This window comes from Biostraticola tofi (assembly GCF_004343195.1).
GTDB classification, from domain to species: domain Bacteria; phylum Pseudomonadota; class Gammaproteobacteria; order Enterobacterales; family Enterobacteriaceae; genus Biostraticola; species Biostraticola tofi.
This window is the reverse complement of record NZ_SMCR01000005.1, coordinates 171,421-267,285: the sequence shown is the minus strand read 5'-3', so window position 1 is coordinate 267,285 and position 95,865 is coordinate 171,421. Positions and strand designations below refer to the sequence as shown.

Sequence of the window (95,865 nt, the reverse complement as noted above, 5' to 3'; positions counted from 1 at the left end):
GTGGCCAGCGTGAGAAAACTCACGTGGCGCGGGTGGCGTATATTACGTTTTCCCGCTGAAGAGTCAAGCTTTTATTTGCTTCACCGAAGCGCTTTCCCCTTCCCGACCCGGTGCGTCGAAGCGCTTATTCCCGGTCAGTGGAGGCGCATTATAGGGACTTCCTGCGGCATGACAAGCGCTAATTTACGAAAAATTACCGATCGGTTTTTTTTTCAGCAAACCGTGGGCTTTACGGTTATGCAACAGGCGTTTTGTCGAGTAATGCAGCAAAGTCATCGGCAAAATCATCAACCTGATGCCAATCGGTATATTCAATCTCTTTACTGCTGTCGGTTTCTCCCCCGGTCATCCGCATGATCAGCTGAATCATGATGCGGTCATACCAAGGATACTGCGGATAACGCAGCGCCCCGGCGAATACCGCACAACGGTCAGGACGCCAGGGGGTGGAGGCGAGAAATTTCCGGCTGTAGGCATTAGTCTCGGGCGATCGTTTCTCAGCTTTGCGAGCGGTAAGGTTCACCGAAAAAAAGGCGCTGGGTACCCGGTTAAGCCATGCCAGGTTGCGATCGATAAACGGCTTCAGCCCGGCGGCATGGTGTCCATAGCGTATCGCCGCGCCAATCAATACCCGCTGATAGTCATTCACCGGCGTTTTTCCAATATCGGCCAAGTCCACCAGATCGCAGGTGCCCCCCAGTCTGTCGGCAATATGTCCGGCGATTTTGCGCGTTTGCCCATCCCGGCTGGAATACACAATCAATGTTTTCATAACTTACCTTATGCTTTCCATCGCTGCCGGCTGACGGGATTATTCACGCCAGAACGTCGGGGTGAACAGCACCAGCAGAGTAAAAACCTCCAGTCGGCCAAACAGCATAGTCAGGATCAGTATCCATTTGGCGGCGGCGTTCATAGAGGTGAAATTATCCGCCACTACACCCAGGCCCGGCCCCAGGTTGTTAAGGGTAGCGGCTACTGCCGCAAAAGCGGAGAAATTATCGACGCCGGTAGCGATAACCGCCAGCATGCTGACGATAAACACCAGCGCATAGGCGGAGAAAAAGCCCCATACCGCTTCAAGGATGCGTTCCGGCAGGGCGCGATTGCCCAGCTTGATGGTATACACCGCATTAGGGTGGACCAGACGCTTAAGCTCACGCGAACCCTGCAGGTAAAGCAGCAATATACGAATTACCTTCAGGCCGCCGCCGGTAGAACCGGCGCAGCCGCCGATAAACGCTGAGCACAGCAGCAGGATCGGCAGGAACAATGGCCACTGCGCAATGCTGTCGGTGGTAAAGCCGGCCGTGGTCGCCATGGAAACCACCTGGAAGAAAGCCTGGTTGACGGTTTGCAGACTGGTTTCATAGACGTTGAAACGCCACAGAATGAGTGTGCAGACCAACACCAGCGTGAACTGGACCATGATAAACATGCGAAACTCGGGATCGCGCCAGTATACGCGGGGATTAAGGCCACTGAGTACGGCAAAATGCAATCCGTAGTTACAGCCGGAAATCAGCAGAAATACCGCGACGATAGTGTTAATCATCGGGCTATGGAAGTAGCCGATGCTGGCGTCATGGGTGGAAAAGCCGCCGATGGCGATGGTCGAAAAGCTGTGGCCGATGGCATCGAACACCGTCATGCCCGCCCCCCACAGCGCCAGGGCGCAGGCAATGGTCAGGCCGACATAGATGAACCACAGCGTTTTGGCCGTTTCGGCAATCCGCGGCCGCATTTTGTTGTCTTTCAGCGGGCCGGGCATCTCGGCTCGATACAGCTGCATACCGCCGACGCCGAGAATAGGCAGGATAGCAACCGCCAGCACAATGATCCCCATGCCACCGAACCATTGCAGCATCTGACGATAGAACAGGATAGCCTTCGGCAAGTTATCCAGCCCCACCAGCGCCGTGGCGCCGGTCGTGGTCAGTCCGGAGAAGGATTCAAAAAACGCATCGGTCAACGACAGGTTGGGATGTTCTGCGAACAGGAACGGCAATGCCCCGACGCTGCCGAGCACCGTCCAGAACAGCACCACGATCAGGAAACCCTCACGGGACTTGAGTTCATGCTTCTGGCGGCGGTTAGGCAACCACAGTAGCAGGCCAATCGTCAGGGCGACGAAAAAAGTCTGGGTAAACGCACTGCCGGCACCGTCCCGATAAATCAGTGCAACCAGGCCGGGAATGATCATGGTTCCTGAAAACAGGATGACCAGCAGGCCGACGATACGGGTTATAGTGCGAAAATGCATTTCAGCACGGTCCTTAATAATAAATGTAAATATTGCCGGGGATGCAATTATTGTGAATCAGCTGAAAATAGCAATGCGCCATGACTGAGATCCCGCAGCTTTTCATTCGCTTCGTCTAACCGAGCTGCCGGTAGCTCTACGCTGAGTATAATCGATTCCTGGTAATCTCCTTGCAGGATGCGTCCATCAACCTGCCTGACAACCGCTTCGACCCAGGCAACCTGGCCATAGCTGCAACTGAGGATAAACCGCGAGTAGGGTATTTTTTGCTGGCGTACCACCCGCTTGAGCGCCTGCTGGACGCCGCCGCCATAGGCTTTGACCAGGCCGCCGGTACCGAGCCTGACACCGCCATAATAACGTACCACTACCGCCGTGATTTCCCCCAGTCCGCTGCCGGCCAGTTGGGCCAGCATCGGTCGTCCGGCGGTGCCGGAGGGCTCGCCATCATCGGAAAAACCCCACTGCTGCTGGTCATCGGCAGGGCCGGCGATATAAGCCCAGCAATGGTGCGCCGCCGATGGGTGTTCCGCCCGGATGCGGGCAATGAACGCCTTGGCCGCCACGGTCCCGCAGGCAGGTTCCAGCAGCGTGATAAACCGGCTCTTTTTGATTTCAGCGCTGAGCATTATCGGTGCGGCCGGCACAGCGTACGCCTGGTTCATGCCAGCTTGAGATTACGCGTCATATTCTCGATGTGTTTATCGTTAAAGACGATATTGTCTTCGATACGGACTCCACCATAAGGCATGAAGGAGGCAATACGCTTCCAGTTGAAATGCTGGCTGAATGCACTTTCGCGCCAAGGCGCCAGCAGGGACTCGATAAAATAAAGCCCCGGCTCAATGGTCATCACCATGCGCGGCTGCATCACGCGGGTACAGCGCAGCCAGGGGTACAGCGCCGGCGGGGCAAGGTGCGTGCCCTGGTCATCCTGCATGAAGCCGCCGACGTCATGCACCTGAAGCCCCAGCGGATGACCCAGCCCATGAGGCAGGAACGGGCAGGTTATGCCTTCTTTCACCATCGCCTCTTCACTGATGCCGGTAACAATATCGTACGTCTTGAGCAGCGTAGCAATACGCCCGTTCATCTGGATGTGATAATCGATGTAATTGACACCGGTCTGGAGGGTATCGATCAGCGCCAGTTGCTGCTCATTCATCGCTTTGACCAGATCGGCGAATTCGCTGTCCTTGACCGCCGCATAGGTACGGGTTAGATCCGCCGCATAGCCATTGTATTCGGTGCCGGCGTCAATCAGAAAACTGTGCACGTCGTCAGGCAACTGCTGATCCAGTTTGGTGTAGTGCAACACCGATGCATGTTCATTCAGGGCAATGATATTACCGTAAGGCACATCAGTGTCCCGGTGGCCGGTGGCGGTGAGATAAGCCATATTGATATCAAACTCACTCATCCCGGATTGAAAAGCTTCCTGCGCCGCCCGATGGCCGGTGACCGCGGTCTTTTGCGCTTCGCGCATACAGGCCAGTTCATAATCGGTCTTGAAGGCGCGATGATAGTGCAGATAGTCCAGCACCGGTTTCGGATTCAGCCGGTCGGCTTGGATCCCCAGGCTTCGGGCGCGTTCCGGCGCGCTGCCCAGATAGGCCACCTTATCGCGTCCCGGCGGCAGCAGGCCGGCGATATCATTGGGATTACGGATCGGTATGATATCAATCCACGACGTCCAGAAGCTATCGGGAATCGGTTCGACGCTGTACCAGTAATCCACTGGGGCGTAAAACCACAGCCGGGGTTTGTTGACGCCGTCCACCCACAACCAGCAGTGAGGGACGGTGGTTACCGGCAGCCAGGCCTTGAAATGGGGGTTGGCCTTAAAGGGATAATCATGATCATCAAGGAACGCGGTAATGGGTTCACCGGAATGGATAAGCAGCGCATCCAGTTGAAGGCGTCCGAGAATGTCGCGCGCCCGTTTCGAAAGCGTCTCAAGATGATCCTGATAGAGATGAGAAAAGGATTCCATGACCTGGCCTTATGTCGATACGAAATGTGGGGCCATATTACCATAGCCGTCCTGCAGCGAAAGCGTTGGAACCATTGAGAACAGGCCTGTAATCAGGCGCGATAGAAGAACACTGGCGGGGTGGTTGTTCAAGGAGACAGCAATGTCGTTGTTGAAGGAGACAGCAATGTCGTTGTTGGAGGAGACAGCGGCGGCATTGCCGGAAAGGGGCAAGCCGCCTGTGACAAAATCAGATAAAAGCGAAGGCGTCGCCGAAAATACGGCTTTCCTGGGCACCGCGTTCGGCGCAGAAGCGCTCCCGGGCTATCTTGGCCATCTCGAAGCGACCGGCAATATAGATATCGTGCGACTCCAGCGAGCCGTAATCCTGCAGCACTGCGCTCAGCACGGTGCCGGTACGGCCCTGCCAGTTATCATCCGGCTGTTCAACCACCGGAATCACGTTGAGGCGCGGGTGCTGCAGGCATAATGCCTGCAGCTCGTCCAGGTCATACAGATGCTCCAGTTCGCGGCCCCCCCAGTAAATGGAGACTTCGCGCTCTGGCTGACGTGAAAGCACCGTCAGCAGGATAGAGCGGGTATAGGAAAAACCGGTACCGCCGGCTATCAGAACTATCGGTCGGTCAGTGTCATCACGCAGCCAGGCCTCGCCATGGGGAAGATCGACGGTAATTTCGCGATCTTTCAGAATGCGGTCCATGACCGCCATGGCGTAGAGGTTGAGCTCCGATGCGCCGATATGCAACTCGATAAAGCTGCTTTCCATCGGCGTTGATGCCAGTGAAAAAGGACGCTTATCCCGTTCATCCATCACCACCATCAGATATTGTCCGGCGTGAAAACTAAAAGGACCTTCCGGAACCAGGCGTACCCGATAAACCGTATCGGTGATGGCATCTACGGAAGAGACCTTACAGGTCAATGTTGTCATGCATTCCCTCTATCGGGTCATTTGAGCAAAACGGAATAGAGAACCGTGCCTTCACGGTTTCTTACCACTCTCTTTGAATATAGCCATATCTTCCCATATGGCATCAACGCGTGCTCGGACAGCTTGGTCCATAACAATAGGAGTGCCCCATTCACGCTGCGTTTCACCCGGCCATTTATTGGTAGCATCCATTCCCATTTTCGACCCCAATCCGGAGACCGGGGATGCGAAATCCAGATAATCTATTGCCGTATTTTCCATTAAAACCGTATCGCGCGCCGGGTCCATACGAGTAGTAATCGCCCATATCACGTCTTTCCAGTCACGTGCGTTAATATCATCATCGCATACGATGACAAATTTGGTATACATGAATTGACGAAGAAAAGACCATACTCCCATCATCACCCGCTTGGCATGTCCCGCATACTGCTTCTTGATAGTGACTACCGCCAGGCGATAAGAGCAGCCTTCAGGCGGCAGGTAAAAATCGACAATTTCAGGAAACTGTTTCTGTAATATCGGCACAAAGACTTCATTCAGCGCGACGCCCATGACCGCAGGCTCATCAGGCGGCCGACCGGTGTAGGTCGAATGATAGATGGCATCGCGCCGCTGGGTAATATGGGTGACGGTAAATACCGGGAAGTTGTCAATTTCATTGTAATAACCGGTATGATCGCCATAAGGGCCTTCCGGCGCCACTTCTCCTGGCTCCAGATAGCCCTCGAGCACGATTTCCGCGCTGGCCGGCACGTCCAGGTCGCACGACAGGCATTTGACCACTTCGGTTTTATAACCGCGCAGCAGGCCGGCAAAGGCATACTCGGAAAGAGTATCCGGCACTGGGGTAACCGCCCCGAGGATTGTGGCCGGATCGGCACCCAGCGCTACCGCTACCGGGAATCGCTTGCCGGGGTTAGCCTGGCACCATTCCTGGTAATCCAGTGCGCCGCCGCGATGAGACAGCCAACGCATGATGACTTTGTTCCTGCCCAGCACCTGCTGACGATAGATACCCAGGTTTTGCCGTTCTTTATGCGGCCCGCGGGTCACCGTCAGCCCCCAGGTGATAAGCGGGGCCGCATCGCCGGGCCAGCAATGCATGATGGGGATACGTCCCAGGTCCACGTCTGCGCCCTGCCACACCTGCTCCTGGCAGGGTGCAGTATGCAGGCGCTTGGTGGGCATGTTGAGCACTTGCTTGAACTTGGGCGCTTTATCCAACAAATCACGAAATCCCTTCGGCGGTTCCGGCTCTTTGAGAAAAGCCAGCAGCCTGCCAACATCCCTCAGCGCTGCGGTGCTCTCCTGCCCCATGCCCAAAGCAACCCGCTCAGGCGTGCCGAACAGGTTGCACAGCACCGGCATATCATAGCCTTTGGGATTTTCGAACAGCAGCGCCGGACCGCCGGCACGCAGAGTGCGATCGGCTATTTCCGTCATTTCCAGATAGGGATCAATGGGAAGGCTAATTCGTTTCAGTTCACCTCGCTTTTCAAGCAGCGAGAGGAAGTCGCGCAAGTCACGGTATTTCATAGCGTCATCAGGGGCCGGGTTATGCCTGCATTATAAAGTCTGTTTAGCAGGCTTGCTGCCCTTTTGTCAAAATTCACCGTAAAATTTAAACTATTACCAACATCAATTTTTACCTGTAAACAGCAACACTATATATAGCGGCATGGTTTTGTTATGCTAAGTTACCGGTGACACAGGTGCATTATTATGGAAGCATGGTATTTATTGTATTGTAAACGCGGTCAGCTTTTGCGCGCCAAAGAGCATTTGGAAAGGCAGTCGGTGGCCTGTCTGAGTCCGATGGTCACTCTTGAGAAGGTCGTCAGGGGTAAGCGGACCCAAATCCATGAACCGCTGTTTCCGAATTACCTGTTTATCGAATTCGATCCCGAAACCATTCATACCACCACCATCAGCGCCACGCGCGGGGTGAGTCATTTTGTCCGGTTCGGCAGTTTGCCGGTGACCATTCCGGTCGACGTCATAGATGAACTGCGCGATCACTGTTATGAAGGGGTGACAGATCCGCAAACGCCGCATGTGGGCGATATGGTGATGATAACCGAAGGGGTGTTCGAGGGATTGCAGGCCATCTATACCGAGCCGGATGGGGAAGCCCGCTCTATGCTGCTGCTCAACCTGCTCAATAAGCAAGTTTGCCAAAGCCTGGACAATCGGCACTTCCAGAAAGTGTAATGTACGACCGGGAAGCTGTGGGCCAGATAACTGGCCCCCTTCCCGGCTTAAATCACCGATTACTGCGGCGGTACCTCAGTCTCATCGCTTTCATCATCCTCCCCTTTACGCTGCCGGCCTTTACCGACATAAAAGCGTGCAAAGAACAACCCTATTTCAAACAGCAGATACATCGGAATGGCCAGCAGCGTCTGGGAAAAGACGTCAGGCGGCGTCAGCAGCATGCCGACCACAAACGCGCCAACCAGGACATAGGGCCGCTTCTGCTTCAGATCTTCCGGCGTAACCACGCCGCTCCAGCACAGCAGTACTATCGCTATCGGCACTTCGAATGACACGCCGAAGGCCATGAACAGCGCCATCACGAAGTCGAGATAGTTGTTGATGTCGGTGGCGATCAGCACCCCCTGGGGGGCGGTCTGGGCAAAAAAGCTGAACGCCAGCGGGAATACAATAAAATAAGCAAACGCCATGCCAGCATAGAACAACAGGGTACTGGACAGCAGCAAAGGCATCATCAGGCGGCGTTCGTGTTTGTAGAGCGCCGGGGCGACAAATGCCCAGACCTGATAAAGAATAAGCGGGGCAGCAGCGAACACCGAGACGATGATGGTCAGCTTCACCGGTGTAAAGAATGGCGAGGCCACGTCGGTGGCGATCATACTGGCGCCGGCCGGCAGCTGTTTGATAAGCGGAGCCGAGACCAATTGATAAATGTCATTGGAAAAATATATCAGCGCCAGGAACACCAGCAGGACGCTGATAATGCAGTTCAGTAAACGCTTACGCAGCTCAATCAAATGGCTGATAAGCGGTTGGGTATCTTCAACGGCCATGTTTTAACGCTGCTTATCCGGTTCAGGAGTGTATGAAGCGGCGTCGGGCGCCGCGGGCGCCTTTGCCTGCTCCGGTTTTGCCGCCGGCCTGGAGACCTGGGCATCCGCCTTTATGGTCGGATCTGCCTTAACCTCAGACGGGGGGTTCGCCGGCTTTTTCGCCAGCTCCACCGGCTCCGGCTTCATCGGCGGCGCTTCGGCCTGGCTAACGCCTTCTGCCGGAGTCACACCGTCATGATAAGCTTCGTCGTCAGCGGCCAGCGGATTGCCGATGGTGCGGTACTCTTCGTCATCCAGCTGTTTTTCATTATCCTGGTAGCTTTTTTTCATCGACTCAGCGGCTTCGCGCAGCTCTTCCATCGAGGCTTTCAGCTCCGGCGAAAGACTGTCCTTGCTGGCCTTCTCGACCTTTTTCAGGCTGTCCTGCAGTTCCTGCAGCTTTAGTTCCTGGGTCAGCTCATTCTGCACCGTCGAGGCCAGAGAGCGGAGCGCCCTTATCCAGCCGGAAACCGTTCTGACGGCAACCGGCAGGCGCTCAGGCCCAAGCACCACCAGGCCGATGACAAACACCAGCGCCAGTTCTCCAAATCCAATATCGAACACGGGTTATACCTGCTCTTTATCTTTGCTCTTGGTTTCTTCAGGCTTGGGTGGTTCAGGGGTCTGAGCGATGGTCTTGGCCGTAAAGTCCGCATCCTCACCCGTTTTCGGTGATGATGGCGGCGGCGTTTTATCATCGTCGCTCATGGCCTTCTTGAAGCCCTTGATAGACTCACCCAGATCAGATCCCATACCGCGAAGCTTCTTCGTGCCGAACAGCAATACCACGATGACCGCGATGATGGCTAACTGCCAAATACTGATACCACCCATAATTTTGCCTCTAATTAAAATCAATAAGCTCTGCCGACAAGGTGCGACGGCAATAAGGTTAAGCAGTCCGTTTCCAACCAACAATCCAGCTGACAATGCCGCCGGCCATCAGCCAGGCAGGGAATGAATTCATAGCATGTCCCTGTGACAATAAAAAGGTGCCACTGAGCAGTAAGGTTGCTCCGATACCAAATAAAAATCTGGCCTGTCCCTGGCGCACGCGCTGAACGCGCAGCTCGGTCGTCAATTTATCGACGCTTTTCAGCAGCAGTCGATGCTGCTTGAACCCGTCATAAATCAATTCGGGCAGTTCAGGCAGCTTTTCAGCCCAGTAAGGCGCCTTTTCTTTCAGCGCCCGGACGATAGCCGGGATGCCCACCTGATCTTTGATCCAGCTTTCCAGAAAAGGTTTGGCTGTTTTCCACAAATCCAGTTGCGGATATAACTGCCGTCCGATGCCTTCAATATACAGTAAGGTCTTTTGCAGCAACACCAGCTGAGGCTGGACTTCCATATTGAAGCGCCGCGCCGTGTTGAACAGATTCAACAGTACATGGCCAAACGATATCTCAGCCAGCGGTTTTTCAAATATCGGCTCGCAGACCGTACGGATAGCGAACTCGAAATCCTCTACATTGGTGTCCGGTGGGACCCAGCCCGAGTCTACATGCAGCTCCGCCACTTTGCGGTAGTCGCGGTTGAAAAAGGCGATAAAATTCTCGGCCAGGTAGCGCTTGTCTTCTTTGTTAAGCGAACCAACGATACCGCAATCGATGCCGATATACTGTGGATTTTCAGGGTGTTCGAAACTGACAAAGATGTTGCCCGGGTGCATGTCGCCATGGAAAAAACTATCCCGGAACACCTGGGTAAAAAACACCTGGACCCCACGCTCGGCCAGCAGTTTTAAATTGGTGCCCTGCTTTTCCAACGCCGCCATATCTGAGACCGGCACGCCATAGATGCGTTCCATGACCATCATGGTTTCACTGCAATAATCCGGATAGACTTCCGGAATATAGAGCATCTCGCTGTTTTCAAAATTGCGACGCAGCTGGATGGCGTTGGCCGCTTCACGCAGCAGGTTGAGTTCATCCAGCAGCGTTTTCTCATACTCCAGCACCACTTCCACCGGGCGCAGCCGGCGACCATCCGGCAACAAATGCGGCAGCAGGCTGGCCAAGCGGTACATCAACCTCATGTCCGCTTTGATAAGCGGCAGAATATCAGGCCTTATCACCTTGATGACCACTTCTTTGCCATTGGTCTTGAGCCGGGCGGTATGCACCTGGGCGATAGAAGCGGAGGCCAGCGCCTCGGGTTCGAAGTCATCGAACCAGGTTTCCAGGGGTTGACCCATGGCCTTCTCGATATGCTGGCGCGCCAGCATGCCGTCGAAAGGCGCTACCCGGTCCTGCAGCATCGCCAGTTGATCGGCGATGGCGGGCGGCAGCAGGTCGCGGCGGGTCGACAGCATCTGGCCGAATTTGATCCATACCGGCCCCAGTTCCTGCATGGCCAGCCGCAGGCGCTCGCCCAGTACCTTATCGCTGTGCTCGGCAGGCATCCAGAACAGCAGCCGGCGTCCGAGGCGCAGCGGCAGCGTCAGCCGCATGCGTGGAATCAGTTCATCCAGCCCGTAGCTCAGCACGACGCGGACGATGACGTAGAGGCGTCGAAATTCACCTAAAATCATCGGCTTGCCTCCAGTTTTTTCAAACGTACAGCCAGGCTGGCTTCCTTCTGACTGAGATTATCCACTTCTTCTGCGAACCAGGCCTGCTCAAGGGCCGAGGGTGCTAATCGCCACTCTTCGGTGATAGATTGGGCGAGCCAGTCCTGCTGGCCCGCCACACGGCGTTTCAGGCCGGTAAGCCGGGAACGAACCGACTGGGTCAAGCCTTCAGCCACTATATCGCCAAGGTAAGGCGCGAGCAGATCGGCGGGGTCGGCTTCCGCCATATCCAGCAAGGTCACGAACTGCTGCACTACCTGCAGGTCGCCTGATACATCCAGACTGCCATTCTTGATAAGCAACGGCAAATTCTGGCGATCACTCAGCGCAGGCAGTGCGCCAAGGTGGGTTTTCACCGTACAGTCGGCCTGGTCATCCCAGACGGTCAGCACATCAAGTTGAGCGTCGCCGAACACCAGAATAACGGGATTATCCAGCTCCGCCATTTCAATTCTCAATACTTTACCTTTCAGGCGCTGACGGGCCGGTTTCATGGCGGTATCAGGGTAAAGCAGACGGTTAAGCCCGGTTTCGAGCGCGGCAGTAATCAATGGCATGACTAACATGAGATTTCCCGATCAGAATTTATAACCGCGGTGCAGCGCAACGATACCTCCGGTCATATTGAAGTATTCGGCATTGTCGAAGCCAGCCTCAAGCATCATGCTTTTCAGCGTTTCCTGGTCCGGGTGCATACGAATCGACTCCGCCAGATAGCGGTAGCTGCCGGCATCACGCGCCACCATATCGCCGATACGCGGCAGGACATGGAAGGAATACAGGTCATAGGCTTTATTGAGCGGCTTGAACAAGGGAGTGGAAAACTCGAGGATAAGCAGGCGTCCGCCAGGCTTGAGCACGCGATACATGGACCGCAGCGCCTGTTCTTTTTCGGTCACGTTACGCAAGCCGAACGAAATGGTAATACAGTCAAAGGTATCGTCCGGGAAGGGCAGCGCTTCAGCATTGGCCTGCACATAGCTGACGTTGCCGATAATACCTTTGTTGCGCAGCTTTTCACGGCCGACCTTGAGCATTGAATCATTGATATCCGCCAGCACCACTTCACCCTGCTCACCCACCAGGCGCGAGAATTTAGCGGTCAAATCACCGGTGCCGCCGGCTAAATCGAGCACTTTCTGACCGCGTCGGACGCCGCTGCACTGAATCGCGAAACGCTTCCAGATACGATGGATGCCAAACGACATCAGGTCATTCATCAGGTCATATTTTGCCGCAACGGAATGGAATACATCCGCCACCATGACCGCCTTCTCATCCTTCGCTACGGTGCGAAAGCCGAAATGGGTCGTTTCGCGTTTGTCTTCATCAGCCATGTTTTGTCGTCCTGCTCAATCAGTTATCAGTGAAGTGTAACAGATGCGCGGATAAAGCCCCACTCCGCCCCTGCCGGGCTAGCCAAGCGGCAACTCGTCGCGCGCCGCTGCCGCAATCTGTTCAGCGTCCCGTCCGGGTGGCGCGGCCTGATCGGCCGCCTGTTCAGTCAAGGCTGGATTTATCGGGCGTTTGATTTCCACCCCCAACGTCCGGAAGCTTTCTGCCTGGCTGATGATATTACCACGGCCCTGCGTTAATTTATTCATCGCCGACCGGTAGCCGGATTGCGCTTTATCAAGACTTTGCCCTATGGCTCCCATGTCGTCGACGAACAGCCGCATCTTATCGTAGAGGCGGGCGGCCCGTTCGGCAATCAGCTGGGCGTTACGACTTTGCTGTTCATAACGCCACAGATTGCTGATGGTACGCAGCGCGACCAAAAGCGTAGTCGGGCTGACCAGCATGATATTGTGCCTCAGCGCTTCGCTGACAAGTTCCGGCTGCCGGTCGACGGCGACCATAAAGGCCGGTTCTACCGGGACAAACATCAACACATAATCCAGAGTACGTAAACCGGGTAACTGTTGATAATCTTTTCTGCCCAGCAACCGCATGTGGCTACGCAGGGAATGGACGTGTTCCTGCAGGGCCATTTCCCGCTCGCTCTCGTCCTCACTGTTGAAGTAACGCTCATAGGCCACCAGCGACATTTTGGCATCGATGACCACATCCTTGCCCTGGGGCAGGCGAACAATCACGTCGGGCTGCATCCGGCGATTGGCGTCGGTCTGGATATTGACCTGGGTCTCAAACTCATGGCCCTCGCGCAGACCGGAAGCTTCGAGAACCCGGCTGAGCACCACTTCCCCCCAGTTGCCCTGGGTTTTGTTATCCCCCTTCAGGGCACGGGTCAGGTTGACCGCTTCACGGGCCATTTGGCTATTGAGCTGCTGGAGATTACGGATTTCATGTGCCAGGGTGTGTCGCTCGCGCGATTCCTGGCCGAAGCTGTCTTGTACCTGGCGGCGAAAACCGTCCAGTTGTTCACGCAGCGGCACCAGCAGCCGGTCGAGGCTCTGCCGGTTCTGTTCATCGACTTTACGGCCGCTCTGCTCGAAAATACGGTTGGCAAGGTTTTCAAACTGCGACGAGAGTCGCTGTTCGCTGTTGATAAGCAGGCGCTGCTTCTCTTCGGCAGCAATACGGGTTTCTTCCAGCCGGATGGTCACCTCGCGCAGCTCAGCCTCCTGGGCGCTATTGACCTCCCGCTGGGCGCGCAGTTCCTGATTAAGCTGCCCACACTCGCCGCGCCAGTGGGCTAACGGCGCCAGCCGCTCTTCGGCCGCCGCCAGGCGGCCATACAGTTCGCGCATTTCTCGCTCGGTTTCGCTGCGCTGGCTCTGCTGCTGCAAAAGGCTTGCCCGCGCATTTTGCAGATCTTGATCAAGCTGTGCTGCCGATTGCTGCTGGAGGCGTAACGCCGACTGCTGCTCGGCCAGCAGCTTCTGATGCCGCAACCCGGCAATCAGCAGGCCAGACAACAGGCCGATGGCGACCCCGCCCAGTGCGTAAAACAGGCTGTAATCCATGTGGCCTCCGCCAAAAAACGATGCTGACAGCCACGTTAAGGGCGAACTGGATAGATGTCCAGTCTGTTCTCAGGCGGTCAGCAGCAGTCTGGCGGCTGCCACCACGATGTTGACCGCCTGGCTTTCGGTCTGCTTCATGGTTTCGGCGTTGGGGATTTCCTGCTGGGTGCGATTGACGATCACCCCGGCAACCATGCCGGCTCTCAGGCCTTGGGTGGCGCACATGGTCAGCAGCGTGGCGGACTCCATTTCATAGTTCATTACCCCCATGCCCTGCCACTCTTCCATGGAGCCTTTAAAGCGACTGACCACCCGGCCGGAATAGGTGTCGTAGCGCTCCTGGCCTGGATAGAAAGTATCAGAAGAGGCCGTTACGCCCAGGTGCACCTGGGCCCCGAGCTGATTAGCCGCCGACACCAGTGCGCTGGTACAGGCGAAATCCGCCACCGCCGGGAACTCCATCGGTGCAAAATGCAGGCTGGCCCCGTCAAGACGAACGGCGGCGGTGGTGACCAGTACATCCCCGACCTGGATATGGGACTGGATGGCGCCGGTGGTGCCGATGCGTAAAAAAGTGCGAATACCCAGTTGGGAAAGCTCTTCAACCGCAATCGAGGTGGAAGGCCCACCGATACCGGTAGAGCAGACAATCACCGTTTTGCCGGCAAGCTCAGCGCGCCAGGTGGTGAATTCGCGATGAGACGCCAGGAAGACCGGGTTATCCATTAACTGAGCGATCTTTTCCACCCGCTGAGGATCTCCCGGCACGATGGCCAGCGTCGCGCCTTTTAAATCATCAAAAGTCAGGCCCAAATGAAATACGTCGGATGTCGCCATAGTGAATACCTCTGACAGCTGAATGCCGTTCCGCGGAATATCGGGCCATTATAAGAAATTACCGGCCGTAAAACTGCTTTTCACCCCACGGATAGCAAAAAAAAACGCCGCTCCGGGTAAGAGCTGCGTTTTAGGGAAGCGGTAATGTCATGTCCGCAGACGCCTAAGCGGCATCCGGGACCGGGATTACAGGCTTTCAGCGCGCAGGCGTCTGGCGGCGGTCACCATATTGGCCAGCGACTCGCGCGTTTCAGGCCATGCGCGGGTTTTCAGGCCGCAGTCCGGGTTAACCCACAAGCGCTCTGCCGGAATACGCTGGGCGGCTTTACGCAGCAGCGCAACAATCCACTCCTCGCTCGGGACGTTGGGCGAGTGAATATCATATACGCCAGGTCCGATTTCGTTGGGGTAATCGAACGCTTTAAATGACTCGAGCAACTCCATATCCGAACGCGAGGTTTCGATGGTGATCACGTCCGCATCCAGCGCGGCAATCGAGTCCATGATGTCATTGAACTCGCAATAACACATGTGGGTGTGGATTTGGGTGTCATCGCGGGCCACGGCAGCGTTAAGGCGGAACGCTTCCACCGCCCAGTCCAGGTAAGCCTGCCATTCAGACTGGCGCAGCGGCAGACCTTCACGCAGTGCCGGTTCGTCTATCTGGATGATGCCGATGCCGGCCTGCTCCAGGTCAGCGACCTCATCACGCAGCGCTAGCGCTATCTGGCGGGCGATAACTTTGCGGCTGACATCTTCCCGCGGGAATGACCAGCACAGGATGGTCACCGGACCGGTAAGCATGCCTTTAACCGGTTTGTCGGTCAGCGACTGGGCATATTGAGCCCATTCGACGGTAATAGCTTCCGGGCGGCTGATATCACCGATGATGATCGGCGGCTTGACGCAGCGTGAACCGTAGCTCTGGACCCAGCCATTTTGGGTGAAAACAAACCCATCCAGATGTTCGCCGAAATACTCAACCATATCATTACGTTCGGCTTCACCATGGACCAGCACGTCCAATCCTAAGCGTTCCTGTTCGGTGATAGCCTGTTTGATATGCTCGCCGATGCCGGCGCGGTAGCGGGTATGGTCCAGGCGACCACGCTTGAAATCCAAACGCAGGCCGCGGATTTCCGTGGTTTGCGGGAATGAACCGATGGTGGTGGTAGGCCATTGAGGCAATTGGAATCGATCGCGCTGCAGTTCCGCACGCCGGGAATAGGGCTGTTTACGCTGGCTGTCGCTGGCGCTGATTTTTTCCACGCGGGCTCTGACCGCCGGATTATTTACCCGGCTGGAATGTTCGCGGTGACGGATAGGCTGGCTGTATTCAAGGAGTTGCTGCAGGCTGTCCGGACCCGGCTGATTAAGGGCGTCAGTCAGCAGACCCAGTTCAGCACATTTTTGCAGTGCGAAGGCAAACCAGCTTTTGACTTCTTCGTCCAGGCGGGTTTCGACCGACAAATCGATTGGGCTGTGCAGCAGCGAGCAGGACGATCCGACCCACAGGGCACGTTTTCCGACCAACGGCTGGATCTGCTGGGCCCGCTTGGCCACATCGGCACGCCATACATTACGGCCGTTGATAACGCCTAAGGAAAGCAGCCAGTCGGCCGGCAGTTGATGGTGTAAGTGCAGCACATCATCAGCGCCGCCGACCAGGTCAACATGCAGACCCTGAACCGGCAACGCACGAATAACGTCCAGATGATGACCGATGCTGTCAAAATAGGTGGTCAGCAGCAGTTTGACCGGTCCCTGCAACGCCTGGAATGCTTGCTGGTAGGCACTCTGCCATTCCTGAGGTAGCTCCAGCACCAGGGCCGGTTCATCAATCTGCACCCATTCAATACCGCGGCTGGCCAGTTCAGCCAGGATCTGCTGATAAACCGGTAACAGCTTGGCCAGCAGTGAGAGGCGATCAAAAGCAGTGCCCTTCACTTTGCCCAGCCACAGATAGGTGACGGGTCCTAAAAGCACCGGCTTGACGTTGTGGCCTAGCGCCAGCGCTTCATCCACCTCATCCAGTAACTGACTCCAGCCGAGACGGAATGATTGATCCTGATTGAACTCAGGCACCATGTAATGGTAGTTGGTGTTAAACCATTTAGTCATTTCAGCGGCAGCGGCGGGTTCACCGGTCGGTGCGCGGCCACGGCCGATACGAAATAAAGTATCTAAATCAGAGGGTTTGTCGCCATCACGGTGGCGAGCAGGCACGTTATCCAGCATCAGGCTGGTGGTGAGAACATGGTCATACCAGGCAAAATCACCCACCGGCAGCACATCCACCCCGGCGTCTTTTTGCTGTTGCCAGTGTCGGGCGCGCAGTTCGCGTCCTACCGCCAGCAACTCTTCCTGAGAGGATTTGCCCGCCCAGTAACTCTCTTGCGCTTTTTTCAGTTCGCGGTGCAGACCGACACGTGGAAAGCCCAGTGTGTGACTCAGAATTGCCATTACCCTCTCCCATTTAGACGTCCAGATGTTTACACATCCATAATCACCATGTACTGTGTCATTCACAAGCGCAATTTATTCACTTCCAGGTGAACGACCCTCATGATCGAACTTAAACATCTGCGAACGCTGCAGGCCCTACGCAACAGTGGCTCACTGGCTGCGGCGGCGGCCCAACTTCACCAGACGCAATCGGCTCTATCGCACCAGTTCAGCGATTTGGAGCAGCGGCTGGGGTTCCGTTTATTCGTTCGCAAAAGCCAGCCGCTGCGCTTTACGCCCCAGGGAGAGATCCTGCTTCAGCTGGCGGAACAGATACTGCCGCAGGTGCAGCAGGCGCTGCAAAATTGTCAAGAGCCCCACCAGACCACCCTTCGCCTGGCTATCGAATGCCACAGCTGTATTCAATGGCTGACGCCGGCGCTGAGTGAATTTCATCAGCAGTGCCCCCAGGTATTGATGGATTTTCGCTCAGGCGTGACCTTTGATCCGCAGCCGGCCCTGCAGCAGGGCGAGCTGGATCTGGTGCTGACATCAGATATCCTGGCGCGCAGCGGGCTGTATTATGTACCGATGTTTGATTATGAAGTCAGGCTGGTGCTGGCCCCGGACCATGATCTTGCCGGCAAAGAACGGATTGTGCCTGAGGATCTGCACGACGAGACGCTACTGATTTATCCGGTCCAGCGACAGCGGATGGATATCTGGCGCCACTTCCTGCAGCCGGCGGGAGTCAGCCCGATATTGAAAAGTGTCGATAATACCCTTTTGCTTATCCAGATGGTGTCGGCCGGCATGGGCATTGCCGCCCTGCCTCACTGGGTAGTCGAAAACTTTGAGCAGCAAGGCCTGGTGGTGACCAAGACCCTGGGAGAAGGATTGTGGAGCCGGCTATACGCCGCCGTGCGCGATGGCGAGCAGCGCCAGCCGGTCACAGAAGCGTTTATCCGATCGGCGCGTCAGCACGCTATCGCCCATCTTCCGTATGTTCGCGACGCGGGGCGACCCAGCGCCGGTGCACCCATAGCGAAGCCATGATCACCGTCCCGCCGATAATAAAGCTTGGCCAGTGGGGCTGCTCCTGCCAAATGGCGAGGTTTACCAGCAATCCGGCGGGGACATGCACATTGTTCATGATGCCGAGGGTGCCGGCGTCTACCTGGGTAGCGCCATAGTTCCACATGAAGTAGCCCAGCCCCGAGGCGACGACGCCCAGCCATACCAGGATCCCCCACTGCAGACCGGTGGTCGGCAATTGCTGTGGGTTGCCAAACAGCAGCCAGGCAATCACCGCAACGATAAAAGCCCCCAGATAGAACCAGGAAAAGGCGGTATGCTGAGGCATCGGGTGCACCTCCATGAGTCGCTTATAGCCGACCAACCCGATGGCGAAGAAAATATTGGCCCCCTGCACCAGCATCAGCCCCCACCAGAAATGCTCACTCAACTGGTCATAGCGAATGATGGCGGCGCCGGCGACCGCCAGCAGGGCGCTGAAGACATAGCCAATCCGTAGTCGCTGGCCACGCATCAGGTCGTAAATCAGGGTGATGTAGAGGGGGGTCATGACGGTAAACAGCAGGAACTCAGGCACCGTCAGATACAGATAGGCCCGATAACTGAACAGATACATGATGCCCAGCTGGCATGCTCCCATCGCCATATACCACAGCAGTTGACGGGCGGTATAGCCGCGCCAGCGCAGGAAAGGCAGGAATACCAGCGCGGCGAGGGACAGCCTCACCAGTACGGCGAACCAGCTGTCCACCTGACCGGCGAGGTACTCGCCAATCAGGCTGAATGAAAACGCCCAAAGAATAGTAGTAATGATTAGCAGCAGCACAGGTCAAGGTTCCCTCATCGGTAAAGCCGCCATTCTAGCCGAAACCCAGCGAGATATTCTGCCCAAATGGGTTTACATCTGAACGAAAATAAACCGTTTGATAGGCTGTTATGTCAATATCCGGCCGTCAAGGCATGGGTCACCCTGGGATCCGATGCGCCTGCCAGGCTGCCATCCGGCATGACGGCAATGCTTTGCAGGCTGCCCATCACTGGTTTGACCGCCACATACTGCCCCTTTTGCGCCAGCAGCTTCAGCGTGTCCGGACTGAAGCCCTGTTCAACCCGCAGTTCATCCGGCGTCCACTGCTGATGGAACCGCGGCGCTTCGGTCGCTTCGGCGACGTTCATTTTGAAATCAATCATATTGACGATCAGCTGCAGCACCGAGGTGATGATCCTGCTGCCGCCCGGGGTGCCGGTGACCAGCCAGACTTTGCCGTCCCTGACGATGATGGTCGGCGACATCGAGGATAGCGGGCGCTTGTTGGCCTGAACCGCATTGGCATCCCCGCCGGTCAGGCCAAAAATATTGGCCGCCCCGGGCTTGGCGGCAAAATCATCCATCTCATTATTCAGCAGGATGCCGGAGCTGCCGGCCATGATACCGCTGCCAAAATTAGTGTTGAGGGTATAGGTTACCGCCACTGCATTGCCCTCTTTATCGACCACCGAGAAATGGGTGGTCTCTGCGCTCTCGTACGGCTGCAGCTGTCCTGGTTTGATAGTGGCGGACGGGTTGGCCCGCTGGATGTCGATACGCTCTGCCAATGTCTTGGCGTAGGCCTTGCTGGTTAACGCAGTGCCCGGGACCTTGACGAAATCAGGATCGCCCAGATATTCGGCGCGATCGGCATAGGCAAATTTCATCGCTTCAGACATCACATGGATGGCATCGGCGCTACCGGCCCCCATGTCTGACAGCGTGAAATTTTCCAGGATATTGAGGATTTCAATAATGTGGATGCCACCGGAGGAGGGTGGCGGCATGGAAAAAATCTGGTAGCCGCGGTAGCTGCCTGAGACCGGCTGACGCAGCTTGGCGCTATAATTTTTCAGGTCATCAAGTGAAATCAGTCCGCCCTGCTTTTTCATCTCGCCGGCGATCTGCGTGGCTATCGATCCCCGGTAAAAGGCCGCAGGCCCTTGGGCGGCAATCAACTCCAGGCTCTTTGCCAGCGCGGGCTGGCGCAGGCGCTCGCCCTCAGTATAGGGCTCTCCGTCGGCTTTGAAAAAAACCGCTTTGCTGTTGGCATGATTAATCAGCGCTTCACGGCCATAGGAGGCCAGATCGCCTGCCAGCGCCTTATTGACGACGATGCCTTCTTTCGCCAGCCGGATGGCAGGCTGAATCAATTTATCCAGCGGCATTGAGCCGTAACGATCCCGAGCCAGCGACAGCCCGGCGACGGTGCCCGGCGTGCCTGAGGCCAGCGGACTTATCAGAGAACGTTTACTGTCGGCATTGCCATCGGCGCCGATGAACATGTCACGCGTGGCCCTCGCCGGCGCGGTTTCACGAAAATCAATCGCCACGGTGTCACCGCGATGGGTGCGCAGCAGCATAAACCCGCCGCCGCCCAGATTGCCGGCCTGGGGATGGGTCACCGCCAGCGCATAGCCGACGGCCACCGCCGCATCCACCGCATTGCCTCCCTGGCGTAAAATATCAAGTCCGGTTCGGGTGGCGGTTTCATCTACTGATGACACCATCCCGTGACGTGCGGTTACCGGATGATGGATATCCATATCCGCACCGTAGGTCAGGGGTGGTGCAACCGCAGCATTTGCCATCGGCGACAGGAAAATGCTACTCAGCAGCAGGAGTTGGGCCAGCAGGTGTTGTGCAGGAGAAATAACAGGCATCAATTTCCCTTAAAATTATTAGATATATTATAATTTATAAAAATTAAAGGTGGGTTGAATGACGAACACAGAAAGCGGCAGTCGGTAAATACCGCGTTTCTGGCGTTGCGGCACAAGCTGATAGCTTCATGAACCCACCACCTGCAGGAGAGATGCATGAAATCACCTACCCTACTCTGGCTCATTGCCGCGCTGGTCTCGGCACCTGCCGGCGTGATGGCCACCAACAGACCCGCGATTCCTCCTGCACAGCAGAGAGCAGCCCAGGAGCCGAATCGGGCACAGCAGCAGCTCAACAACCAGATGCAAAACCAGCAGCAGCAGCAAAAAACCAGAATGGAATCACAGCGTGCGCTGCAAAGCAGCCAGCAACGCAATCAGTTGCAATCTCGCATAGAAAAAGATCGCCAGAAAGCGCAACAAAATGCAAACCCCTCCAGTAATCAGAGGAACCCGTAATTATCTTTTAATTTAATGACTTGCTGAGATTCACCGGGACAATCTAGCACGAAAAAAGAGGGCGTCATCGGTTTTAGCAGTGAAATGTGAACTCAATTGCAGAACTAGATTCCGACCCCCATCAATGCCAGGATGACGGGGGTGGTAATGGCCGCCAGCGCCGTCGACATCACCAGGCTGGCGGCGGTGGCGTTACCCAGGGCGTTGAATTGCCTGGACATAAGATAGACATTGATACCGACCGCCATCGAACCCAGCAGCACGACGGCCCGGGTTTCCATATCCGGCAGGCCGAGCATCACCGCCAGTCCCCACACCGCCAGTGGCTGGACCAGAAGTTTCAGCACACAGATGGCCACGCTGATTTGCCAGTCTTCGCCAATATGGTATTCAGCCAGCCCCATGCCGAGCGTAATCAACGCCAGCGGCGCGGCTACATCGCCCAACATATCCAATGGCTTATCAATAAATTCCGGTAGCGGCAGGTGCAGAAAGCTGAATATCACCCCTGACAGAATGCCGATAATCAGCGGGTTTTTGACCACGCCGATGGCGGTACTGACAAACCCCTGCATCGACGGTGAGCCATTACGCGCCCACTCTACCGATACCGTCACCAGGGTCCAGAGAATAAGTCCGTTGAACATCAGCACCAGCGCAACCGCGGGTATCGATTCTTCGCCCAGCATCAGCGTCGCCAACGGCACGCCCAGCATGACATTGTTGGAAAAGATACCTGAAAGGGCAAACACCGATCCGGAGACGCCATCCAGTTTGAAGCAGTAACGGGCGATGAGTCTGCCGGCGATAAAGACCAGCAGGCAACTGCCGAAAAAGGCAATCAGCAGGCGAGTATCGACCGCCGGTCCTGAGGCAAAGCCGCTCATCAGACGGAACAGCATCGCCGGCAGCGCCAGGGAGAAAACAAAACGCGTCAGGCCATCGGTGATTGACGCAGGCCACTTGCCGATACGCACCAGGCAATAGCCGAGAATGATCAGCACAAACAGCGGCAGCGACAGCGTTATCTGGTTCCAGAGAGAAGCAGCAAAAACGGACATAGATCTCCTTATCTGAAAAAAAGCGTGCTTACCTCACATGCCGGTGTAACCGGACAACCGGGTGCGCCGGATTAATTCTCTGCGAAATCAGCACCGATCAAATCTATCCGGTCAGTACAAAGCGAGTCAACTCCCCAGCTCAGCAAGGCACGGCCTCGGTAGGGACTGTCGACCGTATAGGCCAGGATATGCAGTCCCGCGTCGATTATCTCGCCCACCCGCTGCTCGGTCAGCAGTTCATGATTGAGGTGCAAAGCCTGGCACTCAAGACGCCCGGCCAGCTCAAGCCAGTCATCGCGCCATTCATCGAGCAGCAGACCGCGCGGCAGCTCAGGCGCCGCCTGGCGCGCCGCTTCGAGCGCATCGATGGAAAAAGAGGACAGCAACGGCGCCAGGGCGCTTTCCTGCCATAGCAGGCTGGCCGCCTGAGCCACCGCCCTCCCGGTTTCGGTTTCAGTGCCGGGCGTGGGCTTGATTTCAATGTTTATCGCCAGGTTGTGGCGCGAACAGCGCGCGGCCACCTCACTGAGCAGCGGCAGGGATTCGCCGCGAAATGCCTCGTTGAACCACAGGCCGGCATCGAGCGCCGACAGCGATTCCCAGGACCATTGCCCGGCAATCCCCTGGCCGTTGCTGGTGCGTTCCAGGGTATCGTCATGTAATAGAAATATCTGCCCGTCCGCCGACAGTTTGGCATCGACTTCTATCATTTTATGTCCGTGCCTGGCGCCGGTATCGATTGCCCCCAGCGTATTTTCCGGGGCGAGAGAACCGCCGCCTCGGTGGGCGACGATGGTCGGATAAGGCCAATAGCTTGTCATAATTCCACCCTTTTTCCGCTGTGCGGATCAAAGAAATGCCATGCATCTGGCTTAATAGACAGAGCGAGCGTCGCCCCAGGCGCCGGTCGGTCATCGTGACCCAGCCTCACCACCACACGCTGGTCGCCCCAGCGGCCATGCACCAGGTTATCCGCACCCAGTTGCTCAAGGGTAAGCACCTCCAGCAGAGAGCCTGTCGTAAGGACGGACGAACAGTCAATATGCTCCGGACGAATGCCTGCGGTCAACTCTCGGCCGCGCCATTGCGCTGCAGCAGGCGGCAGAGGTATCGCCGGTCCGCCGGTCACCATGAAATGATCGCCGGCCTGACTGATGCTGCCCGACATCAGGTTCATCGCCGGCGAGCCCATGAATCCGGCCACGAACAGGGTAGCCGGTCGCCGATAGATTTCAGTCGGGGTGCCGATCTGTTCAACGTGGCCTTTATTCATCACGATAACACGTTCTGCCAGCGTCATGGCTTCCACCTGGTCATGAGTCACGTACAGGCTGGTGGTTTTAAGCCGGCGATGCAGTAATTGCAGTTCAAAACGCATCTGGGTGCGCAGTTTTGCATCCAGGTTGGAGAGCGGTTCATCAAACAGGAATACCTGCGGTTCGCGCACCAGTGCCCGCCCCATCGCCACCCGCTGGCGCTGGCCGCCGGAGAGCTCCCGGGGTTTGCGCATCAGCAGCTCATCGAGTTCAAGCATCATGGCGACATCTTCTACCCGCTGGCGGATATGAGCTTTGCTGAAACCGCGGATTTTCAGGCCATACGCCATATTGTCCCAAACGGTCATATGCGGATACAGCGCATAATTCTGGAATACCATGGCGATGCCGCGATCTTTGGGTTCACGCTGGGTCACACGCTGGCCATCGATATAGATATCGCCGCTGCTGACGTTTTCCAGGCCGGCGACCATCCGCAGCAGGGTAGATTTACCGCAGCCAGAAGGGCCAACCAGCACAATGAACTCGCCATCAGCCACTTCCAGGTTCAGTGGGGCAATAATCGTTGCTTTATCATCATAGCGTTTTACAACCGACTGCAGAGTCAGGGTAGCCATATATTATTTCTCACTGTCAACCAGGCCGCGCACAAACCAGCGCTGCATCATTAATACCACCGCTACCGGCGGCACCATTGTCACCAGCATCGCCGCCATGACATGGTGCCATTGCGTCACCCCATCGCCGCTGGCAATCATGCCCTTGATCCCGGCCACCGCGGTGCCCATCGCCGGCGCGTCAACGATAAGGATCGGCCATAGATACTGGTTCCAACCGTAGATAAAGGTGATGACAAACAGCGCCGCCAGATTGGTCTTCGACAGCGGCAGCAAAATGTCACGCAAAAAGCGTACCGGACCGGCACCGTCGATCCTTGCCGCCTCCAGTAATTCATGAGGTATGGTCATAAAGAACTGGCGGAACAGGAAGGTGGCGGTCGCTGAGGCCATCAGCGGCAGGGTCAGTCCGGTATAGCTATTGAGCAGGTCCAGACTGGCTATCACATCCACGGTCGGAAAAATTCGCACCTCAACCGGCAGCATCAGTGTCATGAAAATCAGCCAAAAGAACAGGTTTCGCAGGGGAAAGCGAAAATAGACGATGGCATAGGCGGACAACAGCGATACGCTGATTTTGCCGACAGTGATGCCCAGCGCCATGATAAAGCTATTGAGCAGCAATCTGCCAAAGGGTACCGCCTGACTGCCGACCCCCTGCCGCCAGATATAACTCAGGTTTTCCAACAGATGGCTACCGGGCACCAGGCTCAGGGGAACCTGCTGAATTTGCTGTTTATCCATCGTCGCCGCTACCAGTGAGGCGTACAACGGCAGCAAAATGACCGCCATACCGGCTATCAGCATGATATGGCAAAAAATATCCAGCCCTCTACGGTGTTCTATCACTGATACCTGACCTTACGCTCGACAAAGCGGAACTGGATAATTGTCAGGACGATCACCAACAGCATCAATACCACCGACTGAGCGGCGGAGCTGGCAAGATCGAGGCCGGTAAAACCTTCCCGATAAATTTTATAAATCAGCGTGGTAGTGGCCTGCACCGGGCCGCCGCCGGTAGTGGCATCGATAACCGGGAAAGTGTCAAAAAAGGCGTAGACCAGGTTAACCACCAGCAGGAAGAAGCTGACCGGCGATATCAACGGCAGCACCAGATTGAAAAAGCGCCGTAGCGGGCCGGCGCCGTCAATTGCTGCCGCCTCGATCAATGATCGGGGAATTGATTGCAGCGCCGCCAGGAAAAACAAGAAGTTATAGCTTACCTGTTTCCATACCGAGATAAGCACCACCAGCGTCATCGCCTGACCACTGCTGACCGCATGATTCCAGCCATAGCCGAGCTGATTAAGCCAGTAACTGACCAATCCCAGGCCCGGGCTGAACAGGAACATCCACAGCACGGCGGCCACTGCCGGCGCGACGGCGTAAGGCAGCAGCAGCATGGTTTGGTAAAACCGCCTGGCATGTATTACCCGATCGACCATCGCCGCCAGAAACAGCGATACCACCAGACCGATAACGGTCACCAGACCGCTGAATATCAGGGTGGTACTGAAGGATTCAAGATAATACTCATCCTCCAGCAGGCGACTGAAGTTTTCCAGACCGACAAAAACGCCGATACCCCCGAAGGGATCAACGCTTTGCACTGAGTACCAAAGCGCTTTTCCCGCCGGCCAGAGGAAGAATACAGCGGTAATCAGCAATTGCGGCAGCACCAGCAGGTAGGCCAGCCAGCGCTGGTTAAAACCGCGATGAACAGTAAGAGACATGGGGAAGCAGTCCGTGTAGCAGCAAAAATTCCGCCGGCGCAGCTGCGCCGGGCGGTAACAATAAGCCGGATTCAGCGAATAGATTGACTAAAACGTTCCAGCAGCAGATCGCCACGTTTGACCGCATTATCAAGCGCCTGTTGCGGCGTGGCTTTGCCGGTCCAGACACGCTCAAGCTCCTCATCCACCACCGCGCGGATTTGTTGCATATTGCCCAGTCGCATGCCTTTGGTAAACGACAATGGCGGCTTGTTGAGCATTTGCCGGGTGGCGATATCAGTGCCGGGATTCTGGCTATAGAAGCCCTGCGATTTGGTCAATTCATAGCCAGCGGTGGTGATGGGAAGATAGCCGGTTTTCTGGTGCCATTCGGCCGCGTACTCCGGTTTGGCCAGGAATTGCATAAATTCCGCCACCCCTTTATAAGTCGCATCGTCCCGGCCCTTTAAAACCCACAACGATGCGCCGCCGATGATGGCGTTTTGCGGAGCGTCTTTGACATCTCGGTCATAAGGCATCATGCCGACGCCAAAGTTGAATTTGGCATGTTGGCGGATATTAGCCAAAGAGGCGGATGAGGCAGTGATCATCCCGCATTCGCCATTATAAAATTTTTCGGTAGGCTCATCTTTTCGGCCATAATAGCTAAAATCGCCCTTTTTATTCATGTCAGCCAACAGTTGGATATGCTTGACCTGCAACGGCTTATTAAACAACAACCGCGCCTCGGTGCCGGCAAATCCATTGTCCTGGGTGGCCACCGGCAAAGCATGCCAGGCGCTGAAGTTCTCCAGTTGGATCCAGCCTTGCCAACCGCTGGAATAACCGCAGGTCATGCCGGCCGCGCGTAATTTTGCTGCCGCCTCGGCCAGTTGCTGCCAGGTTGTTGGCGCTTCGGTACTGTCCAGTCCGGCCTTTTGAAAAGCATCTTTATTGTAATAGAGTACCGGGGTGGAACTGTTGAACGGTTGGGACAGCAGATGACCGGTCTTGCTGTCGCTGTAATAACCGGCTACCGTCGGCACGAAAGCGGCTTCGTCATGTTTGATGCCGGCCTGTTCAAATACTTGATACACCGGCTTAAACGCATTGCTCGCCATCATGGTGGCGGTACCGACTTCATAAACCTGCAGGATGGCTGGGGCATTCCCAGAGCGGTAAGCGGCAATACCGGCCGCCAGGCCCTGCTCATAATTGCCCTTATAAGAGGGCACAATGCGGTATTGCTGCTGGGACTGATTGAAGCGTGTGGCAAGGGAGTTTACTTCCGTACCCAGCTCACCTTCCATGGAATGCCAGAACGCAATCTCTGTAACCGCATGGGCGCTGGTACTGATGACCATTGCCAATGAAATACCCAGATATACCTTACGAATTAACGGGTTAAACATGCCTGTCTCCTGACCCTTTATCAGATTCATCGGCCTGTAACATGACATGCGCGCATGACAGAATAATAACAGTCAAATGACACTCAGATGACCAACCGGCTACTTTCCCCGCCCTACGGATCTGGCTTTCTTAATGCCGGGTAAATAAAAATCACCTGACGTTAGACGAAATTTCACTATAAGATAGTGGGTCGTGCTAGTTTAGTGTCATCGGCCAGATGTATGTCTGCATAATCAACAATGGCGTAATATTTTGACTGCTTCAGTGCACCTGACGCGCCGCGGCCCGCATTGGACGCCAGACGTCGTCATTTAACGTCCTTAAGTGTGAAACCCCATGAATTTGACTATTGAACAGCTCTTCACCTTCACCGATCAGGACTCGCTGGATCTCGCCAAGATCTGGCCTGAGGCCGATATCCCGTCGCTGGCGCAGAAAATTTCCGGATCCCATGCGGTATTTGCCGCGCGGTTCAATGACCGCCTGTTGGGCGCGGTGCAGGTGATTATTGATAATGAGTGGGGGGAAGGCAGGCTGGTGGCGCCTTTAGTGCGTTCGGTTACTCGTCGCCGGGGGGTCGGGCTTTATCTCATCAATGAGGCCCAGCGGCTGATGCCTGAAATTAATCACTGGTGGTTGAGTAAAACCCAGCCTCTGGAGGATCCGGCAGCGATGGCGGGTTTTATGTCGGCATGCGGTTTTTCAGAGGAGCCCGACGGCTGGCACAAGCGGCGTTAAGCCGTTCATGGCGCAGGCTTAGCATAATAAGTGCGCAGCCATGGCAAAACAAGGCTGAATGGTGGTGAAAGATGACTGCGCAGGTAGGCCGGGAGATCAGTGCAGCTGAATGCGCAAATGACTGCACAGACGTACCAGAAAAGTGTGTTGCGGACGACGAAAAAGCCCTTACCGACAGCCAATATAGCCGAGCTGCCGGTAAGAGTGGTTGAAAAGGTTACGCTTCTATCGCCAGACGCATCTTTTTCATGGCATTTTTTTCCAACTGACGGACACGCTCTGCCGAGACGCCATACTGATCGGCTAATTCCTGCAGAGTGCATTTACTGTCATCGTCCAGCCAGCGGGCCCGAATGATATGCTGGCTGCGCTCATCCAGTCCTTCCAGGGCCACCGTCAGTTTGTCTGCCGCATGGCTGTCCCAGTTGTCCTCTTCAATGCCATCGGCAAAGTCGGAAGATTTATCCTGCAGATAAAGCATCGGCGCCATCGCTTGGCCGTCACGGGTTTCTTCATCCGGGGTCGGGTCGAAGGTCATGTCCTGAGCGGACATACGTGATTCCATTTCGCGAACGTCTTTGCTGGTCACACCCAGTTCACGGGCGACCATTTCCACTTCATCCTGATTAAACCACCCCAGACGCTGTTTGCTTTTACGCAGGTTAAAGAACAGCTTACGCTGAGCTTTGGTGGTGGCGACCTTGACGATACGCCAGTTACGCAGAACGTATTCATGGATTTCAGCCTTGATCCAATGCACGGCGAACGACACCAGGCGGACGCCGACTTCCGGATTGAAGCGGCGTACCGCTTTCATCAGGCCGATATTGCCTTCCTGGATCAGATCCGCCTGCGGCAGGCCATAACCCGAGTAATTACGCGCGACGTGAACAACAAAGCGCAGATGCGACAGGATCAGCTGCTTAGCTGCTTCCAGGTCGCCCTGATAATGCAGCCTTTCAGCCAGTGCCCGCTCTTCCTCCGCCGTGAGCATCGGATAGACGTTAGCTGCCCGGATATACCCTTCCAGGCTGCCTTGGGGGACCAAAGCCAAAACTTGCATATCTTTGTTCATTCAAGACCTCTCGATAAATTCACTATTGCCATCTAATCAAAAAGCCCGTCATCAGGGATGGGTCATCCAAATCAAACAGCAGATAATAAGACCGAATCAGCGAAGGTTAGTTCGATACCTACGGTCATTATATCTCTGCGAACAGTATATCAAATTTTGTGTTACTGAGGTGTAAAGCGACGTAAATGTTGTACCGTCGCCAGCCATGCCGCGATCCAACCGATCATGGCCGCTACCAGCAGCAGCAGCAGCGCTTCGTCCCAGCTGAGGCCTCTCAGGACAAATACGGTGCCGAAAACCGAGGCGACGCTGGTCACTACCGCTTCAAGCTTCCACATCAGCGCACCGGATAAACACAGCGATAATATCGCGCCGCCAAGCCCCAGCATAGCCCCGCCGTTCAGGAAAGGACGTAGAATAAATCCATCAGTGGCGCCAATCAACTTCATGACGTTGATGGTATCCCGACGGCTGAAAATACTGGAGCGGATGCTGTTGCCGATAACCAGAAACACCGCAACGATCATCAACAGGCCAATCATTGCCGAAACCTGACCGACCAGGTTGGTCAGCGCCGCCAGACGGGCAAACCAGCTGTCGTCCATCCGCACTTCATCCACACCTTTAACGGCAGCCACCCGAGCACGAAGAGTGTTCAGGGTATCCGCGCTCTGGAAGTTCATCTTCGGCGTGATGATGGCAACCGCCGGCAGCGGGTTTTCTTCCAGCATATCCAACGCGCCGCCAAAGCCTGACCAGTTGCGGAATTCACCCATCGCCTCGTCGCGGGAAAGGTAGTTGACCTTGTCGACCCCGTCTTCCTGCTTCAGCGCATCGATAACCTGCTGGGCGGCGTTATCGTCCAGCGCTTTATCGAGATACAGCGTCAGCTGAGGGGTTGGATACCACTGGTCAGCCGCCTGACTGACATTTTTCCATGCCAGATAGCATAAACTCGGCAAGGTTAATGAAATTGCAATGACCATAACAGTCAGCAAAGTGGCCAGCGGCTGACGCCACATATCCGCCAGAGCGCTTATCCAGGCGTAACGCCACTGCTCGCGCCAACCGCCGCGCAACGCTTTGGCTTTATCCATTTTCGGGGTGCCGCCGGGCCGGGCAGCCTTACCGGACCTGTTAGGTTTATTCAGTTTATTCGCCATCGACTCCCCCGGCCATCCTTCCCTGATTGAGTGTCAGAATACGATAACGCCGCCGGGCAATCAGACCGCTGTCATGGGTCGCCATCAACACCGTAACGCCAACACGGTTGAACTCTTCAAAAAGACGCAGGATACCCTCAGACAAGGCATCATCCAGGTTACCGGTCGGTTCGTCAGCCAGCAGCACCGCCGGTTTATTGACCACCGCGCGGGCAATCCCTACCCGTTGCTGCTCGCCACCGGATAGCTGTACCGGAAAATTGCGCGCTTTATCCAGCAGGCCGACTTTATCGAGCGCCGCACTGACCCTGCGACGGATGTCTTCGGGACTGGACCCGGAGATAATCAGCGGCATCGCCACGTTATCGTATACCGTGCGGTCAAGCAGCAGATGATGATCCTGGAAGATCATGCCGATCTGCCGCCGCAGGAACGGGACTTCACTGTTTTTCAGCCGACTGACGTCATGTCCGCCAAACAGAATATGGCCGGCGCTCGGGCGTTCTATACCGCATATCAGTTTCAGCAATGTACTTTTACCAGCGCCTGAATGGCCGGTCAGAAATGCCATCTCGGCCGGACGGAGATGGAAATCCACCCCCTGAAGCGCTTGTCGTCCGCCTAAATAAGCTTTACTGACTTTTTCAAAGCGAATCATCCGTATTAATCCTCTCGGGCAAAAAGTGCCTCAATAAAGTCGTCCGCTTTAAACGGCCGCAAATCTTCAATCCCTTCACCTACCCCAATATAGCGAATGGGAATAGCGAACTGATCGGCGATGGAGAAAATCACCCCGCCCTTGGCGGTACCATCGAGCTTGGTCAGGGTGATGCCGGTCAGGCCTACCGTCTCATTGAACAGCCTGGCCTGGCTGACCGCATTCTGGCCGGTGCTGGCATCCAGAGTCAACATAACCTCATGGGGAGCATCCACATCCAGTTTTTTCATTACCCGGACGATTTTCTTCAGCTCTTCCATCAGATGGCTTTTATTCTGCAGGCGACCGGCGGTATCGGCAATCAGTACGTCTGCGCCGCGCGCCTTGGCGGCCTGGATAGCGTCGAAAATCACCGAGGCGGAATCGGCACCGGTATGCTGAGCCACCACCGGAATCTGGTTACGCTGGCCCCATACCTGCAATTGCTCTACCGCTGCGGCACGGAAGGTATCCCCCGCCGCCAGCATGACCGTCTTGCCTTCAGCCTGGTACTGGCGGGCCAGTTTGCCGATGGTGGTGGTTTTACCCACGCCGTTCACACCAACCATCAGGATAACGAAAGGCTTTTTGCCGCTGACATCCAGAGGCGCATCGACTTTGGCGAGAATAGTCGCCATTTCTTCCTTCAGCTTGCCATACAGGGCATCAGCCTCTTTTAGCTGGCGTCGATCGGCATGTTCAATCAGTCCGTCGATGATCTTGCGCGTGGTTTCGACACCCACATCGGCAATCAGCAATTGTTCTTCAAGTTCCTCGAACAGATCATCGTCGATTTTCTTACCACGAAACAATCCGATAAATCCGGAACCCAGATTTTGTCTGGTCTTGATCAGGCTCCGTTTCAGCCGCGCGAAGAAACCTTCCCGCGCGGGTCGGTGCTGTTCGGTAGCCGGCATATCGGCCGGCAGCAGGCCTTCAGGGGTCAGTCCCAGCGAGAGGGTATCCTCTGCGGCGATACGCTGCCCTGATTGCGCGGGCTCATCGCTTTGAACGCCTTCTTCGGCATCATCCGGACGTACATCCTCTGCCAGCGCCAGTTGAGCCAGATCCCGTTCATCAACATCAACAACGCCGTCTGAGGCAGCGCTGACTGAAGTAAACATCTTGTCCGGCTCAGGCAGTTGGCTGGACGCTGTCGCCGCATCGTCAGCAGCCGATTCCTGACTGGCCGGGATGGTAGGCGCTTCTGGTGTCGGTTCCGGACTGGGCGGGATGGCAGGCGCTTCAGGAGCCGGTTGGCCGGTCAGTTGGGTAAAGCTCGGCGGCAGCGTGGGTTTTGTGGTGGCCTGTCCGGCGCTGGCGATGCTGTCGGCATCGCCGCCAAGACCGGTAACATCGGTAAAACTGGGTGATACCCGGCGCCTGACGGCACCCTTGGCTTCTTCGGCGTCGGGCTTGCGGGCAGCATCAGCCTGGCTGGCAGCCAGTTGCTCAGTCGTTTTGACAATATCCCCGGAGGTCAGACGAGCGGCCTCTTCAGACGAGACGGAGGAGTCCGGTTCGCTACCGGCGTCAACGCCGGGAGCGGCATCCTTGCGGCGATCCTCTGCCGGCAGTGACGCCGCATCCGGATGCGGGGCCTGTTCAGGCTGTTGCTCTCCATCCTTACGGGCTTCTTCCTCCGGCTTCTGGCCGTCTTCCTGACGGTTGAAACCCAACCAGGAAAAGAAACCGCGTTTTTTCTCTTTTGCCATTTGCGACTACACTCCTCGCCGTAAACCATGGCGGATTAATAATATGACTGATAAACCTGGTAGTTTACCACTTTAGCTGATGTGCAACACGTGCGGGATGAGGATTTCTCGCAGCGGGCAAGCTTGGCCGGCAATAAGAAACAGTTGCCGATTAACGTTTCCCCAAGCCCGCGGCCCCGGTAGAATAGCCGCCAGACCCTGAAATTCTGGTTTTTTAATGACATTGGCAAGTTAAAGACGACACTATGGCGAAAAATACTTCATCCCGCCCGGCAGGACAGATCCGCATTATCGGCGGTCAATGGCGCGGGAGGAAACTCCCGGTACCGGACAGTCCCGGCTTGCGGCCGACGACAGATCGGGTTCGCGAAACCCTGTTTAACTGGCTGGCACCGATGATTCAGGGCACCCGCTGCCTGGACTGTTTTGCCGGCAGTGGCGCATTGGGACTGGAAGCGCTTTCCCGCCATGCCGCAGAAGTGACGCTGGTTGAACGCGATCGGGCGGTTGCGGCCACCCTGTCGCGGAATCTGCAACTGCTCAATGCAGCTCAGGGCAGCGTCATCACGGCTGATACGTTGCAGTGGCTGGGCCAGCCTGGACCGGCGTATGATCTGGTGTTTATCGATCCGCCTTTTCGCCAGGGTATGACGGATGAGACCATCGCCAGGTTGGAACAGCATCATCGCCTGGCGCCGTCAGCCTGGATTTACCTTGAGACGGAAACCGAAAATGCCGCCCTGGCGATACCGCCTCACTGGCATCTGCACCGGGAAAAAACCGCCGGCCAGGTTGCCTATCGACTCTATATCCGCAGCCCCCTGCCAGAGGAGCACTATCATGGGGATTAATATTGGCCGCCTTGTCATGCTGATGGTATGGGGCTTCCTGCTGTTTAACCTTATCCACCCCTTTCCGAGCCCGCTGAAATATTTCATGAACGTGGCGATGATCTTTATGGTGATGATGCACGGCCTGCAGCTTACCCTGCTCAAGGCTACCCTGACCAAGGATGAACCGAAGCTCAGCACGGCTTTCCAGACGCGGGTATTTTTATTCGGCGTGTTTGAAATGCTGGCCTGGCAGAAGAAACAGCAGGCCCGCAAACCACCTCGGGGCAGGCAGTAGGCGGTTTCGCCAGGCTGCCGGCGGTTAGTTGGGTTTTTTACCCGCAGGATAGGGGAAGGCCGTAACATTATCACCCAACGCTGTAATCCTGGAGGTTCCCTTTTCAGTCACCACGTCAATGCGGATCACCGCCTGCAGAGGGATGTAGCTGCGGTTCACGCCGCTGAATTCGGTCTTTAGCTTTTCTTCGGTCGGATCTACCAGTAGTGTACTGTGGCTGTCGAACACGAAATCGCCGATTTCAATAAAACCGAACATGGCGCTTTGGCTCAATTCACGTACGTACAACTGATAATTTTTTCCATTATTGATAAACTGGATTCGATACAGGGGTTGTTCGCTACTCATACTCAGACATTCTCCACCTACTCACACAAGCCTTTCACAATGGCAAAAAACTGGCGCTAACATAGCACGAAGCCAGATGCGGCGCATCACCAGGCCGTTTCTTGTTGAAGAGGGCATCGAACCCTACACTTAATACCAACCAGATTTGATTTATGAAAGGATCGCCCATGCTTTGGTCATTTATCGCAGTACTGTTTTCCGGATGGCTGTTTGTCGACGCTGCTTATCGCGGCCCGGTCTGGCAACGCTGGCTTTTCAAACCGGTCACCCTACTGCTGCTGATTGGCCTGGCCTGGCAGGCGCCGGTGCTGACCCCGACCGGTTATCTTGTCGTGCTGGGTCTTCTGGCAACCCTGGCCGGCGATGCCCTGCTGCTGCTGCCTACCGCTCGGCTGATGTATGCCATCGGCGCCTTTTTCTTGTGCCATCTGCTTTATACCATCGGTTTCGCCACCCAGATGACGCTTTCGGTGTTCTGGCCGCTGCCGCTGGTGCTGCTGTTGATTGGCGCGGCGCTTATCGGCGTCCTCTGGTCGCGGCTGGAAGAACTGCGCTGGCCGGTGTGCACCTATATCGGCATGACGCTGCTGATGGTATGGATAGCCGGCGAACACTATTTCATGCGCAGCACCGACTACAGTTTTTCACTGCTGACGGGCAGCTCGCTACTGCTGCTTGCCGCCATCAGTTGGCTTATCAGCCACTATCGATATCCCTTCCACGCGTCGCGCGCTATAACCGCCGCCTGCTATTTTGCCGGGCACTTTATCATTGTGCGTTCGCTCTATCTGTGAAAGGGGGCAGACGCCGAGCTTTAGGTACCCTTACGCAGCAGGTAACGATAGGGAAGGCCATCGGTATCATGGGCCAGCAGGGTATGATCCATATAGCGGCAGAATCCGGGGATATCTCGGGTAGTCGCCGGATCATCGGCCAGAATCAACAGCGTCTGGCCATCCTGCATTGCACGGATAGTTTTACGCACCATCATCACTGGCTCCGGGCAACGCAGGCCACGGGCATCCAGCTGGTTATCCGCGCCTGTAAATACATCTGACATAACATTTCCAGTCATAGAAAACACCTGGCCAGTTTACCCGAGCGAGAGGCGAGTGCAAACCATCGCCGATTCGCGCTACACTCGACGTTGTTTGCAAATAGCGGCTAAACGCGTATGATGCGCGCCGCGGTCGAAAAAACCAGCAAAAAAATCCTGGGTTCCCTCACCCCATTCACTAAAAAGGCACATTATGTTTGATTTAACTCCCCGCCAGCGGCGATATGCGCTGCTATGGCTGGCACTGTTTCACGTCATTATCATTACCTCCAGTAACTACCTGGTGCAGCTGCCGCTACTGGTCTTCGGCCTGAAAACCACCTGGGGCGCCTTCAGCTTTCCGTTTATATTCCTGGCGACCGATCTGACAGTGCGTATTTTCGGCGCGCAACTAGCCCGACGGATTATTCTGACGGTGATGGTGCCGGCTCTGTTGGTGTCTTACATTATCTCGTCATTATTTTACCAGGGACAGTGGCAGGGGTTCGCCGCCCTCACCGTGTTCAATCTGTTCGTCGCCCGTATCGCCTGCGCCAGCTTTATGGCGTATGCCCTGGGCCAGATTCTGGACGTACACGTCTTCAACCGATTGCGCCGCGGACATCGCTGGTGGGTCGCGCCCACGGTTTCCACCCTGTTCGGCAATATCAGCGACACGCTGGCGTTCTTCTTTATCGCTTTTTACCACAGCCCGGATCCTTTTATGGCAGCCCACTGGATGGAGATAGCGCTGGTGGATTACAGCTTTAAATTGATGATAAGTCTCATTTTCTTTTTACCTCTGTACGGCATGTTGCTCAATTTCATGCTTAAGCGTATCAGCACTGGCGGCAATAGCGGATTTCTCCGGCTGAGTTAATTGGACGAATCCGCTATGCTTTACCGCAGCGACACAGGCAACGGCTTTGCGCTGTTGCCTGAACTGTTGACGGCGGCAACTTGCCTGTCCATATCACAGCCTGGAGCTAAACATACGCGACCCCGTCGGGATGGTGCTATTGTTTGAGGGAAATGGCGCACAGGAAAAACTGACGGTCCAGTGTCGGGCGGGGACGAATGCGGTGGCGTATCCTGTGTGCCCTCAGGATTTCATGACCGCAAGCCGGTTGAATATGATGGAGTAATTAAGGAAGCCTATGCGTAATGTAGCTAAGTATTTGGGTATCGGTATGCTGGTTCTCGGTCTGGCGGGTTGTGACAATAGCGACAGTAAAGGCAGCGGCAACACGTCCGGCGCGGCGCAGGCCACGCAGAATGTCACCCTGCTGGATGGCAAACTGGCTTTCTCGCTGCCTGCCGACATGGCGGATCAAAGCGGTAAAGTGGGAACGCAAGCCAATAATATGCATGTCTACGCTGATGAGTCAGGCCGCAAAGCGGTGATTGTCATTCTGGGCGACAATACGACCGAAGGACTGGACGTCCTGGCACAGCGATTGGAAGATCAGCAACGGGCCCGAGATCCTGATCTGCAGGTCATTACCAACAAAGCCATTACCGCCAATGGCCAACCTCTCCAGCAGTTGGACAGCATTATTTCCAGCGGCGGCAAGCAGGCCTATTCATCGGTGGTTATCGGCAAAGTAGCGGAGCACCTGCTGACCATGCAGATAACCCTGCCCGCGGACAATCAGCAAACCGCCCAATCAGCGGCTGAAACCATCATCAACACGGTGAACATCAAGTAAAGTTTCCCCTTCACCATGCGGCGCCGGGGTCCAGGCCTGACCCCGGCGACAGTCGTGAAACCGGGCTACAGCCCCGGCGAGAACCCGGCAATCCCGGCGGCGGTCCGGCAATCTCGGCGACAGCCCCGCAGCCCCGGCGACAGCCCGAGATCGAGATAGAGTAAGCAGCCACTCCTGCCCGGTAACATCCCTTCAACACCGCTTATTGGCTCTGGTCAGAGGCCATATTCCTTAATACCCGACGCCTGAGTCCCAGTGTCATTGCCATCGCCAGCAGCAGCAGCAGAGCGGCCGCCAGATAGATGGAAGACACGCCGGCGTAGGTCATCAATACGCCTGCCAGCGGCCCAACTACTCCCAGCGACAAGTCCATAAAGGCGGTAAACGTGGCCAGGGCGCTACCCTGATTTTGCGGCGGCACTTCTTTCATCGCCACCACCCCCAGTGCCGGGAACACCAGAGAGAAACCGGCTCCGGTCAGCATCGCTCCCAGTTCCGCCATCAACGGCAGAGCCGACTGCCACACCATCAGCAGACCGATCATTTCCACGGTAAAACACACTAGCGCCACCCGCAGTCCGCCATAGCGATTGATGCTATTGGGGAACAACAGGCGGGTACAGACAAACGCCGCACTGAACAGTGTCAGCGCAAAGGCGGCGCCACTCCAGCCTTTTTCGTTATAAAACAGGGTGATAAAAGTGGCAATCACGCCAAAACCGCCCGATGCCAAAGCCAGCACCAGTCCATAACGCCAGATTTTGCCGACCACCGCCTTGAACGACAGTTGCTTGCCGGTGGCGGTTTTGACTTTAGGCTTGATCTGCGCCGACAGCATCGCCAGAAAACAGATGGCGATGATAACCCCTGACAGCAGGCTCAATCCGCCGATCCCGCTTAGCCAAACGCCGAGCGGCGCGCCAATCGCCAGCGCCCCATAGCTGGCCACGCCATTCCAGGATATCACCCGACCGATATGCAGCGATCCCACCATGCCTACGCCCCAGAGGGTCGCACCGGTACCGACAAAGCTCTGCCCGATGCCGAGGATCACTCGCCCGGCGCACAATAGCACCAGCGTGCAGACCGGCCAGGCTTCGGTCCACACTGAAAGCAGATAAAAAATGCCGCTCAGCAGGCAGCCGATAAGGCCCAGCACCACAATCCGCTTGGGCCCGACCCGATCGGCATAACGCCCCGCCCAAGGCCGGCTGGTGAGCGTAGCCAGGTATTGCAGGCTGATGACCAGGCCGGCCCAGAATGCGCTGTAGCCCAAATGCTCATGTACATAACCGGGCAGCACCGCCAACGGCAGGCCGATGGACAGATAATTGACGAAATTGAATACCACTACCGACAGGATTTTTAACGTAAGACGCCACCCGCTGGCGGGCGGCGAAGCAGGGTTTCCGGACATGGGCGCTACACTCTTGCAATCAGGACGGCAAACATGACGAAGATGCCTGGTGAACATTAAGTTAATGAGTATAACGAAATATCACCCTTTGATCATTTATCATATGAATGCATTGGCAGTTACCGTATGCAATCGCACGGCGGCGGCCTGCCCGCAGCGTTAAAGGGCAGGCGCGGGGTTCGCCTGCCCTGGTTTATCAGAGCGTTAGCCGAACAGGAATTTTTTCAATTCAGCCGCCGCATGGCCAATGGCGCTTTGCACGCCAGGCACGTGCTGCAAAGGATTGAGCAGCCCATAGTCATGGATCAGCCCATGATAGCTGACCAGTGTTGTATCGACCCCGGCTTCATTCAGCTTGCGGGCATAGGCAATGCCTTCATCCCTCAGGACATCATATTCGGCCACTTGTACCAGCGCCGGCGGTAAGCCTGCCAGTTGTTCAGGCAACGCCTGTAACGGCGAGGCGGTGATTTCACGGCGCTGGGCCGCATCGGTGGTGTAGTTATCCCAGAACCACTCCATCATGCCTTTGGTCAGGAAGTAGCCTTCGGGATACTGCTGGTAAGACTCGGTATCAAAGTTGGCATCGGTTACCGGCCACAGTAGCAGTTGCAGCGCCAACGAGGGCGTACCCTGCTCCTTAGCCATCAGCGCGACCACGGTCGCCATATTGCCGCCGACGCTGTTGCCGGCTACCGCCAGCCTTGAACCATCGATGGCTATAGTCGCCCCATGCTCAGCGACCCAGCGGGTAGCGCCGTAAGCCTGATTGATGGCTACCGGGTATTGCGCTTCCGGCGAAGGCGTATAGTTGACGAAAATGCCGACGGCGCCGCTGGCGACCACCAGATCGCGTACCAGCCGCCGGTGAGTAAAGTAATCGCCCAACACCCAACCACCACCATGGAAAAACATGAATGCCGGCAATGGCTTGGAAGCCTGCCCTACCGGCCTGACGATATTAAGGCTAAGAGACTGGCCATCAACGGAAATGATCTGCTCCGACTCTTCCACGCCGCTCAAATCGATTTCAACCGATTTCTGGGCATTGGTCAGCACCTGGCGGGCTTGTTCCGGCGGCAGCGATTCAACCGGCGGCGCGTCAGCAGAGTTTAATTCTTTAAGGAAAGCTTCAACCTGACGATCTGTTTTGGCCTGTTCGGGCTTGATAGGGGAAAAACTCATGCGCATCTCCTTAATGAGGGATCAGAAATCAAGCATAGACGCAATAGGCTGATTTTGCCCCCTACCGGCGGTCGTTCGGCGATGATGGCCACAGGGTTACCGCAGTGCCCTGCCGTTACCGGGCCAGGCCAGGCCCGGCGCGAGTAGCATCGATGATGGGCGCAGGCGGGTAACAATCGAGGTCAATAAAAGTCCGATTACGCCCGTATTTTTATCTCTTTTCCTTCGAAAGAATGCATACAGAATACTTTCCCAAGGATGTCGATTAAAATTCAATACCTAATACCTAATACCTAATACCTAATACCTAATACCTAATACCTAATACCTAATACCTAATACCTAATACCTAATACCTAATACCTAATATCTAATATCTAATATCTAATATCTAATACTTAATACTTAATGCTTAATGCTTAATGCTTAATGCTTAATGCTTAATGCTTAATGCTTAACATCCCATGCCAAACGATGTAAATGATTCCTTATTGATGATGGTTTTGATAAATTCACCCACTAACACCTCTCATTGTAAAATATTAATGGTATTTCTGAACTGACCGCCGATGAATATGCTAGTGTTGTAATGAAAAACAGTAGCGAACTCTATTTAAAAGGAATTAACATGCATTCCAATATTTTTACCTCTTTTTTATTATTTCCGATAATTATGACCGGCTGTTCAAATGTGCCCCCTACTGGAAATAGCACAGCCTCCTATTCAGCATCAACATCAGCATCAGCATCAGCATCAGCATCAGCATCAGCATCAGCATCAGCATCAGCATCAGCATCAGCAAGCATTGTCACCCTCGATAACACTAAAAGCCTATTCCCTATCGCCCATTACCCGCAGCATGCTAATAGCTGGATTGCACCTGAATCAAAAAATTACCGCGTTCCTTTTATAACTAAAAGGCAGCAAAATAACGCTTATCATCTTCTGCTCAGCCGATATTTTGGCGATAATCCGACCGATGTCTCACCCTGGAATCGACACTATATCCAGTCTGTGTTAGGCCCCAATGGCACAGTTCAGCAGCGCCTCTCTCATTTCACAAAGAAATTTACCCAGCCCGATAAGATTTATTTTGGCGAAAATTTCCGACCTCTGTCCCCAGACTGGCAAAAGCGGATGCAGTTCCGGGCTTCAGTGCCGGTGGACGTAACCTATTCCGCCGCCTCACGGGCCATCACCCTTAGGGAAACTTTGGTCAGGTTTCTTCCGGTCGACAGCCCTGCTTTTGCTGATGCCAGGAAAGCGGGTCAAGGCTATCCTTTTGATATGCTGCAGGACTCGGCTTTGCATCCCGCTGAACCGGTGTATATTGCTGGCCGGACGAAAGACCAGTCTTGGAGCTTGGTCATTTCATCCTCGGTCATCGGCTGGGTAAAGCGTGAAGACCTTGCCAAAGCCAGTCCGGACTTCATCCGGCGATGGACCTTGGCCGCAAAAAGACAGATGGTGGGTGTGACCAACAATGAGACCGTTTTTATCGATAAAAAGGGGACCTTTATCTTTACCGCCCGCACCGGAACGCTTTTGCCGTTAACGGTGGTCAGCGGCCAAGAACGCGTCTTGCTGCCAGTCGCGGCTGCTAATGGCGATGCCGTTATCCGCCACCTGCCGTTGCCTGACAATAGCCTGCAGAGAGTTCCCGTCGCCGCGACACCGGAAAACATGTCGACCATTATGCGGCATATGCAGGGAGTCCCTTATGGCTGGGGTAATCTTTACGGTTACAACGATTGCTCGGCCGAAATAAGAAACCTCATGTTGCCTTTTGGCCTATTCCTGCCCAGAAACTCCGCTGATCAGGCGATGAGCGGCCACAGCATAGACCTGAGTCATTATTCTCTAGATGAGCGACTAAACTATTTAATGAAATTTGGCAAACCTTTTACGACGTTAATTTATATCAAAGGACATGTGATGCTATATATCGGCAACGCTGAATGGCAAGGGAAACGGGTACCGCTGACCTATCAGAACCTATGGGGGCTGAGCCCTGTCGCGGGCGATCGGCGGAGCATTATAGGGCAGGCTGTCTTTTTCCCTTTGCTGCCGGTTTATCCGGAGGATCCGCAACTGGTATCACCGGCAGGCAAGGCAGTGTTCAAGTTAATCTATCTTGATCACATTGGATAATCCCTGGCCTTAACCCGGAACAACCGGCGTGACATAATGGCCAGTCTAATTCATTTAAGGCGCGCCATGCTTAACCGTTCTGTTTACGACGCTTTCCGCTGCCTCAATTTACTGGCGGCGGAAAACCGGCCAATGGGAATACGCGAAATGGGCAGACAGCTGATGCTGGACTCCGCCAAGGTGACGCGTCTGATGCAAACGCTGCTGGCGCTTGAAATGGTGCAACGCAACGAAAAGCGTAAATACCAGTTGGGGCTGGGCATGCATCGTTTCTCGGCCCATGCGATTCATAATTCGGCTTTTTATAAAGCGGTTATCGATACGCTTGAGGAGATTGGCAACCACAGCATCTCTATTGTGATAGGCGTACTGAGCGGAAAAAATGTGGTCTACCTCATTCATACTCGCAAAGGTGAAAGCATTGCACGGGCCATCGGCAATTATGACTCAGTGCCGGTCACTGAATCCATTATCGGCATTAAGCTATTGGCAACCAAAAGTGATGAAGAAATTATCGCTCTGTTAGGTATTCACGACTGGAACTTGCTAAAGGCCGATATAGAAGCGGCCCGCCGCCATCAGGTTTTTATCAAAAGCTGGGCAGAGGGCGAATATCGCATGGCCTGCACCCTTCCGGGCATGCAGGCGGCTATGGCGCTGTCTAACTTGAGCGGGGAAGCGCTGGAGATGGAAAAACTGAAAACATTCCTGATCTCTGCGGCCAAAAAAATCGGCGGCAGCTGAATATTTTGGCCAACACTATAATATCGGCGGCAGCTGATCAATTCGACCACCGCGATAATATGAGCGGCAGCTGATCAATTCGACCACCGCGATAATATGAGCGGCAGCTGATCAAGTCGACCACCGCGATAATATGAGCGGCAGCTATGCGAATTCACTCTTCCGACCCAGTATCGCCAGCGGTAACGCGTCGGTAATGCCGCGCAATTCTCGCCGGGTCACGTCATCAAGCGTTTTGGCCGGCATTCTCACCACGGCAGTGGCAAATATCCCGGCCTGATGAAGGACCTCTTTATGAATGGCCACCCCCAGTCCCGGCTGGACGCCATAGCGTAGAAACGGTAGGTAGCGATAAAATAGCGATCTGGCTTTTTCGCTATCCTCCGGCCAGGCGCTGAGCACCGCATTAATCACATCCGGGAATTCACAGGCAGGCATGGTGCCGATGATGCCCCGAGACAACTCCTCGAACAGGAACCCGCCGTTCAGGCCGCCAAACAGGCCGATACTGTCGCCCAGCGCCTGTTTCAGCTGGGTGATTTTAAGCGTGGTGGGCGGTTGCTCAACTTTGATGTACTTGATGTTGTCAAATGCCTGGCACAGCTTGACCAGCGTTGGCACCGGCATATTGACGCCGGTCATCAGCGGCGCATCCTGAATCATGATGTCGATATCACAAGCGACGCTGATATCGTCGAAAAAGCGATAGATTTCATCTGGCCCAGGCTTGACCACCGACGGCGGATTGACCATCGCCACGTTCGCGCCCCAGGCGCTGATTTGCCGGATATCTTCAATCGCGACGCGGCTCGATGCGCCACCGGCCGCCGCCACCAGCGGCAGGCTGCCGCTTATCTCTTTCACTGCCCTGAAAATAGCGGCTTTTTCCTGGCCAGTCAGTGCATAGCCCTCAGAAGCATTGCCAAACAGCGCCAGCCCATCAATGCCCTGCTCGAGGAGAAAATGCACCAGTTTACGGATGGACTCGAGATCCACATTGCCCTGCAGGTCAAATGCGGTGGCGAGTATGGGAACATTGCCTTTTAACATCATGCATCACTCCAGATATGTTCAAGAACGCATTGTTCGTCAATTTCAATACCCAATCCGGCATTGACGGGAAGCCGGTAGCGGCCCTGTTCGCAGACTAACGGACTGCGCAGCAGGCTGTTGGCCACCTCGAAAACCGGTGGCTGAAACTCCAGCATAAAAAAATTGGGTAACGCGGCGGCGACATGAATGGACGCAGCAATACAGGGTCCCAGGCCGACACTGAGATGCGGGGCAACCTTCAGGTTCCAGGTTTCAGCCAGTGAGGCGATATGCATCAGTTCGGTGATACCGGTACGGCCAACGTCCGGCTGCAGGATATCGACCGCCTGCTGTTCGATAAACGGACGGAACTGATAGCGGGAGCGCTCGGTTTCGCCCAGCGCAATCGCCACCGCGGTCTTCTGTCGCAACACGGCATGGCCCGCCACGTCCTCAGGCAGTAATGGAGCCTCAAGAAAACGCACTTTTGCCTGTTGCAGTCCGGCCGCCAGCTCTGCCGCTTCACTCAGGCTGTAGTTCCAGTGGGCATCCAGGAAGATCTGCGCATCAGGTCCCAAAATATCGCGGATAGCGTGCACGTTTGCCAAATCTTCGCTGACGCCATAACCCAGCGCCAGCTTGACCGCATTAAAGCCCTTCCCCTGCCATTCACGGGCAAGTTCGCAGCGAGCCTCAAGGGTCGGCCTGGGCAAACCTGAAACATAACAGGGAATATCGTCGCGAAAATTGCCTCCCAGCAATTGATACACCGGCAGATCCAGTATTCGGCCTTTCAGGTCCCATAAGGCAATGTCCACCGCCGCCAGCGCATCCAGGTGATAGCCGGCAGTATGCCCCCGGTCGCGCATGGAATCGTACATGCGGGCATTCAGCACCTGGCTGTTGAAGGGGTTTTGCCCTATCAGCAAAGGCACGAAAAGATGGGTGATGATCTCTGCCACCACCTGCGGTACCACTGGCGCCAGCGCTTCTCCCCAGCCGACCTGACCATTATCACAGCTAATTTTTACCAGGCAGGTTTCCATCTTGCGAGAATAGACACAGCGGTATTCCGGCCGGTAATAATAATCATCCTGATCATCATCCGCCTGGCCGCCCAGATAAATCTCTTTCGGTTTTATCTTCAGCGGAAAACACTGCACATTGGTTATTTTCATTATCGACTCCGAGGTTAATCCAGTACTTTTCCTGCCGTTTCCTTCGCCAGCAGGACGGCAATAAACGAAATCACGGCGGTGCCCATCACATAAAAAGCCGGTGAAAGCGGGTCGCCGGTTAGTGAAATCAGACTGGCCGAGGCAAGCGGCGTCACACCGCCAAACACCGCGACCGTCATATTGTAAGAGATGGCAATGCCGCCGTAGCGAATGGCCGTAGGGAACAGTTCAACCATCGCCGCACCGCAGCCGCCGTTGAACATGGCGACAAAGACCCCGAGCATACTCATGGCGGCGATGGATGCGCCCACCGATCCCTGGGTCATCAGCATCATGGCGGGATAGGTGAGGAGGATAAAACCGCCACAGCCCATCAGCATCAACGGGCGCCGGCCCCAGCGGTCAGATAAATACCCGGTTAACGGCATACATACCGCCACGCTTAATAAACCCAGGGTAGTGATTAAATAAGAATCAGTGCGGCTGTAATGCAGATGAGTAGATAAGTAGCCTGGCATAAACGATTGCAACACCCAGCTGCTTACGGCTTTCACCACCACAAAGCCGACGCAGAACAGCAGGGCCCGACTGGACGTTTTTAACGTTTTGCGCAAAGGGGAGGCTTCAATTTTTCCGCTCTGCTGCAGTTTGTGAAATTCAGCCGAGTCTTCCATATTGCGGCGCATATAAAGCCCGCCTAACCCCAACGGGGCCGCCAGCAGAAAAGGGATGCGCCATCCCCAGTCGTTCATCGCCGGTTCACCCAGCCCATGAGTGAGCAGTAATACCAGACCGGAACCACAGACAAAGGCCATAAAGCTGAAGTTTTCACTCCAGCAAGTGAGTGTTGCCCGACGGTGTGGTTCAGCGCTTTCCGCCAGATAGGTAATCACTCCGGAGCTTTCGCCGCCGGCGGCAAATCCCTGAACCAGACGGGTTATGACCAGCAGCACCGGTGCGATGATGCCGACTTGATGATAGGTCGGCAGTATACCCATCACAAAGGTTGCGATAGAAGTGATGACGATAACCGTCACCAGCACTTTGCGCCGTCCGAGTCGGTCGCCCATCGATCCAAAAAACAGTCCGCCCAGTGGACGCATTAAAAAACCGGATCCAAATACCGCGAAGGATTTAAGCAGCGCCACTGAGGGATCGCTGCTGGCAAAGAAATTGCCCGCAATAATCACCGCCAGCGTGCCGTACAGTCCAAAATCAAACCATTCAATAAAATGGCCTATGCCTGCGGACATCATGATCTTAAAGGTACGCCGGGAAGACCGCTTGTTATCAGTGCCCTGGTATTGGCTCGCAGACTGAATACTGGAATTGTCCATGCTATCTCCTGAGCAAATCTGGGTTTGCTCTGATTAATCGTCAGGCCCGCCTGGAATAGCATGGCGAGCCGTTACGTCGTAGGTTGACAGCAAGTGTTATTGAATCAGCGAGGGCGCGCCACGCGCGTCAAAGGTTACGTGAGGAAAATCATAGAAAGCGGATCGATTTTGCTTCATATAATGAAGCAATGTCACCGGCCAGGGCAAAAAATACATCGGCACAACTGACGGTCGACGGGCGGAAGGTGTTCTCCAAGACGGTGGTGTCGCCGGGCGATAGGCCGCAGGGGCGCTACTGCACCCGGGTCACGCAGGCATAGTGTCGGCTGATGGCCTGCAGATGCGCTCTGAGCAGGTGGTGGAACTGGCGTACCATAGGGTATTCCACCCAGTTGAAACGTCAATGCGCTGGCTATTGACCCAGCAATCAGAACTTGACAGCCCTCGTAAATCGCCGGTCCAAGCCCGGTCGGTTGCCACGGTTGAGTCGCGGAGAATTACGCTCCGCCGCAGACCCTCTGCCTGCCTCACCTGCGGTTTCAGCAGGCGGTAACCGGCATGCTGAAGACCGCCACCGACGGCGGCTATGACGATGTCCGGCTGGTTACCCTGATGACACTGAGCGCACTTTACGGACCGGTGAAGCTGTTTATTTTACTTATGCAGTGACAATCCCTTTATCACTTTATCGACAATTTTCTTCGGCCCGCGGATGCCTAGCCCCACCAGATTCATATTGTCGGCCTCTTCAGCCAAAAACACTTCCCGGTTGGCTGCATCGTGACCGGTAGAAAACATGGCATGCACGTAGGGAATAAGGGTAACTTCACGCTCCAGCCCTTTGCGGTGAGCAGACTGCAGGCCGGCAAGGTCGGCTGCGAAAATCAGCATTGGCTGACCGGAGATGCTGCCGTAGCGGCGTCCCAAGGCATCGATATAAGGCTGCCCTTCTATTTCCGGTGCTGCAAAAGCAATGCCGGTTGCCAGAAATGCAACCACGTTCATTCTCTGCCAGGTCGGCAGGTCATCCCTGATGAGGAAGGCGATCTTGGTGTCAAACATCGGTAAAGCCTCGCTTATGTTCCGGTAAAGGAACATGTTCGGCGACTTTAACCCTCCGGGTCTAGAACGTTTGTGCAATGACGCTGATAGGCCGCAGGCGTAAGCCGGTATGCGCGCTGGAACCAGCGGCCCAGATGGCTTTGATCGGAAAAGCCCACCTGGGTGGCAACCAGGGCAGGTGGCATTCCCTCAGCCAGCAATATCCGCGCGGCCCGCAGGCGCAGCCTGACCAGATACGCATGGGGAGACAAGCCAAAGGCCTGTTTGAATTGTCTACTGAGTCGGAAACGATCCACTCCGCTGAAAACAGACAGTTCATCCAGCCCGAGATCCACTGACATCTGGTCATGCAGATAGTCGCGCACCCGGTTCATCTGTATCAGGGAATCATTCAGCTTTGACGCCGGCCTTACCTCGATATGGCGTGACAGCGTGGTGACCAAATGGTCAAAATTCACGTCACATGCCAGCCGGCCCTCCTGAAAGTGGAAAGCGTTGAATGCCTGGCCGATGGCGGTAATCAGTGACTTGTCATCAGTAAGCGTATGGCTAAAAGTAGCGCCAAGCGCCGAAACGTCTCCCAGCCCACGACGCTTTAGGGCTGAGGTTAGGTACTTTTGCGGCAGGTACAGCATGGCATAGGTAAAACCTTCAGGCTGGGCCGAATGACCATCATGCACCGCACCCGGCTCAATCAGAATCGCCTTGCCCGGAATGCTGGTGTGCATCACCCGGTGACAGTTAAAACGCTGGTGGCCCTGCAGCGTTATGCCAAGCAACAGCTCGTCGTGATCATGGGGATCGTAGGCATGTCCTTTAAAATGGGCCTGTACGCTTTCAATACCGGTTAAATCATCTCGCTGGAAATCGACCCAGTCCCGGTTGGCGTTACGCGGATTGTGTAGAGTCATTCGATACTCGCTGTAGTGCCCGAATTTTGTTGTATAACTCATTTAAAAAATGACAATCATGTTTTCAAAGATTTTAGAAAAACTGATACATAACGTTATGTCGTTAAATCCTGACAAAAAGCCCATCTTTCCATACGACCACATTAATGACATTCTAGCTTTTTTAACACATACATTGGCGACTCGCGACCGATCGCGGATCCCGCTAATCTAAAACCGCTTAGCTTAAACAAGGAGGTTTTATGCATACCGCAAACATCCGTGCAATGATCGGAGGGGCTCTTTTATTGATGTCAGCCTTAGTCTCGGCGTCCGCAGCACCGGCTCTTTCCATCCCTTTAGAACATCCGAAATCGCAGCGTATCTCTGTACAGACGCAAGGCTCAGGAACGGATGTCATATTGATTCCAGGGCTGGCGTCGTCTCGGGAAGTTTGGGCCGGTTTAGCATCAAATTTACGTATGAGCCACCGCGTTCATCTTGTAGAACTGGCGGGCTTTGCGAGTACACCGGCCATTCCCAACCCAGAGGGGAAAGTCATCGCTCCGGCAGTTGATGCCATCGCTGAATACATTCACACCCAGCACATCAAAGCACCGGTGATCATTGGCCATTCTCTTGGCGGGGAGATTGCATTGATGCTGGGGGCCCGTCATCCCGACCAGGTCGGTCGCTTAATGGTCGTCGATGCTTTGCCGTTCTATACGTTGATAATTGACCCCGCGGCGACCAGCGAAACTGCAGCCCCGCATGCCACTGCTATGCGGGATTGGCAACTGGCGCAGTCGCCCGAGCAAAACGTAGAGTTTCAGCAGACATCCATAGCCCGTTTGGCTAAGACCGAGGCGGTGAGGCCTGCTTTGGTGGCTGCCGGGATCAATTCTGATCGCAAAACCGTTGCGGATGCAGTGTATGAATTGATGATTACCGATTTACGTCCCGAGCTTAGCCGCATTAGAGCGCCGATTGAAATCGTCTACGCGTATGACCCCTTATTTGGCATACCTGCAGCCAGCGTGGATGCGATGTACCGTCAAGCCTATGACTCTGCGACAGATATCCATTTCACGCGGATCGATGACAGTTTTCACTTTGTCATGCTTGATCAGCCAGAGCGGTTCTCCAGCACGGTTGAGTCATTCTTAAATAAATAAAGGATGCTGAGGGCGCACAGCTCGTACTCGACCAGAATGACTTTAATCTAGTGATCTGATCCCGATGGCGGCCAAAAGTTCGATTTATTCATCAAAGCCAATTGGATTTAGCATAACAATTTGACAATTAGTACTACAACTCAATTGTCAAACTACACTCGCAGCGCCTGCGCGCAAGCCCATGCCGAACTCCATGCCCACTGGAAGTTATAGCCCCCCAGCCAGCCAATCACATCCACTACCTCGCCGATAAAATACAGTCCCGGCACCTGGCTGCTTTCCATGGTCTTGGAAGACAGATAGCGGGTATCCACACCGCCCTGGGTAACCTCAGCGGTACGGTAGCCTTCAGTGCCGTTGGGCTGCACCCGCCATTGCTGGAGCGCCAGCACCCACTCCTGCTGCTGGCGTGGCGTCAGTTGCTTAAGCGTGCATTCAGGTATGCCATGGAGCAGATGCCAGCATTCGACAAAGCGCCGGGGTAGAATCTTCGACAACGTATTTTTCAGGCTTTGATTGGGATGGGCATTAAGCTCTTCAGCCAGGAAAGCCAGCGGATCGATGTCCGGCAGCAGGTTAATCGTCAGATACTCGCCGCTGTGCCAGTAGCTGGATATCTGCAGCATCGAAGGGCCGGACATGCCACGATGGGTAAACAACAGGTTTTCGCGAAACACAGTACCGTTTTCGGCGCTGACCAGCGCCGGCACCGCCACGCCTGACAGTTGGCTTATCTGTTCCAGCAGCGGCTTGTGCAGGGTAAAAGGCACCAGCGCGGCGCGGGTGGGAACAACCGGCAGGCCGAACTGCTGGGCGACTTTGTAACCGAACGGCGTCGCGCCCAGTCCGGGCATCGAAAGCCCGCCGGAGGCGATCACCAGTTGAGCGGCGCTGATATCCCCCTGAGGGAGATTGAGCACAAAGCCCTCGTCGGCCCTGGCGATGCCGCTGACCTCGCTACGCAGTCGCAGAGTGACCTGTCCTGCACGGCACTCGTTAAGCAGCATATCGACCACCTGCTGCGCCGAGTCGTCACAGAACAGTTGTCCGAGCGTTTTTTCATGCCAGGCGATGCCGTGACGCTGCATCAAATCGATAAAATCCCACTGGGTATAACGCGCCAGGGCGGACTTGCAGAAATGGGGGTTTTGCGACAGATAAGCCGCAGGCTCAATATAGAGGTTGGTGAAATTGCAACGCCCGCCGCCTGACATCAGGATTTTACGGCCCGGCCTCTTGCCGTTATCCAGCAGCAGTACCCGCAGGCCGGACTGGCCAGCCAGCGCGGCGCAGAACATCCCTGCCGCGCCGGCGCCGATCACCACTACATCAAACTTTTCCGCCATGGATATTCTGCCTATACTTTTTTAGGGTGCCCTGAGCGCTGCTCGGGACCAAAGAGCGCGCTGATTGTAATGGCCCCGTTCGGCTAATGCCATCGTAACAAATTGACAAATTTGGTAAATGAACACTACTCATTGATCTCAATGGATTTAATCATCAAATGTAATGAGAACGTACATAAAAAATTCATCGAAACTTCATATTTTGCTTTTAACCCGGGCCCCTTGTCACTGATAATGCGCCCCGTTCATGTCCAACTAATGGCGTAACCATTATGCTACATCTCTTTGCCGGCCTGGAATTTCATACCGGTGTTATGCTGGTGCTCGCATTAATATTCGTACTGGTTTATGAAGCTATCAATGGCTTTCACGATACGGCTAATGCAGTAGCAACCGTAATTTATACCCGCGCTATGCGCTCACAACTCGCTGTTGTCATGTCGGGATTGTTCAACTTTCTCGGCGTGATACTGGGCGGTCTGAGCGTGGCTTATGCCATTGTTCACCTTCTGCCGACCGATCTGCTGCTGAATGTCAGCTCCGCCCACGGGCTGGCAATGATGTTTTCCATGCTGCTGGCAGCCATTATCTGGAACCTGGGTACCTGGTACTTCGGCTTGCCCGCGTCAAGCTCCCATACCCTGATAGGCGCTATTATCGGTATCGGCCTGACCAACGCCCTGGTAACCGAGAGTTCAGTGGTCGATGCGCTGAATATCCCGAAAATGGTGCAAATTTTCCTGTCGCTGATTATTTCGCCCCTCGCCGGTATGGCCATTGCCGGAGGCATGGTGTTTCTGCTGCGCCGTTACTGGAACAACACCAAAAAACGCCAGCGCATCCACCTGACGCCGGCGGAACGTGAAAAGAAAGACGGCAAGCGTAAGCCGCCGTTCTGGACGCGTACGGCCCTTATCCTGTCAGCGGCGGGCGTCAGCTTCTCCCATGGCGCCAATGATGGTCAGAAAGGCATCGGCCTCATTATGCTGGTGCTTATTGGTGTGGCGCCGGCCGGCTTTGTGGTCAATATGAACGCCTCAGGCTATGACATCATCCGTACCCGCGATGCGGTCAACAACCTGCAGCAATACTTCCAGCAGCACCAGGGCGCATTTACCCATGTGGCGGGTCAGGACCCGGTTCTGCCGTCACCGGCGGTCAATGTAGCGCCTGCCGCTGCGCCCCATGAGTTCCATTGTGATCCGGCCCGGGCGTTGATTGCCATCAATCGTGCCTCCGGCCTACTGGCTAATATCCAGAACTATACCGAACTCAGCCCCGACGAACGGTCACATGTGCGTCGCCTGCTGATGTGCATTGCCGATACCTCGGATAAAGTCGCCAAGTTGTCGGAAACCTCAGCCCAGGACCAGCGGTTTTTGAGTAATCTGCGTAAAGATCTGCTGGCCACCGTCGAGTACGCGCCTATCTGGATAATCATCGCCGTTGCCCTGGCCCTTTCGCTGGGCACCATGGTGGGCTGGCGTCGCGTTGCCACCACCATCGGTGAAAAGATCGGTAAAAAAGGGATGACCTATGCACAGGGGCTGTCGGCCCAGCTGACCGCCGCCCTCTCTATCGGCGCGGCGAGCTACACCGGCATGCCGGTTTCGACGACCCATGTGCTGTCGTCAGCCGTTGCCGGCACCATGCTGGTGGACGGCGGCGGCGTACAGGGTAAAACGGTCAAGAATATTCTGCTGGCCTGGGTGCTTACACTACCGGTCGCCATTGTATTGTCAGGCAGCCTGTACTGGTTGGCACTCAAGCTGATTTAACCGGCTAACGCGCACATTAAGGCGGCCTTGGAAAAGGCCGTTTTTTTGTGCTGATCAATGCCATATCGCCAGGGCAATCAGACTGACGATAATCAGTCCACACAGGGCGCTGGTCAGCATAAACTGGGTTCTTACCCGCTCACAGCGGCGAATAAACTCCGGGTCATGATGGTCCAGGTAACGCTGGGCAAAAATATAGCGCACCAGTCTCAGTTGCTTGCTGGGCTGGCCGTGGGCGGTAAAGAACCCGCCGCCGTCAACATATTGATAAAGCAATGGATCGCATCCGCGCAATACCACCAGTAAAGCTCGCAAAGATGAATAGTATCGAGCCATATTGATTGCACATACGACACATAACGCCCAGAACAGCGCAAGAGTATTGATCATAAATCCCCCCCTGGCATCGCAAGTCTGCAGATCAGCCGAATACCACGGCCGAGAGCGTTTCTTACGCCTGAAAACATCCACTGAGTCAAAATCCACTGACAGAACGCCGTGGATACACGCCGCTGGTGAATGGCGTTGCCTCACAATACTGAGTGTAGAAAAACTTTGTCAAAAGAAAGTAACCGAAGCGACAAAATTTATACATTTTAGATAAAATATATACTTAGGAAGGATGATTAATAATTATGAATTATTATCTTTGATAAAAATCTGCGCCGGGTCGCGGTTATATTGCCCTGTAACAAGGATACTTTTAAACGCTATACTGAAAATCATGCCGCCAGCGGCAGAATTGACCACCCGGCAGCCGCATCGGGTCACCATGCCATAGTTCCCGGGCTCAAGCCTCACCAGCGCCATGGAAGCGGGTGGGACAATGCCCGTCAGCCTATTGCGAATGGGTGTGATCCCTACAACACATTTTCGTCGTGAATCAGTGGTAACATCGGGCTGTCACAACAGTATGACCAGATGCGTTACCCGTATCGCGACGAGTTGATGAGTGACATTATGCAAGGAGTTTGACTATGTCTTACAAACACATCCTTATCGCCGTTGACCTCTCACCGGAAAGCAATGTTCTGGTGGAAAAAGCCGTGTCAATGGCCAGACCATACAATGCAAAGATTTCGCTTATCCATGTAGATGTCAACTATTCCGACCTTTATACCGGTTTGATTGACGTCAATCTTGGCGACATGCAGAAAAGAATTTCTGAAGAAACACAGCATGCGATGACCCAGTTATCGCAAAATGCAGGTTATCCCATCAGCGAAACGCTGAGCGGCAGTGGCGATCTTGGCCAGGTATTGGTCGACGCCATCAACAAATATGACGTTGATTTAGTGTTGTGTGGGCATCACCAGGATTTCTGGAGCAAGTTGATGTCATCGGCACGTCAGTTGATTAACACCGTCCATGTGGACATGCTGATCGTTCCGCTGAACGATGAAGAGGTGGACGAAGAATAACCGTCCTGGTTCCGCCCTGGAAATCGGGGCGGAGCCCTTGCTTTGCGACGGCTTGCTGGTCAGTCGAGTTCGGCGACGTCATCCAGATCCAACCCCTCGGCCCGTGGGCTTTCCACCCGCTGCATCATTCTTCTTTCAACCGCCCCCGGACCTATCAGCATCACCGGTATGCCTTCAGCCAGCCAGCCGTCATAATGCTGCTGCTGCGCCGCGCTAAGGTGAATATCTGACCACAGCAGAACGTGCTCGGCCTGATATCCGGACAATACCGGAAAGGGAACCGGCGAAATCAGCACCTCAAGGCGCAGGCCTTCATTGGCCAGGCGTATGGCCTCCAGCCAGACATCGGTGATATCGCTCGACTGCCAGGTGACTAGCATCACCGGTGCGCCCGGTTTCTTCCGGGTGCTGTTAAGCACGAACGTCGCGTATTCAGTGAGCGCACTATCAAGCATGCTCAGTTGCTGTACGGCAAGGGGTGATTGGGAGACCTTGAGCCACCGGCGCAGCGGCCTGATAATATCCCGGATATAACGGGCCGCCGGATATTCCCGGCCATAGCGCCATACCAATTGCCTTAAGCGGGCAGGCTGACCTTTCACCAGCAACGCATGGATGGCATCACCCTGCGGTTCCCATTCATCCATCACCGCCGACAGATTGCCATCCAGCATGGGCTTCAGCTTGTTGACCGGTATACCCTGCTCCACCCATTGCCGAATATTGTGGATAAGCATCAGGTCAGCTTCCTGATAGAGCCGATGTCCATCGGGCGTGCGTTCGGGCCGCAACAGGCCATAGCGCTGCCAGGAACGGAGGGTCGTCGTCGTGACGCCTGAAAGTTGCGCTATCAATTCAATATCGTATGCAGCCATCTGCAGCTAATCCTTTATTTGATGCTGGTCACTCAGTGCCATCATCATGCCGGGTAGGTCAGAGAATGTCGGCCAATGGGAGCCTCAGCCGGTGTATAGATATCGAAACGGTGATTCTTGGTGCTGACCTGGGCGTGTGCGACGATGCCGGCCAAAGGAGGGGCGTAGTCCGGACGCTTGACCACCACCCGCCGCACGGCAAGGGCCCGGGCCGGAACCAGCAAGGCATCGGCATCGTCATCGGCGCCCACCAGGGACTGAAAAACCCGCATTTCCTTTTTGACCAGGGCGCTTTTCTGACGGTGGGGATACATAGGATCAAGGTAAACCACATCCGGCCGCGGCTGGACATTCGCCAGCGCATCCAGGCTGGAGCAGTGTAGCAATGTCAATCTCTCACGCATCCATCCCCCCATCTCTACAGACTTATAGGCGCGATCGAGACCATCGGCTAACAGTGCCGCCACCACCGGATGCCGTTCAAACATGCGTACCCTGCAGCCCAGCGAAGCCAGCACAAAGGCATCGCGTCCCAGTCCTGCCGTGGCATCCACCACATCAGGCAAGGCTTTGCCACGCACGCCGACCGCTTTAGCCACCGCTTCGCCGCGGCCGCCGCCGAAACGGCGACGGTGATCCATGACGCCGCCGACAAAATCAACGAAGATAGCGCCAAGCTTGGGCTCATCGCGCTTGCGCAACTCCAGGCGTTCAGACGTCAGCACCAGTTCCATCGTGGCATCCTGGTCGTCCGTGAGGCCAAAACGCTGAGCCAGGGCAGTCATGCTTGCTGCCTCTACGCCCGCCGCGCGGGTCAGACAAATAGCGACCAAGGGTTTATTCCTGGATGCCGTAGTGATGCAGCATGGCATCCAGCCGCGGCTCACGGCCGCGGAAGCGGGCAAACAGAACCATTGGCTCTTCTGAGCCGCCGCGAGACAGGATATTGTCGAGAAATGACAATCCGGTTTCACGGTTGAAAATGCCTTCCTCCTCAAAGCGGGACCAGGCATCGGCCGCCAGCACGTCAGCCCATAGATAGCTGTAGTAGCCGGCGGCATAGCCGCCGGCAAAAATATGGCTGAATGCATGGGGGAAGCGACCCCATTCCACACCGGCAATCACCGCGACCTGTTTTTTCACCTCGGCGAGGGTAGCCAGGATACGGGCGCCTTTTTCCGGATCATATTCGTAATGCATGCGGAAATCGAACAGGCCGAATTCAAGCTGGCGCAGGATGAACAAGGCGGCCTGATAGTTTTTGGCCGCCAGCAATTTATCCAGCATTTCCCTGGGCAGCGGCTCGCCGGTTTCGTAATGGCCGGAAATAAACGCCAATGCCTCAGGCTGCCAGCACCAGTTTTCCATAAACTGGCTCGGTAGTTCAACCGCATCCCAGGGCACACCGCTGATGCCGGCCACTCCGGGCGTATCGATACGGGTCAGCATATGATGCAGGCCATGGCCGAATTCATGGAAAAGCGTGGTGACTTCATCATGGGTAAACAACGCCGGTTTGCCGCTGACCGGCCGATTGAAGTTGCAGGTCAGATAAGCCACCGGCTTTTGCAATTCCCCGTCGCCTTTCCGCATCATGCCGACGCAGTCATCCATCCAGGCGCCGCCACGCTTGTTTTCACGGGCATACAAGTCCAGATAAAAACTGCCGCGCAGCACATTCTGGGCATCGAACAAATCGAAAAAGCGTACCTCTGGATGCCAGGTGTCGACGCCGGTCCGCTCTTTGGCAGTGATGCCGTAAATGCGGTTAACCACCTCAAACAAGCCACTGACGACCCGGTCTTCAGGGAAGTAAGGACGTAATTGCTCATCGCTGATGGCATAAAGATGCTGCTTTTGCTTTTCTGCGTAATAACTGATGTCCCACGGCTCCAGCCTGTCGCGGCCAAACTGGCTGGCGGCAAACTCGCGCAGTCGGGCAAGCTCCTGCTCGCCCTGACCACGGGCGCGGGTAGCCAAATCATTCAGGAAGTCCAGCACATCGGCCGGGCTCTTGGCCATTTTGGTGGCCAGGGATTTATCGGCATAGCTGTTAAAACCGAGCAGCGCCGCCAGCTCATGCCGTAAAGCGAGTATCTCGCTCATTATCGGGCTGTTATCCCATTTGCCGGCATTCGGCCCTTGATCAGAGGCGCGGGTGTTGTAGGCGCGATAAAGCTCCTCGCGCAGCGAGGCATTATCACCATAGGTCATTACCGGCAGATAACTGGGGATATCCAGGGTCAGCAGCCAGCCATCCTGCTGTTTGGCCTCGGCCTGAGCACGAGCGGCCGCCAGAGCGCTATCCGGCATGCCGGACAGCTCCTCGACATCGGTCACCAACTTGCTCCAGCCCATGGTAGCGTCCAGCACATTATTGCTGTAGGCAGAGCCCAGTTCAGACAGCCGGGCAGCAATTTCGCCATAACGTTGCTGCCTGGAGGCCGTCAGGCCAATGCCGGAAAGTTCGAAATCGCGCAGGGCATTATCGACCGCTTTGGCGCGCGGCACGCTTAACGAGCTGTAATACTCGCCGTCGCGTAGGTTGCGATAGGCGTCATACAGGCCTTTGTGCTGACCCACCCAGGTGCTGTATTCAGATAGCATCGGCAGGCTTTGTTCATAGGCTTCACGCAATGCCGGACTGTTTTTGACCGCATTCAAATGGCCGATCGGCGACCAGATGCGGCTCAGGCGATCATCGGCTTCAGCCAGGGGCTGGCACAAATTATCCCAGGTAAACGGCCCCGGCTGCGCCACAACCTGCTCGACCACATTGCGGCAATCGTCCAGAGCCTGTTTGACGGCAGGCACGATATGCTCAGGCTTGATCGCGGAAAACGGCGGTAGCAGAAAGGGAGTTAACAGCGGATTCGTCATAGTGTGACCCTGATTGTTTTTAAGAAGACATATTAGCTAACATGCGGGTAAATACGGTGAAAATCAATGGTGGAAGGAGGCGAAAGCCGATGGCCAATCTGTTTTAACGCTGGATAAATCGAGAAAAACCGTCTTATCTGCCGATCGGCTACTCCCCTCGAGCGTCAGTGGAATTGATTGATCCAGCGCACAGCATCTAAATCATGTTGGGTGTTGAATAGTAAACATATAATATTATTCTTGTTTCATATCACTAACTCGCTGGAAAAATAAATGATTATTAACCTCAACCGTGCTTTTGACCATCCTGACCTGGGCAGACTGCTGCTACGTTTATCCTTCGGCGGTTTAATGCTGTTTCACGGTGTCCACAAGATGATTTCCGGTATCGACGGCATTGTCGGTATGGTGACCGCCCATGGCATGCCTTCAATAGTCGCCTATGGCGTTTTTGTTGGTGAGATTCTGGTGCCGGTGATGTTTATTCTGGGCATTCTGGTTCGTCCCGCCGCGTTGGTTTTTTGTTTTACCATGCTGTTTGCCTGGCTGATTACTGAACCCGGTATCATTTTCACCCTGACCAAGGTCGGTGCCTGGGGTCTGGAAAACATTGCCGTATTTTTCTTCGCCGGTCTGGCTATCGCCTTTCTGGGCTGCGGTCGGTATAGCGTGATGAGCAATCCTGAATGGCGTTGATGGTTTGCAACTGACATTATTTATCTTCGGCCGCACCCTCAGGGTGCGTGCCGCCAAGGACTTTAAAGATCCTTAACACCCCGCCGATAGCTAACATCACCCCTATTCAAGTGATGGCAGGACGTACCGCGGTGAATATTGAAACTCAGGCAGAACTGAAAAAAGAACTTGAGCGGGTGCTGGCAGCATATAACACTCTGGCGAAGTTCAGTTGTTGTGTCTCGCGAGGACATGATGCTGAAAATTTTTTAAATATAATCATCCGCATTCAGGAGAAAACTAAACCTACTACCTTAATGGATGCGGTAGATTAATATTTGAATAAGCAACATCACTCCCTATTAAATACAAATAAAAGCCGCAATGATAAGCCCTGTCTCAAGCATTTACCTTCACTGTTTTTTATGATTAAATCCACGAGTCATTAAACATCAGCGAAAATTAACTTTCTGGGATACTGAAATTGAACAGGCCTATGCTATGGACCATATGGTTAATATGGATGGTATGTATTGTTCTGATATACCTTGGTCTATTTGAAATTTTATTCGCTATTTTGTTCACTGTCGCGTCTGTAAGTATTTTATTGTTTTTACGGGATAAAATTATGTTCTTTTCGAAAAATAGCAAGAGTAATGATGCATCAGCTAAAGCTGAAGTAGTAAAGAACGGAAAAAATGAAAGACAAACTTCAACGACACCCCAGGTACAGCAAATGAACGATAATAATGATTTGATCAATAAACAGAAAGAGTTGACGGTGATTGAAAAGACAATTATCGCGCCGAATTCATCCATTACCGGCGATATCGAGAGCCAATGTGATATACAGATCGGCGGTAAGATTGATGGAAAAATCACATCAACGGCTAAAGTCTATATCCAAAAGACCGGCATCGTGAAGGGTGAAATCAAAGCACCCTATATACTGATTGATGGACAGGTTACTGGCACCTGCATAGGGGAATCAATTGAAATAATGGAACATGGAAAGATGGAAGGCATTGTAAAATCAGACGTCTTCTCCATCAGCAAGAAGGGTCGCTTCATCGGTTCGTCGGAAACCCTGACAGTTCCCGGTAATGAAATACCGGTGCCTTACAGCATCAAGAGCCCTCAGGTGAAACCGGATGCAAAAAAAGAAACGACTAAAGAATCAATCCAAGAATCTGTTAAACAGTCCCTTTGAGTCATCTAAAAACTAATATATTTTTGCAGCGATATATTTAGCCCATTCAGGCTTGGAGAGCAGAAAAATAAAAATAACTCGTCACAATCACAAGCCTGTGACCAGGGATGACCAATTCATTGCACAGGATGTTTTTATCTGTAAAAAGGGTTAGCCCGTGCGCCCTTTTTACAGTTTTTTTCCCGCATGACATATCCTTTCCCCCTTCTCCTCAGCTGAAATATGATTGAGTATAAACGGACTCTTTAGCTGCAGGGGTAATCAGAGTTTCATTGCATCAACCCTACGGGATCACTGGTATTAGCCTGACTTAATGAATATGTAAAACAAAGAAGTAAAAATATTCAGTTACAGAGTTTAATCAGAGTGATATATTTGCACCAATTGTTATCAAAAGATCCTTCTAATATGAGCATTTATTCATTAATTAATTCTTCATGGTTTTTTGGCGTAATATGCAGTGTATTAAGCGGCATAGTGACTATTATGCTAAGCCGCGCTATTTTATTACCTAAAGACGATAGAGAATATTCGAAAAGGGTTACCTGCGCGAATAATGAAATCGTTCATCATCTCAGGCAAGGCGTTTCGGAGAGTATAAATCCAAACATCAAGATTATTGAGATAATGATTAGCGCTACCGCGCGAAAGTACGGCCTGAATGAAAAAGATCTTTATGGTGTTAAAAAAATCACAGAAGACCTGATAAAGGAAGTCATGGGTTGTCCTTTTGTCAGTGCCTCCAATAAAAGAAATTACTGCGATAGCCTGCTCAATATCATCAATAGAGACATTGAACGGAATGCCTACAGGAAAGAATTATCTTCCGGAGCTTATGAGTATGAAGCTGCGCTGATCAAAATGATGAGGAAACAAGTTCTTACTCACAGCTGTTTCCTGTTGGGCGGCATTGTCAGCACGGCCACACTGATACTGATGTATGTGAAAGAAAGCAGGCCGATGACAGTTATCGCCAATAACCTGGTTGATGACTCGCTGATCTTTTTTATCCCACTGGTAGCCGCTTTGATGGTGCTGGTGGTGAGCTTCCTCTGTCAGTCGCTGTCGCGTAAAAAACCGCTGCTGCCAGCGTCGGCGCCGGAAAAAAAAGCCGTGGAGCAAACGGCGGAAAAAACAGAACAGAGCATGCTGTTTGACATCAAAGATCGGCATAAAAGCGATGAAGTCAGGCAGGATAAAGTGATTTAACCGCGGCAAGCGCATAACGGCACTTGGCTAAATGCGTTTAACGTTTCCTCCCTAGACAGTTTATACTGCTGGCATTGATGCGCCCTGTCGTCCTGCTGAATGCTCATCAGCCTTCAGCAGGACGACAGGGCACCAAGACCACGTACAGTTTAAATTGCAGTAATATGCTGATTTTACTGTGATTAAAAACGTCATTTAAAAGCGTATAAACCCATATGTTAAGTTATCGCCACAGCTTTCATGCCGGCAATCATGCCGATGTGCTCAAGCATACCGTCCTCAGCCTTATCCTGACGGCTATGAAAGAAAAAGAAAAACCTTTCCTCTATCTGGATACCCATGCCGGTGCCGGACGCTATCTGCTGAGCAGCGAACGGGCCGAACGTACCGGCGAGTATCTGGAAGGTATCGCTAAAATCTGGCAGCGCGATGACTGTCCGGCACAGATGGAGGCTTATCTGACGGTACTGCGCCATTACAATCGCAGCGGCCAGTTGCGCTATTACCCCGGATCGCCGCTTATCGCCCGTCAGTTACTGCGCGAAGATGACAAGCTCAACCTGACCGAACTGCATACCAGTGATTATCCTTTGCTACGCAATGAATTCCAGAAGGATCCCCGGGCCAAGGTGCAGCGCGCCGATGGTTATGGCCAGTTGAAGTCACAGTTGCCGCCGGCGTCTCGCCGTGGCGTCATTCTGATGGACCCTTCCTATGAATTAAAATCCGACTATCAGGACGTGGTGACCGGCATGGCAGAGGCCTATAAGCGTTTCTCCACTGGCGTTTACGCCATCTGGTATCCGGTAGTGCTGCGCCAGCACATCAAACGGATGCTCAAGGGGCTGGAAAGCAGCGGCATCCGCAGGATCCTGCAAATCGAACTGGCCGTGCGCCCGGACAGCGATCAGCGCGGCATGACGGCGTCCGGCATGATCGTCGTCAATCCGCCGTGGAAGCTGGAACAGCAGATGACCGATATTCTGCCCTGGCTCCATCAGGTGCTGGTGCCAAGCGGCCATGGCCATACCCTGGTCAAATGGGTGGTGCCGGAGTAATTGAATTTCCGACGCCGGTACTGCTTACCTATCGGAAGTATTGATGCAAACTTTGCGATAAATTATCCGGACGCGGTAAACTGACGCCCATATTTGCTACGTATAGGGAATGACCGGATGACCAAACATTATGATTATCTCGCTATTGGCGGCGGCAGCGGCGGCATTGCGTCGATTAATCGAGCTGCGATGTATGGCCGTAAGTGCGCGCTGGTTGAGGCCAAGGCGCTCGGCGGTACCTGCGTCAATGTCGGCTGCGTGCCGAAGAAAGTCATGTGGCATGCGGCCCAGATAGCGGAAGCAATCCATCTTTACGGACCGGACTATGGTTTCGATACCACAGTTAATCATTTTAACTGGAATATCCTGGTCAAAAGCCGCAGCGACTATATTGACCGCATCCATCAGTCCTATGATCGCGTGCTGGGCAATAATAATGTCGATGTTATCCATGGCTTTGCGCGCTTTATCGATGCCCATACCGTTGAGGTTAACGGTGAACGCATTACCGCCGACCATATCCTGATCGCCACCGGCGGTCGGCCCAGTAAAATCGAGATCCCGGGCGCGGAGTATGGTATCGATTCAGACGGCTTCTTTGATCTGCAGGCGATGCCGAAACGGGTAGCGGTAGTCGGTGCCGGCTATATCGCCGTGGAACTGGCCGGCGTGCTGAACGGCCTGGGAGCGGAGACTCACCTGTTTGTGCGCAGGCATGCCCCGCTGCGTACCTTTGATCCGCTGATCGTCGACACGCTGGTCGAGGTGATGAATGCCGAAGGCCCCAGCCTGCATACCGAGTCGCTGCCGTCTTCGGTGGTGAAAAATAGCGACGGCAGCCTGACGTTGAAGCTTGAAAACGGCGATGAGTTTACCGTGGATGCGCTGGTGTGGGCTATCGGCCGGGAGCCATCAACCGACGGCATCAATCTTGCCGCCGCTGGCGTTAAAATCGACAGCCGCGGCTATATCGCGGTGGATAAATACCAGAATACCTCGGTGCCGGGAATTTATGCGGTCGGCGATAACACCGGGGCGGTGGAACTCACTCCGGTTGCCGTCGCTGCCGGACGCCGTTTGTCTGAACGCCTGTTTAACGGCAAGCCGGAAGAGCACCTGGATTATTCGCTTATCCCGACCGTGGTATTCAGCCACCCGCCAATCGGCACCATTGGATTGACGGAGCCCGAGGCAATCGAGAAATACGGCGAGCAACAGGTCAAGGTGTATAAATCTTCCTTTACCTCGATGTATACCGCGGTAACCCAGCATCGCCAGCCCTGTCGCATGAAGTTGGTCTGCGTTGGGCCGGAAGAGAAAATCGTCGGCCTGCACGGTATCGGCTTTGGTATGGATGAAATGCTGCAGGGCTTTGCGGTCGCAGTCAAGATGGGCGCCACCAAGCACGATTTCGATAATACCGTGGCTATTCATCCAACCGCATCGGAAGAATTCGTTACCATGAGATAAGGCAGCGGGAGACATCCCCTGCCGTTTTTCTGCCGTATCCCCGACCATCAGTGGGTTAAGGTGCTGTAATCAGGTCAGGCGCTTTAGCGCACTGGCCTTTTTTGTCTGCCTGACGGCGGCACCGAGCCGGGAAGACCCGTTGACATTTTCACAGTGTAATAACAGTGTAAAAGGGGCGGCAATACATGTTGAATGAGGAAAATAAGATGACGACCCAGTCCATAGACGCTTTGCTGGCCGATATCAATGCCACCAGGCCGGTACTGGAACAGATTGCCAATAAGTGGTCGGTGCTGATATTGACGGTGGTTTGCAGCGAACCGGCGCGTTTCAATGCGATAAAGCGCCGGCTGGATCCAATCACGCACAAAGCGCTGACCGAGGCGCTGCGCCGGCTGGAAAGAAACGGACTGGTAACCCGGCGCGTTATTTCGTCTTCGCCGGTTGCGGTTGAATACGCTATTACCCCGCTCGGCCATACCCTGCGCCAACCTTTCTCGGTGCTTCTCTGCTGGGCAGAGGAACATGGCCCCTGCCTGGCGCAGGCACAATCAACCTACGATAATCGCGTTATCCCCTGTTGAGCGGCCGACGGGGGATATCGCCCTCGTCCAGCTACAGCATACAGTCAGGAAAAGCGCTGATCACCCGCCTTGATGGCCGGCGCGGGTTGCCACCGCCACAAAAATCCAGGGCATTATGTCACCATGGCGCTTAATATCGGAAACATTGCAGAACATCAGCAAGGAGCAACATGTCATTGACGCCGTTAACCCGATTAGCCGAGCTGCCCGAGGACGAATGGGATGCGCTGGTACCGGCAGCCCAGCCGTTTTTGCGCCATGCTTTCCTCACCGCCCTAGAAGACAGCGGCAGCCTGGGGCCAGATTCCGGCTGGCGACCAGAGCATCTGCTGTGGTATCAGGACGGCAGGCTGCTGGCCGCCATGCCTGGCTATCGCAAATGGCACTCCTACGGCGAATATGTGTTCGACCAGGGCTGGGCCGAGGCGTGTTTGCGGGCCGGTATCGATTATTATCCCAAATGGCTGGGGGCGGTGCCATTCAGCCCGGTCACCGGCCATCGCATCCTCGGCGGCGAGGCGGCGGCGGGACAGTTGCTGGATGAACTGCCTGCTTACCTGGTTCGACAGGGGCTTTCCGGTGCCCATGTGAACTTTACCAGCCCTGAGAGTGACCGGTTGTTTGACGGGCGCCCCCAGTGGCTGCTGCGTTCAGATTGCCAATATCACTGGCATAACCGCGGCTATCGGGATTTTCAGGACTTTCTGGACACGCTGAGCTCACGCAAGCGTAAGCAGATGCGCAATGAGCGGCAACAGGTGGCCGCTCAGGGGATAACGTTCCACTGGTTTGAAGGCGGTGAGCTCAGCGAAGCTCAATGGGATTTTGTCTATACCTGCTATGCCAATACTTATCGGGTCAGAGGCAGGGCGCCCTACCTGACCCGGTTATTTTTCAGCTTGCTGGCCGAACGCATGCCCCAGGCGATCCGCGTGGTCGTCGCCCGGCAGCAGGGTCAGGATGTGGCGATGGCCTTCAGTCTGATAAGCGGCGACCGCTTTTATGGCCGCTACTGGGGGTGCCTGGCAGAATTTGACCGGCTGCATTTTGAAACCTGCTTCTATCAGGGTATGGACTATGCCATTGCACAGGGACTAACCCATTTTGATGCCGGAGCCCAGGGCGAGCACAAACTTATTCGCGGTTTCGAACCGGTGCTGACCCATTCCTGGCATTATCTGCGCCACCCCGGCCTGCAGGCGGCGGTGGACGATTTCCTGCGCCAGGAACGCGTGGCCGTAGCCGCTTGGGCCGAACAGGCCCGTCAGTCTCTGCCCTACCGCCGGAACTGATGCCGTCTCCGGCTCCCGAACGCCGCCGATGAAAGGACGCCCGCCCGCTGAGGGGGTTAATCAGCGCCGACAAATCCGCCGGTCTGGTGCTGCCAGAGGCGGGCATACAGTCCCTTACGCGCCAGCAACTGCTGATGGGTGCCGGTCTCGACGATATTGCCCTTATCCAGCACCACCAGCCGATCCATTTTGACAATAGTCGACAACCGGTGGGCGATGGCGATGACCGTTTTGCCTTCCATCAGCGATCCCAGGCTTTCCTGGATGGCCGACTCCACTTCCGAGTCGAGCGCCGATGTCGCTTCATCCATAATCAGCACCGGCGCATCTTTGAGCAGTACGCGGGCGATAGCAATGCGCTGGCGCTGGCCGCCGGATAGCTTGACGCCACGCTCGCCCACATGGGCATCCAGGCCGGTTCGGCCGTTGGGATCGGACAGCAGGGGAATAAACTCATCGGCCCGGGCGCGACGAATCGCGTCCCACAATTGCTCATCGCTGGCATCCGGACGACCATACAGCAGATTGTCTCGAATTGATCGATGCAGCAGCGAGGTATCCTGGGTGATCATACCGATCTGCGCCCTCAGGCTCTCCTGGCTGATGTCGGCAATATTCTGCTCATCGATCAGAATGCGTCCGCCATCTAGATCGTAAAGGCGCAGCAGCAGATTGACCAGGGTCGATTTCCCGGCGCCCGATGGGCCGATAAGGCCGATTTTTTCGCCGGGCTTTATCGATAGCTGCAACCCGCTGATGACCGGGCGATCGCCGCCGTAATTGAAATTGACGTTATCAAAGTGAATCGCGCCATGCCGCACCTGCAGATCCTTTGCCGCCGGCCGGTCAGTTACGCTGACCGGCTGGGCAATGGTGTTCAGCCCGTCCTGCACCATGCCGATATTTTCAAATATGCCGTTGACTACCCACATGATCCAGCCGGACATATTGACGATACGAATCACCAGGCCGGTCGCCAGCGCAATGGCACCGACGCTGATAAGCGAATGGGTCCATAGCCACAGGGCCAGGCCGGTGGTGCTGACAATCAGTACGCCATTAAGACTGGTGATTGCCACATCCATACTGGTGACCACCCTCCCCGCCAGCTGGGTTTTGACCGTTTGATCGGTTATCGCATCGCGGGCGTATTGCTGTTCAAGTTCGGTATGGGCGAACAGCTTAAGCGTGGTGATATTGGTATAACCATCGACGATACAGCCCATCAGCCGCGAACGTGCCTCGGAGGACTCCACCGATCGGGCTTTGACCCGGGGAACAAAGTAGAACAGGCAGGCAACATAGCAAAAAATCCAGGCCACCAGCGGAATCATTAGCCGCCAGTCCGCCTCAGCGAACAGCACCAGGGCGCTTACCGCATAGATAATGACGTGCCACAGGGCATCGACCGCCTGCACGGCCGAATCGCGCAGGGAGTTGCCGGTCTGCATGATGCGCTGGGCAATTCGTCCGGCGAAGTCGTTCTGAAAGAAATTCAGGCTTTGGCGCAGCACGTAATTGTGATTCTGCCAGCGAATAAGACTGGTCATGCCCGGGCTGATGGTCTGGTGGACCAGCAAATCATGCAGGCCGAAAAACACCGGCCGCATCACCAGCGCCACGAATGCCATCCACATCAGTTCCGCGCCGTGGGCGCTAAAGAAACCGGTGGCCGGAGAGGTGTTGGTCAGGTCGATAATGCGGCTCAAATAGCTGAACAGCGACACTTCAATCAGCGATGCAACCAGGCCAACCAGCAACAGGGCGGCAAAACTCGGCCACACCTGCCGCAGATAGAATAGATAAAAAGGCCATACCCGGTTCGGCGGTGCTTTACCCGGATCGGATTGAAATATATCAATTATTCTCTCAAAACGGTGAAACAGCATATCCAACCTCTGTTAATTTTACAGCCTAGGCGCCCCTGCCTGATATTTCAATTTACCCTCGCCGACACTGTCGCTCCCGGCCATCGCCACCTTACGCGATATCTTCGTCTATAATCAATCAGATGCCATGCAATAACGCAGCCAAGAGAGGGATTATGGCCGAAAAATCAACGACAAGCCGCACCGGCCGTAAACCGGAAATCACTAATCCGCTGAGCGACTTTCACAGCGGAAATAAAACCGTTGATAATGCCGCTGTGCGTTCAGGCCGTTTGATAGAGAGAGTAAGCGCTTACCCGATTATTGCGCATTTTATTCGCGCCATGACGCGGTTTAATGATCGGATGGGTAGCCAGTTCGGCGCGGCCATTACTTACTTTTCGTTCCTGTCGCTGATTCCGATTTTGATGGTGTCTTTTGCCAGCGTCGGTTTCTTCCTGGCGTCAAATCCTGACATCCTGACCGATTTGATCAATAAGATTGCTGACAGTCTTAACGACCCTACCACGGCTCAGACGCTGAAAAATACCGTACGCACCGCCATCGATCAGCGTACCACCGTTGGCATCACCGGCCTGCTGATTGCGCTGTATTCCGGGCTGAACTGGATAGGCAATCTACGCGAGGCGATTCGCGCCCAATTACGGGATGAATGGGAACGTAACCCTCAGGACAAAGAAAAATTCTATATCAAATATTTGCGCGATTTGTTGTCGCTGATTGGCCTGATCATTGCCCTTATCATCACCCTTTCTCTGACCTCGATTGCCGGCGCCGCCCAGGCCAGCATCGTCACCGCTCTCGGGCTGGATGGTGTTGAATGGCTGCGCCCGGTATTGACCATTATCGCTATGTGCGTGTCGATACTGGCGAACTTCCTGCTGTTTGTCTGGATTTTCTGGGTTATTCCGCGCTATAAGCCGCATCATAAGGCGGTTTTTCGCGGTGCGCTACTGGCAGCGGCCGGCTTCGAAGTGATCAAAATTATCATGACCATGACCCTGCCCAAGCTGGCCTCCTCGCCGTCAGGCGCCGCCTTCGGATCGGTCATCGGCCTGATGGCCTTTTTCTACTTCTTCGCCCGGCTGACGCTGTTCTGCGCCGCCTGGATTGCCACCACCGAATACAGGGATCCGAAGCAGGCAGACAGCGGCGCCGGCCTTGAACCGCCGGAGCAGGCCGGCGGCGACCTGCGTTAAATATCGGCCTCATTGATATAGGTGGTTAATTATTCTTATTAACCGCCTATAAAGCAGTTTGATACACCATATTTAACACCAATATAACCATATACCAGCATTTTGGACTACCCCCACGCTTTTCTTTGCCCTGCCTATAGCGATAAAAACTGCAGATTCCAGTTTGCAGGATGTTATTCGCTGTCAATTAACAGTCAAAGAAGATATTCACCTATAGGCCGCAAAAATCGGCCATTTGGTCAAAATTTGTCCATTGAAAAGGGTTGTTTCTCTGTCTAAGATGCTGTTCTTTTATGTAGTCGATCAATAAGAAATAATTATGCCAGCCTCCGCCGCACCAGCCATCGATACAGACGCCCAATCCATTCCAGTCAACTCCCGTGGAAAGGTGATTGTGGCCTCGCTTATCGGTACCGCCATCGAATTTTTTGATTTCTATATTTATGCCACAGCGGCCGTTATCGTCTTTCCGCATATTTTCTTTCCGCAGGGTGATCCGACCGCCGCTACGCTGCAATCGCTGGCGACCTTTGCCATCGCCTTTGTGGCCCGCCCCATAGGGTCGGCGCTGTTCGGTCACTTTGGCGACCGTGTCGGCCGCAAGGTGACGCTGGTGGCTTCGCTGCTGACCATGGGCATCTCCACTGTGCTGATTGGCCTGTTGCCGAGTTATGAGACCATCGGCATCCTGGCGCCGATACTGCTGGCGCTGGCGCGTTTTGGTCAAGGTCTGGGACTCGGTGGAGAATGGGGAGGCGCTGCCTTGCTGGCTACCGAAAATGCCCCGGCCAATAAACGTGCGCTTTACGGTTCATTTCCGCAGTTAGGTGCGCCAATCGGCTTTTTCTTCGCTAACGGCATGTTTCTACTGCTTTCCTGGCTACTGACTGATGAACAGTTCATGACCTGGGGCTGGCGGGTGCCGTTTATTCTGTCGGCCGCGCTGGTGCTGGTTGGGTTGTATGTCCGTGTTTCCCTGCACGAAACGCCGGTGTTCGCCAAGATCGCCAAGGCTAAAGCCCAGGTGCGGATGCCGATCGGCACCTTGTTCAGCAAGCATTTGCGCGTGACGGTCATCGGCACTTTTATCATGGTGGCGACCTATACCCTGTTCTATATCATGACGGTTTATTCGTTGACCTACGGCACAACGGCCAAGCCAGTTGGCCTGGGTTTCTCTCGTAATGATTTCCTGCTGATGCTGATGGTGGGTGTAGTGGGTTTTGGTTTGCTGGTACCGGTCGCCGGACAACTCGCTGATGCATTTGGCCGTCGCCGGACGATGATATGGATTACTCTGCTGATCATCGTTTTCGCCCTGGTGTTCCCTTCGATGCTGGGCTCAGGCAATACCTGGCTGGTGATGGCGTTCCTGCTGTGCGGTTTCACCGTAATGGGGCTGACTTTCGGCCCTATGGGCGCACTGCTGCCGGAACTGTTCCCGACGGAAGTCCGCTATACCGGCGCCTCGTTTTCCTATAATGTGGCGTCAATCATCGGCGCATCGGTGGCGCCCTATATCGCCACCTGGCTGACCGCCAACTATGGTTTGTTTTATGTCGGCATCTATCTGGCGGCCATGGCGACCGTCACACTGCTGGCGCTGTTGGCAAGCCATGAAACCAGGTACCAGGCGCTGTAGTAATGCATAAGCGGCTCGCAGCCAGTGCGGGCGCTCCACACAATGGACGGGTCAGTACCTGCAGGGATACGGCCCTTTTTTTTGCAAGCATCAGGGATGGATGTTACATATGGACAGGCGACGCAATCGGTATCTCTGGTTGACGGTTTTGTTAATCATCATTGCCGGCGGGGTGTATTGCGCCCAAAGGCTCATCGGCAATTCAGAAGCATTGTGGCGCAATGTCAGTCTGGAATGCGTACCGCACCAGCGGCAGCAGGGGCAACCGGCTCCCTGTAGTGAAGTCAATATTGATTCGGATTATGTCATCTACAAAGATCTTAAGGGGGGGCTGCAGTTTCTGCTGATGCCGATAGCAAAGATATCCGGTATCGAGAGTCCGGTCCTGCTTGCCGAGCAGACGCCAAACTATTTCTATCAGTCATGGCAGGCCAGGCATTATCTGGCGGATAAACGCGGGGCCGCGATAGCGGATCGCAGCTTGTCATTGACGGTCAATTCCGAATTGGGCCGGACGCAGAACCATCTGCATGTGCATATTTCCTGCCTACGTCCTGACGTTAGGCAGCAAATCGATAATGATACCACCAGGCTGGGCAATGGCTGGCAGCCGCTGCCGACCCCGCTGCGGGGCCACCCTTACCTGGCCAGACGGGTTACCGCCCAAGCACTGGCAGCGAAAAGTCCATTCAGAATGCTGGCCGAAGAGGTGCCAGACGCCGGCAGCCAGATGGGCCATTACGGCCTGGCCCTAGTCCCGGCGTCCGACGGCAGCTTTATCCTGCTGGCCTTAAGGCGAAACTTAATGCGCTTTAACCTCGCCTCAACGGAGGAAATCCAGGATCACAGCTGTGCCATCCTGGATACGGCCGTTAATCGCCTTTGACCGGGCTTATTTGGCCTTCATTTGCTGCAAGATCGGCCCGCACTGATTGCCGCCGCCATCGCTGGGGGAAATAAGGGCCAGCAAGGCGGCCGCCGGGGTCAATACCGCACCCAAGGCTACTGCCGCCGCACCGCGCGCGATAAGCGGCCCGGCTTTTACGCCTGCCGACGGGTTCTTGTAGGTGCCGCGAACATACAGCGGTGAACGCAGGGTGACGATACGTAAGCCCTTACTGTCGGGATTGATCGACAGATCGAGGCGTTCGGTAGCAAAATTGGTGTTGCCGTTGATATTAATAACGGCATTCTCCGTATCGAAGACAATCAGCCTCGAGGTAGCCAGTCCGCTCTGGACGCCTACATCAGCCGCCGCGCAGTTGATTTTCACCTGGTCATCGCCAAACAGTTTACCCACCACATAGTTACCCACATTCAGGCCGGCTATCTCCATCAGATTGCGGCTGATAACGCCATCGTTCATCAGGATACGCAGGCTGCCATTGCTGCTGCCCAGCAATTCGGCTACCGAGTTGCCGGTACCGGTCAGTTGGGCATCGCCATTAAGCTGTCCCATGCTGCTGCGCATGGCTTCAACCGTTGGGAACAGGGCTTTCAACTGCAGTTTGCGGGCATGAATATCCGCTCGACCGCGCATCGGTTTGCGATCCCCCTCCAGCCGTATGGTGGAATTCAGGCTGCCGCGAGCCAGGCCGAAACGCAGCGGATCCAGCAACAGTTCACCCTTTTTCAGCGTCAGATGGGTATAGAGATCGCTTATCGGCAGGGTATTCCCGTGCTCGATACGCTTGCCGGTAAATTTAATGTCGGCGTCCATGGTTGACCAAGCGGCAGTCTCGAATTTGTCGTAGGGCAAGACCTTATCGGCAGGCTGCACAGATTTGGTCTTGGCTTTTTCTTTACCGGCTGCAGTACCAGAGTCAGCGCCGATAAGCGGCCCCAAATCAGCCAGTCTGAGTTGTTCGGAGACGATTTCTCCGCTGAGAGACGGACGCGGTTTGCCCTGACGGAACACCAGCGTACCGTGAATATCGCTCTGCCCTATTTTGCCGTTGAATTTTTCATAGCGGTAAAGCCCAGCGTCTTTGCCTTTGAAGTGGGCTATCAGATGACCGTCGGTCGAATACGGTGGCGAGTCAGGCAAAACAATCCCGGTAATGCCCTGCAAATCCCCCAGATTGTCGCCGGAAAGCTTCAGACGTAAATCCAGTCCGCCGAAATTGAGCGGATCTTCAAGGGTACCGGCCAGTCCTACCCGCGTGTTGCCTGAACGCACATCCGCCTGCAGCGGGAACGGTCTGCCGCTGTCTCTCAAAGCCAGCATTCCGCCGATTTTACCCTCACCCGACAGGCGTTCTTTGTTATAGGTGCCGCTGATTTTCCAGCCAAAAACGAAATCATTGGTACTGCTGCGCGAAGCCTGACCGGCGCTGGCAACCTGTGTATCCTTAGAAGCGTTAGAATCCTTCGAGTCCTGGGCATCCTTGGAATCCTTGGCATCTTTGGAATCCTTGGCATCCTTGGAATCCTTGGCATCTTTGGAATCCTTGGCATCTTTGGAATCCTTGGCATCTTTGGAATCCTTGGCATCTTTGGAATCCTTGGTATCCTTGGTGTCCTTGGTGTCCTTGGTGTCCTTGGTGTCCTTGGTGTCCTTGGTGTCCTTGGTGGCTTTAGTCTCTTTCGGCTTTTCGCTGCCGGCAAGCTCAGCGAACGGAACCGGTTTGCCTAGCGGATTAACTTCAAGATGGATATCGGCCTTGGTTATCGGATCCAGGTAATCAATCTTGCCCCGATCGAAAGCAATATCATCGACTTTGAATGACCACGGCGAAACAGGCTTGTCAGGATCCTGGGGCTTATCTTCATTGGCCAGATTAAAGGTCCAGTTGTTTTTGCCGTTAGCCAATCGTTTCAAGGAAGCATCGGGACTGACCAGGGTAATACGCGGCAGGTAAAGCTCGCGGTGCAGCAGCGACAATGGGGCAATACTGGCCTCTACGCGTTTGAGTCGGGCAGTATAATCGCCGGGGACATCTTCGGGATTGCCCAGCACGATGTCATCGGCATGGATATGCGGCCAAGGCACCCAGGCGCGCCAACCGCCCTCATCCCGCTGGCGCGACCACTGTACGCCGAGATCGCCATTAATGGCAAAGGGGCGCTGCAGTTCGGCAGACACCTTTTCATTGATGGTCGGTTTCAAGCGGTTCCAGTCAAAGGTCGCCACAAAAATAATGGCAGCAGCCACTATCAGCAGCAAAACCAGGAAAACACCTCCGACAATTTTTTTTGTGCGCGTCATGGTCGCTCAGATCCTTAATTTCAATTCTGTCCGGTTTAATAATAGATGAGGATCGCGCATCTGGCAGCGACGGACGTTAAGGAGAGCTAAATGTCGGTGGTCGGACGATCCAGGTCATGATTAACTAAAACATCGTTTCAATAGGTATTGACTGGCACTACCGATACGTTGAGACTATTGATAAGTACTGTCTTCCCCTTTTATTTCTTATTACAGGCCCGTTATTCATGACTACCCATAATATTGCCGTTATCGGCGAATGCATGATTGAACTGTCTCAAAAAGGCACGGATGTTAAGCGCGGTTTCGGTGGCGACACCCTTAATACCTCAGTGTATATTTCCCGTCTGGTGGAGGCCAAAGCGCTTAACGTTCATTACGTGACAGCCCTTGGCACCGACAGCTTCAGTAATGACATGATAGCGGCCTGGCAGCAGGAAGGGGTCGACACCTCCCTGATACAGCGCATGGATAACCGTCTGCCCGGCCTTTACTATATCGAAACCGATGACAGCGGCGAGCGGACCTTTTTCTACTGGCGCAATGAGGCCGCAGCACGTTTCTGGCTGGAAAGCGATCAGGCCGAGGGCATCTGCCGTCAATTGGCCCAGTTCGACTACCTTTATCTCAGCGGCATCAGCGTGGCAATCCTCAGCCCCGAAAGCCGCAGTCGTTTGGTCGGGCTGCTGAAAGCCTGCCGGGCCAATGGCGGTAAAGTGATTTTTGACAATAATTATCGCCCCCGCCTGTGGGACAGCGTTGAAACGACCCGTGACGCCTACCGCCAGATCCTTTCCTGCACCGACATTGCCTTTCTGACGCTTGATGATGAAGATATGCTGTGGGGCAAACTGCCGGTTGAAGAGGTCATCAACCGCACCCGCGAGTGGGGCGTGCAGGAAATCGTGATTAAGCGTGGCGCCGAGTCCTGCCTGGTCTCGACCGAACAGGGCGATCTGCTGGAAATACCGGCAGTGAAGCTGCCGAAAGAAAAAGTCGTGGATACTACCGCTGCGGGTGATTCATTCAGTGCCGGTTATCTGGCGGTTCGCCTGACCGGCGGTGATGCCGAGGCGGCTGCCAGCAGCGGTCACCTGACCGCCAGCACAGTTATTCAATACCGTGGCGCTATTATCCCCAGGGACGCCATGCCTGGCTGAATATGCATCAGGCTTTCATCAACGGCACTGTGCATTGCGCAGTGCCGCCGGCAGCTCCCTATCAGGCTGCTCTGTCAGGACGCGGGAGGAATATCGCTAACCTCAGGCTTGGTTTCATCGACCGTTGCCGGTAATGGACCCGGATCCAGGATATGCTGGAAGTTTTCCTGCAGCGTCTTCATGTTCACTTCCGGCTCGCCTGACGGCTGCAGCAGCACCAGGGTAGCATTTTGCGACAGTTGACTGCGCAGCGCCTGATTCATCATCTGCAATGAAAGCCCGTTAAGGAATTCATTACGCAGTTTCTGATATTGCTCTGGCGAAATATCCACTACGTCATTCTGCTGGGAGCGCAAGCGCTGGCTCATCAGAATATCGGTATCGGTGCGGGCATAAGTGGCAAACAGCGTACTCAGCTCGCTGGATTTACGCGCCATCAGCGCATTGAACTCCGCTTGGGTCAAGCCGTTATCGCGAATGTTTGCCAGCTCGCGCGCCACGAAGGTCATTGACGGCATCAGGTTTTCGTTGGGGCTATCGATATGTATCGCACACTGCGAACGCAGGTAATGGACATTGCAGTCAAAGCGGATATTGGTGTCAGGCAGTTTACTGTCGGTGAGGGCCTGCTGGATACGCATGAACATCGCTTCGCGGGCTACGTCGCCGCGCCAGTAACGTTCAAGGGCGCGCGAGTCGCGGATCGGCAGCCAGGTATCGTCCCAGACAATTTTCAATGTATCGGTTTTGCTGGTTTCACTGATAAGGCTAACCGGTGCAGGCAGCAGCGGAGCCAGGGTCGGCAGGGTGGCCGGCGTTTCCCGTTTGCCTTTCAGGCCGGAAAAGGTTTTGACGATCTGCTCGTTCAGGCTGCGGCTGTCGACATTGCCTACCACATACAGCGTCATGGCGTCCGGGGTATACCAGCGCTGATAAAATTGCGAGAGCTGCGTGGCGTTGACCGGCTGCTGTACGGTTTTTTCCGGCGGGTGCGCCAGCAGAGGCGAGCCTTTCAGACGGTAATGCCACCATGGGCTATCGCTGTCGGCAGGGGCGATGGCCACCGGATCTTCGCCGGCGAGGGCGGCACGCAGCGTTGGTGGATTGATTGCCAGATGGCCACCGGTGTTCATCATCCATTTCAGCGATTCTTTTATCAGATCAGGCCGCCCATTGGGCAGGCTGAGGCTGTAGAGCGTGTAGTCATAGGAAACCACGGCCGGCGGCCGGGGGCGGGCCGTGTCCGCGCTCTGCTGCCATAAAGAGTGTAACTGTGCGCTGGTAAAGCTTTCACTGTGCGTCAATGCCAGCCGGGGCAGCAATCGTGCAAAGCCGGTCTGCTGGGCATTTTCAACCAATGATCCAGTATTCACCATCAGGCGCAATTCGATACGGTCGTTTGGTCGTTGCGGTGTGGTCAGAACTTGCCAGGAGAAGCCGTTAGAAAGTTTGCCTTGCTGCCAGGCGGGATCAGGCTGTAATGCCTCGGCCTGAACATTGCCCCCTGCCGCCGCCATCAACACAGCGCTCATCAAGAAACGAATTCCGGTGCCCTGCATGTGAACCCCTACTCAATCACTGTCCATTAAAATTTATGAATTTCACTCAGAAGGTTTACTGTGCGTTCCATCGTATGCTACTGATTCCGCCATAAAAACTGCGTGGTGCAAAGTGTACCATGTTGTTAGACAGCAGACCTTTACGGATATTCCCATACAGCAGAAAATATTAACCCGCGGCAGGGTGACAGGGCGATAATTGACCAAACGGCTGTTTCGCCGGGCAAGCAGGGCGCGCAAGCCGGCGAAACAGGAAAAAATACCGGGTCAGCTGGTTTTTACACTGGCGGCTTTGCGGCGGTGAAGTACCTGCTGCAGTTGCTGTTCATCCAGCTGACCGCACCATTTGGCGACGACAATGGTCGCCACACCATTGCCGACCAGGTTGGTCAGCGCTCGGGCTTCGGACATAAAGCGGTCGATACCGAGTATCAGCGCCAGTCCCGCCACCGGCAGATGACCGACGGCAGACAGCGTTGCTGCCAGGACGATAAAACCGCTGCCGGTAACCCCCGCCGCCCCCTTGGAAGACAGCAACAGCACCACCAGCAGTGTTATCTGATGGATGATATCCAGATGACTGTTGGTCGCCTGGGCAATGAATACCGCCGCCATGGTGAGGTAAATAGAGGTGCCGTCGAGGTTGAATGAATAGCCGGTAGGGATAACCAGCCCCACCACCGATTTCTCACAGCCAACCCGTTCCATTTTATCCAGCATGCGCGGCAGGGCGGACTCGGAGGAGGAGGTTCCCAGCACAATCAGCAGCTCTTCCTTGATGTAGCTGATGAACCTGAAGATATTGAAACCCGCCGCCCGGGCAATGGAACCCAGTACCACCACCACAAACAGCGCACAGGTCAGATAGAAGCAGGCGATAAGCTGCCCAAGCTGCACCAGCGAACCCAGCCCATATTTGCCGATAGTAAAGGCCATTGCGCCAAACGCGCCGATGGGCGCCAGGCGCATGATCATATTGATGATGCCGAAGATAACCTTGGCAAAGCTGTCTATCACGTTAAAGATAATCTGGCCTTTTTCGCCCAGACGGTGCAGGGCAAAACCGAACAGTACCGCAAACAGCAATACCTGAAGGATATTACCGCTGGCAAATGCCCCGATCACGCTGGACGGTATGACATCCATCAGGAAGGCGACCAGTCCCTGCTGTTCCGCCTGCTTGGCATATATCGCCACCGCCGAAGCATCCAGCGATGCCGGGTCTACATTCATACCGGCGCCCGGCTTGACCACGTTGACGATAATAAGGCCGATAATCAATGCCAGGGTACTGACCACTTCGAAATAGATGAGTGCCACCGCACCGGTGCGGCCCACTTCCTTCATGCTTTCCATGCCCGCAATACCGGTCACCACGGTACAGAAGATAACTGGCGCGATAATCATTTTAATTAATTTGACGAACCCGTCTCCCAGCGGCTTCATTTGTTCCCCCATCTCCGGGTAGAAGTGGCCCAGCAGCACACCGACCACAATGGCGAAAAGAACCTGCAGGTACAGGCTTTTAAATGGGTTGAATCTCATATAGATAACCTTATGGTAAGAGGAAAGTATTCCCGTGATAGGATCATTTAATGAGTTATTTTCTGAATTTCATTCCACTGATCTTAGCCAAAGGAATACACTACCCAACCCGGTTTGTCGGCAGAGAGACCATGGAAATAAGAAATGAAGCGATTCAGCGAAGGATCATCAGCCAGCAGGCGCGCGACCCGCTATAAGGTTGGCGGGACTCAATGGCGATTTTTGGATTCGGCAGCGTTTACCGGCAAGTTGCTCAGGAACCGCTGCTCGAACTCTGTCTGGGGGAGCGGCTCGGCAAACAGATAACCTTGGCCCCAGCATATGTCCTGACTGAGCAGGAAATCCAGTTGGGCCTGATTTTCAATGCCTTCGGCGATCACCGGCAGTTCCAGTACCCGAGCAATAGCGCTGACGATACGCAGCATGACCGGATCCTCAGGAAGACTTTCAATAAAGCTGCGGTCGATTTTCAGCAAATCGACCGGCAGGGTGCGCAGCCGATTGAGGAAAGACAGGCTGGCATAGCCCATACCAAAGTCATCAAGCGCCACCAGGACGCCCAGTTCACGTAACTGACGCAGCAGGCTGAGTGACTTATCGAGCTCATCTATCCGGGCGGTCTCGGTAATTTCAAGCATCAATTGGGAGGGGCGAACCTGATAACGCTCCATCAGCAGTTTCAAGTGCGGCAGCAGATTGGTTTCCTGCAATTGCTTGGCGGAGATATTTACCGCCAGCGGTAGCGTGATGCCGCGCTGACGCCAGGATGCCAGCACCTTGCATGAGGCCTCCAGAACCCAGTTACCCAACGGCACCATAACGCCATTCTGTTCGGCATCAGTAATAAAATCAGCCGGCAACGAATAGCTGCCGTCCTCATGCCGCCATCTCAGCAGCCCCTCGGCGCCTATCAGCCGCTTATCACGGATATCCAATTGAGGCTGGAAAAACAGCGCACAACGCCCCTGTGCTATACCCGTCAGAACAGTGTTTTCCAGACTCTGGCGCCGCCTAGCCTGTTCGGTTGGTTGCGGCTGATGCAACCGAGCCTGGCTGGACAGTTGGCTCAGATGCTGATGCGTGCCGGCCATCACCTGTTGATTGCGGTTATAGCTGCGCACCATCACGCCCAGCTCATCATCCCGGTGAATATTCGGTAGACTTAACTGATGGCCAATCACCTCATCGGCCGTCAGGGTTTCCAGTTCTCGGGCAATAGCGCGCAGAGGATGGACCATCAGCCGATTAATGCACCAGGTTATCGCCACCGTCATAATCAGGGCCAGCAGTAAATAGGTGGAAACCATGGTAGAGATCAGGCTGATGATAAACTGAAACATCCGGTAAGAATCAACCTGGAGCACCAGATAGGCCAAAGCCTGGGAATTTGACGGGCGCGGCAGGGAATACAGCGGAACGGTAACCTCAATGGGCAAGCCGAAGGTGCGTTGGATAAAGGACGGTACCGGCCTTTCGGGGGGGAAATCAGTGTGCAGTACCTGAAAATTATTCGGCAGCACCACCTGGGCCCGGGACAGGATGCCGACAGGTTTGAGCGTCAGCAGGATCCGCTCGGCTTCAGGGATATCCGCTTTAAGCACGGCATTGGAGAGCGGCAGCCGCACTGACTGAGCCACGTTCTGCAGTTGTTGCGCATAATCATCACGGCGTTGCTGAACAAAATGAAACAGCTGAATGACGATAAAAATGCAAATAGTGACCAGCGCTACGCCTGACACGATTGTCATTTGCTTTATGGTCAATGAACGCCTGATCCGCAAACTGTTCTCCAATAATAGGTCACTGCATTCCCACGTGCTGGCCATCAGGTTCGACACCACCCCACTGCCCTATGACGCGAGAAGGCCAGATTAATGGCGCTGCCGGGGCCGGCCGAGCCGTGCTGCGCCGAATTCAGCACCTTTCCGTTTACTAATATATACTATCTACCGAATCATTTTATTCTTTAAAACAAGCGTTTCGCTCAAATGCTGCGCATTGCGCTCATCCGGCGGCGCAAGCCGTCATTATGCATAAGATTATTTTAACGGGAAACGGTCGCTTTTCCGATATTTGACCCGTTTTAGCAAGAAGAGCATCCCTGCCTGTCGCTGGCGCCTCTTTCTGTATGAAATATGGGCATTTGAGAAAATGAAGTTCTTACCATTATTTAACCAATGGTTAATAAAAGTTTGCCTTTCAAACTTTTTATTTAGCCACGGAACTTGTATCTGCGGTTCCATTAAGCAAAGGCCCTATCTATGGCTATTCTATTTTGTCAGTTGATGGCGTGCGCCATATACCCCGGCACACTGCAACGCTGCCAGCGGTACCGGTCTCAGCCGGGTCTGGCGACCTGTCGAATATTCATAAGCAGCGCTGGCGTTTCCAACAATTTTACTTTGTAAAATAATGAAAACTAGATTAGCCTGCTATTAAGACAATCTGTTTTATAAATGGCCATTTTTCCCTAAGGTGGGGATGTTATGCCTGTGGTTTTTTTTCCTGATTACGCATAAGTCCCGCACGATTAAACCACATCCCCAGAAAACCTTGAGGCTGGAATGAATAACTACGATGATATAAAACGGTTTAAAGAAAAATTGCTTATCGAAGATATTGATTATAAAGAGATATCACAAAGCAATCCGCATGTAACTTCGCACAATTGGGCCATCATCAAGCAGGTTGCCAGTGGCGATGAACCTTTTCATCCCCTGGAACAGGGTCAATCGACGCAACCCACGCCTGCGCCGATACGCCAGAATGAATTTGACCCGGCCGCCGCTACCGCTAATCAAACCGCCAGTCCGGCCTCAGCCTCTGCGGTGCATGCCAGCCAGAGTATATTGAACCAGCCGCCTCCCCCAGCGCAGTTCGCCGGCCGGCCAGCGCAGTCACTCAGGCCCCCAGGCGCCGCGGCAACCGCACAGCCGAGCCGCGGCCCAAGCTTGTTTGAATCGGTAAGCAACGCCCTGCCGCCGGTGTCTGCCCCGGCGCAGCAGCAGCAGGGTCCATCGGCTGCGACGCCGTCCGCCGTGGTTAATACCCCGGTGCCGAAAGACGGCAGGCAGCACTTCTTCGAGTCAATGGACCGAGAAATCGCGGCCCAAAGTGCGGGTTCAACGCCACCAGTTGAACCGGCCCGGCCGTTGCAGGCGGGATCCCTTGGTCCGTTACAGAGTGAGCCCGCCCGCCCGTTAACCTCCCCGGCTGCCGCGTCGTGGCCTCCCGATCGCCGATCTGCCGCCTCCAGCAGCCCGGCGGAGGAAAAAATGAGATTCAAGTCGCTATTTAGCCAAGCATCTAAGGATGCATCTGCTATCGCCGGCCGGGATACCCCACTGTCTGTTCTTTTAGAGAAAATCGCTTTATGCCGTTAGTCTGTGTCTGTTCACCAAAAGGTGGCGTAGGCAAAACCACCATTAGCGCCAATCTGGCTTATGCACTGGCTCGCAGTGGCAGCAAAGTGCTGGTCATCGATTTTGATGTACAGAATGCATTACGGCTGCATTTCGGCGTACCGATTTCAGATACCCGCGGTTTCGTCGCCCAGGCAACCGAGTCTCTTGATTGGAGTCAGTTCATTCTTAAGGCGGATGCCAATCTGTTCGTGCTTCCCTACGGAGATGTCGATGAAAGACAGCGCCTTGATTTTGAGAACGCCTTACTGACGGATCCGCATTTGATCATGCGCGGCCTGAGCAGCGTGTTGAACTATCCCGGCTTAGTGGTGATTGCCGACTTTCCACCGGGTCCGGTGCCGGCGCTTAAAGCGGTACAGGCCATGGCGGATATGCATATCATCGTCATGCTGGCCGATACGGCGTCGCTGTCATTGTTACCCCAGATGGAAAGCCATAAATTTCTCGGCGCGCCGCTGAATGATAAACTTGGCGAATATTACATTGTAAATCAAAGCGATATGCGCAGGAATCTCAGCAGGGACGTTTCACAATTTTTTGAACAGCGCCTGGGCGATCGTTTGCTGGGGACGATTCATCGGGACGAATGCGTACCGGAAGCCAATGCATCCCAGCGCTCAATCATGGAGTTCAGTCCGGTATCAGCGGCGGCATTTGATATCGAGCTTATCAGTAAAAAGGTGGCTGCTATTGTTGGCGTAAGAGTAGGAGACGGTGAGTTTTACACTCCGCCTGATCAGGGCATCAAATAATGACCGCGGGCCATAACCATGAATAAATATATATTTTCACTACTATTATTGCTTTTGCTTCCGGTAGCGGTAGTGGTGGTTATCACGCCGATGGACAGCGAAAAACAATATATTTTTGGTCTGTTAAGCATTGGCCTGGCTCTGATGCTGGGACTGAGTAAAAGCCATTTCGTCAATGTGATAATGGTGGTGCTCTCATTCCTGATGTCTACTCGATATATCTATTGGCGCGCCACTGAAACCCTGCACTTTAATTCACTGATTGAAGCTTTTCTTGGCATCGGCCTGTTTATGGCTGAGCTTTATGCCTGGCTGATACTGGTATTTGGCTATCTGCAGACCACCTGGCCGCTGGAGAGAAAAATCGAGCCCATGCCGGAGGATACCTCGCTATGGCCGTCGGTAGACGTTTATATCCCAACCTATAATGAAAGCCTGGACGTGGTGCGCGATACCGTGCTGGCGGCACAATGCATCGATTATCCCCAGGATAAACTGAAAGTTTATATCCTGGATGACGGCAAGCGTGATGAATTTGCCTCCTTTGCCACGGGAGCCGGTGTCGGTTACATCACCCGCAGCGATAACAAACACGCCAAGGCCGGCAACCTTAATCATGCGATGACCCTGACCAAAGGCGAATACATCTGTGTTTTCGACTGTGACCATGTGGCCACTCGGGCGTTTTTACAAGCGACCGTCGGCAGTTTTCTTATCGATGACCGCCTGGCGCTGATTCAAACTCCCCACTACTTTTATTCCCGCGATCCCTTTGAACGTAACCTGTCCGCAGCCCGCCATATTCCTAATGAAGGGGCGCTGTTCTACGGCCCGGTACAAAAGGGCAATGATAACTGGAATGCGACCTTTTTCTGCGGTTCCTGCGCGGTAATCCGCCGCAGTGCGCTGGACGAGATCAATGGATTTGCGGTGGAAACCGTGACCGAGGATGCTCATACCGCGCTTAAACTGCAGCGCCTTGGCTGGAACTCGGCTTTCCTTTCTATTCCGCTGGCCGCTGGCTTGGCGACCGAGCGTCTCGGCCTGCATGTCATTCAGCGTATCCGCTGGGCAAGGGGCATGACGCAGATATTCCGTATGGATAATCCGCTGTTTGGCCGCGGACTGACCTGGCAGCAGCGGCTTTGCTATCTGAATGCAATGCTGCATTTTCAGTTCGGCCTACCGAGGGTGGTGTTCCTGACCGCACCGCTGGCTTATCTGCTGTTCAACCAGAATATTATCGCCTCCTCAGCCAGTACTATCTTCGCCTTTGTACTGCCGCATTTGTTTCTGGCCATTTATAACAACTCCCGCATGAACGGTCGTTATCGCTATACCTTCTGGGGCGAAATATATGAAACGGTCATGGCCTTTCATCTGGTGATACCGACGCTTATCACCCTTATTTCCCCTAAGCACGGCAAGTTCAATGTGACCGATAAAGGCGGCCTGCTGGATATGGGCTTCTTCGATTTTCACATTGTCAAACCACACCTGATCGTTGCCGTGCTGTTGGTCGCCGGGGTGATATCCGGCGCGGTGCGGATCTATTTGCATGATTATTACAATGTGGACATCAATGTTGTTCTGCTGAACGTCGCCTGGGCTTCATTGAGTTTTATTATCCTGCTGGCGGCGATTGCGGTTGCCAAGGAGACTCGCCAGGTCCGGAAAACCATTCGGGTAGACGTTAAAATTCCGGCAATTATCCATTACGCCAGCGGTATGTCTATTCGTACCGAAAGCCTGGATCTGTCGATGGGCGGGGTAAAACTGGTTACGCCGGACGACCGCTATAGCTATGATCAAATAGAAGAAGTCGAACTGCGCCTGCAGTCTGGCGGTGTGTGCATCCCGGTGAGCCTTATCGATGCCGGACCCGACGTGATTCGCTTGATGTTCGAGGAGATGCCGCTGGAAAAGCGCCGGGAGCTGGTAAGAGTCGTGCTGGCACGGGCCGATGCCTGGCTAGCGCCGCCTTATCCCAAGGACCGCCCGTTCCATTCTTTCGCCAGTATCGTCAGATGCGTATTTGAACTTTTTTACAATACCTGGAAAGAGCGGGGCCAAAGAAGAAAAAACGCCAAAGCCCGCAAAGCGGCTGAGACCACCCAAGGCTAACGGGAAATAATCAACATGCCATTGCATATCAGGAAGATTGTCGGCTTTTGCGGATTTATTGCGCTCTTGGGTGGTCTTTGCGGCCCGGCACAGTCACAGCCCGCCCCAGGCCGGGAGACTCCATCAAACGCAGCGCCGACCTACCGGTTACCGCCATTGCCTTCATCCATTGGCGAGGGTAACGCTGCGGCGGGTACGGCGCCGGCCCGGGGAGACCCGGCCCAGCAGATGTCTGCGGCTCAGACCGCGGCCCCATCCCCTGGCAATGCGCCCTTTGCCGCTACGCCTGCCGGCCAGCTACCCATGAATTATCCCTCGAATCAGAACCCTGCACCCGACCTGAACGTTGCACCCAACGGGACATCTGCGGCACCCGCCCAGAGTATCGCCCCCAACGGGACGTCTGCGGCACCCGCCCAGAATATCGCCCCCAACGGGCTGCCGTTTGACTTTCCCCCGCCGGTCATTCCAGTGGCCACGCCTGCCGCTGAGTCAGCTGCAGACAGCAGCCAACTGATGCTCAGCCCGGTGGTCGATGAAAATATTACCCTGTCGAACATGGGCCAGCCCAAGGGGCTGACCCTGAGCGGCGGCCAGCTTCAGTCGGGGATCACCTTTACCCTGCCCCGTGACCAGGTGGTGACGGCGGCGCGGCTTAACTTGCAACTGGAAGTATCGCCTGAACTGGCGGCCAGAGATACCAGCCTGCGCCTGATACTCAACGGCCAGGACCTGGGAACGGTGGCGCTGAATCAGGGTGCCGGCGCCGAAAACAGCTATGAGCTGGAGGTGCCGGCCGCCATGGTGGTCAGTAACAACAACCTCAGCTTCAGCGTCATTGATGAAAACGCCCTGCAGTGCGAACGGGACGCGTCAAACAAATACTGGGTCAATATAAACCCGGCAAGCCATATGCAGGTGACCAGCCAACTGCTGGATATCGGCCAGGATCTGGCGGCGTTTCCGCGACCGTTCTTCGACAAATTAAATATGAAGGATGCTTCGGTCGCTTTTGTTTTCAGCCAGGCGGTCAAGCCTGAAGCCGTGGAAGCGGCAAGCCTGGTGGCCTCGCACTTCGGCAAACTCGCCAGCTATCGCAGCATTGATTTTCCGGTTTTTATCGATGAGTTGCCATTGCAAAACGGCATTATTTTCGGCTTGCCGGGAGAACAGTTGGGCGGAATAACCCTTCCCCAGGTCGAGGGCCCGGCCCTGCAGATGATGGTAAATCCACAGAACCCAGTGTATAAGCTGCTGTTGGTTGTTGGCCGTAACGAAGCCGAACTGCGGCAGGCGGCTTATCGACTGGTGTCCTCGCCACTGCCGGCCAGGCAATCCTCGCTGCAGGTGCCTAAGCAGGATATCGGCCTGCGGCAGCCTTACGATGCGCCCAACTGGATTGACACCACCAAGCCTGTCACCTTGAAACAGCTGGCGGATGATATGGATAGCTTGATTTCAAACGGTATTTACCATGACGGCATCCGCGTTGGATTTCGTGCCGCGCCCGATTTATTTATGTGGGATGGCGATCATATTCCGGTCCATATCGAATACCGTTTCCCGACCGAAACCTGGATTGACGAAGATAATTCACAGCTGAATATTGCCCTTAACGGTACCTTCCTGCAGAACATGCCGGTTAACAAGCATGGGCTACTGGAAACCGTATGGCGTCAATTGGGAGGTGATACGCGCCAGGAGTCCTACACGCTGCAGTTGCAGCCCTACCTGATTTATGGCGACAATCAGATGGAGTTCTATTTCTCGCTCAAAGCCAAGCCGGATGCGCCCTGTAATCTGCTGATCAGCAATAATATCAAGAGCAGGATAGACCCAGACTCCTATATTGACCTTAGCGGCACTCATCACTTCTCGTTATTGCCAAATCTTTCCTATTATGTGGGGGCCTCTTTCCCGTTCAGCAGAATGGCTGATTTCTCACAGACCGTCATGGTGTTGCCGCCAAAGCCGGACGCCGCTGAAATCAGCACCCTGCTGTCGATGGCGGCCCGAGCCGGTAGCGCGACCGGCGTGACGCTGAATCATGTCCGGGTGCTGTTTGGTCTCCCGGGTACGCAGTCTGCCAGGCCCGCATTGGCGGAAAAAGACCTTCTGGTGGTTTCTTCCCTTAAGAACAGCCAATTTGTGCAGGACCTACTGGCGGATTCGCCCTATGAAATCCGTAATAATTTGCTGACGATAAAACCGGAAAAACTGCGGGACAAACTCAAAGGTTACCTTTTGGGCCGGTTTTTCCGCCAGGGCGTCGAGGCTGATCGCTACCTGGCATCAACCAGTGTCTGGCGGGGCTTCCTGAGCTATCAATCGCCCTGGGCCAGTAAACGAGTGGTGGTGCTGGCAACCGCCACCGAAAGCAATGAACTGGCGAAGCTGAACGTCGATTTGCGCACGTCCGCCATCAATGCCGGCATTCGCGGCGATATTGCGGTGATCAATAGCGAAAACGGCGTACGCAGCTTTACCGTCGGCAGCCAGTTCCCGAGCGGTGAAATGCCCTGGTATATGATGATTATCTGGTATGCCAACCAGCATATTATTGTGTTATCGATAACCGGCCTGTTTTTTGCGGTGATCATTGGCAGCTGTGTGTATGTATTGCTGGCGCGACATGCCGCCGGTCGTCTGGCAAATAGCGCCAACAAGTAACGATTTTCCGGTGATGAATTGCATGAATCGGCCACATGGGTAACACATTATGAAACGGGTTATAAAAAAAGACGTTAAAACGTTTTGCGCCGCGAGCCTGGCAGGACTTACGCTTATCTCAGGACTGGCTCAGGCTGCGGATAACAGCCCGGCGATAAATGCCCTGCTGACGCAGGCCACCTATTGGCATGAACGATCCCATGATGAACTGGCTCAGGAATCGCTGCAGAAAATACTGGCGGTAGACGAAAACAATGCCGATGCGCTCTACCTGCTGTCGCTTTATGCCCTACGCTCCGGCAAGCAGGCCGATGCGCTCAAATGGCGTCAGCGCTTTAGCGACGTGTCCCCCAATGACTCTCGACTGCAATCCCTGGAAAGCGCCAGCACCCTGCAGACCATTTCGCCGGCGCTGCTGGCCAATGTCCGCCAGTTATCAGCCCAGGGCAATACCGCCCGCGCCATTGAAGGCTATCGGGCGCTGTTTCAGGGCAAGCCGCCGATTGACAGTCTGGCGGTGGAATATTATGAAACCCTGGCCGGCATCCCGGCATCCCGCCCCCAGGCCATCGCCGGCTTAAGGGATCGCATCGCTCAACAGCCGCGGGATATCAGCGCTAAATTGGCGCTGGGCCGTATACTTAGCTATGAAGACAGCAGCCGTCGTGAAGGCATCACCCTGCTCACGTCGCTGGCCGCCAGCCATAAAGAAGCCGACAGTGCACTGCGACAGGCACTGCTGTGGATGTCTCCCCAGCCGGGCGATAAGGCGCTTTACGACAGCTTTATCCAGCGCCATCCTACCGATAGCGGCGTAATGCAGCATTTTCAGCAAAGTGTCGGCGGCGCTGAAAAAGGGGAAGGCTATACCGCGCTTAACAGTGGCGACACCGCCACGGCGCGCACCCGTTTCGAAAACGTGCTGACAGTCAATCCCAATGACGGCGATGCCCTGGCCGGCCTGGGCTACATTGCCATGCGCTCCGGCGATTTCACTACCGCCGAGAATTACCTGAACCAGGCGGTCAAACAGGGCGGTCCCAATAGCAGCCAATGGGCTGCGCTTGCCAAAGACGCTAAATTTTATGGCGACCTGGACAAAGCCAAAACCGCGGTTTCATCGGGTAATATTGATTCGGCCCTGGAGCTCAGCGCCCCCTTGGTTCAGGCCGACGGAGACAAAGGCGCGGCGGCATCGCTGTTCCGGGCCGATGTGCTGCGCCGCCGCGGCGATTTAAGCGGCGCTGAACAAACCTACCGCGGCGTGCTGGGCCGTGAAGCCGATAACGTGGATGCCAAACTTGGCCTCTATTACACCCTTCGCCAGGCCAACAAGAGCACCGAAGCCCAGCAACTGCTGCAGACGATCCCTCGGGACAAACGCCCGCCGTTGTCTGCGGGTGGGGTAAATGTAGATCCCTTGCGCCGGCAGGCAGGCCAGGCACTGCAGGCTAATGATCCGCTGCGGGCAATGAACCTTTTGCAACAGGCCCTGGAAAAACAGCCCAGCAATATCTGGGTCAAGCTGGACATGGCACGCCTCCTGCAAAAGCAGGGAGACAGTGCCCAGGCGCAGTCCCTGATGGCCTCGATATCACCCCGTGGCGCGCCGGCGGATAACCTGTACGCGGCGGCGTTGTTTGCCAGTGAAACCAACCGCTGGGCATCGGCATCCCAGTTATTATCCTCTATTCCTGAAAGCCGGCGTAATCGGGCTATGCGCTCGCTGGCGGCCAGGGTCAGGTTTAATGAGCAGATGACCAGCGCAGAGCAATATATCCGCCAGGGTAACCGCAATGCAGCGCTCAATACGCTGCGAGCCTTGGCTCAAACGCCGCCATCGGCGCCCTCCGACATCGGCAACCTGGCGCATAATCTGCAGCAGTTGGGCGATGAAACCACCGCCCTGGAGCTGATACGGAATAATCTGCGCTCAGGCATCAAAGGCACCGCCAATGAGTATGCCGCTCAGGTCGGCGTGCTTACCCAGGCTGGGCTTACCGCTGAGGCCGAAGCCATTTTGAACAATCCCTCGATTGCGGCAACGACTACCCCGGCGGAGCTGAGCCGCTTGCGCCAGGGTGCGGTCATCAATCAGGCGGATGAATTGCGCGAGCGCGGCCAGTTTGCCGCCGCCTACGATAAACTGATCGTCGCTCTGCAAAACGATCCACAGAATGCCGATTTGATGCTGGCGATGGCCAGGCTTTATCAGTCGGGCAAAATGGACGATCAGGCAGCCAAAGTCTATGACTATGTGATGGTGCGCGATCCGAACAACCAGGATGCCCGTGCCGGCGCGATCAATGCCGCGCTGGCGCAGGGTGATGTCAGCCGGGCGCGTCAGCTCACGGCGGGCCTCAGCGGACCGCGTTCGGTGGACCGGATGATCCTGGAAGCCCGCGTTGCCGAAGCCGAAGGCGATCACAGCCAGGCGCTGGCCTTGTTACGCTCAGCCAAAGGCCGGGTGATTGGCATGAACGCCGGCGGCGGCGGTAATGGCGCGCCGGTGGTGGGCGGACTTGAGAGCGCCGATAACCCGTTTATCAATAAATCGACGCCGGCACAAACCGCGCGTACTGCCTCGACTTACGGTACTGTCCTGCCATGGCAACGCACCGACCGACCGACCGCCCTGCCGTTGACCGGGATGTCGCTGGCCGCGGTAGAAACCCCGGAAAGCCGTACTCTGAAACAAATCAATGATCTGCTGGATCAGGTTCAGGAACGCACCGCCACCTGGACCCAAGGGGCCGTTGCCATCCGCAGCCGCGATGGTGAAAGCGGGCTGAGCAATCTGACCGAAATCAAAGCGCCGCTGGAGCTGTCGGGGGTGCCGTTTGACAGCGCACGTCTCAAACTGTCGGTGACGCCGGTATCGCTGGACTCAGGCTCGTTCAGCGGCACCTCCAGCAATCGTTTTGGCAGCGGAGCGCTGCAGCAGGCCAGGATGGTAGAGTCCGCCACCGCTGCGGCCGAGGCAACGGCGGGCGCCACCACCTCTACCACCACCACCTCTACCACCGTAAATGCCGACGGCACCACCAGCACCACCACGACGACCACCTCCAGCACCACCACCGATGTGGCGGCCATCAATCCGTCTGATTACGTGGCCGATGCTTCCGGCGCACAGAAGGCCTCCGGCGCTGAGGTCAATCTTTCCCTCAGCGGCGACAGCTATAAAGGCGATATCGGCACCACCCCGTTGGGTGAGGATCTGACCTCGCTGGTCGGCGGCCTGCAGTGGTCGCCTTCCCTGTCCAACTTCAGCAAACTCATTTTTACCGCCGAGCGGCGGGCAGTGACCGACAGCCTGCTGTCGTATGTTGGCACCCTGGACCGATTAAGCGGCAAACGCTGGGGCCAGGTGACCAAAAACGGCGGCAGTATCCAGTACGCCTATGATGACGGCGATGCCGGTCTTTACGCCGGCATCGGCGGCTATAGCTATCTGGGCGAAAATGTTCCCGGCAATACCGGCATCACTTCGTCGGCGGGTTTCTACGTGCGTCCCTATCGTGATACCAACAGTGAAGTCAAAACCGGTATCAACGTGACTTTTATGGACTACAGTAAAAACCTGAGCTACTACAGCCTCGGTCAGGGCGGGTATTTCAGCCCGCAGAACTACATCAGCGTGTCATTACCACTGGATTACACACAAAAATATGATGACTGGAATCTGACCGTTGGCGGTTCAGTCGGCTATCAGTCCTACTCTCAGGACAAGAGCGCCTTCTTCCCCAACAATCCGGATTTGCAGGCGGATATGGAGCGGATGGTCGCCAGGGGTTATGCCGAATCAGCCTACTATGACGCCAGCAGCCAAAATGGCGTCAGCTACAATGTTCATGCCAACGGCAGCTACCAGATTAATCCCAGGATGAGCATCGGCGGCCAGGTAGGCTATGACACCTTCGGCGATTATTCGGAAAGCACCGCACAGGTTTTCTTTAAATATCTATTGGGTGGTAAATAAAATGGATGATACTCACCAGCTTGACTACTATCGGCGGCGGCAGTATGTGCCGGGATGGCATGATGTGGTCGAGATCATGATTGCCGGCATCGCTGAAAATGCCGGCGATGAAGACCGCCGACAGTTCCTGAATATGGTCGGTAGCCGCTTGGCTGAACGCTTTACGCTGCAGGCTGCCGATACCGTCGGCACCCTGGAAGACGCGATCAATCGGCTGTGGGCGGATTTTCACTGGGGCTATGTCCGCCTGCAGCCGGCAAGCCATGCCCTGGCTTTTCAGCATTACGCTTTCCCCAACGCGCCAGAAGGCGCTGATATATCCCAATGGATTGCAGGGCTGGCGGCTATACTGGAAGGAGCATATGCTCAATGGCTGCTGGCACAGGGGGGCCAACAGCATGTTGTGTTGCGTTGGCAGCAGGATAGCGCCGAGGGAGTGATGACATTCACTTATCAAAATAACCCCTGAGGACTTACCTATCATGGTTTCCGCCCACAGATTAGCGATATGTTTTGCATTAGCTTTGGCGCTGCTTACCGGTGCCGTACAGGCGGAAAGTGCCGGCTGGCAACAATACAAAAGCCGTTTCATGATGCCTGAGGGCCGTATCATTGATACCGGCAATCACAATGTCAGCCATACTGAAGGCCAGGGATTCGCCCTGCTGCTGGCCGTGTATAACGACGATCGCGCCGCCTTCGACAGCCTGCTCAACTGGACCAATAAAACGCTTTATCGCAAGGATGTCGGGCTCTATGCCTGGCGTTATGACCCTACCGGCAAGCCGCCGGTGACCGATAAGAATAACGCGTCCGATGGCGATACGCTGATTGCCTGGGCGCTGCTGTTGGCCGGTGACAAATGGCAGCAGCCGAGTTATACCAAAGCATCCGAAAAGCTCCAGACCGCCATCGCCAAGCATAATGTGTTCAGCTTTGCCGGCTACACCATCATGCTGCCGGGCATGTACGGCTTTAATCGTAACAGCTACCTGACGCTGAATCCCTCCTACTTCATGTTTCCGGCCTGGCAAGCGTTTTATCAGCACAGCCACCTCAAGGTCTGGAAAGACCTGGATACCGATGGCCGCAAGCTGTTGTCCCAGATGCGCTTTGGCGCGCCCAAGCTGCCGACCGACTGGGTGAGGCTGCTCGCCGACGGCACGCTTTCACCCTCCGATGGCTGGCCGTCACGTTTCAGTTTCGATGCGGTGCGTATCCCGCTGTACCTTAACTGGGGCAACAGCAACCCGCCTGAGCTGGGCCCCTATGTCGCCTACTGGCGGCAATACGACCGGCTGAGTACGCCGGCATGGGTGGATGTACTGACCGGCGCCAAGCCGGACTACACGCTGCCGCCAGGCCTGCTGGCCATCAGGGACGCTACGTTGTCAGACAAAGCGCAGATAACCGATACCCTGGCGCCCAATGAAGATTATTATTCCTCCAGCCTCCACCTGCTGGCCTACTGGTCGATTCGCTGAACCGCAGACAAAAAAAGCCGGAGTGGCCGCCAGGCAAAAAAAAGCCGGAGTGGCCGCCAGGCAATGAGCTTGCGTCAACAAGGGCTTCATCTCCTGACCGTCTCCGGCTTGATGGCTGTGGTGGCGTGGCTTATCCTTGCTGCTGTTTTTCATCCTGATCAACGGCAAAACAGGCCACCAGCTGGTCGCCATAACGCTTAAGCTGAGGCTGCAGTTCGGTACAGCTGCCGAAGCGCCGGCGGCAACGGGCATTAAAAGCGCATCCCGGCGGCGGGTTCATCGGGCTGGGCAGCTCGCCGGTCAGCTTGATCCGCTCGCGCCGCAAATCCGGGTTCAGGCGCGGTGTGGCTGATAGCAGAGCCTGAGTATAGGGGTGGCGTGGGTTATTGAAAATAGCTTCCTTGCTGCCTTTCTCAACGCAGCGCCCCAGGTACATCACCATCACTTCATCGGCAATGTGTTCAACCACGGACAAATCGTGGGAAATAAACACATACGACAGCCCCAATTCTTCTTGCAGGTCCATCATCAGGTTCAGCACCTGGGCCCGGACCGAGACATCCAGCGCAGACACCGGTTCGTCGGCGATAACCACATCCGGGTTGAGCATCAGCCCGCGGGCGATGGCGATACGCTGGCGCTGGCCACCGGAAAACATATGCGGGTAGCGGTCGTAATGCTCGGTCTTGAGGCCCACTTTGGCCATCATGGCCAGCGCTTTCTCGCGGCGTTCGGCTCGGCTAAGCTGGGTATTGATCTGCAGCGGCTCTTCCAGGATCTGACCCACTTTTTTACGCGGGTTAAGCGATCCGTAAGGATTCTGGAACACAATCTGGATCTTCTGCCGACGCAGGTGCTCAGCGGTCTGATCCGGCTTTAACAAATCCTGCCCCAGATAATACAGTTCACCGCCGGTGGGCGCTTCAATCATGGTCAGCAGCCGGCCAAGAGTCGACTTGCCGCAGCCGGACTCGCCGACCACCGCCAGGGTTTTACCGCGTTCAAGGGTAAAGGATACGCCATCCAGCGCTTTGACCAGCTGTTCAGGCTTGAACAGGCCCTTCTTGACCGGATAGTGTTTTTTCAGATCTACCGCATGCAGCAAGGCGGTGGATTTGGGATCGCTCATTACGTGACTCATCGGGTCGGTCTCCCGGCATCATCCAGTGGGTAGTGGCATTTTGACTGACGGTCGGGGATCTGCCGCAGTTCGGGCTCAACCTGACGGCAGGTATCGGTCGCATAGGGGCAGCGCGGATTGAGCAGGCAGCCGTTCGGGCGGTCGTATTTTCCCGGCACCGTGCCGGGCAGCGACGCCAGGCGCGACTTATCGGTCGCGAACTCCGGCAGGGCGCGCAGCAGCGCCTGGGTATAAGGATGGCGCGGCGCACGGAAAATTTCGGTCGCTTTGCCCGCTTCCACGACCTGGCCGGCATACATCACAATGATGTGGTGGGCCGCTTCGGCGACCAACGCCAGATCATGGGTAATCAGCACCAGCGCCATATTTTCGCGCTGCTGCAGCTCAAGCAGCAGCTCGATTATCTGCGCCTGGATAGTCACATCCAGCGCGGTGGTCGGCTCATCGGCAATCAGCAGTTTCGGACGGCAGGCGATGGCCATGGCGATCATTACCCGCTGGCTCATACCGCCGGACAGCTGGTGGGGATAGACATCCAGCCTGGAGGCCGGATCGGGAATACCGACCAGCGTCAGCAAATCAATCGCCCGCTGGCGCCGGGTGCGGCGATTACCGCCCTGATGCACTTTGATGGCTTCCATTATCTGATAGCCCACGGTGTAACAGGGGTTCAGGCTGGTCATCGGATCCTGGAAAATCATCGCAATGTCGGCGCCGATCAGCTGGCGACGTTCCTGGGACGATATTTTCTGTAAATCACGTCCATTGAACACCAGATTATCGGCCATCACTTTGCCGGGATAATCAATCAATCCCATGATGGCCAACGAACTGACCGATTTACCGGAGCCGGATTCACCCACGATCCCCAGTACCTGGCCTTGCTCGACCGAATAGCTGATGCGGTCCACTGCGCGGAAGGGGGTGCCTTCATCGCCAAAATGGACCGAAAGTTTATCTATGGTTAATAACGCCATTGCTTCCTCGTTACTGCTTGAGTTTGGGGTCGAGGGCGTCACGCAGGCCGTCCCCCATCAAATTAAAGGCTAAAACGGTGAGCAGGATAATGACGCCGGGGAAGGTCACTACCCACCAGGCGCTTTGCGCAAACTGCAGCACATCGGCGAGCATCGTGCCCCACTCCGGTGTCGGCGGTTGCGCGCCCATGCCCAGGAAGCCCAGCGCGGCCATATCAAGAATAGCGTTGGAGAAGCCCAGCGAGGCCTGCACGATAAGCGGTGCCAGGCAATTAGGCAGAATATTGATAAACATCTGCCGCAGCGGGCCTGCGCCGGCCACGCCTGAGGCGGTGACATAGTCGCGGTTGACCTCGCCCAGCACCGCAGCACGGGTCAGACGGACATAGTGCGGCAAGGCGACGAAAGTCAGCGCCAGCGAGGCGTTGATAATCGAGGGGCCGAAGATGGCCACCAGCACCAGCGCCAGCAGCAGGCTGGGCAGCGCCAGCATGATATCGACGATACGCATGATGATGATATCGACCATGCCGCCGAGGTAACCGGCAATCAGGCCGAAAATAACGCCGAATACCAGCGACAGCGCGACCACCAGACAGCCGACCAGCAAGGACAGCCGGGCGCCGTACATCAATCGGGTCATGATATCGCGGCCGACATCGTCGGTGCCGAGCACAAACTGCCAACTGCCGCCGTCCATCCATACCGGTGGACGCAGCAATGCTTCGCGGAACTGTTCTGCCGGGCCGTGAGGAGCCAACACGCCCGCGCCGATGGCAATCACGAACATCAGGACAATGTAAACCAGGCCGACAACCGCGCCTTTATTACGTTTAAAATAGTGCCAGAACTCCTGCAGCGGGGTCATGGGCTTGGGTGCGCCGGTCACGGCCGGCTCGGTAACGTGAGTCATGTTCCGTTCCCTATTTCTTATGGCGAATGCGCGGGTTTACCACGCCGTAGAGCACGTCAACCAGCAGGTTGACCACGATAATCATCGTGGCGACCAGCAGCACGCCTCCCTGCACCACCGGATAGTCACGGCGCTGCAGGGCCTCAATCAGCCAGCGGCCCAAGCCAGGCCAGGAGAAAATGGTTTCCGTCAGGATAGCGCCGGCCAGCAAAGTGCCGACCTGCAGCCCGATAACCGTCACCACCGGCAGCAAGGCATTGCGCAGGGCGTGGACGATTATCACCCGCATCCGGCTCAGCCCTTTGGCGCGCGCAGTGCGGATATAATCTTCGCTCAGCACCTCCAGCATCGCCGAACGGGTCATACGTACGATAACCGCCAGCGGGATAGTGCCCAGCACCACTGCCGGTAATATCATGTGCATGACCGCATCGAGGAAATCACCGGATTCTCCCCAGAACAGGGTATCAATCAGCATAAAGCCGGTCAGTGGCAGAGTGTCGTCCAGAAACACCGTATCGCCGACCCGGCCGGACACCGGCGTCAGGTTAAGATGCACCGACACCAGCATAATCAGCATCATCCCCCACCAGAAAATCGGCATCGAATAGCCGGTCAGCGAAATACCGACCGCCGTATGGTCAAATATTGACCCGCGCTTGACCGCCGCCAGTACCCCCACCGGGATCCCCAGCAGGACGGCGAAGATCATCGCACAGATGCCGAGTTCAAGCGTTGCCTGGAAGCGGGGAACGAACTCCTGCCATACCGGAATACGGCTCTTGAGCGAAATGCCCAGGTCACCCTGCAGCACGCCGACCAGATAATTGAAGTATTGCTGATAGAGCGGTTTATCCAGCCCCATCTGCGCCATGATTTCAGCATGGCGCTCGGGAGAAATGCCCCGTTCGCCAGCCATGATAAGTACCGGGTCGCCCGGGATCATGTGGACGAAAGCGAACGTCAGCAAGGTAATGCCAATAAACGTCGGGATAACCAATCCCAGACGTCGGAGTATGAACTGCAACATATTCCGAACTCTCTGTTTCTGTATATAATTTTCCCAAACGCCACCGGCGTTCGGGATCTTTTTACGCTCACATCTTCTGGATGGTCCCCCCGGTCATCGCTGGCGCGATGCCTCGCCGGTGCGGCACCGGCGATACTCCCGCCCCCGCTGGTGGTCAGAGGGAGCTCCCTGAAGGGAAAATGGGGGGAAAAACGTATCTTTAGTCTATAGATACATTTTCGAAATGATGTTTACCGAGTGGATCAACCACATAACCCTTCACTT

The 95,865-nt window shown here is 55.1% G+C and carries 84 protein-coding genes (1 of these 84 only partly in view); 33 read left to right on the top strand and 51 right to left on the bottom strand.

What is annotated here, in order from left to right; genetic code table 11:
- Nucleotides 1–235: 235 nt before the first annotated feature.
- The 6 genes from hemG to ubiD all read right to left on the bottom strand — a co-directional run bounded on the left by hemG (nt 236) and on the right by ubiD (nt 6,726).
- A complete protein-coding gene (hemG, locus tag EDC52_RS12955; RefSeq protein ID WP_131865753.1) occupies nt 236–772 on the bottom strand; it encodes a menaquinone-dependent protoporphyrinogen IX dehydrogenase in 537 nt (178 codons plus the stop codon).
- A gap of 39 nt (nt 773–811) precedes the next feature.
- Nucleotides 812–2,263, bottom strand: a complete 1,452-nt coding sequence (gene trkH / locus EDC52_RS12950) for a Trk system potassium transporter TrkH (protein ID WP_131865752.1) — start codon at nt 2,261–2,263, stop codon at nt 812–814.
- A 47-nt stretch (nt 2,264–2,310) separates the two neighbouring features.
- Nucleotides 2,311–2,928, bottom strand: a complete 618-nt coding sequence (locus tag EDC52_RS12945) for an IMPACT family protein (RefSeq protein ID WP_131865751.1) — start codon at nt 2,926–2,928, stop codon at nt 2,311–2,313.
- Nucleotides 2,925–4,256, bottom strand: a complete 1,332-nt coding sequence (gene pepQ / locus EDC52_RS12940; protein ID WP_131865750.1) for a Xaa-Pro dipeptidase — start codon at nt 4,254–4,256, stop codon at nt 2,925–2,927. Before pepQ ends, EDC52_RS12945 begins: the two co-directional genes overlap by 4 nt.
- A gap of 229 nt (nt 4,257–4,485) precedes the next feature.
- The gene (gene fre, locus EDC52_RS12935; protein WP_131865749.1) at nt 4,486–5,187 is read right to left on the bottom strand and encodes an NAD(P)H-flavin reductase; all 702 of its coding nucleotides are present in this window, start codon (nt 5,185–5,187) and stop codon (nt 4,486–4,488) included.
- Between the two features lie 51 nt (nt 5,188–5,238).
- Complete coding sequence (ubiD, locus tag EDC52_RS12930; RefSeq protein WP_131865748.1) at nt 5,239–6,726, bottom strand: 4-hydroxy-3-polyprenylbenzoate decarboxylase; 1,488 nt, start codon at nt 6,724–6,726, stop codon at nt 5,239–5,241.
- A gap of 186 nt (nt 6,727–6,912) precedes the next feature.
- Here ubiD and rfaH point away from each other — a divergent pair, with 186 nt between their 5' ends.
- Nucleotides 6,913–7,401 carry a transcription/translation regulatory transformer protein RfaH gene (gene rfaH, locus EDC52_RS12925; protein WP_131865747.1) on the top strand — a complete coding sequence of 163 codons (489 nt, stop codon included), beginning with the start codon at nt 6,913–6,915 and terminating at the stop codon, nt 7,399–7,401.
- A gap of 59 nt (nt 7,402–7,460) precedes the next feature.
- Here rfaH and tatC read toward each other — a convergent pair whose 3' ends face one another.
- From tatC to metE, 9 genes are all read right to left on the bottom strand, one after another.
- Nucleotides 7,461–8,237, bottom strand: a complete 777-nt coding sequence (tatC, locus tag EDC52_RS12920) for a Sec-independent protein translocase subunit TatC (RefSeq protein ID WP_131865746.1) — start codon at nt 8,235–8,237, stop codon at nt 7,461–7,463.
- A 3-nt stretch (nt 8,238–8,240) separates the two neighbouring features.
- Nucleotides 8,241–8,840: a Sec-independent protein translocase protein TatB gene (gene tatB, locus EDC52_RS12915; protein ID WP_131865745.1), complete on the bottom strand. Its 600-nt coding sequence runs from the start codon at nt 8,838–8,840 to the stop codon at nt 8,241–8,243.
- Nucleotides 8,841–8,843: 3 nt separating this feature from the next.
- On the bottom strand, nt 8,844–9,110 hold the full coding sequence (gene tatA, locus EDC52_RS12910) for a twin-arginine translocase TatA/TatE family subunit (RefSeq protein ID WP_131865744.1): 267 nt from the start codon (nt 9,108–9,110) through the stop codon (nt 8,844–8,846).
- A gap of 58 nt (nt 9,111–9,168) precedes the next feature.
- Nucleotides 9,169–10,806 carry a ubiquinone biosynthesis regulatory protein kinase UbiB gene (ubiB, locus tag EDC52_RS12905; protein ID WP_131865743.1) on the bottom strand — a complete coding sequence of 546 codons (1,638 nt, stop codon included), beginning with the start codon at nt 10,804–10,806 and terminating at the stop codon, nt 9,169–9,171.
- On the bottom strand, nt 10,803–11,411 hold the full coding sequence (gene ubiJ / locus EDC52_RS12900) for a ubiquinone biosynthesis protein UbiJ (protein WP_131865742.1): 609 nt from the start codon (nt 11,409–11,411) through the stop codon (nt 10,803–10,805). Before ubiJ ends, ubiB begins: the two co-directional genes overlap by 4 nt.
- Nucleotides 11,412–11,423: 12 nt before the next feature.
- Entirely contained in the window at nt 11,424–12,182 is a 759-nt protein-coding gene (ubiE, locus tag EDC52_RS12895) for a bifunctional demethylmenaquinone methyltransferase/2-methoxy-6-polyprenyl-1,4-benzoquinol methylase UbiE (RefSeq protein ID WP_131865741.1), read from the bottom strand.
- Nucleotides 12,183–12,260: 78 nt separating this feature from the next.
- Nucleotides 12,261–13,772 (bottom strand): DNA recombination protein RmuC, encoded by a 1,512-nt coding sequence (gene rmuC / locus EDC52_RS12890; RefSeq protein WP_131865740.1) that lies wholly within the window; start codon nt 13,770–13,772, stop codon nt 12,261–12,263.
- A gap of 69 nt (nt 13,773–13,841) precedes the next feature.
- Nucleotides 13,842–14,609, bottom strand: coding sequence for a uridine phosphorylase (gene udp / locus EDC52_RS12885; RefSeq protein WP_131865739.1), 768 nt, complete (start codon nt 14,607–14,609; stop codon nt 13,842–13,844).
- 186 nt (nt 14,610–14,795) lie between these two features.
- Nucleotides 14,796–17,072, bottom strand: coding sequence for a 5-methyltetrahydropteroyltriglutamate--homocysteine S-methyltransferase (gene metE, locus EDC52_RS12880; protein ID WP_131865738.1), 2,277 nt, complete (start codon nt 17,070–17,072; stop codon nt 14,796–14,798).
- 102 nt (nt 17,073–17,174) lie between these two features.
- Here metE and metR point away from each other — a divergent pair, with 102 nt between their 5' ends.
- A complete protein-coding gene (gene metR / locus EDC52_RS12875) occupies nt 17,175–18,110 on the top strand; it encodes an HTH-type transcriptional regulator MetR (protein ID WP_131865737.1) in 936 nt (311 codons plus the stop codon).
- On the opposite strand, the gene EDC52_RS12870 is transcribed toward metR, so the two are convergent.
- Nucleotides 18,040–18,915 (bottom strand): carboxylate/amino acid/amine transporter, encoded by an 876-nt coding sequence (locus EDC52_RS12870; protein WP_131865736.1) that lies wholly within the window; start codon nt 18,913–18,915, stop codon nt 18,040–18,042. The genes metR and EDC52_RS12870 overlap by 71 nt on opposite strands.
- 113 nt (nt 18,916–19,028) lie before the next feature.
- Nucleotides 19,029–20,780 carry a gamma-glutamyltransferase gene (gene ggt, locus EDC52_RS12865; protein WP_131865735.1) on the bottom strand — a complete coding sequence of 584 codons (1,752 nt, stop codon included), beginning with the start codon at nt 20,778–20,780 and terminating at the stop codon, nt 19,029–19,031.
- A 156-nt stretch (nt 20,781–20,936) separates the two neighbouring features.
- Between ggt and EDC52_RS12860 the strand changes: the two genes are divergently transcribed.
- Nucleotides 20,937–21,239 (top strand): DUF2756 domain-containing protein, encoded by a 303-nt coding sequence (locus tag EDC52_RS12860; RefSeq protein ID WP_131865734.1) that lies wholly within the window; start codon nt 20,937–20,939, stop codon nt 21,237–21,239.
- Between the two features lie 104 nt (nt 21,240–21,343).
- On the opposite strand, the gene EDC52_RS12855 is transcribed toward EDC52_RS12860, so the two are convergent.
- The 6 genes from EDC52_RS12855 to ugpB form a co-directional block, all read right to left on the bottom strand.
- On the bottom strand, nt 21,344–22,300 hold the full coding sequence (locus EDC52_RS12855; protein ID WP_131865733.1) for an AEC family transporter: 957 nt from the start codon (nt 22,298–22,300) through the stop codon (nt 21,344–21,346).
- 71 nt (nt 22,301–22,371) lie between these two features.
- Nucleotides 22,372–23,121 (bottom strand): glycerophosphodiester phosphodiesterase, encoded by a 750-nt coding sequence (ugpQ, locus tag EDC52_RS12850; RefSeq protein WP_131865732.1) that lies wholly within the window; start codon nt 23,119–23,121, stop codon nt 22,372–22,374.
- Nucleotides 23,118–24,194: a sn-glycerol-3-phosphate import ATP-binding protein UgpC gene (locus tag EDC52_RS12845; protein WP_131865731.1), complete on the bottom strand. Its 1,077-nt coding sequence runs from the start codon at nt 24,192–24,194 to the stop codon at nt 23,118–23,120. The genes ugpQ and EDC52_RS12845 overlap by 4 nt, the downstream gene beginning before the upstream one ends.
- Nucleotides 24,195–24,197: 3 nt before the next feature.
- On the bottom strand, nt 24,198–25,043 hold the full coding sequence (ugpE, locus tag EDC52_RS12840; protein WP_131865730.1) for a sn-glycerol-3-phosphate ABC transporter permease UgpE: 846 nt from the start codon (nt 25,041–25,043) through the stop codon (nt 24,198–24,200).
- Nucleotides 25,040–25,930 carry a sn-glycerol-3-phosphate ABC transporter permease UgpA gene (gene ugpA, locus EDC52_RS12835; RefSeq protein WP_131865729.1) on the bottom strand — a complete coding sequence of 297 codons (891 nt, stop codon included), beginning with the start codon at nt 25,928–25,930 and terminating at the stop codon, nt 25,040–25,042. Before ugpA ends, ugpE begins: the two co-directional genes overlap by 4 nt.
- A 71-nt stretch (nt 25,931–26,001) precedes the next feature.
- Nucleotides 26,002–27,321 (bottom strand): sn-glycerol-3-phosphate ABC transporter substrate-binding protein UgpB, encoded by a 1,320-nt coding sequence (gene ugpB / locus EDC52_RS12830; RefSeq protein ID WP_131865728.1) that lies wholly within the window; start codon nt 27,319–27,321, stop codon nt 26,002–26,004.
- Between the two features lie 337 nt (nt 27,322–27,658).
- Here ugpB and panM point away from each other — a divergent pair, with 337 nt between their 5' ends.
- Entirely contained in the window at nt 27,659–28,060 is a 402-nt protein-coding gene (gene panM, locus EDC52_RS12825) for an aspartate 1-decarboxylase autocleavage activator PanM (protein WP_131865727.1), read from the top strand.
- A 217-nt stretch (nt 28,061–28,277) separates the two neighbouring features.
- On the opposite strand, the gene rpoH is transcribed toward panM, so the two are convergent.
- From rpoH to ftsY, 4 genes are all read right to left on the bottom strand, one after another.
- Nucleotides 28,278–29,135 carry an RNA polymerase sigma factor RpoH gene (rpoH, locus tag EDC52_RS12820; RefSeq protein WP_131865726.1) on the bottom strand — a complete coding sequence of 286 codons (858 nt, stop codon included), beginning with the start codon at nt 29,133–29,135 and terminating at the stop codon, nt 28,278–28,280.
- A gap of 161 nt (nt 29,136–29,296) precedes the next feature.
- Nucleotides 29,297–30,232, bottom strand: coding sequence for a permease-like cell division protein FtsX (gene ftsX, locus EDC52_RS12815; RefSeq protein WP_230468039.1), 936 nt, complete (start codon nt 30,230–30,232; stop codon nt 29,297–29,299).
- 55 nt (nt 30,233–30,287) lie between these two features.
- On the bottom strand, nt 30,288–30,956 hold the full coding sequence (gene ftsE, locus EDC52_RS12810; RefSeq protein WP_131865724.1) for a cell division ATP-binding protein FtsE: 669 nt from the start codon (nt 30,954–30,956) through the stop codon (nt 30,288–30,290).
- Nucleotides 30,957–30,961: 5 nt separating this feature from the next.
- Entirely contained in the window at nt 30,962–32,710 is a 1,749-nt protein-coding gene (ftsY, locus tag EDC52_RS12805; protein ID WP_131865723.1) for a signal recognition particle-docking protein FtsY, read from the bottom strand.
- A gap of 245 nt (nt 32,711–32,955) precedes the next feature.
- On the opposite strand from ftsY, the gene rsmD reads away from it, so the two are divergent.
- Together rsmD and EDC52_RS12795 are read left to right on the top strand one after the other, a co-directional pair.
- Entirely contained in the window at nt 32,956–33,561 is a 606-nt protein-coding gene (gene rsmD, locus EDC52_RS12800) for a 16S rRNA (guanine(966)-N(2))-methyltransferase (RefSeq protein WP_131865722.1), read from the top strand.
- Entirely contained in the window at nt 33,551–33,838 is a 288-nt protein-coding gene (locus tag EDC52_RS12795) for a DUF1145 family protein (RefSeq protein ID WP_131865721.1), read from the top strand. Before rsmD ends, EDC52_RS12795 begins: the two co-directional genes overlap by 11 nt.
- Before the next feature lie 24 nt (nt 33,839–33,862).
- Here the strand turns inward: EDC52_RS12795 and EDC52_RS12790 are convergent, their stop codons facing one another.
- Nucleotides 33,863–34,186, bottom strand: coding sequence for a DUF1820 family protein (locus EDC52_RS12790; RefSeq protein ID WP_131865720.1), 324 nt, complete (start codon nt 34,184–34,186; stop codon nt 33,863–33,865).
- Nucleotides 34,187–34,353: 167 nt separating this feature from the next.
- On the opposite strand from EDC52_RS12790, the gene EDC52_RS12785 reads away from it, so the two are divergent.
- Nucleotides 34,354–34,980: a lysoplasmalogenase gene (locus tag EDC52_RS12785; RefSeq protein ID WP_131865719.1), complete on the top strand. Its 627-nt coding sequence runs from the start codon at nt 34,354–34,356 to the stop codon at nt 34,978–34,980.
- Between the two features lie 20 nt (nt 34,981–35,000).
- Here the strand turns inward: EDC52_RS12785 and tusA are convergent, their stop codons facing one another.
- A complete protein-coding gene (gene tusA, locus EDC52_RS12780; protein ID WP_131865718.1) occupies nt 35,001–35,246 on the bottom strand; it encodes a sulfurtransferase TusA in 246 nt (81 codons plus the stop codon).
- A 190-nt stretch (nt 35,247–35,436) separates the two neighbouring features.
- On the opposite strand from tusA, the gene EDC52_RS12775 reads away from it, so the two are divergent.
- On the top strand, nt 35,437–36,102 hold the full coding sequence (locus tag EDC52_RS12775; protein WP_131865717.1) for a 7-cyano-7-deazaguanine/7-aminomethyl-7-deazaguanine transporter: 666 nt from the start codon (nt 35,437–35,439) through the stop codon (nt 36,100–36,102).
- 277 nt (nt 36,103–36,379) lie between these two features.
- The gene (locus EDC52_RS12770) at nt 36,380–36,931 is read left to right on the top strand and encodes a DcrB family lipoprotein (protein ID WP_131865716.1); all 552 of its coding nucleotides are present in this window, start codon (nt 36,380–36,382) and stop codon (nt 36,929–36,931) included.
- A gap of 202 nt (nt 36,932–37,133) precedes the next feature.
- On the opposite strand, the gene EDC52_RS12765 is transcribed toward EDC52_RS12770, so the two are convergent.
- The gene (locus tag EDC52_RS12765) at nt 37,134–38,348 is read right to left on the bottom strand and encodes an MFS transporter (protein ID WP_131865715.1); all 1,215 of its coding nucleotides are present in this window, start codon (nt 38,346–38,348) and stop codon (nt 37,134–37,136) included.
- A gap of 204 nt (nt 38,349–38,552) precedes the next feature.
- Nucleotides 38,553–39,533: an alpha/beta hydrolase gene (locus EDC52_RS12760; protein ID WP_131865714.1), complete on the bottom strand. Its 981-nt coding sequence runs from the start codon at nt 39,531–39,533 to the stop codon at nt 38,553–38,555.
- A gap of 589 nt (nt 39,534–40,122) precedes the next feature.
- Here EDC52_RS12760 and EDC52_RS12755 point away from each other — a divergent pair.
- Both EDC52_RS12755 and EDC52_RS12750 read left to right on the top strand, forming a co-directional pair.
- Nucleotides 40,123–41,685: an SH3 domain-containing protein gene (locus EDC52_RS12755; RefSeq protein ID WP_131865713.1), complete on the top strand. Its 1,563-nt coding sequence runs from the start codon at nt 40,123–40,125 to the stop codon at nt 41,683–41,685.
- A 66-nt stretch (nt 41,686–41,751) separates the two neighbouring features.
- Nucleotides 41,752–42,429 (top strand): helix-turn-helix domain-containing protein, encoded by a 678-nt coding sequence (locus tag EDC52_RS12750; RefSeq protein WP_131865712.1) that lies wholly within the window; start codon nt 41,752–41,754, stop codon nt 42,427–42,429.
- A gap of 144 nt (nt 42,430–42,573) precedes the next feature.
- On the opposite strand, the gene EDC52_RS12745 is transcribed toward EDC52_RS12750, so the two are convergent.
- The 5 genes from EDC52_RS12745 to EDC52_RS12725 form a co-directional block, all read right to left on the bottom strand.
- Nucleotides 42,574–43,482: a dihydrodipicolinate synthase family protein gene (locus tag EDC52_RS12745; RefSeq protein ID WP_230468034.1), complete on the bottom strand. Its 909-nt coding sequence runs from the start codon at nt 43,480–43,482 to the stop codon at nt 42,574–42,576.
- A complete protein-coding gene (locus tag EDC52_RS12740) occupies nt 43,479–44,639 on the bottom strand; it encodes a mandelate racemase/muconate lactonizing enzyme family protein (RefSeq protein WP_131865711.1) in 1,161 nt (386 codons plus the stop codon). The genes EDC52_RS12745 and EDC52_RS12740 overlap by 4 nt, the downstream gene beginning before the upstream one ends.
- A 14-nt stretch (nt 44,640–44,653) precedes the next feature.
- The gene (locus EDC52_RS12735) at nt 44,654–45,976 is read right to left on the bottom strand and encodes an MFS transporter (RefSeq protein ID WP_131865710.1); all 1,323 of its coding nucleotides are present in this window, start codon (nt 45,974–45,976) and stop codon (nt 44,654–44,656) included.
- A gap of 654 nt (nt 45,977–46,630) precedes the next feature.
- The gene (locus tag EDC52_RS12730) at nt 46,631–47,038 is read right to left on the bottom strand and encodes a DUF2000 family protein (RefSeq protein ID WP_131865709.1); all 408 of its coding nucleotides are present in this window, start codon (nt 47,036–47,038) and stop codon (nt 46,631–46,633) included.
- A gap of 47 nt (nt 47,039–47,085) precedes the next feature.
- Nucleotides 47,086–47,949 (bottom strand): AraC family transcriptional regulator, encoded by an 864-nt coding sequence (locus EDC52_RS12725; protein WP_131865708.1) that lies wholly within the window; start codon nt 47,947–47,949, stop codon nt 47,086–47,088.
- Nucleotides 47,950–48,191: 242 nt separating this feature from the next.
- On the opposite strand from EDC52_RS12725, the gene EDC52_RS12720 reads away from it, so the two are divergent.
- The gene (locus EDC52_RS12720; RefSeq protein ID WP_131865707.1) at nt 48,192–49,103 is read left to right on the top strand and encodes an alpha/beta fold hydrolase; all 912 of its coding nucleotides are present in this window, start codon (nt 48,192–48,194) and stop codon (nt 49,101–49,103) included.
- A gap of 152 nt (nt 49,104–49,255) precedes the next feature.
- Here the strand turns inward: EDC52_RS12720 and EDC52_RS12715 are convergent, their stop codons facing one another.
- Nucleotides 49,256–50,449: a BaiN/RdsA family NAD(P)/FAD-dependent oxidoreductase gene (locus EDC52_RS12715; protein ID WP_131865706.1), complete on the bottom strand. Its 1,194-nt coding sequence runs from the start codon at nt 50,447–50,449 to the stop codon at nt 49,256–49,258.
- A 272-nt stretch (nt 50,450–50,721) separates the two neighbouring features.
- Between EDC52_RS12715 and pitA the strand changes: the two genes are divergently transcribed.
- A complete protein-coding gene (gene pitA, locus EDC52_RS12710) occupies nt 50,722–52,227 on the top strand; it encodes an inorganic phosphate transporter PitA (RefSeq protein WP_131865705.1) in 1,506 nt (501 codons plus the stop codon).
- 54 nt (nt 52,228–52,281) lie between these two features.
- Here pitA and uspB read toward each other — a convergent pair whose 3' ends face one another.
- Nucleotides 52,282–52,617 carry a universal stress protein UspB gene (gene uspB, locus EDC52_RS12705; RefSeq protein ID WP_131865704.1) on the bottom strand — a complete coding sequence of 112 codons (336 nt, stop codon included), beginning with the start codon at nt 52,615–52,617 and terminating at the stop codon, nt 52,282–52,284.
- 587 nt (nt 52,618–53,204) lie between these two features.
- On the opposite strand from uspB, the gene uspA reads away from it, so the two are divergent.
- Nucleotides 53,205–53,648 (top strand): universal stress protein UspA, encoded by a 444-nt coding sequence (gene uspA, locus EDC52_RS12700; protein WP_131865703.1) that lies wholly within the window; start codon nt 53,205–53,207, stop codon nt 53,646–53,648.
- 59 nt (nt 53,649–53,707) lie between these two features.
- Here uspA and EDC52_RS12695 read toward each other — a convergent pair whose 3' ends face one another.
- The 3 genes from EDC52_RS12695 to prlC are packed head-to-tail and all read right to left on the bottom strand — an operon-like array spanning nt 53,708 to nt 57,403.
- Nucleotides 53,708–54,523: a MerR family transcriptional regulator gene (locus EDC52_RS12695; protein WP_131865702.1), complete on the bottom strand. Its 816-nt coding sequence runs from the start codon at nt 54,521–54,523 to the stop codon at nt 53,708–53,710.
- Between the two features lie 44 nt (nt 54,524–54,567).
- On the bottom strand, nt 54,568–55,356 hold the full coding sequence (gene rsmJ / locus EDC52_RS12690; protein ID WP_407924215.1) for a 16S rRNA (guanine(1516)-N(2))-methyltransferase RsmJ: 789 nt from the start codon (nt 55,354–55,356) through the stop codon (nt 54,568–54,570).
- Between the two features lie 4 nt (nt 55,357–55,360).
- The gene (gene prlC, locus EDC52_RS12685; RefSeq protein WP_131865700.1) at nt 55,361–57,403 is read right to left on the bottom strand and encodes an oligopeptidase A; all 2,043 of its coding nucleotides are present in this window, start codon (nt 57,401–57,403) and stop codon (nt 55,361–55,363) included.
- A gap of 273 nt (nt 57,404–57,676) precedes the next feature.
- Here prlC and EDC52_RS12680 point away from each other — a divergent pair, with 273 nt between their 5' ends.
- The 8 genes from EDC52_RS12680 (at nt 57,677) to EDC52_RS12645 (ending at nt 64,901) form a co-directional block, all read left to right on the top strand.
- On the top strand, nt 57,677–58,099 hold the full coding sequence (locus EDC52_RS12680; protein ID WP_131865699.1) for a DoxX family protein: 423 nt from the start codon (nt 57,677–57,679) through the stop codon (nt 58,097–58,099).
- A 131-nt stretch (nt 58,100–58,230) separates the two neighbouring features.
- Nucleotides 58,231–58,413: a hypothetical protein gene (locus EDC52_RS12675; RefSeq protein ID WP_131865698.1), complete on the top strand. Its 183-nt coding sequence runs from the start codon at nt 58,231–58,233 to the stop codon at nt 58,411–58,413.
- A gap of 293 nt (nt 58,414–58,706) precedes the next feature.
- Nucleotides 58,707–59,288: a bactofilin family protein gene (locus tag EDC52_RS12670; protein WP_165911712.1), complete on the top strand. Its 582-nt coding sequence runs from the start codon at nt 58,707–58,709 to the stop codon at nt 59,286–59,288.
- 408 nt (nt 59,289–59,696) lie between these two features.
- On the top strand, nt 59,697–60,497 hold the full coding sequence (locus EDC52_RS12665) for a hypothetical protein (RefSeq protein ID WP_131865696.1): 801 nt from the start codon (nt 59,697–59,699) through the stop codon (nt 60,495–60,497).
- 215 nt (nt 60,498–60,712) lie between these two features.
- A complete protein-coding gene (locus EDC52_RS12660) occupies nt 60,713–61,555 on the top strand; it encodes a 23S rRNA (adenine(2030)-N(6))-methyltransferase RlmJ (RefSeq protein ID WP_131865695.1) in 843 nt (280 codons plus the stop codon).
- Between the two features lie 117 nt (nt 61,556–61,672).
- Nucleotides 61,673–63,025: a glutathione-disulfide reductase gene (gorA, locus tag EDC52_RS12655; RefSeq protein WP_131865694.1), complete on the top strand. Its 1,353-nt coding sequence runs from the start codon at nt 61,673–61,675 to the stop codon at nt 63,023–63,025.
- Between the two features lie 206 nt (nt 63,026–63,231).
- Nucleotides 63,232–63,609: a winged helix-turn-helix transcriptional regulator gene (locus EDC52_RS12650; protein ID WP_131865693.1), complete on the top strand. Its 378-nt coding sequence runs from the start codon at nt 63,232–63,234 to the stop codon at nt 63,607–63,609.
- Between the two features lie 170 nt (nt 63,610–63,779).
- Nucleotides 63,780–64,901, top strand: coding sequence for a GNAT family N-acetyltransferase (locus EDC52_RS12645; RefSeq protein ID WP_131865692.1), 1,122 nt, complete (start codon nt 63,780–63,782; stop codon nt 64,899–64,901).
- A gap of 56 nt (nt 64,902–64,957) precedes the next feature.
- Here the strand turns inward: EDC52_RS12645 and EDC52_RS12640 are convergent, their stop codons facing one another.
- Complete coding sequence (locus tag EDC52_RS12640) at nt 64,958–66,790, bottom strand: ABC transporter ATP-binding protein (protein WP_131865691.1); 1,833 nt, start codon at nt 66,788–66,790, stop codon at nt 64,958–64,960.
- 155 nt (nt 66,791–66,945) lie between these two features.
- Between EDC52_RS12640 and yhjD the strand changes: the two genes are divergently transcribed.
- The 3 genes from yhjD (at nt 66,946) to EDC52_RS12625 (ending at nt 70,517) form a co-directional block, all read left to right on the top strand.
- Nucleotides 66,946–67,989, top strand: coding sequence for an inner membrane protein YhjD (yhjD, locus tag EDC52_RS12635; protein WP_131865690.1), 1,044 nt, complete (start codon nt 66,946–66,948; stop codon nt 67,987–67,989).
- A gap of 319 nt (nt 67,990–68,308) precedes the next feature.
- Nucleotides 68,309–69,631: an MFS transporter gene (locus tag EDC52_RS12630; protein ID WP_131865689.1), complete on the top strand. Its 1,323-nt coding sequence runs from the start codon at nt 68,309–68,311 to the stop codon at nt 69,629–69,631.
- Nucleotides 69,632–69,740: 109 nt separating this feature from the next.
- Nucleotides 69,741–70,517: a CDP-diacylglycerol diphosphatase gene (locus EDC52_RS12625; protein WP_131865688.1), complete on the top strand. Its 777-nt coding sequence runs from the start codon at nt 69,741–69,743 to the stop codon at nt 70,515–70,517.
- 6 nt (nt 70,518–70,523) lie between these two features.
- Here the strand turns inward: EDC52_RS12625 and EDC52_RS12620 are convergent, their stop codons facing one another.
- Complete coding sequence (locus EDC52_RS12620) at nt 70,524–72,839, bottom strand: AsmA family protein (RefSeq protein WP_131865687.1); 2,316 nt, start codon at nt 72,837–72,839, stop codon at nt 70,524–70,526.
- Nucleotides 72,840–73,066: 227 nt separating this feature from the next.
- Here EDC52_RS12620 and kdgK point away from each other — a divergent pair, with 227 nt between their 5' ends.
- Nucleotides 73,067–73,999, top strand: a complete 933-nt coding sequence (gene kdgK / locus EDC52_RS12615) for a 2-dehydro-3-deoxygluconokinase (protein ID WP_131865686.1) — start codon at nt 73,067–73,069, stop codon at nt 73,997–73,999.
- 74 nt (nt 74,000–74,073) lie between these two features.
- Here kdgK and EDC52_RS12610 read toward each other — a convergent pair whose 3' ends face one another.
- From EDC52_RS12610 to EDC52_RS12600, 3 genes are all read right to left on the bottom strand, one after another.
- On the bottom strand, nt 74,074–75,558 hold the full coding sequence (locus tag EDC52_RS12610) for a M16 family metallopeptidase (RefSeq protein ID WP_131865685.1): 1,485 nt from the start codon (nt 75,556–75,558) through the stop codon (nt 74,074–74,076).
- 267 nt (nt 75,559–75,825) lie between these two features.
- A complete protein-coding gene (locus EDC52_RS12605) occupies nt 75,826–77,103 on the bottom strand; it encodes a dicarboxylate/amino acid:cation symporter (protein WP_131865684.1) in 1,278 nt (425 codons plus the stop codon).
- 209 nt (nt 77,104–77,312) lie between these two features.
- On the bottom strand, nt 77,313–78,884 hold the full coding sequence (locus tag EDC52_RS12600) for an EAL domain-containing protein (RefSeq protein WP_131865683.1): 1,572 nt from the start codon (nt 78,882–78,884) through the stop codon (nt 77,313–77,315).
- Between the two features lie 783 nt (nt 78,885–79,667).
- Between EDC52_RS12600 and EDC52_RS12595 the strand changes: the two genes are divergently transcribed.
- The 7 genes from EDC52_RS12595 to EDC52_RS12565 are packed head-to-tail and all read left to right on the top strand — an operon-like array spanning nt 79,668 to nt 91,540.
- Complete coding sequence (locus EDC52_RS12595; protein WP_131865682.1) at nt 79,668–80,486, top strand: cellulose biosynthesis protein BcsO; 819 nt, start codon at nt 79,668–79,670, stop codon at nt 80,484–80,486.
- Nucleotides 80,477–81,280 carry a cellulose biosynthesis protein BcsQ gene (bcsQ, locus tag EDC52_RS12590; RefSeq protein WP_131865681.1) on the top strand — a complete coding sequence of 268 codons (804 nt, stop codon included), beginning with the start codon at nt 80,477–80,479 and terminating at the stop codon, nt 81,278–81,280. The genes EDC52_RS12595 and bcsQ overlap by 10 nt, the downstream gene beginning before the upstream one ends.
- Nucleotides 81,281–81,298: 18 nt before the next feature.
- On the top strand, nt 81,299–83,404 hold the full coding sequence (gene bcsA, locus EDC52_RS12585) for a UDP-forming cellulose synthase catalytic subunit (RefSeq protein ID WP_131865680.1): 2,106 nt from the start codon (nt 81,299–81,301) through the stop codon (nt 83,402–83,404).
- Between the two features lie 15 nt (nt 83,405–83,419).
- Nucleotides 83,420–86,074: a cellulose biosynthesis cyclic di-GMP-binding regulatory protein BcsB gene (bcsB, locus tag EDC52_RS12580; RefSeq protein WP_131865679.1), complete on the top strand. Its 2,655-nt coding sequence runs from the start codon at nt 83,420–83,422 to the stop codon at nt 86,072–86,074.
- A gap of 49 nt (nt 86,075–86,123) precedes the next feature.
- Nucleotides 86,124–90,056 carry a cellulose synthase subunit BcsC-related outer membrane protein gene (locus tag EDC52_RS12575; protein ID WP_131865678.1) on the top strand — a complete coding sequence of 1,311 codons (3,933 nt, stop codon included), beginning with the start codon at nt 86,124–86,126 and terminating at the stop codon, nt 90,054–90,056.
- A 1-nt stretch (nt 90,057) separates the two neighbouring features.
- Nucleotides 90,058–90,525, top strand: a complete 468-nt coding sequence (gene bcsD / locus EDC52_RS12570; protein ID WP_165911710.1) for a cellulose biosynthesis protein BcsD — start codon at nt 90,058–90,060, stop codon at nt 90,523–90,525.
- A 13-nt stretch (nt 90,526–90,538) separates the two neighbouring features.
- Nucleotides 90,539–91,540 carry a glycosyl hydrolase family 8 gene (locus EDC52_RS12565; protein WP_131865676.1) on the top strand — a complete coding sequence of 334 codons (1,002 nt, stop codon included), beginning with the start codon at nt 90,539–90,541 and terminating at the stop codon, nt 91,538–91,540.
- A gap of 130 nt (nt 91,541–91,670) precedes the next feature.
- On the opposite strand, the gene dppF is transcribed toward EDC52_RS12565, so the two are convergent.
- The 5 genes from dppF to dppA all read right to left on the bottom strand — a co-directional run.
- Entirely contained in the window at nt 91,671–92,669 is a 999-nt protein-coding gene (gene dppF / locus EDC52_RS12560) for a dipeptide ABC transporter ATP-binding subunit DppF (RefSeq protein ID WP_131865766.1), read from the bottom strand.
- Between the two features lie 8 nt (nt 92,670–92,677).
- On the bottom strand, nt 92,678–93,658 hold the full coding sequence (gene dppD / locus EDC52_RS12555) for a dipeptide ABC transporter ATP-binding protein (protein WP_131865675.1): 981 nt from the start codon (nt 93,656–93,658) through the stop codon (nt 92,678–92,680).
- Between the two features lie 10 nt (nt 93,659–93,668).
- Complete coding sequence (gene dppC, locus EDC52_RS12550; RefSeq protein ID WP_131865674.1) at nt 93,669–94,571, bottom strand: dipeptide ABC transporter permease DppC; 903 nt, start codon at nt 94,569–94,571, stop codon at nt 93,669–93,671.
- 10 nt (nt 94,572–94,581) lie between these two features.
- Nucleotides 94,582–95,601: a dipeptide ABC transporter permease DppB gene (dppB, locus tag EDC52_RS12545; protein WP_131865673.1), complete on the bottom strand. Its 1,020-nt coding sequence runs from the start codon at nt 95,599–95,601 to the stop codon at nt 94,582–94,584.
- Nucleotides 95,602–95,800: 199 nt separating this feature from the next.
- A protein-coding gene (gene dppA / locus EDC52_RS12540) for a dipeptide ABC transporter periplasmic-binding protein DppA (protein WP_131865672.1) crosses the window boundary here: on the bottom strand, nt 95,801–95,865 show its final stretch. The gene runs 1,543 nt beyond the window's last position; the window shows 65 of its 1,608 coding nt (coding positions 1,544–1,608); its start codon lies off the right edge, out of view — the gene reads right to left on this strand; it ends in the stop codon at nt 95,801–95,803.

Coding starts and splice junctions, on each gene's coding strand:
- ubiD (WP_131865748.1), bottom strand. CDS start 6,726: ATGAAATACCGTGACTTGCGCGACTTCCTCTCGCTGCTTGAAAAGCGA.
- bcsD (WP_165911710.1), top strand. CDS start 90,058: ATGGATGATACTCACCAGCTTGACTACTATCGGCGGCGGCAGTATGTG.
- EDC52_RS12650 (WP_131865693.1), top strand. CDS start 63,232: ATGACGACCCAGTCCATAGACGCTTTGCTGGCCGATATCAATGCCACC.
- gorA (WP_131865694.1), top strand. CDS start 61,673: ATGACCAAACATTATGATTATCTCGCTATTGGCGGCGGCAGCGGCGGC.
- ftsY (WP_131865723.1), bottom strand. CDS start 32,710: ATGGCAAAAGAGAAAAAACGCGGTTTCTTTTCCTGGTTGGGTTTCAAC.
- fre (WP_131865749.1), bottom strand. CDS start 5,187: ATGACAACATTGACCTGTAAGGTCTCTTCCGTAGATGCCATCACCGAT.
- EDC52_RS12770 (WP_131865716.1), top strand. CDS start 36,380: ATGCGTAATGTAGCTAAGTATTTGGGTATCGGTATGCTGGTTCTCGGT.
- ubiB (WP_131865743.1), bottom strand. CDS start 10,806: ATGATTTTAGGTGAATTTCGACGCCTCTACGTCATCGTCCGCGTCGTG.
- dppC (WP_131865674.1), bottom strand. CDS start 94,571: ATGACTCACGTTACCGAGCCGGCCGTGACCGGCGCACCCAAGCCCATG.
- EDC52_RS12660 (WP_131865695.1), top strand. CDS start 60,713: ATGTTAAGTTATCGCCACAGCTTTCATGCCGGCAATCATGCCGATGTG.
- EDC52_RS12845 (WP_131865731.1), bottom strand. CDS start 24,194: ATGGCTACCCTGACTCTGCAGTCGGTTGTAAAACGCTATGATGATAAA.
- ftsX (WP_230468039.1), bottom strand. CDS start 30,232: ATGGATAAAGCCAAAGCGTTGCGCGGCGGTTGGCGCGAGCAGTGGCGT.
- metE (WP_131865738.1), bottom strand. CDS start 17,072: ATGGCAATTCTGAGTCACACACTGGGCTTTCCACGTGTCGGTCTGCAC.
- rmuC (WP_131865740.1), bottom strand. CDS start 13,772: ATGGATTACAGCCTGTTTTACGCACTGGGCGGGGTCGCCATCGGCCTG.
- EDC52_RS12760 (WP_131865714.1), bottom strand. CDS start 39,533: ATGAGTTTTTCCCCTATCAAGCCCGAACAGGCCAAAACAGATCGTCAG.
- EDC52_RS12605 (WP_131865684.1), bottom strand. CDS start 77,103: ATGAGATTCAACCCATTTAAAAGCCTGTACCTGCAGGTTCTTTTCGCC.
- ubiJ (WP_131865742.1), bottom strand. CDS start 11,411: ATGTTAGTCATGCCATTGATTACTGCCGCGCTCGAAACCGGGCTTAAC.
- rpoH (WP_131865726.1), bottom strand. CDS start 29,135: ATGAACAAAGATATGCAAGTTTTGGCTTTGGTCCCCCAAGGCAGCCTG.
- metR (WP_131865737.1), top strand. CDS start 17,175: ATGATCGAACTTAAACATCTGCGAACGCTGCAGGCCCTACGCAACAGT.
- EDC52_RS12730 (WP_131865709.1), bottom strand. CDS start 47,038: ATGTTTGACACCAAGATCGCCTTCCTCATCAGGGATGACCTGCCGACC.
- EDC52_RS12785 (WP_131865719.1), top strand. CDS start 34,354: ATGCTTTGGTCATTTATCGCAGTACTGTTTTCCGGATGGCTGTTTGTC.
- tusA (WP_131865718.1), bottom strand. CDS start 35,246: ATGTCAGATGTATTTACAGGCGCGGATAACCAGCTGGATGCCCGTGGC.
- EDC52_RS12860 (WP_131865734.1), top strand. CDS start 20,937: ATGAAATCACCTACCCTACTCTGGCTCATTGCCGCGCTGGTCTCGGCA.
- pepQ (WP_131865750.1), bottom strand. CDS start 4,256: ATGGAATCCTTTTCTCATCTCTATCAGGATCATCTTGAGACGCTTTCG.
- EDC52_RS12670 (WP_165911712.1), top strand. CDS start 58,707: ATGTTCTTTTCGAAAAATAGCAAGAGTAATGATGCATCAGCTAAAGCT.
- bcsB (WP_131865679.1), top strand. CDS start 83,420: ATGCCATTGCATATCAGGAAGATTGTCGGCTTTTGCGGATTTATTGCG.
- EDC52_RS12790 (WP_131865720.1), bottom strand. CDS start 34,186: ATGAGTAGCGAACAACCCCTGTATCGAATCCAGTTTATCAATAATGGA.
- EDC52_RS12665 (WP_131865696.1), top strand. CDS start 59,697: ATGAGCATTTATTCATTAATTAATTCTTCATGGTTTTTTGGCGTAATA.
- ugpA (WP_131865729.1), bottom strand. CDS start 25,930: ATGTCTCTTACTGTTCATCGCGGTTTTAACCAGCGCTGGCTGGCCTAC.
- trkH (WP_131865752.1), bottom strand. CDS start 2,263: ATGCATTTTCGCACTATAACCCGTATCGTCGGCCTGCTGGTCATCCTG.
- pitA (WP_131865705.1), top strand. CDS start 50,722: ATGCTACATCTCTTTGCCGGCCTGGAATTTCATACCGGTGTTATGCTG.
- dppB (WP_131865673.1), bottom strand. CDS start 95,601: ATGTTGCAGTTCATACTCCGACGTCTGGGATTGGTTATCCCGACGTTT.
- rfaH (WP_131865747.1), top strand. CDS start 6,913: ATGGAAGCATGGTATTTATTGTATTGTAAACGCGGTCAGCTTTTGCGC.
- EDC52_RS12565 (WP_131865676.1), top strand. CDS start 90,539: ATGGTTTCCGCCCACAGATTAGCGATATGTTTTGCATTAGCTTTGGCG.
- EDC52_RS12680 (WP_131865699.1), top strand. CDS start 57,677: ATGATTATTAACCTCAACCGTGCTTTTGACCATCCTGACCTGGGCAGA.
- EDC52_RS12750 (WP_131865712.1), top strand. CDS start 41,752: ATGCTTAACCGTTCTGTTTACGACGCTTTCCGCTGCCTCAATTTACTG.
- yhjD (WP_131865690.1), top strand. CDS start 66,946: ATGGCCGAAAAATCAACGACAAGCCGCACCGGCCGTAAACCGGAAATC.
- EDC52_RS12945 (WP_131865751.1), bottom strand. CDS start 2,928: ATGAACCAGGCGTACGCTGTGCCGGCCGCACCGATAATGCTCAGCGCT.
- EDC52_RS12720 (WP_131865707.1), top strand. CDS start 48,192: ATGCATACCGCAAACATCCGTGCAATGATCGGAGGGGCTCTTTTATTG.
- EDC52_RS12625 (WP_131865688.1), top strand. CDS start 69,741: ATGGACAGGCGACGCAATCGGTATCTCTGGTTGACGGTTTTGTTAATC.
- ubiE (WP_131865741.1), bottom strand. CDS start 12,182: ATGGCTGATGAAGACAAACGCGAAACGACCCATTTCGGCTTTCGCACC.
- EDC52_RS12595 (WP_131865682.1), top strand. CDS start 79,668: ATGAATAACTACGATGATATAAAACGGTTTAAAGAAAAATTGCTTATC.
- EDC52_RS12575 (WP_131865678.1), top strand. CDS start 86,124: ATGAAACGGGTTATAAAAAAAGACGTTAAAACGTTTTGCGCCGCGAGC.
- udp (WP_131865739.1), bottom strand. CDS start 14,609: ATGGCGACATCCGACGTATTTCATTTGGGCCTGACTTTTGATGATTTA.
- panM (WP_131865727.1), top strand. CDS start 27,659: ATGAATTTGACTATTGAACAGCTCTTCACCTTCACCGATCAGGACTCG.
- hemG (WP_131865753.1), bottom strand. CDS start 772: ATGAAAACATTGATTGTGTATTCCAGCCGGGATGGGCAAACGCGCAAA.
- ftsE (WP_131865724.1), bottom strand. CDS start 30,956: ATGATTCGCTTTGAAAAAGTCAGTAAAGCTTATTTAGGCGGACGACAA.
- EDC52_RS12645 (WP_131865692.1), top strand. CDS start 63,780: ATGTCATTGACGCCGTTAACCCGATTAGCCGAGCTGCCCGAGGACGAA.
- EDC52_RS12735 (WP_131865710.1), bottom strand. CDS start 45,976: ATGGACAATTCCAGTATTCAGTCTGCGAGCCAATACCAGGGCACTGAT.
- EDC52_RS12640 (WP_131865691.1), bottom strand. CDS start 66,790: ATGCTGTTTCACCGTTTTGAGAGAATAATTGATATATTTCAATCCGAT.
- EDC52_RS12775 (WP_131865717.1), top strand. CDS start 35,437: ATGTTTGATTTAACTCCCCGCCAGCGGCGATATGCGCTGCTATGGCTG.
- EDC52_RS12715 (WP_131865706.1), bottom strand. CDS start 50,449: ATGGCGGAAAAGTTTGATGTAGTGGTGATCGGCGCCGGCGCGGCAGGG.
- bcsA (WP_131865680.1), top strand. CDS start 81,299: ATGAATAAATATATATTTTCACTACTATTATTGCTTTTGCTTCCGGTA.
- EDC52_RS12765 (WP_131865715.1), bottom strand. CDS start 38,348: ATGTCCGGAAACCCTGCTTCGCCGCCCGCCAGCGGGTGGCGTCTTACG.
- EDC52_RS12695 (WP_131865702.1), bottom strand. CDS start 54,523: ATGGCTGCATACGATATTGAATTGATAGCGCAACTTTCAGGCGTCACG.
- EDC52_RS12610 (WP_131865685.1), bottom strand. CDS start 75,558: ATGCAGGGCACCGGAATTCGTTTCTTGATGAGCGCTGTGTTGATGGCG.
- prlC (WP_131865700.1), bottom strand. CDS start 57,403: ATGACGAATCCGCTGTTAACTCCCTTTCTGCTACCGCCGTTTTCCGCG.
- EDC52_RS12745 (WP_230468034.1), bottom strand. CDS start 43,482: ATGATGTTAAAAGGCAATGTTCCCATACTCGCCACCGCATTTGACCTG.
- dppF (WP_131865766.1), bottom strand. CDS start 92,669: ATGAGCGATCCCAAATCCACCGCCTTGCTGCATGCGGTAGATCTGAAA.
- ugpQ (WP_131865732.1), bottom strand. CDS start 23,121: ATGACAAGCTATTGGCCTTATCCGACCATCGTCGCCCACCGAGGCGGC.
- ggt (WP_131865735.1), bottom strand. CDS start 20,780: ATGCCTGTTATTTCTCCTGCACAACACCTGCTGGCCCAACTCCTGCTG.
- EDC52_RS12630 (WP_131865689.1), top strand. CDS start 68,309: ATGCCAGCCTCCGCCGCACCAGCCATCGATACAGACGCCCAATCCATT.
- rsmD (WP_131865722.1), top strand. CDS start 32,956: ATGGCGAAAAATACTTCATCCCGCCCGGCAGGACAGATCCGCATTATC.
- EDC52_RS12755 (WP_131865713.1), top strand. CDS start 40,123: ATGAAAAACAGTAGCGAACTCTATTTAAAAGGAATTAACATGCATTCC.
- EDC52_RS12725 (WP_131865708.1), bottom strand. CDS start 47,949: ATGACTCTACACAATCCGCGTAACGCCAACCGGGACTGGGTCGATTTC.
- tatA (WP_131865744.1), bottom strand. CDS start 9,110: ATGGGTGGTATCAGTATTTGGCAGTTAGCCATCATCGCGGTCATCGTG.
- tatC (WP_131865746.1), bottom strand. CDS start 8,237: ATGGCCGTTGAAGATACCCAACCGCTTATCAGCCATTTGATTGAGCTG.
- EDC52_RS12855 (WP_131865733.1), bottom strand. CDS start 22,300: ATGTCCGTTTTTGCTGCTTCTCTCTGGAACCAGATAACGCTGTCGCTG.
- EDC52_RS12795 (WP_131865721.1), top strand. CDS start 33,551: ATGGGGATTAATATTGGCCGCCTTGTCATGCTGATGGTATGGGGCTTC.
- EDC52_RS12620 (WP_131865687.1), bottom strand. CDS start 72,839: ATGACGCGCACAAAAAAAATTGTCGGAGGTGTTTTCCTGGTTTTGCTG.
- ugpB (WP_131865728.1), bottom strand. CDS start 27,321: ATGTTTAACCCGTTAATTCGTAAGGTATATCTGGGTATTTCATTGGCA.
- EDC52_RS12740 (WP_131865711.1), bottom strand. CDS start 44,639: ATGAAAATAACCAATGTGCAGTGTTTTCCGCTGAAGATAAAACCGAAA.
- bcsQ (WP_131865681.1), top strand. CDS start 80,477: ATGCCGTTAGTCTGTGTCTGTTCACCAAAAGGTGGCGTAGGCAAAACC.
- uspA (WP_131865703.1), top strand. CDS start 53,205: ATGTCTTACAAACACATCCTTATCGCCGTTGACCTCTCACCGGAAAGC.
- dppD (WP_131865675.1), bottom strand. CDS start 93,658: ATGGCGTTATTAACCATAGATAAACTTTCGGTCCATTTTGGCGATGAA.
- uspB (WP_131865704.1), bottom strand. CDS start 52,617: ATGATCAATACTCTTGCGCTGTTCTGGGCGTTATGTGTCGTATGTGCA.
- kdgK (WP_131865686.1), top strand. CDS start 73,067: ATGACTACCCATAATATTGCCGTTATCGGCGAATGCATGATTGAACTG.